The sequence below is a fragment of the Haloechinothrix sp. LS1_15 genome, assembly GCF_033042135.1.
In the GTDB taxonomy this organism is placed as follows: domain Bacteria; phylum Actinomycetota; class Actinomycetes; order Mycobacteriales; family Pseudonocardiaceae; genus Haloechinothrix.
In genome coordinates this window covers 171587-286929 of record NZ_WBXM01000003.1, presented here as the reverse complement: position 1 = coordinate 286929, position 115343 = coordinate 171587, and the positions used below count along the sequence as shown (strand labels likewise).

The window sequence follows — 115343 nt, the reverse complement described above, 5'->3', positions numbered from 1 at the left end:
CCGTCCGGCGAGGGCGTGGCCGAGATTGCGGTAGGCGTCCCATGCGAGAAGCGCCGCCAGCGGCGCTACCACCAGCAGCACCACCCAGATTCCCCCGCTCGCCAGCTCGCCCGGCCACCCGTCGAGGAGCAGGCTCGCCGCCAGCAGCACACCTGCCAGGCCGATCACCGGCAGCAGTGCCCAACGCAACCGCCGGGTGAACGCTGCCCTGGGATGGCCGGTGAGCGCCCGATCGTAGGGCGAGTCGGGCTCGTCCAGCACCGTCGCAGCGACCGCGCGTGCGACCCGCCGCGGCGCCGCGGGAAGCAACGTCCGGTGATCGGTGCGCTGACCGCCCTGGCTCTGCTGCATCCCGGTGGCGACCGCGTCGACACGTCCCGCGCGGGCGAGCCGTATTCCCAGCGGCTCGACCAGCTCGGTGCCACGCAGCCTGCGTTCCTCGATCGAGATGGACCGGGTGGTCAGCAGCCCCCTACGCACCCGAAGCGTGCCGTCGGACTCGCGCGTCAGGCGGTAGCCCCACCACATCTCGACGAACAGCAACGTCGCGCCGACCGCGCCGATCAGCGCCGCCACCACCACGACCAGTCCCACCAGCAGCACCGCCATCAGGGCCGCGCCGACGGCGAGCGCGGTGAGCCGCTCCTGCAGCTCGCCACCGATGCCGTCGGTGTACCCGGTCACCGACCCGAACCAGTTGACCAGGTTGATCGGAATGCCGAGCGCCGCCACCGCTACCGCGAGCGTCACGAAGGACAGCGGCGCGTAGATCGCCCAGCGCCAGTCCAGGGTGGCGATCGCCGTGCCGCCCGGAGCAGCGCCGGCCACAGCGGTATCGGCCGCGTCCGCGGCGCCCGCACCGGTAGCACCCGACCACTGACCCGCCTCGGTGCCGGACTCGGGGCGCCGCAGCAGCTCCACGCGTAACCGTTCGGCGCGTTCCCGGGACACCGGGTCGAGGCGCAGCCCGCCTTCCGCGGACGCGCTCTGCTCACCGGTGCCGATCACCACGGTTGCCAGGCCGAACAACCGGTGCACCGGACCTGCCGTGATGTCCACCGTGCGGATGCGGTCCCGCGACAGCGAGCGACGCCGGGTGATGATCAGCTGGAACCGCCACTCGAAACGCTCGTCGGTGACGCGGAAACGGGTGGCCCGCCACCGCAGGTACTCCGAGACGGAGGTGATCGCCACGAGCAGCACCGCACCGGCGGCCACCATCCCGGCGGTGACGCTCACCGGCCGCCCCTCGGTGTGGATCCCCAGGCCCGCGGGCACCGCCGCCACGAGCACGATGCCGATCGTGGTCAGCGTCCGCACCAACACCAGCCTGCGGTCGAGCCGTTCGAAGGCGGTCATCCCACCTCCCTCGGCTACCGCCGGATCGGTGTCCTGCTCCGCCGTCACGTGGCATCCCCCGGTGTCGCCTGCGTCGTCTCGGTGAGCTCCTCGACGAGCTCAGCGGCCAGGCGCGCGTCGAGCCCCTTGATCTCCACCGCACCTTTCGCCGACGCCGTGGTCACCATGACGGTGGCCAGGCCGAACAGCTGCTGCAACGGGCCGCGCATGGTGTCGACGGTCTGGATCCGCGACATCGGGGCGACGCGCCACTCCTGCCAGAAGTAGCCGGTCCTGGTGTACACGGCACTGTCGGTGACCTCCCAGCGGTGCACCCGGTACCACCACGCGGGCATGACCACCAGGTACACCAGGCCGATCGCGCCGATGATCCCGGCCAGCACGAGCATCGGGGGCGCGGCGATCGACCCCACCGCCGCCAGCGCCGCCACCACCAGCACCACCCCCAGCGCGAGACGTACCCGCCACCAGGCGCGGCACCGGCGATCCAGCTGGTTTCTCGGCGGCCGTAACCGCACAGGTTGGCTCATGTGGTCAACCCTATCCCCGCGATCCCGGTGGTGTGTCATTCCGTCGCAGGTGGCGAGGTTCCGGCGAGCACCCCGAGCAGGCGCGCCACCTCGGTGGCCAGCGCGTCGCGTCCCGCGCCGATGTAGTGCCGGGGATCGACGGTGTCGTGATCCGCCAGGTGTTGCCGCACCGCGCGGGTGAACACAGCGTTCAACCGGGTCGAGATATTGATCTTGGTCATGCCTCGGGTGACCGCCGCACGCAGCTCCTGCTCGGGCACGCCGGAGGAGCCGTGCAGCACCAGCGGCACCGGTGTCGCCGCGCGGATCGCGGCGATCCGCGCGATGTCCAGCGCCGCTTCCCTTGTGCGCATGGCGTGACTGCTGCCCACCGCGACCGCGAGCGCGTCCACGCCCGTGGCGGCCACGTATGCGGCGGCCTCGGCCGGGTCGGTGCGCGCACCGGGTGCGTGCACGCCGTCCTTGCCGCCCACCTCGCCCAGCTCTGCCTCGGTCCACAACCCCCGCTCGCGGCACCAGGCCACTATCTTGGCGGTGGCTGCGACGTTGGTGTCGTAGTCCTCGGCGGAGGCATCGAACATCACCGAGCAGAAACCGAGCTCCGCCGCCTCATACGCCAGCTCGGGTTCGGTGGCGTGGTCCAGGTGCACCGCGACCGGCACGGTCGCGGCACGCGCCACCGCCAGCGTGGCGGCGCCGATGGGGGCGAGCGCCCCGTGGTAACGCACGCAGTTCTGGCTGATCTGCATAATCACGGGCAGCCCGGCGGACTCGGCCCCACCTGCGATCGCCTCGGCGTGTTCGAGGTGGATGACGTTGAACGAGCCCACACCCCGCTGCTCGGCCTCGGCAGCGGCGACAAGCTCCCCTGTCGGTATCAGTGACATCGCGAACTCCCTGGGTCGTCGGTCCCGCGCGGATGTCCGGGGATGTCCGGCGGGGCCTGCGGCAGCGTGGCGGTCTCGCGCGGGAGGAGTTCCGGGCGCACTCGCGGTTCGAGCCGCACGAGGGTCGCCGTGTCGATCTCGCCCGCCGACGGCGTGCCCACCGCGGCCGCCGACAGCGCCACGGCGCGCGCCACCCGCTCGGGCCACGGGCGCCCGGCCACCACTGCCTCGGCGAGCGCCGCGGTGACCGCATCACCCGCGCCCGTCGGGTTGCCGGTGACGCGCTCCGGCGGGCACGCCGACCAGATTCCGTCGCCGGTCACCGCCGCGATTCCGGCCTCTCCCCTGGTGATCACCACAGCCCGGGCGCCGCGACGCAGCAGCACGCGCGCACCCGTCAGCGGGTCGGCGCACCCCGTGGCCTCGGCCAGTTCCGCCGCGTTGGGCGCGACGATCGCAGGCCCGCCCGCGCACCCATGCCACAACGCAGCACCGCCCGCGTCGAGCACGGCGGGCACCTCGGCCGCTGCGGCGCGCGCCGCCAGGTCGGCGTAGCCGTCCCTGGGGGCGCCGGGCGGCAGCGAACCGGACAGCACCACCGCCGAGGCGGCGGCCAGATGGTCCTGGTAGCTGCGGAGGAGAGCCGCCCACTCGGCGCCGGTGACGGTCGGTCCGGGTTCGTTGAACACGGTGGCGTCACGGTCGACCACCGTGACCGTGCGCCGGGTCTCGCCGCCGACCGTGGTCAGCGCCGTGGCGAACCCCGCGGCGCCCAGGTCCCGGCGCACCGCGCCGCCGGTGGCGCCGCCCACCGTCGCCAGCGCCAGCACCCGGTGGTCAAGGGCGTGCAGCACCCTGGCTACGTTGATGCCCTTCCCGCCTGCCCTGGCGTGGACCGACCGTACCCGGTGGCTGGTGTGCAGGGTGAGCTCGGTGACGCGGTAGGTGACATCCAGTGCGGTGTTCGCGGTGACGGTCACGATCACGGTCGCCCACCCGTTGCCCGGTCGCGCGTGGCCGTGTCCGGTCGGCTCGTATGTCCACTGTGCTTCTGCCCCTGCCGGTGTCCCCTGCGCTGCCAGTACTCCCAGGCCAGCAGGGCGGCACCGAGGCACCCCGCCCGCTCACCGAGGGTCGAGGCCGTCAGCCGGGGTTGCCGGTGGAAGGTGAGCTGCTCGGTCAGCCGCGCGCGCAGCGGGACCAGCAGTGCCTCCCCTGCCGACGCCAACCCTCCGCCCAGCACGATGAGCTGGGGCGCCAGTAGCGAGACCGTCGCGGCGAGCACTGTGGCCAGCGCGGCCACGGCCTCGTGCCACACTGCCGAGGCGACCGGCTCGCCTCTGGCCACCCGAGCCGCGATCTCCACAGTGTCCACCGCTTCACCCGAACGCTCGGCGTAGCGCTGCGCCAGCGCGCTCGCCGAGGCGACGGTCTCGAGACAGCCCCGGTTGCCGCAGCCGCACCGGCGCCCGCCCGGCTCGACCACGACGTGTCCGATCTCGCCCGCGTAACCGCCGCCCGCGTAGGGCTGTCCGTCGAGCACCAGCCCCGCCGAGATGCCGGTGCCGATGGCCACGAAAAGCACATCCGAGACGTCACGTCCGGCGCCGAGTCGCGCCTCTGCCAGCGCGGCGGCGCGCACGTCGTGCCCGACCACGAGCGGCAGCGAGACCCGCGCGGCGAGGTGGTCGCGCACGCCGACGTCGCGCCACCCGAGGTTCGACGCGACGACGGCGCGGCCCGCCCGCTCGTCGACGATCCCGATGATGACCACCCCGGCGGCGCGCGGTGTCAGGCCACGTGCCGTCGCGGACGCCGCGAGCTCGTCGACCGTGGTCGCCAGCTGCTCCAACACGGCCTCGGGCCCCTCGCGGCTGGCCGTGGGCACGCGCCGCTCGTGCAACACCTCGCCCTGGGCACCAACCAGCGCTGCTTTGATCGCGGTGCCGCCCTGGTCGAGCGCGACCACGCAGTCCGTGCCTGCCGCACCGGTCGCGTTCACCGCGTCTCACCCGCGCCCGACGCGCCGCCGTCCGCCGGTGGGTTCGCGCTCAGGATCACCGAGCGGCGCAGGTTCCGCGGCCGGTCCGGATCGATTCCCCTGTGGTGCGCCAGCCGCACGGCCAACCGCTGGATCCGGACCAGCTCGGCCAGCGGATCCTCGACCGAGCACACCCAGCTGCCACCCGCCGCCCGCACCTCCCCCGGTAACCCGGCCGGAGACTCGCCGAGCGCCCAGACCAGGCTGCGCTCGTCGGTGACGCTGATCGGCCCGTGCCGGTACTCCATCGCCGGGTACGCCTCGGTCCAGACACGGGCGGCTTCACGAAGCTTCAGCGCGGCCTCATTGGCGATACCGACCGTCCATCCACGACCGAGAAAGGTGAACTGCTCACGCTCGACCGCACCGTCGGGAAGTTCCTCGACCAGCGCCCGCCGCGCCGCGGCCACCAGCGGGCCGACCGGCTCGCCGAGCTGCGCGCGCAGCAACAGCAGCGCGCTCGTGGCGAACCGGGTCTGCACCACGGACCGCTCGTCGGCGAAGTCGAGCAGCACCGTGCGGTCGGCCAGCCGTGATACCGGTGCCTGCCCGGTGGCGGTGATCGCCACGGTGGGCACGGAGCCGCGAACGGCGGCCAGCGCGTCGCACACCTCCGTCGTAGTGCCCGATCGCGTCAGCGCAAGCACGCGGTCGTACCGCCTGTCCGGGTACTCCGACGCGGGGAAGGCATCGGTTTCGCCCTGCCCGGCACGCTCGCGCAACGCCGCGAAGGACTGCGCCATGAACAGCGACGTCCCGCAGCCCACCACGGCGAGGCGCTCACCGGGGGGAAGCAGGCCTTCCCAGCGCGAGCTCTCCGCCGCGGCGCGCTCCCAGCATTCGGGTTGATCGGCGATCTCGCCCGCCGTCACTGATTCGACATGCGTCATCGGCTGTGCTCCCGTCGCTGCCCGTCGGTGCGCACCGGCGCGCGCTCCCGCTCGCCGTCGCTCGCGCTGATGTGAGTGATAGTGCATGATATTTTCAGAAATAAGCAAACTCACGCAACGCGCCGCCGGTAGATGTGCCGGAGCCCATGGCCGGTAGCGCGTGCCGGACGGCGACGGGACGCGGTGGACGATGAGCAAGTACGCACGCCTGAACGCCCTGCTCGAGCTGCTCACCGAGAACGGTCAGCTGCAGGTCGAACAGGCCGCCGACGAGCTGGACGTCTCCCAAGCGACTATCCGACGCGATCTCGACACGCTCGCTGAGCAGCAGCTGCTGCGCCGTACCCACGGCGGTGCGGTTCCCAACAGCACAGCCTACGACCTACCGTTGCGCTACAAAACCGCGAAGCACGCCCCGGAGAAGCGCCGGATCGCCGAAGCGGCCGCCGAGTTCGTCACCGCGGGCGCGATCATCGGCGCGAGCGGCGGCACCACGACCACCGAGGTCGCCCGCGTGCTCGCGACCCGCCACGACCTGCAGGCGGCCAGCGCCCCACCGGTCACGCTGGTGACCAACGCGCTCAACATCGCCCACGAGCTGGCCATCCGGCCACACATCAAGCTGGTGGTCACCGGCGGGGTAGCCCGCCAGCAGTCCTACGAGCTGATCGGACCGCTGGCCAGGGAGATCCCCGAGCAGATCGCGCTGGACGCGATGTTCCTCGGGGTCGATGCCATCGACGTGCACGGGGGAGCGTGCGCGCACCACGAGGGCGAGGCGAGCATCAACCGGCTGATGGCCTCGCGGGCCAGTCAGGTCATCGTCGTCGCCGACAGCTCGAAGCTGGCAGGCCAGGCCTTCGCGCGGATCTGCCCGATCGACGAGGTCGACGTGCTGATCACCGACAGCGGGGCCGCAGCGGGCACCACGGAGCGGTTCACGCAGTCAGGGGTGCGCGTGATCCTGGCGTGACCGCGGGACCTGATCCAGGCTGGTACTCATTGTTGCGCGCTAGCTGTTGATTTGTGATTGAAAATACGTGAGACTGCTCAGAATCAAGCAGCCCTCCGCACGTCGGGGAGAGAGGTGGCGAGCCACATGAAGCAGTCCACGCGCAGCACTCCCGGAACGCGCCGCACACTGGCCGTCGCGCTGGGTACCGCGCTGGCCGTATCCGCCTGCGCGGGCAACGACGGCAACGACGGTGCCATCACGTTCATCGCAGCGGAGTACAGCACCGACACCGAACCTTACTGGCAGGAGCTCATCGCGTCCTTCGAGGACGAGCATCCCGACATGAGCGTGGAGCTCCAGGTCATCAACTGGGACGACATCGACCAGCACGTCACCACGCTGATACAGAACCAGCAGCAGCCGGACGTGCTCAACCTCAACAAGTTCGCCGACTTCGCCGAGGACGAGCTGCTGCACCCGGCGTCCGAGATCGCTTCCGAGGAGGTTCTCGACGATTTCCTTCCCGGGTTCGCGGCCAACAGCGAGTTCGAGGGCACCCAGTACGCGCTGCCGTTCATCGCCAGCTCGCGGCTGTTCTTCTACAACACCGACCTGTTCGACGAGGCCGGGCTGATCGGGCCACCGGAAACCTGGGACGAGATCGCCTCGGCGGCCGAGGCGATCTCCGAAGTCGGTGCCGTCGGCTACGGACTACCACTCGGGGCGGAGGAAGCGCAGGCCGAGTTCCAGATGTGGATCAACGGCAACGGCGGTCACTGGGTCGACGAGGACGGCAACTGGACCATCGACAGCGAGGAGAACGTCGAGACGCTGGAGTTCCTCGCGGGCATGGTCGAGGACGGGCTCACCCAGCCCAATCCCGCCACCACCGACCGGGCGGACATGTTCAACGCGTTCGCGCAAGGTGAGGTCGGCATGCTCAACGGTGCGGTGTTCCTGCCCGGCATCATCGACGAGCAGAACCCCGACCTGAACTACGAGATCGCGCCGATCCCGAGCAACGAGAACCACCCGTCGTCCACGCTCGGCGTGCAGGACTACTTGATGGCCTTCGACAACCCCGGCAACGAGGAGACGGTGCGGGCGTTCATCGACTACGTCTACACCACCGAGCGCTACACCGAGTTCCTCGAGACCGAACGGTTCCTGCCCGCGACTGAATCGGCGAGCGAGGTGATGGCCGCCGACGAGGAGCTCGCCCCGTTCATCGAGGCGTTGCCGGACGCCCGCTTCTACCCCACGACCGACCCGGCGTGGTCCGCGGTGGACGGCATGGTCAAGCAGGAGATCGGCACCGCGGTCCAAGACGAGGATCCGCGGGCCGTCCTCGACCGGATCCAGCAGCGGGCCGCCGGTGAGTAGTACCGGCACTCAGGTACGCACACCTCCCGCGGCGCCCGCCCCCGAGCGGGCCGGGCGTCGCGGGACGCCGCGGTTGGCCCGGCTCGAACCGCTGCTGTGGATCGGACCCGCGCTGGTGCTGATCGGCGGCGTCGTGCTGTGGCCGGTCGTGGAGATGGTGCTGGCTTCCTGGCAGGACATCAGCCGGGCAGGCGTCACCCGAGGCTGGGCGGGATTCGACAACTTCACCGCGCTCGCCGACCATCCAGCGCTGCTGTCCGTGGTGCTGCGCACCGTGCTGTGGGTGGCCGGTGTCGTGAGCATCACCGTGCTGATCTCGCTGGGTCTCGCGCAGCTACTCAACGCGCGGTTCCCCGGAAGGCGACTGGTCCGCTGGGCGCTCATCGTGCCGTGGGCGGCGTCGTTGGTGATGACCGCGATCGTCTGGCGGTGGATGCTCAGCTACTTCCACGGCATCACCAACCGGATACTGACCGACCTCGGCGTGATCGACCAGCCGAGGGACTGGCTCGGGGAGCCGGCCGTCGCGTTCGTGTGGATGATGTGGGTGGCAGTCTTCGTCTCGCTCCCCTTCACCACCTACGTGATCCTCGCCGGACTCCAGACCGTGCCCGGCGAGGTGTACGAGGCGGCGCGGATGGACGGCGCGTCGGCGTGGCGGACCTACCGCTCGGTGATCTTCCCGCTGCTCAAACCGGCGCTGCTGGTCGCGACCGTGATCAATGTGATCAACGTATTCAACTCCTTCCCCATCATCTGGGCGATGACCAGGGGTGGGCCAGGCAACGCCACAGACACGACCACCACGTTCATGTACAAGCTCGCCTTCGTCGACCAGAGCGTCGGCCAGTCGGCCGCGATGGCCGTGATCAACTTCCTGATGGTCATCGTGATGGTGCTGTTCTACCTCCGCGCCGTGCGGTGGAAGGAGGTGAGCTAGTGCTTACCACCCCCGCGCTGCGCAAGACGCTGCTGACCGCGCTGCTGGCCTGCGGTGCCTGGTTGGTGGCGCTACTCGTGCTCGCGCCGTACGTGCAGATGCTGCTGACCGCGCTGAAGCCGCACGACGAGCTGTTCGCCTCCCCGACGACCTACCTGCCCGAGTCCTGGGAGTTCGGCAACTTCATCGAGGTGTGGCGGGTCGCCCCGCTCTGGGAGTACTTGCGCAACACCATCATCATCGCGGGTCTGTCCACAGTGCTCGCGGTCTCGGTGGCACTGCCTGCTGCCTACTACACCGCGCGGCGGCGGTTCTGGGGCAGGCGCGGGTTCCTGCTCCTGGTGCTGGTCACCCAGATGTTCGCGCCGACCGCGCTGGTGATCGGTATTCACCGGGAGATGCTGGCGCTGGGCCTCATCGACACACACGCCTCGCTCATCTTGGTCAACGCCGCGTTCAACCTGGCGTTTTCCACCTGGATCCTGCACGCCTACTTCACGTCCATACCGGTCGAGCTTGAAGAAGCCGCCTGGCTGGACGGCTGCGGCAAGGCCAGGGCGCTGCTGACGGTGACCCTGCCGCTCGCGGTGCCCGGGGTGGTCACCGCGGTGATCTTCACGTTCATCACGGCGTGGAACGAGTTCGTCATCGCGCTCACGCTGACCAGTACCCCGGATACCCAGCCGCTGACGGTGGGAATCACGGCCTTCATCGGCCAGTATGAGGTGCAATGGCAGTTCCTGTTCGCCGCGTCGCTGATCGCCATCGTCCCTGTGGTGATCCTGTTCGCGTTCATCGAGCGCTTCCTGGTCAGCGGGCTCACGGCGGGAAGCGTCAAGTAAGGAGGAATTCATGGCCACGGTGCACTACGACAACGCGACTCGGTGGTACCAGGGGACGCAGCGACCTGCTGTGGACTCCCTCGAACTGGAGATCACTGACGGCGAGTTCCTGGTGCTGATCGGGCCGTCCGGCTGCGGCAAGTCGACCAGCTTGCGCATGCTCGCCGGGTTGGAGGAGATCGACTCCGGCGGGGTTGCCATCGGTGGCAAGGACGTCACCGGCCTGCCGCCCAAGCATCGCGACATCGCGATGGTGTTCCAGAATTACGCGCTGTACCCGCACATGAACGTCGCGGACAACATGGGCTTCGCGCTCAAGATCGCCGGACGCCCGAAGAGCGAGATCGCCGAGCGCGTGCAAGAGGCCGCCAAGCTCCTCGACCTCGAGAACTACCTGGACCGCAAGCCCAAGGCGCTCTCCGGCGGTCAGCGGCAGCGGGTGGCCATGGGTAGGGCCATCGTGCGGCAGCCCCAGGTGTTCTGCATGGACGAGCCGCTGTCCAATCTCGACGCCAAGCTGCGGGTCTCCACGAGGACGCAGATCGCCGCGTTGCAGCGCAGGCTGGGCACCACCACGGTGTACGTCACCCACGACCAGGTGGAGGCCATGACGATGGGGGATCGTGTCGCGTTGCTCGACGAGGGGGTGCTGCAGCAGTGCGGCACCCCGCGCGAGCTCTACGACCGCCCCGCCAACGTGTTCGTCGCGGGCTTCATCGGCTCACCCGCGATGAACCTGCGCACCGGACGGCTCACCGACTCGGGAGCCGACATCGGTGGCATGACCGTCCCGCTAGCCCGCGACGTGCGGCAGGCCGCTGCCGCCGACGGCACGGTGACCGTGGGAATGCGCCCGGAGTCGCTGGAGCTGGTCGGCACGGGCGAAGGGGCCACGGCCACCGTGACGCTCGTCGAGGAACTCGGCTCGGACGCCTACTGTTACACCACCTTCCCCGGGCACGAAGCCGCGCCCGGCGAGGTCGACGTCATCGCCCGCGTGGACCCGCGCACTGCCCCCGCCAAGGGGGACACGGTGCACCTTCGCCCCCGCCCCAGCGAGGTGCACGCCTTCTCGACGAGCACCGGCGAGCGGCTGACCTGAACCGGCCACGACGGCGGATGATGCCACACCACCGGGTAATATACCCAGCGTGTGATCACGTGCATACTGAGCGTCATCACACTCCGGGAGGCATCATGACGTGGCATACAACGATGACAGGATGGTTCACCTCCAGTTACACCCACCACGAGGAGAACGCGTGCGTGGAGGTCGGCCGTGCCGCGGACCTGATCGGTATCCGCGACACCAAGCAGGCCGCCGTCGCCGACGAGGCACGGCCGGTCCTGGTGTTGCCGGGCAAGGCCTTCCGTGCCTTCGTCGACGCGGTGAAGTAGGCAAGTAGGCGCTACCGGGGACGGACTACGGGGCCGGTACTCAGTGCCCGTGGTCCTCGCCGTCGGCCCCGTCCACACCGTCGCCGAGACCGCCGTGGTCGTGGTCGCCGCCACCGCGCTTCTTCTGGTCCAGGGCCGGGGAGACGAGCAGCGGCGAGAGCAGCGCCTCGGGCTCGGGAAGCGCCTCGGTGTCGGCCGGTGGCGTGTCGGGTAGCTCCACGCGGAGCACGTCGAGACCTCGGGTGGCGTCCTTGACGTAGACCAGCTCGGACATCTCACCCGTGACGTGCCCGTCGGCGTCGCGTTCCGGCACCCACTGGGCACCCCACACCTCCTGCTCACCGGTCACATAGAAGCCGACCTGCGTGATGTCGGCGGGATCGCGCACGTCCAGCAGCCGGAACCCCTGCTGGTAGAAGCCTTGTGCGACGAAGCCGTCCTGGTGGTAGGTGAAGTAGTGCGCCGAGCAGAACACCCCTGCCGGTGCCTGCTCCCCGGTGCCCTGGAACTCCGGCTCGTACCGGTCGAGCGGGCGGATCGTGCCGGTGCCCGGTTCGATCGCTCCCTCACCGGTGCCCGCGAGCTCGTCGATCTGCCAGGTCTGGAAATCGCCCTGCTCGTCACAGCTGATCGGGTCGTCCCAGAGCACCTCTTCGGTCACCAGCAGCACGTTGCCGTCACGCAGGTTCGGCTCCTCCGGCCCGATCGGGTGAGTCGGTCCGCCCTGGCCCGGCGCGTCGCCCGAGCGGCCTGGTTGTGTGCCGAAATCCTCCGCGTGCGGGCGCACCACGTTGTGGTGGATGAACCTGTTGAACTCGCCGCCCTCCAGGCCGGCCTCGTCGGTGGAGTTGAGCACCTGCGGGTCGAGCGGGTCGGAGATGTCGTAGGCGACCGTGCCTTCGAGCCCGCTGTGCCAGGCGATGCCCGCGTCGTCGATGTGCCAGTCGTGCCCCAACGGCCCCACCGAGCTGGGGTGCACGGCCTCCTCGAACGGCTGTGTGTGGTTGGCCAGGTTGATGATCGAGAAGGCGGGTTCCCCTTCAGGGTCGGTGTCGCCCGAGGTGTAGGCGTAGCTGCACTCCGGGTCGATGCAGCTGACCGTATGGGTGCGGGTACTGGTTTCCACCCGTGCTGTGATGAACGGGTTGGCGGGGTCGCTGACGTCGACGACCGCGATCTCGTCGCGCACGCCCACCTCCCCCGGCGTGAACGTAGGCGTCACACCGAACTGGTCGAAGCCGATGAGGATGAACTTGGTGCCGTCGTCGCGCTCGCCAAGGTTGACGTTCTCGTTCTGGAAGAACGCCATGGGCAGGTGGCCGAGGATGCTCGGCCGCTCCGGTTCGGAAATGTCGTAGGTGGTGATGCCGGTCAGCGTGTTGGCATACAGCACCTCGGAGTCGCGGGAGATGGCGGTGGACACCATCGCCTCGTCCGGCACGGTTCCGACGAGCTCGACGTTGTCCGAGGTGATACCAGGTACCGAGAGGCCGGGGGCGTCGTCGAGCACGGGTTCGCCCGCTGCTGGGGTCGCCAGCAGCGCAATCGGGAGGGCGAGGGCGCCGGTCAGCGCGAGCCCTCGTGAGGCGTTTCGTCGCACGGTGAACCACACTCCGCATGTCGGCGAGTCGTTGCTGTTGGGTGGCCGGTTCCCCACCTGTGATGTATCCAACGACGCGGGTGTGCTGCGGGATGCGCGACTCATGGCTAGGTCGAGAGCCGGGCCGCTCGCCGACGCCGTACCCGCTAGGTGAACTCGGCGCGATGCCGGGCCGCCCACTCCTCGACGCTGGCGGCCGGCCTGCCGACGAGGCGCTCCACGGTCGGAGTGGGCTGCTGCGGCGGCTCCGCCGCGATATCGGCCTGCAGGTCGACGTACCAGGCGGCGTAGTCCCCCATCACCGGCGTGAGCTGCTCGATGGCCTCCTCACGGCTGACCTCGATGTACGGGATTTCCCTGCCGAGCCCGGCGCCTATGGCGCGGACCTTGCCCGCACGGCTGAGTGTCTCCGGACCGGTCAGCTCGTAGGCCTGCCCGGCGTGGCCGTCCTCCAGCAGCACCCTGGCCGCCACGTCCGCGATGTCGTCCATGGCGATCGGCGCGTTCGCCGCGTCCGGGTAAGCATCGCGGACCGTGCCGGTGGTGCGGATCTGCTCGGCCCAAATCAGCACGTTGTCGGTGAACTCCCCCGGCTGCAGGTGGGTCCACGCCAAACCCGAGTCCTCGACGGCGTCCTCGATGGGCTGCCACCAGCCACCACCTGCGAGGTCGACGACATGCTGCACCCCAGCGGTGACCGCCAGCTCCATCACCTCGTGCACGGTTTCCACCACAGGGGCGAGGTACATCCGCTCCACCCCCTCCAACGCGGGCGGCACCGTCTCGGGCTTGCCGACGTACCCGCGCACCACCTCCACCTCGTCCGGCAGCGCCGCCTTCGCCGGATTCGTGGTCAGTGCGCGCACATCCGTGGCCCCGGCGGCCACCAGGCGGTCGACCACACGCCGCCCGATGTTGCCGGTCGCTCCAGTGACCAGGATCGTCATTATCTACCCCTCCCCTTGCCGTACCCGTTGTCGAACGTGTCTCGACCGCCCGCTGACGCGGCGTCATCGTGCCGCTCCCACTCGCGCACGAGCGAGCGCGGGGCGATCGTCCGGTAGCTCTCCTCCACCCACTCGCAGGCCAGGCCAACGGACGTGTGAGTCGCGTCGAAGGGCAGGTACACCCAGCCGTACTGGCCGAGCCCGTATCCCATGCGCTGGGCTCCGGGAAGCGAGAGGGCGTGCGCGTGCACGTCCGGATCGGTGAGCTTGACGTGGCACGCAGGCCGCGCGTCGTCGGCACCGAGGAAGACGAAGGCCTTCTTGTCCACCTTGATCGCCGACTCGCCCCACGGGAACTCCTCGTACGCACCCGGCATGTCGAGCGCGAACGCGCGCACCGACGCACGGATCTCCGAGGGCTGCACGGCTGGAACCTCCCCACGACGTCCCGGGTGTACTGCAGGCGCACTGTAGTGGCGACCACCGACGATTCGGGGAGCCTGCGCGCGGCGATCACACCCGTCCCCTGCTGCGCCGGTATGCCGATCGAAGGCGGGGAGGCCGCGGCTGGTCGGGATCGGCCATCGCCAGCTCGCTTTCGATACGGTCCAACCGATCCCCGGTATGCATCGCGGCGAGGCTAGCGGCAGGCACCGAGGACTACCGGCCGGGGTCGCGCCGACCTCGACGAATCCTGTTACCGGTGGTCACGGACGAAACACTGCCCCAGATGTGCCCCACGTTGCTCATGAACCGGGGCAAGGAAAGATCATCCGTATGGATCGTTTCCACAGCTCATTCTAGATGTTGATCTAGTGGGCCGGGCGGGACTTGAACCCGCGGCCAATGGATTATGAGTCCACTGCTCTAACCGACTGAGCTACCGGCCCGTGCGGTACCCACCCTACGCAAGCACCCCGAGCGGCCGATCAGGCGGCCTGCCCTGGTACGACGGTCTCCCTAGCCGGGCAAATCGACCACACTGCTTTCCGGCGGTGGTTCGATCCGGTCTCGGCCGCATCGTGAGTGTGCCACCCGCCCGTGTCGCCGTTCAGCGAACGAGACGGGTGAAGTACCGTGTCCGCCTGCTTCGTTGTAGCTGGAATCCAGATCGAGGGAAGGTTGGCTTGTTACCCAGAGGACAGACACTCGCATCCGGTGATCCGGTGATGCCGGTGGCGCAGGCGGAGGCCGTATCCGACTGGTTCGCGGCGCAGATCGGTCCGTTCGTCACAGGACTGATCAATGTCGCCATCATCATCGTGCTGGCGGTCGTGCTGCGGTTCGTGGCACATCGCCTGATCACCCGGCTGGTCAACCGCATCATCAGCTCGCACCAGCGGCTCAACCAGACCAAGACACGCGCGAGCCGGGCGGCGCAAGAGACCTCCCAGGACGCTGCCCACCGCGAGGAACGCCGAGCGGCACACGTGCACACCGTCGGCGGGGTGCTGGGCAGCGTCGCCACGGTCGTCATCTTCGGTGTGGCGTTCGTGATGATCCTCGCCGAATTCGGGATCAGCATCGGACCGATCCTGGCCAGCGCTGGTGTGCTGGGCCTTGCCATCGGTTTCGGCGCCCAGAGCCTTGTCCAGGACTTCTTGGCCGGGCTGTTCATGATGCTCGAAGACCAGTTCGGTGTGGGCGACGTCATCGACGCGGGTGACGCCGTGGGAACGGTCGAGGCGATGACCTTGCGTATCACCAAGATCCGCGACCTCGACGGCGGCCTGTGGCATGTGCGCAACGGCGAGATCCTGCGCGTCTGCAACATGAACCAGGACTGGGCCAACGCGGTCGTGGAGCTCCCCCTCGACTACTCGGTGGACATCGCGCACGCCAAACGCGTCATCGAAGACGGCCTGCAGGAGCTCACGACCGACCCCGAGATCCAATCGCAGGTCCTGGACCAGCCCGACGTCAGCGGCGTGGTGGGCATCGGCAACGGCGCCGTGACGATGCGGATCATCATCAAGACCAAGCCAGGCGCGCAGTGGGCACTCGGCCGTGCGGTACGGGCGCACCTCAAGCAGGTCTTCGACCGGGAAGGCATCAAGGTCGCCTACCCGGTGATGTACCAGCAGGGCAGCGGCGCGACCCAGCAAGGCTGACCTGGGTAGCACCCTACGCTCATGGCGGCGATACGGTCGTGATGGCGCTGCCGGTGGCGCGGCGGCACAGCTTGCGCAGTGAGTCCATGCTCGACTGTGACTTCGCTGGCCCGGCGCGGCTAGCTGAATTGCTCGGCACCTGGTAGCGGTGGATTCTCCTCTTCGCATGGTCCGGCCGCGCCCCTCCGGCGAAGGGCTGACGGGTATGGCGCCGTGAAACCTGATCAGCCCTCGCCGGAGTCGGTGTAGGTGTCCAACAGGATGTAAGCCCCTAGCTGGGCGAGCCGGGCGACGAGCGCGGGATCGATACAGATCCCGTCCTGCGGGGCGCGTAGGGCCCAGCCCACGTGCAGGAACACGTCGGCCTCCCCCGGCAGCGCGGCAATGTCCTCGGCATGGTGGGAAAGGAACTCACCGGCGGCGCGGATGTGCTTGTCGAGCCGTACGTCCCAGCCGGGGCCCAGATCGACGGACTAGTAGCGGTGCCGCTTGTGCAACGGGGTTCGGCTGGGCACCCCGAGCCGCTCTTCCACCAGGTCGGGAGTGAAGCCGGCGCTCTTGATGACGAGCGTGACCACAGCCCATGTGTGGTCGGCCATAGCGGGATCGTCCATAGGGGCAGTGTGCCGGAGTGGGCGTGCGCAGGCGCGGATTTTCGCGCCCAGCTCGATGACGGGTACACCCCAACCACCCCGACGGCGACTGTGTGAGCAGCGGTGGAGCACGCTGCGGCCCGACATGGCGCGCATGAGCCCAGCGGGAAGGATCGATCTTGGCCTCGCCCCGGGGCGAGGCCAAGCACAACCCCGGCGGCCGCACAGGCGGCAACACCCGCGCGGTTGCTGCGAAGCACTACCGCACGCACCGGATCGCGAGCGCCGAAGCACTCGAAGGCATGTTCGGTGACGACGGGAACACGGGTAAACGAAAATGGCGGGTTTCTGGAGAGTTGGCCTCATCCGGGTTCGAACAGCAAGTAGTCCCAGGTCTGCCGACCTGGGGCTCGAAGCTCCCCCGGGCTGGACGCGCACCAGCAACCCTTCGGACCTCTAGCAACCGTGCCCGACACCTCGCATACGTTCCAGATAGGGCTGTGACCTGTGATGACGGACCTACCGATGTTCCGGTTGGCAGCAGTCGCGACCGGCTGACCGGCACTAAGTCACGTGACTCCATTTCCGCGCTCCTCGCCGCCTCGCGCCCGCGCCCGGCGCGGTCCACCCTGTAACCGATGCCGCGTGACATACGACATACACACTGTGACCGTATCTCCGTACAGGGCGCAAAGCGCGGTATCGGCGCTAAGCGCGGTTGAGCGTATTCGGCTCGGCTTTGACCATGTGGTGGTCGCGGGGATGGTGTCCCGCAGCGGCGCCGTGTGAGCGGTTCATCGTGTTCGGTTGCCCCCGTGCCTACGCGCGGGTCCGGTGGCGTTTAGCGCGATCGGCGGCGGGAACAGAGCGGGAGGCAGCCAGCCGCACGCCTGGTCTGCCCCGCGCACGCGCCCGGTGGGGCGGCTTGTAGACGTACAGAAAGTCCTATCGGTGTAGTGGCACCTGTGGTAGCTACACCGGAGGCGGCAGTGGACGCACATACGAGACAGAGCCGGTAGCCGATGGAATATACATTCGGATGCATGACAACGAAGGGGTTAAGTAATGCCACTTGAATTGCTCTCGATCGTGCTATCAAGTGTCGTAGCTATAGGTGTGATAATTTGGGAGACGCATAAGTACTTCCTGGAGGGCGCAAGAGTTCGAATCTACCTCAACCCGGGAACCATAACAGTTGACGAGAACGGAAGAAGCCAACTTGTTGTGCATCCTGACAAGTGGAGCAATGCACAGCCAGCAGGACGAACTCCCGAATTGGCTGTTCTCGATATTGTTAATGCTGGCCGTACTGGCGTCACCCTCTCACACCCGGGCCTGCACGCCAGAAATTTCAAAGTGTGGCCATTCGGAAAGATTAAGCAAACTGACAAGTACAGGCCACAACTTTTAGGACTCCCTTCGCCGCTAGACAAGTCGGAAACTAAACCTATCGTTAGAATAGAACCGCTTGGTCGGACGCGATTCATCTTTGATGCGTGGCATGTCCTGCTCCCGCTAATCGAAGATAACGAAAACGCAGCTACTGTTCGAGGTTCCGTCACTGTTGCTGGTCGCCGTAGAAGGAAGTTGTCCAGCTTCCGCAAGCGGTGGAGTATACCGAAGGAATCCATGTCGTTCCTAAGAAACGATATGAATGTTGGTTACTTTATTTATCGGTCGATGTGGTGGCGCTCAATAAATGAAGATTGCGGTTTTAGTCAAGATACATGTATAGATATTGCGGACCAGGTGCTTGATATCAGCATGGAACAGCGGCGCATACTTGAAAATTGCGAACTGGCTGCCATAATTACACAAAAACACCACCGCGAAGTCAGTGACCAGCAAGTAAGTAGGTTAGTGCGCAAGATCACGGAGGACTTACGGAGAATCGACGAAAGGCTCAAGATAGTTGAAAAATAGCATCTTATCAAGTTGGGCTACCCTTGCGTCCTGTCGCTTAGAAGTCATGTTGGCTTCGCATGGCTCACACCAAGCCGTACCGTGGTCGGTATGAACAGCCAGGATGAAGATGACGAGCTGACGCGGTGGACGATCCACGGCGAACGGGTGGTGGATGACAGCCGCAAGATGGTGGTGAGCATCGCGTCGGTGGAGCTGCCGGATGGGGTGCAGTTCGAGCAGTACGTGTTCCGGTCTCCTCCTGTGGCGATGGTGGTCGCCATCAATGAGCGAGACGAGGTGCTGATGATCTGGCGGCACCGATTCATCATGGATCGATGGACGTGGGAGCTACCTGGGGGCTACATCGACCCTGCGGAGGATTCTGAGCAGGCCGCTGCCCGTGAGCTGGAGGAGGAAGCGGGTTGGCGTGCTGGCTCGCTGCGCCTGCTGGCGCGCTTTCAACCGCTCGCGGGCAGCATCGACATGGAGAATCACGTCTACCTGGCCGAAGATTTGGAAGCCGCAGGCAACGGCCCTGATATCAACGAGACGGCGAAGGTGGAGTGGGTGCCGCTGTCGTCGGTGCCGGATCGCATCGCCAAGGGGGAGGTCATCGGCGCGGGTGCACAGCTCGGGCTGTTGCACGCGGCGCGGTTGCGCAGCTACTAGACCCGCTGCAACGGGATCTGGTGCGTCGTCATCTGCTTGAAGAGCTGCTGCACGTGAGTCGATGACTTGTAGGGCTGAAGTCGCTGCGCCACGTCGCTGAGATAGCGCTTAGACCGGACCGAACGAACATTCGACGCCAGTTGCAAGGCTTCGGTAGCGGCGGGCACAGCTTCATCAATGTTTCCCTGGTCGGCCAGGACGGATGCCAGCAGCGCCGTGTTGAACATGCGGCCGCGATCATATCCGTCGGACATATGCAGCGACTGGCGCGCGAAGCGCTCGGCCTGGGCTGGTTCACCGAGGTCCTTGAGCGCGTGCCCGAACTTCGCCGAGAGGTACGCGCTGTCGAGGTAGCCCAGCCAATCAGGCGTGTCATCCGGTCGGATCCGCGCGTAAGCGGCCTCGGCTTCCTGCAAGTTGATGATGCAGTTGCGGCGGTCGCCTTCCTGAGCGTAACCGTGCGCGGCCATGACGGCGGCTTCGGCCGTGAGTGCAGGGACATTGTTGATCTTGGCACCGTTCTTCGCAGTCAGGGCTCGATCAATGGCGTTGTCCGGATCGCGGAAATGGCTGAACTGGTGACTCATTCCCGCTAGCAGCTCTGCGGCGTAGACTTGATTGCCGACTTGCTGACTCAGAGCGAGGGCCTGGGTCAGCGCGCGGTGCCCTTGCTGGCTCTCGCCGATATCATACGACATCCAACCAGCCAGGTGGTAAAGCTCGGCTGCGGTGGAGAACAGTTCGTAGCTGACGGTGGAGCTGGCGCGCGTGTCGGTGAGCTTGTCCTGTACTTCGGTGCGGAGGTAGTAGACAAGCTGCTTCAAACTGTGGCCGCCACCGAAGCGGTTATCGAGCCGCCGGAACATGCGGGCGTACTCCCGCATGACTTCGACCGATTCCATCCCGACCTTGTTGTAATTCGATCCAACAGCGGGGATCGATTCCTGTAATGTGTCCGTGCCCAGCAAAGCCGCACCAACACCGATGGTCTTGAACAGTTCGCGCCTTCGTATGTCCTCCTCCGAAGTGTCGTCATCGCCAATTCTATCTGGCGCATTCGTGAAGGCGCATGCCGTAGAGTCCGAGTCATCAAAATTGAACCACAAGATGGATTCAGGGATATCGAGCGTCTTCGCCCACGAAATGAGCTTCGAGAGGTTGTGTGGTGGTTGAGGGTTGCGCTCGATGCGGCTGACCTGGCCTTGGGTCACTCCTAACGTGGTCGCCAACTCAGACTGCTTGACCGGGGGGTCTTGCAGCTCGCGCCACGACTTCAGCAGACGCCCGAAGTGGCGTTCGCGGCAAGCCTGCTGGATCTCCAGCTGCGTCCAGAAGTCGGCTGGTAGCTTGTTCGTATTCGGCTGGCGACGGCCGCTGCTCGCGGTCCTGGCCTGCCGGTCCATTCGCGTTCCCTCCAGTACGTATGCATCAAGCCTAGCTCAGTGCAAGCCAGGTAACGAGGGCGTATGCGTCGCATACATATCAGCCATTCGGGTATGCATTCATGGCGTTCGGCTGCTGGACTCACCTGCGGTTTCGTTGAGTCGTCTCCGGAAGCTCGGAGCACTGGTTAATCCCAGATTGCCTTGGAGGACTGTAGTCATGCGGTTGGTGCTGTGCGCCTCGCTGTGGCAGCGCGTATCGGGACGGCGGGACGGCAGGCTATGACCGACCCGCAACCCCACCAGTGGTACACCGCAGGCCAGCAACGCCACCTACTCGCGCGAGTCGAATACAAGCACGGCCTACCGGTGGTCATCACCGCCTGCGGCTGGCGCATCCGCCCCAGCCCATGCGACGTGCGCCTCGTCGACCCCCCGGTATGCCTGGCCTGCGACGGCATCAGCCACACCCCCGCCACCCGATGACCACGCAGACGCGACCGCTTCAACCCCGCCGTGCACAGCAACACCACACCCACCACCCGAACCCCCACAACCGACCTCGACAAGGAGCCTCGCATGAGCTGGTGGTACCGCGGCGACGGCACCATCGTCATCCACGACGAAGCCTACGGCGACACCCACATCATCACCCCCGACGACCCCGACCACCCCAACAACCACACCCACAACGAAGACTAAACATCCCACCACACACACAAAGCCCCAGGCCAACTGGCCTGGGGCTAACGCTCCCCCGGCTGGACTCGAACCAGCAACCCTTCGGTTAACAGCCGAATGCTCTGCCAATTGAGCTACAGGGGAATGTTCCTGTTCCGACCGATCTCGTCGGCAACGGTTCTCTACTGTAGCGCATCGCTCACACGGCCATGTGGGGACCCTCCGTTACGGGCCGATGGTGAACAATGGTCGACCAGCACGCCAACAACGAGGAGCGATGATGCCATGACGAAGTTCCTGCTGGGAATGGCCGTGGGCTACGTGCTCGGCTCCAGGGCCGGCCGCAGCCGCTACGAGCAGCTCGTGCGCGCGTGCCGCAGGGTGGTCGAACACCCCGCCGTGCAGGGCGCCGCGGGTGTGGCGCGGGCGAAGATCGGCGCCAAGTTGGGCGAGCGGATCCCGGCATCCGGCCACCGCGCACGCGGGTGACCCGCGAGCGCGTCACCCGGTGGTGCGTGCCACCACGAAGACACGCCGGAACGGGAACCAGGTGGTGCCATCCGACCGTTGCGGGTAAGCCTCCCGCAGTCGTGGTGCCAGCTCGTCCCGGAACCGCGTCCACTGCGTGGCATCCAGCGTTGCTTTGATGGGGCGCAGCGCCGTGCCGCTGATCCAGTCCAGTACCGGATCGGGCCCGGTGAGCCGATGCACGTATGTCGTCGACCACGCGTCGACGTCACAGCCGGCGTCGGCGAGCAATGAGGCGTAGCCCTCGGGGCTGTCGACCGCGTCGTCCTCGCGCAGCACGACCCCCTGCAGCTGCTCGGCCCACCGGGGCTCAGCGGCCAGTTCCCGGAGCGCCACGTGGGAGGGTGCGTAGAAGTTGCCAGGCACCTGCACGGCCAGCCACGCGCCTTCCGGCAGATCCGCCACCCAGCGGGTCAGGAGCCGGTCGTGCCCCGGTACCCACTGCAGCACGGCGTTGCAGACCACGACGTCGGCATCGTCGAGCGGCTGCCAGTCGATGACGTCGGCCACGTGCGCGTCGATGCCGCGCTCACGTGCCGCCGCCACCATCTCCGGGGAGGAGTCGATCCCCTCCACCGCAGCCCGTGGCCAGCGTTTCGCCAGCAGCTCGGTCAGGTTCCCCGGGCCGCAACCGAGGTCGATCACGCGGCGCGGTGCCGCCGCAGACACCCGAGCGAGCAAGTCGTGGAACGGGCGGGCGCGCGGTTCAGCGTAATCCAGGTATGCCGAGGGGTCCCACATTCCGCCTCCCAGTACAGGCGCACTGCCATTCACAGTACGAGCGTACTGTTAGCCGAGTTCTCGCGCCAGCCGCTCTGCCGCCTCGCGAGCGATATCGACCACCACGTGGCGGTCCGTCCCCGGATCGGGCCGCGCCTGTAGCAGCACACCATCCTGACCGGGCACCTTGCGCTGCACGAACCACGCCCCTCCGCCGGGCAGCTCCTTGTAATACCGGGACCGGATGGAGCCGTCCACGCGGTCACGCACCACTTTGGGCAACGTGCCGTGTCGCGGCAGCCGGTACCGCACGGGCCGCCGGTCGACGATCACCACCGCGTTCCCCGCCTGCTCGATCTCCTCGCTCTCCACCACGGTGAGCACCGACTCGGACCAGGTCACCTTGCTGATGGCGTGCCAGGCCATGCGCCGGAACCCCGCCTGCTCGGGAACCCACAACCCCAGCGAGGTCGCCACCACCGGACCACCGGTGGCAGGAGCCGAGCTCAACACGTGCTCCTCCCCGGCGAGAGTGCCCGTGAACCCCTCCGGAATCCGGTCTCCCAGCACGCGTTTCAGCCAGCCGATCAATACATACCTCCGACCGCTTGCTCCCGCAGCGCCTTACGGTACTGCTCGAGCGCCACCAGGTCGCCGAACAAGGCGCGGTACTCCTCGGCATTCTCGGTGGGAGATACCCGCTGCAGCTTGGACTTCACGTCCGCGATCTGGCGGCCGACGTGCGCCGCCTGCACGACCGCGATCTCGGTGGCGACGTAGTTCGCGTCGACCTCCTCCTTGGCGTGCAACGGCTCCACCGCCAGTTCCGACAGTACCCGGCGCGCGGTGCCCTGCGGTATCTGCTGCGTCGCGGCATCCAGCAACGCGGGGCCAGTCAACCCGCTGGCCGTTCCGCCCGCCTCGATCACAGCGCGATGCACCGCCACGTAGGCCGGGTGGGTGAAGGCATCCTCGGGCAGCGCATCGTAGGACGGTCCGGCCATCCCCGGCTCCTGCAGCGCAGCCTTGAGCACCTCGCGCTGCGCCCGCAGCCGCGGGTCGCGTGGGTCGGGACGGGGCAGGTCCTCGGCCGCGGCCTCGCCGCCCTGCTGCGCCGCACCGCGTTCCCGTCGCCGCGACGGTGCCGCGCCGTTGACCGCACCTCGCGCGGTCTCCCGCACGCGGCGCACCACCATCGACTCGTCATGCCAGCCGGTCCAGAAGGCGAGCTTGACGGCGTAGCCGTCCCGCTTGGCCTCATCTTTGATCTGCGCGACCATCGGCACGGTGCGCTGCAGCGCCGCCACCTGGCCGTCCACCGAGTCGAGGTCGTAGGAACGCAGCATGCTGCGGATGGCGAACTCGAACAGCGGTACCCTGCGGGCCACCAGGTCACGCACGGCCGCGTCACCCTTGGCCAGTCGCAGGTCACAGGGGTCCATCCCCTCGGGAGCCACAGCGATGTAGGTCTGCGCGGCGAAGGTCTGATCACCCTCGAACGCCTTCAGCGCCGCTTTCTGTCCCGCCTCGTCCGCGTCGAAGGTGAAGATCACCTCGCCGCGGAAGGCGTCGTCGTCCATCATCAGACGCCGCAACACCGCCATGTGGTCGCTGCCGAACGCGGTGCCCGAGGAGGCGATCGCGGTGGGCACCCCAGCGACGTGCATCGCCATCACGTCGGTGTACCCCTCGACGACGACCACCTGATGCCGCTTGGCGATCTCGCGCTTGGCCAGATCGATCCCGAACAACACCTGCGACTTCTTGTAGATCGGGCTTTCGCTGGTGTTGAGGTACTTGGCCTCGATCGGGTCGTCGTCGAAGATGCGCCGCGCACCGAAACCGACCACGTCCCCGCCGAGGTCCTTGATCGGCCACAGCAACCGCCGCCGGAATCGGTCGACCGGCTTGCCGTGCTTGCTCTCCCTGGCCAGCTGCGCCTTGTACAGCTCCTCGACCTGGAACCCCTTGCCGAGCAGGTGCCGGGTGAGCTGATCCCACCCGCCCGGGGCGAACCCGCACCCGAAGGTCCGCGCCTCCTCGGCGCCGAACCCGCGCTCGGTGAGGAACTCGCGGGCGGGTTTGGCCTCGGGGCTGCCCAGCTGCTCTGCGTAGAACTCCTGCGCCGCGCGATGTGCCTCGATCAGCCGGGAACGCGTGCCCCTGTCGCGCTGCACGGTGGTGCCGCCCCCGGTATAGGTGAGCTGGATCCCCACCCGATCGGCGAGCCGTTCCACCGACTCCACGAAACCGAGGTGCTCGGTCTTCATCACGAAGGCGATGACGTCACCGCCCTCACCACATCCGAAGCAGTGGAACGTCCCCAGCGAGGGGCGCACGTTCAGCGACGGGGTCTTCTCGTCGTGAAACGGGCACAGGCCCTTCAGCGATCCCCCACCGGACCGTCGCAACGCGACATACTCCCCGATGACGTCATCGATCCGATTACGCTCACGAACCTCCGCGATGTCACTTTCCCGGATCCGTCCCGCCACACCCCGGGAGTCTAGTGTGCCTGCGCGTCCGGCACCGACGCGGCCGTACCCCGCGCGTCAGCCCCGCCTGTGTCCATGGCACAGGCACCGCGTGTTCGTCGCTCGAGCACCCCGTGTTGGGTGCCCGGCACGCCGCAGCGCCCAACACGGCGTGCCAGAACGACCAACTTGGTGGGTCGCAACGCCCGACATGGTGTGTCAGAACGCCCGACACGGCGTGCTGCGGGGCTCGACACGGTGGGGAATACTGACGTGGTGACCGTACCGCCTGGGGATCTCGACGCGCTGGCTGCTGACTTCACCGCGCGGCGCAGCGATCTGCTCGCGGTGGCGTATCGCATAACCGGGATCCGTTCCGATGCCGAGGATGCCGTGCAGGAGGCCTGGCTGCGGCTGGCGGGCACAGCGCCGGAGGTCCGCGCGGAGATCCGCGATCTCGGTGCCTGGCTGGCTACGGTGGTCGGCCGCATCTGCCTCGACCGGCTACGATCGGCAGCCGCCCGACGGGAGCGGTACGTCGGGCAGTGGCTGCCGGAGCCGGTGGTGACGCCGCTGGAGGGCGGCGATCCCACGCAGCCGCTGACCGAGATCGTGCACCGCGACGAGGTGCGGATGGCCGCGATGGTGGTCCTCGACCGGCTCACCCCCGAGCAGCGGGTGGCGTTCGTGCTGCACGATGCCCTCGCGGTGCCGTTCGCCGAGATCGCCAGCACCCTAGGATGCACCACCGACGCCGCTCGGCAGCACGCCTCCCGCGCGCGGCGGATCGTGGCCGAGGCCGATCCACCGCACCGGGCGTCCCTCGAGCAGCAACGAGACCTCCTCGAACGGTTCATGCACGCGCTCATGAACGGCGATGTCGACACCGTCACCCACCTGCTGCACCCGGACGTAGTGTTGATCGGCGACGCCGACGGCAAGGCGCGCACCGCGCTACAGGTCGTCACCGGCGCCGACAAGATCGCCCGGTTCGCGTTCGGGCTCCGCGCACAATACTCAGCCGAGGCTCTGGCCGGCGGCAGGCTCGTGCTGGTCAACGGCGATCTGGGGATGTACTTCCCACCGCATCCCGGCGACACCGAGCATCGCGCGCTCGATGCCCGCCTGCACACCATCGCTGTCCGGGACGGATCGATCGCCGCCTTCTACGACCAGGCCAACCCGGACAAGCTCGGCACGATCCCCTAATCGCGCGACACACGACAGGCTTCACCCGAGGTGAAACCCTGCTCGGGGATCCCGAGTGCGGCGTTGTTGCGGGCACGCATGTTCTCCAGCGCGATGTGGTACGTCAATTCGAGCACACCGGCGCGCCCGAACTCCGCCTCAAGCTCGCGCACCTGCTCATCGGTCACCGTCACCGGCAGCTCGGTCATCGCGTCGGCATAGCCGATCGCCAGGCGCTCAGCATGGCTGTATCGCGCCGAGTCGGCGAAGTTATCGATCTCGGCCAGCCGCTCGATGTCCAACCCATCCATCCGCTGCAACATCGCGCCGAAGTCGATACACCATGAGCAACCCAGCCGCTGCGCCACGCGGTACACCGCCAGCTGCCGGACGTTGGCAGGTAGTACCCGGCTGACCTTCTCCACCAGCGTCTCGTGCACCGCGCCCGCGGCGAACAGGCCACCGTGGTGAGCCGCGACCGCGAACGGTTCCGGTACCGCCCCGAACCGCTGACGCGCGTACCGGTAGGCGAGCCTGCGAAACAGGCCGACACCTTCACGGGGCATAGCTGGGATACGCGACATCACGCTCTCCTTCCCGCCGCAATCTCCGGGTCCCCCGGATCACTTCACTCCTACCGACGAAACGGACCACGCGAACGTGACAGCGGAACACCGCTCGGTGGCCTCCGTCAGGACGGGTCGGTCACGCGGGCGAAGAAGTACAGCGCGCCGGTGGTGGCGTGCCGGATCAGCAGCAGGAACGGGCGATCCACCCGGAACTCCACGGGCGTGTCGGTGAACGCGGCCACCATCCGCACCATCACCGCCGTGGCCGCCGCACCCTCCAGCCCCTGCTCGTCGAGCTCGAGCACCGATTCGTGCAGCACGTCGGAGACTTCGAGTCGGGGATCGTCGGACAGCCCCGACAGGTCGGCTGCGGGGGTGAACAGGTCGCGCACGCCGAGTGCCCGCAGCACCTCCACCAGCGAGGTCTGCGTCCCGAGGCGGAGCCGGGGCAGCGTCACCGCGACCCGCCGGGACGCCTTGGGCCCCGGCAGCAGCGCGGCGAGCCGTTCGGCATCGAGGGACGGTTCGGCCTCGGCCAGCTCCCCGTCCGGCAGCAGCACCACGGCCTCGACCCCACCAGCCGCGGGCAGCGTGACGCTGCGCCACCCGCCCGCCTCGGCATACGGCAGGGCTTCGACCAGGTGCATCATCGGCACCGTCCGCTTGCCCGGCAGGCCGTGAAAATCCTGCTCCCTGGTGTCCCGCTCGGGGAACCGGTTGCGCCAGGCCGCCTTGACGTACAGGGCATTGACCAGGCTCGCCACGGTCGACGGGTCCACCGCGCCTGCCGGGATCAGCTCCGGGATCAGGTCGCGGGTCGTGCGGGCCACATCGGCGTTGATCGCGCCGCGGGCCGTTTCCGGTTCGGTCACGAACGGCGCCTTCTCCACCTTGGCCCCCGGCCAGGTCGCCAGCTTCTCCCGGAAGCTGTCGTGGACGCTCAGCCCGTCCCAGACCCACAGGGCGTTGCTGACCGCGAACACCGGATCCTCACCGTCGCCTTCAGGCGACAGCCGGGACGCCTCCCGCAGCAACGAGACGTGCCCGGCAATGTCCGGCTCGTCACCGCACAGCAACCCGCGCAGCTGCGCCGCGGTATTCCCACCCGCCGCCTGGCAGGTCATGCCCAACGCGCTGGCCACAGAGTACGGCGAGACGCAAACGTTGCCGCTGCCCCCCAGCTGCCGGTGCAGCGCCAGCGAGAACCTCAGATGCTCACGGAGTCCCGGCGCACGCTCAGCCATGCCGACCAGTGTGCCAGGCGTGCCACGCGGTCGCTTGCGCATCGGTGAGGGAAGCGACCTGATCGATCACCACCCGCAACCGCGCGGTGTCGTCGGCGGCGGCCTCGAAGGCGGGCAGGAAGCTCCGGTCAAGTGCCTCCGGTGAGCGCCGGAGCAGCACCGCGACCAGCTCGGCCAGCAGCTGGCGCTGGCCCTCCTGGATGGCAAGGCGCCGGGCGTCGCTCATCACCGTACGCAGGGCGAGCGCCTTCAGCAGCGCGACCTCAGCTGCCACCTGCTCGGGCACCTCGAGCGAGGCGCCGTAGCGCGCCAGCGGCCCCGATCCGTAGCGTTTCCGTGTCCGCGCCACAGCCGCCGTAGCGAACCGGCCGACCAGCTCGCTGGTCAATCGCTTCAGCGCGACCTGCATCCGTACCGAACCGTCGTAGTCGGTGGACACCACATCGCCGACCACGGGCAGTGCCAGGAGCTCCCCGGCAGCGGCCTCCAGCGCCGCCACAGACTGCTCCGAAAAGTACTTCGCGGCGGTCTCGGCCAGCGCAGCGCGCTCACCGTCGTCGGCGAGCATCCGCAGCGACAGCCTGCCGGACAGCACCCCGTCCTCCACGTCGTGCACGGAGTAGGCCACGTCATCGGCCCAGTCCATGATCTGCGCCTCTAGGCACCGGCTCCGCTGCGGCGCACCTTGCCGCATCCAGTCGAACACCGGGACGTCGTCGGGGTACACGCCGAACTTGCGGGTACCGGGGCCGGCGGGCCACGGGTACTTCGTCGCCGCGTCCAGGCTCGCCCGCGTGAGGTTCAGCCCGTGCGGCTCCTCCCCGTGACCAAGCACCTTCGGTTCGAGGCGCGTCAGGATCCGCAGCGTTTGCGCATTGCCCTCGTAACCACCGCACACCTCGGCGACCTCGTTCAGCGCGCGCTCACCGTTGTGCCCGAACGGCGGATGCCCGATGTCGTGCGCCAGCCCTGCCGTCTCGACCAGGTCCCCGTCGGCGCCGAGATCCTCGGCGATACCGCGACCGATCTGCGCGACCTCGAGCGAGTGGGTCAGCCTGGTGCGCGGCACACCGCTGACCTCCGCGCCCTCCCCCGGGCCGACGACCTGCGTCTTGCCCGCGAGCCTGCGCAGCGCTGCCGAGTGCAGCACCCTGGCTCGGTCCCTGGCGAACGGCGACCTCGCGTCACCGCCCGCCGTGGCGGACGAGCCCTTCTCCGGCTCACCGACCCAGCGCTCGCGCTCGTGTTCACCGTAGAAATCACGCATCGGTGTGTCCCACTCCGTCGGTCGAGCGACCAGCTTAGGACATCATCACGACACTGTCCCCAGCTCGGCTCAACCGAGGCCGCTACCGCCGAGCTCGTCGGCCGGGTCGGCCGAGATGCGGTAGTGCAGCAGCGCACCCGTCTCGCGGATGATGTACCGCAGCTGCGTCTGCCGTGTCTGCACGATCGGCCCGCTGAACGTGGGCGAGGTGTGCGCGTCGAGGCCGAGATCGCGCGCCATGGTCCTGGCGCGCAGCGAATGCCACGGGTCGCTGACGATGACCACCGACTCCACCCCGCGATCGTCGAACACGTTCACGGCGGCCTCCAGGCTGCTGTAGGTGTCGGTGCCCACGCCAACGGCGAGCGTGGCGCTGTCCGGCACCCCTTGCTCGCGCAGCCACCGCGCCCCGGCGTCGGCCTCGGTGTAGGTGTCGCCTGCGCCGCTGCCGCCGGTGGTCACGACCAGCGGGGCGGTTCCAGCGTGGTACAGCTCCCCGGCATGTCCCAGCCGGGACTGGAAGATCGACGACGGGGACCCGTTGTACTGCGCGGCACCGAGCACGACGATGGCATCGGCGGGGCTACGGTCGTCGACCCTGGCCACCTGCCAGACCCGGAACGCCGTTCCGGCGGTGACCATCAGCGCGATCACGAGACAGCCGGTGATCGCGCGTGTCAGCCAGCGACCGAAGCGCGGGTTACCAGTCACGTCACGCGCCGGGTCAGCAGCCAACCAGCCGTGCGGCGAGGTAGGACTCGAGCTGGTCGATGGCCACCCGCTCCTGGGTCATGTCGTCCCGCTCGCGCACGGTCACGGCGTGGTCCTCCAAGGTGTCGAAGTCCACCGTCACGCAGAACGGGGTGCCGATCTCGTCCTGCCTGCGGTACCGCTTGCCGACCGAGGCGGCGTCGTCGAACTCGACGTTCCAGTGCGGCCGCAGCGCCGCGGCGATGTCCTGCGCCTTGGGGGTCAGGTCGGAGTTCCGCGACAGCGGGAGCACCGCGACCTTGATCGGCGCGAGCCTGCGGTCGAGCTTCAGCACGACACGCTTGTCCACCCCGCCCTTGGCGTTGGGCACCTCTTCCTCGGTGTAGGCGTCGATCAAAAAGGCCATCAGCGGCCGGCCCACCCCTGCCGCGGGCTCGATCACGAACGGCCGGTAGCGCTCACCGGTGGCCTGGTCGAAGTACGACAGGTCGACGCCCGAGTGGTTGGAGTGGGTGGTGAGATCGAAGTCGGTCCGGTTGGCGATGCCCTCGAGCTCCCCCCACTCCTGGCCGGAGCTGAAACCGAACCGGTACTCGATGTCCACGGTGCGCTTGGAGTAGTGCGACAGCTTTTCCTTGGGGTGCTCGTAGTGCCGTAGGTTGTCCTTGGCGATCCCCAGATCGGTGTACCAGCGGGTGCGCTCCTCGATCCAGTACTGATGCCAGTTCTCGTCCTCGCCGGGCTCGACGAAGTACTCCATCTCCATCTGCTCGAACTCGCGGGTGCGGAAGATGAAGTTGCCTGGCGTGATCTCATTACGGAACGACTTGCCGATCTGCCCGATGCCGAACGGCGGCTTACGCCGTGCCGTGGTCACCACGTTGGAGAAGTTGACGAAGATCCCCTGCGCGGTCTCCGGGCGCAGGTAATGCAAGCCTTCCTCGGACTCCACCGGGCCGAGATAGGTCTTGAGCAGCCCGTTGAACTCGCGCGGCTCGGTGTACGAACCGCGGACACCGCAGTTGGGGCAGGGCACGTCGGACAGGTCCGGCTCGCCGTCGACGGTGGCGAGCTCCTTGCCGGTGCGCTCGGCGTACTCCTCGGCGATCTGGTCGGCTCGCCAGCGCCGGTGGCACGACAGGCACTCGACCAGCGGATCGACGAACGCCTCGAGGTGCCCGGAGGCGACCCAGACCTGGCGGGGCAGGATCACCGACGAGTCGATGCCGACGACATCCTCGCGACCCTGCACGACCGACTTCCACCACTGGCGCTTGAGGTTGTCCTTCAACTCCACGCCGAGCGGTCCGTAATCCCACGCGGACCGGGTCCCGCCGTAGATCTCCCCGCACGGGAACACGAAACCACGGCGCTTGCACAGGTTGACGACGGTCTCAATGCGATCGGTGGGCACTCGAAGAGTCTCCGAACTTCTGTGTATGTCTCGTTCACGAGCCAGGTTGTTCGACCATAGCCAGGCAGGATCCTGGAATCTCCCAGCTTAGCGCTCCCGGTCACAACTCTAACGGGCGGATCCGGCGTTACCGAGCGTGCATCCTGGCGGAACGGGAACGGCCGGCACTCATCCGGCAAGACCCCGAACTCCTCGCTGGATGAGATCCTGGCCAGCTACGGTGACGTCGAGCTGCGGGTGATCGCCGATTTCCTGCGCCGGACCACCGAGGCGGGGCAGGTGGCCACCGACGAGCTGGCGCAGGAATAACGATGCGGGATACCCCGGTTCCGCCCTGAATACGCAGGTTGCGGACACGCCCGTACTACCATGAATGGATGGCGCATATGGTCGACGACGCACACGGTTCGCACGAACACTCCCACAGCCGGAGCGCGCCGACTCCAGCGCCGGTCCACCCAATGGGTACCCTGACGGAGGCGGGTGAGCTGCTCCGCGCGCTGGCGGCACCGGTACGGATCGCCATCGTGATGCAGTTGCGGTTCGGCGAGCGTTGCGTGCACGAGCTCGTCGAGGCGCTCGGTGTGGCCCAACCGCTGATCAGCCAACACCTTCGCGTGCTCAAGTCGGCGCGGGTGGTGTACGGCGAGCGGCGAGGTCGGGAGGTCGTCTACCGGCTGGCCGACGATCACCTCGCCCACATCGTGGTGGATGCCATCACCCACGTCAGCGAGCACGTCGAGCCACACGTCGACGAGCACGCCGAGACGCACAGCACAGTGCCGGGCAAGGTGCACGGAACTGTGCATGATGACGAGCACGGCACGGACCGCGCCGTAACGTACGGCCGGTCCGTGAACCGAACGTAGGCACAAGGGAGGACCAGCGGCGATGGCACAGTCGGTACAGCAGTCGCCCCCGGTACCCGGTCGTCGGTCGACCAAGCAGCGGGCCGCGGTCGTCGAGCTCCTCAGCGAGATCGACGACTTCCGTTCCGCGCAGGAGCTGTACGACGAGCTCCGCAACCGCGGCGAGGAGATCGGGCTGACCACCGTGTACCGGACACTGCAGTCGTTGTCCGAGACCGGGATCATCGACGTGCTCCGCACGGACTCGGGCGAGGCCATCTACCGTCGCTGCTCGGACCACCACCACCATCACCTGGTCTGCCGCAAGTGCGGGTATACCGTGGAGATCGAGGGCCCCACCGTGGAGCGCTGGGCGAGCTCGGTGGCCTCGCAGAACGGCTTCTCCGATATCAACCACACGATCGAGCTGGTGGGCACCTGTTCCGGGTGCGCAGCCTGACCCGCGACGGGCAGGCAGGGCCGTCACCGCCGTGGCGCGGGCAAGCACCGCCCGGAACGCGCACGTCTGCTCATTCCTGTTCCTGGGTGCCGAGGAACTCGCTGCGTAGCTGCGAGGCCGTCGACACGACCAGCATCAGCAAGGTACCCAGCGGGGACGGATCCATACCCTCGGCAGGGAAGGCGTAACGCAGCGTGAGATCCACGCCGTTGTCGGTGTGCACCACCCCGAGGGTGCCGAACAACCCCTGGCCAGCCCGCTCGGCCGCCGCGGCGGCCAGCGCGGGATCGTCGGCGAGGTCCCATGCGACGACGCAGGTCAGGCTCAGCACCGTCAGCCCGTCGGCGAGCCGGATCGCCTGCACGGCACACGGCACATCGGCGTGCGAGAAGGTGAGCGCTCCGTCGTCGTCGACGTGCACCTCCATGTAGCGCTCCAGCGCCGCGCGCGCGTTCGCCAACAGCGACGCGGTATCCGCTGCCTCGGTACTCATGTGATTCGTCCCGACTCCCTTCTGGGCGGATCCCTACTGACTGCGCTCTACGCCGTCACGTGCGACGCCGTCATGTGCGACGCCGTCACGTGCGGCCCCGAAGCGCCGGTCGCGCTTGGCGTACTCGAGGCAGGCCTGCCAGAGGTGCGTGCGATCGAAATCCGGGAACAGCGTGTCCTGGAACACGAACTCGGCATAGGCCGACTCCCACAGCAGGAAGTTCGACGTACGCCGCTCGCCGGACGGGCGCAGGAACAGGTCGACGTCGGGCATCTCCGGCTGGTACAGGTGTTTGGCGATGGTGCGCTCAGTGATCTTGGCCGGGTCGAGCGTGCCGTCGGCGGCCTGCGCGGCGATGCGCTTGACCGCATCGGTGATCTCCGCCCTACCGCCGTAGTTCACACACATCGTCATGTTGAGCAACTCATTGTCGCGAGTCTTGTCCTCCGCAGCGCGCAGCTCTTTGATCACGCTGCGCCACAGCTTGGGGCTGCGGCCCGCCCAGCGGATCCGCACCCCGATGGAGTTGAGGTAGTCGACCTGGCGCCGGATGGTGTCGCGGTTGAACCCCATCAAAAAGCGCACCTCATCGGGACTGCGTTTCCAGTTCTCGGTGGAGAAGGCGTACACCGACAGCCAGCGCACCCCCAGCTCCACCGCGCCGGAGGCGACATCGATCATCACCGACTCGCCGCGCTTGTGGCCTTCGATACGCGGCAGGCCACGCTGGTTCGCCCAGCGCCCGTTGCCGTCCATGACAAGCGCCACGTGGCGGGGAATCAGCTCACCTGGGATATCCGGGGGACGTTGCCCGGAAGGGTGAGGATCGGGAGCGCGCGGTTCCGACCGCCGGTTCCCCTGCTGACGCCGCACCATCAACCTCCGCTCCGGTGCATCATCCGAGTCGCGCGTACCACGTCCGCGCCCAACCTACTCCGTAGCCGTGACGGCGTCGGAAGGCGTACCGCCATCCGTTCCCGCCTGCCGCTCGACCAGCGGTAGCGAACGCAGTGTCCGTTCCATGTGCCACTGCAGGTGCGCGGCGACGATGCCGTTCGCGTCGCGACGAGCGCCCTGGCTGGACGCCTCCGCGAGATCCCAGTCCCCGTGCAGCAGCGCACCGAGCAGGTCGAGCGTCTCCGCGGGCGGGTGCACCGAACCAGCAGGTCGGCAACGGCCACACACCGTTCCCCCCGCCTGCACGCTGAACGCGCGGTGCGGCCCCGGCTCGCCGCAGCGCGCGCACTCGCCCAGCGCGGGCGCCCAACCCGCGAAGGCCATGGCGCGCAGCAGGAAGGCGTCCAGCACCAGCGAAGCGTCCCGCTCGCCACCCGCGAGCGCTCGCAGCGCGCCGAGCACGAGCAGGTACAGCCGCAGCGCAGGCTCCCCCTCCTCGGCGATCAGGTGATCGACGGTTTCGGCGATCGCGCTCGCCGCGGTATAGCGACGGTAGTCGCCGACCACGCCCGCGGCGAACGCGTCGACGGTCTGCACCTGCGTGATGACATCGAGGGTGCGGCCGGGGTAAAGCTGGACGTCGACGTGCCCGAACGGTTCGAGGCGCGCCCCGAACCGTGACGTGGTCCGGCGCACTCCCTTGGCCACCGCGCGGACCTTGCCGTGCTTGCGTGTCAACAAGGTGATGATGCGATCGGCTTCACCCAGCTTGTGCACGCGCAGCACCACACCGGTGTCGCGATACAGACCAGCCACACTTCGATGATGTCACGGGGTGGTAGCGGGCGGTGGACCGTGTGTCGGCAGCGTGATCGCCGTCAGTACCCGAGCTTGCGCAGCTGCTTGGGGTCGCGCTGCCATTCCTTGGTGACCTTGACGTGCAGGTCGAGATAGATCCTGCTGCCGAGCAGCGCCTCGATGTGCCGCCTGGCCTGCTGGCCGACCTGCTTGAGCCGCTCACCACCCCGGCCAAGGACGATGGCCTTCTGGCTCTGCCGCTCGACGTGCACCACCGCGTACACGTCCAGTAGGTCCTCCCTGCCCTCGTGCGGCAACATCTCGTCGATGGTGACCGCGATCGAGTGCGGCAGCTCGTCACGCACCCCCTCCAGCGCGGCCTCCCGGATCAGCTCCGCGACCAGCGCCTGCTCCGGCTCCTCGGTGAGCTCGCCGTCCGGGTAGAGCTGCGGGCCTTCCGGCAGCCGCTGCACGAGCAGGTCGCTCAACGTGCTCAGCTGGAAACCGTCCTGTGCCGACACCGGTACCAGCTCAGCGAAGTCCATCAGCTGTTCCAGTGCCAGCAGCTGCTTGGCCACCTGCTCGGGCGTGGCGAGATCGGTCTTGGTGACGATGCCGATCACCGGCGTGCGCTCGGCCACGTTCCGCAGCTCGTTCACGATGAACCGGTCGCCCGGCCCGATCGTCTCGTTCACCGGCACGCAGAACCCGATCACGTCGACTTCCGCCCACGTGGTGTGCACCACGTCGTTGAGCCGCTGCCCGAGCAGCGTCCGCGGCCGGTGCAGGCCGGGTGTGTCCACCAGCACGAGCTGTGCGTCGTCCCGATGCACGATGCCACGGATGGCGTGCCTGGTTGTTTGCGGCTTGCTCGACGTGATGGCGATCTTCGTGCCGACCAGCGCGTTGGTCAGCGTGGACTTTCCCGCGTTGGGCCTGCCGACGAAGCAGGCGAATCCCGAACGGTGCTCCGGAGCGTCCTCGCTCACGTCAGGACCTCGCGCACGACCCCTGCCGGGTCGGCGAGCATGATCGGTACTTGCTCACCCAGGTCACGCACCACCTGCACGGAGGCCTCCGCCAGGCCGTCGGCGGCGGTGACCACTGCCGCGGCCTCCAGCGCCTCCGCCCCGCTCGACACCGCCGCGGCGACCGCCGCCTGCGCCGCGGTGGCGGAAAACGACGGCAACATCACCGTCGCGGCGGCATACGTACGTCCATCGGTGTCCCGCACCGCGGCACCCTCGACCGCCTGTACCCGCGCACGTGCCGAACGCGCCAGCGTGATCAACTTCGCGTCTTCCGCGTCGAGATCGTTCCCGGTTCCGTCCGCCATCATTCTCGCTCCCATCGGCAGATCGAGGGTACCGGCCTGCTCATGGCACGGCACGGCAACCCCCGCGCGGTACCCGCGGGTCACGCGTGATCCACGGTGCGGTCCGCACTACCCGCCCGCACCTCGCGGGACTGCTGCCGCGACTCGACAGCCCCTCCGGCATCCGTACCCGACACCGGGCGCACGACGACGGTGTCGATCCGCATCCGCCCCCTACGGTCCTTGCCGCCCTCGGCCCGCATGCGCAATCCAGCCACCTCGCACTCGGCTCCCGGCAACGGGACGCGCCCGAGCTGCTGCGCCAGCAGCCCCACCACGGTGTCCACATCGTGCTCGGTGAGCTCGATGCCGAACAGCTCGCCGAGGGTGTCCACCCCGAGCCTGGCCGACACCCGCACGGCACCGCCCTCGAGGTGTTCCACCGGCGGCCGGTCCTCGGTGTCCGACTCGTCGGTGATCTCCCCCACGATCTCCTCGAGGATGTCCTCGATGGTCACCAACCCTGCCGTCCCGCCGTACTCGTCAACCGCGATCGCCATATGATTGCGGGAGACCTGCATCTGCCGCAGCAGATCGTCGAGACGCTTGGAGTCCGGCACGAACGTGGCGGGAACCATCAGCGAAGCCACCGGTCGCGGCTCCCCCGAACCGTTCATCACCGCCTTGACCAGCTCCTTGATGTTCACCAGACCGATGATGTTGTCGACGCTGCCGTCGATCACGGGAAGCCTGCTGTGCCCGGTGTGCAGCGACAGCTCAAGCGCTTCGGCAGCCGGACGGGTGCGCTCGATCCACACGATCTCGGTACGCGGCACCATCACCTCGCGGGCCACCGTGTCGCCGAGGTCGAACACCGAGTGGATCATCTCGCGCTCACCGGTGCCGACGATGCCGCGTTGCTGGGCGAGGTCGACCAGCTCGCGCACCTCGACCTCGCTGGTGAATGGTCCTTCGCGGAAGCCCTTGCCCGGGGTGATCGCGTTACCCAGCACGATGAGCAGCCTGCTCAGCGGCCCGAGCACCCAGCCGAGCACCCGTACCGGACCGGCCAGCGCGAGGCCGACCGCGTACGGGTGTTGCCTGCCAAGTGTGCGCGGTCCCACCCCCACCAGGACGTAGCTGACCACCAGCATGGTCACCGCCGCCGCGGTCAGTGCCAGCCACTCGGTGTCGATGGCCCGCAGCGCCGCCACCGTGACCAGCACCGTTGCGGTCACCTCACAGCCGAGCCGTAACAGGAGCAGCAGGTTGATATGGCGTCGCCGCTCATCGAGCACCGACCCGAGCTGGCCCGCCCCTGCGCGCCGGACGCGGGCGAGATCCCGCACCCTGGCGTGGGAGACCGTGCTGATCGCGGCATCGGCGGCGGCGAACACCCCGCCGAGGAGCACCAGCACCACCGCCAGCGTCACCAGGACAGCGGAGTTGATCATGGCGGGTCAACGACCTCGCTGCCGCCGCGCGCCGTCACCCGGCGTGGCCGGGCCGTCGAGGCCGACGACGCCAAGCAGCCTGTCATCGGCACTGCGTTGCCTGGTGCGGCGCTGGGCGTCGCGGGCCGCGACCGTGTACTCGTCCAGGATCCGGCGCTGGAGCCCGAACATCTCGCGCTCCTCCTCCGGTTCGGCGTGGTCGTAACCGAGCAGGTGCAGCACCCCGTGCACGGTCAGCAGGCGCAGCTCCTCGTCGAGCGCGTGTCCCGCGGTGCGCGCCTGGTCCCCGGCGAACGCCGGGCACAGCACGATGTCGCCGAGCAGCGCGGGAGACGTGTCCGGCGCGTCGGGCCGCCTGCCGCCCAGCTCGTCCATCGGGAAGGCCATGACGTCGGTGGGGCCGGGCAGCTCCATCCACCGCTCGTGCAGGTCCTCCATCGTCTGCAGCGTGACCAGCGAGATCGCCAGCTCCGCCAGCGGGCTCACCTGCATCTTGTCCAGCGCGAACCGGGCGACGGCGATGAGCGAACCCTCGTCGACGGCGACCCCGGACTCGTTGGCGATCTCGATGCTCATGCGTTCCCTCCCGCGGCGGCACCGGACGCACCGGAGGCACCACCGTCACCGGAGGCCTGCCACTTCTCGTAGGCGTCGACGATATCGCTGACCAGCCGGTGCCGCACCACGTCGTCACTGGTCAGGTAGGAGAAGTGGACGTCATCGATGTCGTGGAGGATCTCCCGGACGACGCGCAGGCCGCTGCGCTGCCCCCCGGGCAGATCCACCTGGGTGATGTCGCCGGTCACCACGATCTTGGAGCTGAATCCCAGCCGGGTGAGGAACATCTTCATTTGCTCCGGGGTGGTGTTCTGCGCCTCGTCGAGGATGATGAACGCGTCGTTCAGTGTCCGCCCCCGCATGTACGCCAGCGGCGCGATCTCGATAGTGCCCGCCTGGATCAACGCCGGGATCGTCTCCGGGTCCACCATGTCGTGCAGCGCATCGTACAGCGGCCGCAGGTACGGATCGATCTTCTCGTAGAGCGTCCCCGGCAGGTAACCCAACCGCTCCCCGGCTTCCACCGCGGGGCGGGTCAGGATGATCCGGTTGATCTCCTTGGCCTGCAACGCCTGTACGGCCTTGGCCATGGCGAGGTAGGTCTTACCTGTTCCGGCAGGCCCGATGCCGAACACCACGGTGTGCGCGGCGATCGCCTCCACGTAGGTCTTCTGGTTGAGGGTTTTCGGGCGGATAGTCCTGCCCCTGCGGGACAGGATGTTCATGCTCAGCACGTCCGCGGGCGATTCGGCCGTGCCCGCGGTGAGCATGCCGACGGTGCGGCGCACCGCGTCCGGCCCGACCTGTTGCCCGCTCGTGGCCAGCGTCACGAGCTCGGAGAACACCTGTTCGGCGAACGCCACCTCGGCCCGTGGGCCGGTCAACGTCACCTCGTTGCCCCGCACGTGCACGTCCGCGGCGAGCAGCTCCTCGAGGACGACCAGGTTCTCGTCGCCCGAACCCAGCAGCGTGAGCGTGGCTGCCGAGGGGATCGGGAACCGGGATTCGGCGGGATCGGTCGTCACCGAGCCCGCCGCAGCGTGCTGTGACTGGTGTTGCGTGTGTTGCTGTGGAATCTCGGAGCCTCCGGCTCCCTCGGGTGCGATACCGGCCACGTGCCTTTCGGTCCTGCTTCCTTCCGATGCTTCCCTGTCGTGTCCACTTTCCTGCCTACGCGCGGTGCACCCCGCGCCACGCCCTGTCCGCGTTCACCGTTCGCACGCCTGCGCGCCGATCGTGTCCGTCACCTCGATGCTAGCCGTTTCTTATTACGCCGCGCAGCCGAGCCGGGCAGGTGAGATCTCACCGGGGCGCGGCCTCTGGCCCCAACGGCGCGCCGCCGAGCACGTGGGCGTGCACGTGGTAAACCGTCTGACCACCGTCGTCCCCGGTATTGAACGTCACCCGGTAGCCGGCCTCGGCGATCCCCTCCTGTTCGGCGACCGTCGCGGCGGTGCTCAGCACGTCGGCGAGCAGCCGAGGGTCCGCCGCTGCCAGCTCGGCCACGTTACGGTAGCGGGTCTTGGGGATCACCAGCACGTGTACCGGGGCCCTCGGGTTGATGTCCCGGAACGCCAACGTGGTCTCGGTCTCGTGCACGATGTCGGCCGGGACCTCGCGATCGATGATCTGCTCGAACAGTGTCTCGCTCATGGGCGCGAGCCTATCCGGCACCGTCCCGGCTCGCGTGCGCACCGTGCCGGTTACGGCTGCGCTGCCGCCGCGGCCGCGAGCACCTGCTCCCAGGTCAGGCTGACGGGATCCTCCCTCGCTCCTGCCATCAGCAGTGCCAGGGCCCGACGCAGGGCATCAGGTGACAGCTCGTCACCGAACCGGTCGATGACGGCCAAGCCACGTGGCCGTGCGAGCCCGCCGAGCAGCTCCCGGACCGTGTCCAGCAGCTCCCTGGCCACTCCGGCAAGGACGGCGTCGGCGGTCACGTCGCCGGTGAGCGCCACCACAGCCGCCAGCGACCGGCCGAGTCGCTGGTCGGCCCGTTCCACCACCTCGGCGGCTGTCACGAACGGGTGCTCCAGCAGCACCTGACGTACCTCGCCGAGCGAGACCAGCTGACCGGAGACGCTGACGACCTCGTCCATGCGGCCGAGGAACTCCAGCGAGCCGTCGGGCGCGCGGCGCGCGAGATCATGGGTGGAGTACACCGGCGGGCGGTGCCAGTGGCGTTGCCGGACGTCCGCGGCGCCGCTGCCCTCCATCGCGCGCAACGTTCCCGCCCACGGGCGGCGCAGCACCAGCTCACCCCGATGACCAGCAGGCACCTCGTTGCCGTCGCCGTCGACGATCGTGAAACCGGGGTCGGGCAGTGACCGGGGAGCCACGGGCGGATCGACCGACGCGATGCCACCGAGCTCGACCTGGCCCCATGCGTCGGCCACAGTGACGCGGTGACGACCGACGTCCGCTGCCAACCACCGGGCCAGCTCCGGTTCCACCGGTTCCGCCATCGTCACGATCCGCCGCAGGTGCTCGACCGCAGTCGCCTCGGGAGGCCTGCGGGACCATCCGCGCAACATCCGCGCGACAGTCGGTGTGGTCAGCAACGTGCCGACCCCGTAACGGCGCACGATGTCCCATGCGCGATGCCGCGTCGGCACATCCAGCGTGCCCTCGAACATCACCGCCGCCGCGCCGGCGAGCAGCGGGCCGTAGACACCGTGTGCCTGCGCGCCCACCCACGAAACGTCGGCGGCGCACCAGAACACCCCCTCGTCGGCGATCCCGTAGCGATGGACCGCCAGCGACGACACCGCCAGCGTGGCGGCTCCGTGCAGCACCGTCACCGGCCGGCCGCGCCGGTTGGCCAGGTGACTGGCCATCACCGGCTGCTCGGGGTCGAACGTGCCCGGCTCGGGTTCGCTCCCGGCCTCGGCGGCGGCCTCGGCCAGCAGCTCGTGCAGCCACCGGTCGCCCGCGTACCAGGAGACATCCACTCCGGTACGGCGCACCACGATGGTGTGCTCGATGCCGCCGAGCGCACCGAGCGCCTCGTCCGCACGCGCCTTGAGAGGCAGGATCGCGCCGTGCCGCCACGCCCCGTCCTGAGTGATCAGCACCCGGGGGCGGAAATCGTCAAGGCGCTCGGCCAGCGCCTCCACCGGTAGCGGCACCGGGAACAGCGCGTGTATCGCGCCGATCCGGGCGCAGGCCAGCATCGCCACGACGGTCTCCGGCAGCCACCCGGTGTGCAACGCGACCCGGTCGCCGCTGCCGACGCCAAGCAGACGCAGCGCGCGTGCCAGCCGGACGACCTCCCCGTGCAGCTGGCGGTAGGTCAGTTCGCGCCGGTCTCCCGGTTCCCCTTCCCAGTACAGCGCGGTCCGCTCCCCCGCTAGTTCGAGGTGCCGGTCGACGCAGTTGACCGCGAGGTTGAACCGCCCTCCCTCGAACCACCTGCCGTACTCGCCGGTCGGCTGGTACAGCCGCTGCCACGGCCGTGCCCAGGCGAGCTCGTCGGCGATGTCGGCCCAGCGGGCCAGCTCGTGCGGCACGTCGCGATCAGCCATGCCCCACCGTCCTTCCCGCAGCGTGTGCCGCGCGCGACAGCTGGGCTGTGATCTTGTTGAGCGCTTCCTCCGAGGTCACCGGCGGGATCGTGGCGGCGAGCGCGGCCACCGTTGTGCCGTGCCCGTCGGTGACCGGCACGGCCACCTCGCTCGGTTCCTGCGCCGAGTGCCCCTCGGTGACCAGGTACGGCGCGGCACGCCATGCCTCCCGCTCGGCTTCGGCCCGGTCGCGATCGGTGACCCGCGCAGCCTCAAGCGCGCGCTGCCAGCCGTGCTCTCCCGCACAGGCCGCGAGCACCCTGCCCGCGGCCGTGTCGAGCGCCGCGTGTACCCGGTGCGTGTCGCGATACGGCCCGCCGTCGGCACCATCGATCCGGTCGACGTAGACGACGCTGCCGCGCACCAGCATCGCCACGTGGACCGTCTGGCCGATCGCGTCCCGCAACGGCACCAGGTAGGGCGCCAGCGCGCCGAGGATCGGCTGGCGCGCGAGGTAGCGCTGCGCCAGCCGCGCGACCTCGGGGCCGAGCCCGTAGCGGGAGGACGACGGATCTTGCTCGACCAGGTCCGCCAGCACCAGGGATCGCAGCAGCCGGTGCACCGTGGGCACCGACAGGCCGGAGCGTTCGGCCAGATCGGTGAGCTGCTGGAGAGCAGGCCCCTCCGACAGCAGCTCCAGCAGCAGCACGGCATTGCGGACCGTGCCGAGTGTCCCCCTCGCGTCTGGCTCGCTCACTCCACTCACCTTCACCTCACCGGCCCCAGCGCCACGGCGTGACACCCGACCACGTTACACGGAGCATGGCTTCACCATCAGATATCTAGTTCCACATACTGTAACGAACTCACCCAGGGAACGCGCATCGGTCCAGGTCAACCACCATCTCCTCGACGTTCGCTCACATTCACCGGAGCAGCGTTCCGTAATTCGCTATTGCCTTTCACATACTGAAAGTCTACAGTCGACCGCACGCGACGCTCGGAGGTGGCCCAAGGTGATCACGCGGTCGTATCGGTACCCGCTCAACAGCAGCCGTCTCGTACCCGGCCGTCCCCTGCTCGAGATCTCCGGGCTCGGACTCCGGTTCGGTGGCGTCACCGCACTCGACGACGTGAGCCTGACGGTCAACCAGGGCCACGTGCACGCCGTGATCGGGCCGAACGGTGCGGGCAAGTCCAGCTTGCTGAACTGCATCAGCGGGTTGTACCGCCCGCGAGAGGGCTCGATCGTGCTCCATACGGCAGGCGGTGGTGCGCACCGACTCACTCGCGGCAAACCGCACCGGATCGCCAGGCTCGGCGTAGCGCGCTCCTTCCAGAACATCGAACTGTTCCGGCACCTGACGGTGCTGGAGAACCTGATGCTCGGCAGGCACATCCACATGCGCCACCGCCTGCTGCCCTCCCTCGCGTGGTTCGGGCCGGCCCGCAGGCAGGAGACCGCACACCGCGAGCTCGTCGAGGAAGTCATCGACCTGCTGCAGATCCAGGCCGTACGGCACAAACCGGTCGGCGCGCTCGCCTACGGCTTCCAGAAGCGCGTCGAGCTCGGCAGGGCGCTGTGCATGCAGCCCGCGCTGCTGCTGCTCGACGAGCCCATGGCGGGCATGAACGCCGAGGAGAAGGAGGACACCGCCCGCTTCGTGCTGGACGCGAACGAGCTCGCCGGGGTGACCGTGGTGCTCATCGAACACGACATGAACGTGGTCATGGACATCTCCGACCGGGTCAGCGTACTGGACTTCGGCAAGCTCATCGCCGACGGCGAACCTGCTGAGGTCAGCCGCGACCCGGACGTGGCGAAGGCCTACCTCGGCGAGGAGGTGGGGCGATGACCGCGCGCACCGACCGGCAACCCGCCCCGGCAGCGGCGAGTGACGGCACCACGGCCGACACCTTCCCGCGGCTGCTGCGCGCGCTGGCTGGCGAGCGGCCGGACAGCGTGGCCATGCAGGAGAAGCTGTACGGGATCTGGCAGCCCATCACCTGGTCCGAGTATGCCGAGCGGGTGGCCGATTTCGCCCACGGACTCGCCGAGCTCGGTGTCGAGCGAGGCGAGGTGGTCGCCGTCATCGGTGACAACCGTCCGGAGTGGCTGATCGCCGAGCTCGCGACCCAGTCGATCGGGGCGGCGGTGGTCGGCATCTACCCGACCAGCATCGGCGAGGAGATCGTGCACATCCTCTCCGACGCGCGGGTGCGCGTCGTCATCGCAGAGGATCAGGAGCAGGTCGACAAAATCATCCGGTTGAAGGATGACGTCAGCAACGTGCACACCGTGGTGTACTACGACCCGCACGGGCTGGAGCAGTACCGGCAGCCGTACTTGCGGGCCTTTACCGAGATCGAGGAGTCCGGGCGGGCATGGGGCGCACGGCACCCTGGATGGCTCGACGAGCGGGTCACCACGGGTTCGGCGGCCGACATCGCCGTCATCTGCACCACATCAGGGACCACCTCCCGGCCGAAACTCGCCGAGTTGTCGCACCGGAATCTGCTGGCGATGTCCGAGCACCTCCAGCAGGTCGACCCGCTGACACCGCGCGACCGTTACGTCAGCTTCCTGCCGTTCGCCTGGATCGGCGAGCAGATGATCGCGGTCGCCTGCGGGCTGTCGGAAGGCTTCACGATCAGCTTTCCCGAAGACTCCAGCACGCAGCGGGCGAACCTGCGGGAGATCGGGCCGGACGTGATGTTCAGCCCCCCGCGGATCTGGGAATCGATGCTGTCCGACGTGCAGGTCCGCATCGGCGAATCCGACCGGCTGAAGCGTTCCGTGTTCGCCTGGGGATACCGCGTCGGTGACCGCTACGCCGAACATCGGGTGCGCGGCGCACGCCCCGGACTGTGGCTACGACTGACCCATCGCCTCGCGGACGCGGTCGCGCTGCGCCCGGTCCGCGACCACCTCGGTCTGACCCGGCTCAAACGCGGCTACACCGGGGGCGCCCCGCTCGGCCCGGACGTGTTCCGCTTCTTCCACGCCATCGGGGTCAACCTCAAGCAGATCTATGGCCAAACCGAGATCTGCGGCATCGCGGTGACCCACACCGACACCGACGTGCGATTCCACACCGTCGGTACCCCGCTGCCCGGCACCGAGCTGCGGATCGCCGAGGACGGCGAAATCCTGCTGCGCTCGGCGTCGGTCTTTCGGGGTTACCACCGCAACCCGGAAGCCACCTCCGAGACCGTCGACGGCCATGGCTGGCTGCACACCGGCGACGCCGGATACCTCGACGACGGTCACCTCGTGGTGATCGACCGCGCCAAGGACGTGCGCCGCACCGCCGATGGCCAGCTGTTCTCCACTGCCTTCGTGGAGAACAAGGTGAAGTTCAGCCAGTTCGTCGAGGAAGCCGTCATGTTCGGCGGCGAGTCAGGGGCAGACGTGACCGCGATGATCACCATCGATCCGGCCACCACCGGAGCCTGGGCAGAACAGCAGCACCTGTCCTACACCACCTACACCGACCTCGCGGGCAAGCCCGCGGTCTACGAGCTGATCGCCTCGGCAGTCGCCCGCGCGAACGAGGACCTCCCGGAGAGCACGCGCATCCGGCGGTTCGTGCTGCTGCACAAGCAGCTCGACCCGGACGACGACGAGATCACCCGCACCCGCAAGGTGCGGCGCGGCGTCATCGGCGAACGCTACGCCGAGATCATCGCCGCGCTGGAGCGCGGCGACACGGAAGTCACCGTGGTCAACACCATCACCTACCAGGACGGCACGGTCGCGGAGCGCGAGACGCCCCTGCGCGTCTACTCGATGTCGGAGTTCACCGGCGAGGATGTCGCGGGCACGACCGCCGCATGGGGTGATCTCCGATGAGCGACTTCCTCCAGATGACCCTGTTCGGGCTGTCCAACGGGGCGATCCTGGCACTGGCCGCGCTGGGATTCGTGCTCATCTACAAGGCCACGCGAGTGATCAACTTCGCGCAGGGACACTTCCTGCTCGTCGGCGCCTACGCCTTCTATGCGGCCATCGTCATCCTCGGGTTGCACTGGACGCTGGCGATCCTGGTCGCCATCGCGTTCGCCGCAGTGATCGGGCTGATCGTGGAACGCTTCGTGCTGCGGCCGATGATCGGCGAGGAAGCCATCTCGGTGATCATGGTGACCATCGGGCTGTCGTCGATCCTCGCGGGCGGCGTGCAGGTGTTCTTCGGAACATCGCCACGCGAGACGCCACAGTTCCTGCCCACCGGGGCGCTGTCGATCGCCGATGCCACCATCCCGTGGAGCCGGGTGACCGCGATCGTCGTGGCTGCGGTCGTGCTCATCGCGTTCTCGATCTTCTTCACCCGCACGCGGCACGGCATCGCGATGCGCGCGGTAGCCGACGACCAGCAGGCCGCGCTGACCATGGGCATCAGCGTGCGCAAGGTGTTCGCCATGGCCTGGGCGCTCGCGGCGGTCACCGCCGTCATCGGCGGCATCCTGCTCGCCGACCTGTCCGGGGTCTCGGCTGGTCTGGCTGGCTTCGGCCTGATCGTGTTCCCCGTGGTCATCCTCGGCGGGCTCGACTCCGTCCCAGGAACGATCGTGGGCGGGGTGATCATCGGCCTGCTCGTGCAATACACCGCGGGCTACATCGGCGGTGGTCTGGAGCAGATCATCCCGTTCATCGTGCTGATTCTCATCCTGATGGTCCGGCCCTACGGGCTGTTCGGCCAGACGCGCATCGAGAGGGTCTGACATGGCAGCGACCTCGACCGGGATCTTCCACCGCAGCTACGCCAGCGAGCTCGCGCTCCGGCACACCACAGCCGAGAAGGTCCGGCTGATCCTCGTGGCGCTGGCCCTGCTGTCGGTACCGTTCGTGGTCAGCCCGTACTGGCTGACCATCGCCAACCAGATCGGCATCGCCGTGATCGGCGCCATCGGGTTGAACATCCTGGTCGGCTTCACCGGCCAGATCAGCCTCGGCCAGGGTGGGTTCCTCGCGGTTGGCGCCTACTCCTCGGCCATCCTGCACATCCGAGGGGACCTGCCGGTCCCCCTCTCGGTGCTGCTCGCCACGCTGACCACCGCGGTCATCGGGGCGTTCTTCGGCATCCCCGCGCTGCGCCTGAAAGGGCTCTACCTCGCGATCGCCACGCTCGCCTCGCAGGAGATCATCCTGTTCGTCGTGCGCAACTGGGAAGCCGTCACCGGCGGACGGGAAGCCATCGTCGTACCGAACATGGAGTACTTCGGCTTCGCGTTCCGGCAGGACTTCCACTGGTACTGGGTGATCCTGCCGCTGGCGGTGCTGGCGGTGCTCGCCGCGCGCAACCTGTTCCGCACCGGCCTCGGCCGATCGTTCATGGCGGTGCGGGACCAGGACATCGCGGCCTCGGCGATGGGCGTCGACGTCACCCGCACTAAGGTGCTCGCGTTCGCGGTCTCCTCCGGGTTCGTGGGACTGGCCGGGGCACTCACCGCGCACTACACGGGCATCGTCGCGTGGGAACGGTTCACGCTAGAGGAATCCATCCTGTACCTCGCGATCATCATCGTCGGTGGTCTCGGTTCGATCTCGGGCACCGTTTACGGCGCCATCTTCATGATCACCCTGCCCGCGCTGATCACCAGGGTCGGTCAGGACCTGCAGGGCACGCTGCCGGGCATCGCCGAGAAGCTGCCCGCCGTGCAGGTCGTGGTGTTCGGCCTGGTGATCGTGCTGTTCCTGATCTTCGAACCCCGGGGGCTGGCCCGCATCTGGCAACGCATCAAGGACTACGTCCGCTTCTGGCCGTTCCGGTACTGACGGGGCGGCCGCCCAACCCATCCGCCGCGCCGAGGAGGACATCATGCACAGACGTACTGCCGCACCACTGACCATCGCCGGTGTTGCCGCGCTGACCCTGGCAGCTTGTGGCGGCCCGGGGGCCGAGGGCGACGACGGGGACGGCCCCATCGGCATCGGGGTCATCTCCGACCTGTCCGGCGCCACAGCCGACGTCGGCACGCCCTACAGCGAAGGCATCCGCGGCTACGCCGACTGGCTCAACGAGCAGGGCGGTATCGAGGGCCGAGAGCTCGACCTCAACCTCAACGACTACGCCTACGACGTCGCCCGCGCCGAGCAGCTGTACTCGCAGTACGTCAACGAGGGCGTCGTGGCCGTGCAGGGATGGGGCACCGGCGACACCGAAGCGTTGCGGCAGCGGATCGCGCAGGACGAGCTGCCGTTCATGTCCGCCTCGTACTCCGAGGAGCTCGTCGACCCGGACGAGGCTCCCTACAACTTCGTGGTCGCTGCGACCTACTCGGATCAGATGCGCGTCGCCCTCGACTGGATCGCCGAGGACGCAGGCGGGGACAGCGCTGTGGCGGTGTTCCATCACGACAGCCCGTTCGGTACCGCCCCAGTGGGCGACGGCGAGGAGCACATCGAAGGCAACGACCTCGACCTGGACTACGCGAGTTACGCCATGCCGGACGGGGCAACCGACTACGTCTCGCAGCTCAACCGCGCGGCATCAGCTGGAGCCGAGTACATCGTGGTGCAGAACGTCTCCAGCCCGGCGGCGATGCTGGCGAACAACATCGCCGAGCAGGGCCTCGATCTCACCGTGGTGTGCCTGAACTGGTGCGCCGACGAGCAGTTCATCGAACTGGCCGGGGACGCGGCCGAGGGACACGTGATGGTGCAGCCCTTCGCCCCGCCGACCGAGCCGCTGCCCGGTCATGAAGCTCCCGCGGAGTTCCTCGAGTCGCGGGGCGACTCCCTGGAGAACAAGGGGCTGCACTACGTGCAGGGCTGGTACACCATGCACGTGATGGCCGAGGGCATCCGGCACACCATCGAGTCGGGTGAGGAACTCACCGGCAGTGCGCTGCGCGATGCGCTGCGGTCCATGGACGCGGTCGACACCGGCGACGTCACCCAGCCGATCTCTTTCGACGACGAGAGCCACCGCGGCATGACCGGTACCGGCATCTACGAGGTCAGTGACGGCGAGATGGTCGAGCTGGCGCGGGGAGTCACGCCATGAACCCCGCACCCGGTTCCGGCACCACCTCCGGCGGGCAGCCGGGCACGCTACCCGGCCGCACCTCCGGCGACCCGGGCGAGGTGTTGCTGGCGATCAATAACCTTGAGGTCATCTACGACGAGGTGATCCTGGTGCTGCGCGGCATGTCCCTCGAGGTTCCCCGAGGGGAGGTGGTGGCCATGCTCGGATCCAACGGGGCGGGCAAGTCCACCACGCTCAAGGCGATCTCGGGCCTGCTGCCCACCGAACACGGCGAGATCACCGACGGGGCGATCACCTTCGCGGGCGAGGACATCACCACGCTGGACGCCGCCGACCGGGTGCGCCGCGGCATGTCGCAATGCATGGAAGGCAGGCGCGTGTTCGAGCACCTCACGGTGCGGGAGAACCTCGTCGCCGGTGCCTACACCCGAGGGCGCGTCTCGGAGTCCGACCTCGACATCGTCTTCACCTACTTCCCCCGGCTGCATGACCTGCGCAGCCGCACCGCTGGGTATCTCTCCGGCGGTGAACAGCAGATGCTCGCCATCGGCCGCGCGATGATGGCCGAACCGACCCTGCTGATGCTGGACGAGCCTTCGCTCGGCCTCGCTCCCCTGCTGGTCCAAGAGATCTTCGGCTACGTCGCCCGGCTCAACGCCGAGCTGGGCACCACCGTGCTGATCGTCGAGCAGAACGCCAACCGCGCACTGGAGATCGCCCACCGCGGCTACGTGATGGAGCAGGGACGCATCGTGCTCGACGGTACGGCGGCCGAACTCCGCGAGAACCCCGACGTCAAGGAATTCTACCTGGGGCTGGCCGATGAAGGAGGTCGCAAGAACTACCGCGAGGTCAAGCACTACAAACGCCGCAAACGCTGGCTCTGAGAGGGGAACCGTGCCTGTATCGGATGAACTCATCAGCACTGCCGTCCGGCAAGCCGCCGAACGCATCCCGGCGTTCGCATCCCGGCTACGTGCCGCGGACGTGCGCGCCGACGCGATCACCGGGGTGGACGACCTGGCACGGATCCCCGTGCTGACCAAGGACGAGCTCCTCGAGCAGCAACACACCGACCCCCCGTTCGGCGGGCTCGTCGCGCCGGACGCGCCGGTGGTGCGGCTGTTCTCCTCTCCCGGTCCGCTATACGAACCCCAATTGGCCGGTGCCGATCCGTGGCGCTGGCAGGAAGCGCTGCGCGCCGCAGGCTTCGGCAGCGACGACATCGTGCTCAACTGTTTCGGGTATCACCTCTCCCCCGCGGGCGCGATGTTCGACGAAGCCGCGCGGGCCCTCGGGTGCACGGTCGTGCCCGCGGGCACCGGCAACCTCGACCTCCAGGTCCAGGCAATCCACGACCTGGGGGTGACCGCCTACACCGGCCTGCCCAGCTACCTCGCCTCGCTCCTCGATCGGTACGCAGCCGCGGGGTACCACACCGACCGGTGGCGGCTGTCGAAAGCGCTGGTGACCGCCGAACCTCTGCCCGATGCGTTACGCGAGCAGCTCACCACCCATATCCCTGTCGTACGGGCCGCGTACGGCACCGCCGAGACGGGGCTGCTCGGCTACGAGACCGAGCCGGGGCAGGGTCTGGAGGTCCCGGACGGTGTCGTCGTGCAGGTCTGTGACCTGGACACCGGACAGCCGATCGCCAGCGGCGAGGGCCAGGTGGTGATCAGCCTGCCTCGCCCGGAGTACCCGCTCGTCCGGTTCGGTACCGGCGACCTGTCCGCCTGGCTGTACGGCGCGGACCGCCCGCGACTGGCGGGGGTCCTCGGCCGGGTCGGCGCCGCGGTCAAGGTCAGGGGGATGTTCCTACACCCGAGGCAGGTCGAGTCGGTGATGGGCGGGGTGGCCGGGGTGGCCGCCTACCGCTTCGTCGTGGACCGCGTCGCGCACCGCGACGAGCTGCGCTGCGAGATCGTCCCCACCGACGACCGCGGCGGCGAGCAGGTCGCCGCCACCGCCCGCGAGCGGATCAGGTCCGCGCTGCGCTTCACGGCGGACGTGGCGGTGGTCGAGGCCATCGACGGCGACGACACCGTCGTCGACCGGCGCAAGCCGCAACGGCCGTAACGCTACGGCCACCGGTCCGTGAGCGCGCCGAGCGCACCGAGTGCCACCGCGGCGGCACTGGAAGCGCGCAACACCGAGGGCCCCAACCGGACCGGCCGAGCGCCAGCACCGGTGAGGGTGTCCAGCTCCGGTTCGGTGATGCCGCCTTCCGGCCCCACGATCAGCAGCAGCTCGCCTCGGGACGGCAGCGTCGCCTCCTGCAGGGCGGTGGCGCCACGCGCGTCGAGGACCAGGGCCGCATCGGCCTGCCGAGCCAGCTCGGCGACCTCCGGCGTGGTGCGAGGCTCGCCGATGTCCGGCAGGCGGAGACGCCGCGCCTGCTTTCCCGCGGCGCGTGCCGCGGCGCGCCAGCGGGCCACACCCTTGGCAGCGCGACCGGAGCCCTGCCAGCGAGCCACGCAGCGCTCCGCCTGCCACGGCACCAGCGCGTCGGCACCCGCCTCGGTGGCCAGCTCGACCGCGAGCTCCGCCCGGTCGCCCTTCACAAGGGCCTGAGCCACCGTCACCCGCAGCGCGGGAGGCGGTTCCTCCCATCGATCGTCGACGTCCACCACGAGTTCCGGTGCGCGTCCCGGAACCACCCGGCGAACCTCGCCCCGCGCGGCTCGGCCGTGCCCGTCGGTGAGAACCAGCCGCTCGCCATGACGCATCCGCAGCACCGTCGCCGCGTGCCGGGCCTCTTCCCCGGTGAGATGCAGCTCCTCTGGCGTGCCCTGCTCGGCCGCGCCCTCGAGCTCCTCGACGAGGAACACCGGCAGCGCACGCCCGCCCTCGTCCCCGGTCATCGCGTCCTCAACTCGCCGAGCGGTGCCGTGGCGTCGACCGCAGGATCACCGGTGGCTCTTCGCTCGGAGCTTGGAGAACAACCCGCCCACACCGGACTGCTTGCTGCCGTTGGTCGTCACCGAACTCGCGTCCTCGCCGCGCAGCTCTGCGAGCTCGCGCAGCAGTCTGCGCTGCTCGTCGTCCATCTTGTCCGGGACCACCACATCCACGTGTACGTGCAGGTCGCCCCTGCCTTCGACCCGGCCGGAGGAACGGAGCTTCGGCATGCCCATCCCACTGAGCACGATCTCGGTGTCCGGCTGCGTTCCCGGCTCGATCTCCAGCTCCGTCTCACCGTCGATGAGCGTCTCCAGCGGGATGGTCGCGCCGAGCGCTGCCGTGGTCATCGGGATCCGCACATGGCAGTGCAGCTCGTGACCCTGGCGCAGGAACACGTCGTGCGGCTGCTCGTCCACTTCGACGTACAGGTCACCCGCAGGCCCGCCGCCGGGACCGACCTCGCCCTGCCCGGAGAGCCTGATCCGCATGCCGTCGCCGACACCGGCCGGGATCTTGGCCGTGATGGTCCGGCGCGAGCGCACCCTGCCGTCACCCTGGCACTGGCGGCAGGGGTCCTTGATGACCTCGCCGAGGCCGTGGCACGCCGGGCACGGCCGCGCGGTGACCACCTGGCCGAGGAACGAGCGCTGCACCGACTGGATCTCCCCGCGCCCGGCACAGGTGTCACAGGTCGTCGTGGCGGTCTCCGACTGAGAGCCCGCACCGCGACACTGGTCGCACAGCACGGCGGTGTCCACGGTGATGTCCCGGGACACGCCGGTGGCGCACTCCTCGAGGCTCAGCTGCACCCTGATGAGCGCGTCGGAGCCGGGCTGCACCCTGCTCCTCGGCCCCCTTCCGGGGCCCGCCGCCCCGGTGCCGCCGAAGAAAGCATCCATGATGTCGCCGAGGCCGCCGAAACCGGCGAACGGGTCGCGCATCCCGCCGCCCGCCGCGGCACCGTTGTCCATCGGGTCGCCGCCGAGATCGACGATCTTGCGCTTCTGCGGGTCGGACAGCACCTCGTAGGCCGTGGTGACCTCGCTGAAGCGCTGCTGCGCGTCCTCGGACTTGTTCACGTCCGGGTGCAGCTCGCGGGCGAGCTTACGGTAGGCCCGCTTGATCTCCTGATCGCTGGCGTTCTTCGAGACACCGAGCGTCGCGTAGTAGTCCTTGGCCACCGTCTTGCTGTCCTCCTCGACGACGTCTGCATGGCTGCCGCGGCGCCACCGGGCACTGTGTCACAACCGGCCTCCTGGCTTATCGCCCGGCCAGGATCTGCCCGACGTAGTTGGCGACAGCACGAACCGCGGCGATGGTGTTCGGGTAGTCCATCCGCGTCGGCCCGACCACCCCCATCCCGCCGAAGAGGGTGTCCTCCGTGCCGTACCCGATCGACACCACCGACGTGCTGCGCATCTGCTCGTCCTCATTCTCCTCCCCGATCCGCACGGTCACGGCACCGGGTCCGCGGGCCGCGGCGAGCAGCTTCAGCACCACGACCTGCTCTTCTAGCGCCTCCAGCACCTGCCGCAGCGAGTCGGGGAAGTCCGCGGCGTTGCGTGTGAGATTGGCCGTTCCGCCGAGCACCAGCCTGTCCTCGGGGTGCTCGACCAGCGATTCCACCAGGGCGGTGCTGATACGGGTCAGCGGGTCACGTAGCTCGCCAGGGGCCTGTTCGGGCAGGTCGGCGGCCGCGCTCGCGGCCTCGGTCATCCGCGCCCCAGCGATCGCCGAGTTCACCATCTCGCGCATCCGCACCACGTCGTTCTCAGCGACCACGTCGCCAAGCTCGACGGTGTGCTGATCCACCTGGCCTGCCCCGGTGATCAACACCAGCATGATCCGAGCAGGGGTGAGCGGGACCATCTCGACGTGCCGCACCGTCGAGTTGGTGATCATCGGGTACTGCACGATCGCGACCTGGCGCGTCAGCTGCGCGAGCAGGCGTACCGAGCGCCGCAGCACGTCCTCGTGATCCACCGCGCCTTCCAGCACGGTCTCGATGGCGCGGCGCTCCGCCGCACTGAGCGGCTTGATCTCGGCGAGGCGATCGACGAAGGCGCGGTACCCCTTGTCAGTGGGGATCCGGCCCGCACTGGTGTGCGGCTGTGTGATGTATCCCTCGTCCTCCAGTGCGGCCATGTCGTTGCGCACTGTGGCGCTGGAGACCTCCAGGTTGTGCCGCTCGACGATCGCCTTCGACCCGACAGGCTCGTGGTTGGATACGTAGTCGGCGACGATGGCGCGCAGTACCTCGAACCGTCGGTCATCCGAGCCCGCCACGGCCTCACCTCCACCGATCTCCGGACACACCTGGTATTCGCCCTGGTCGTGCACCGACCCGCCGTCGCCGCGGTGCTCGCGCCCGCCCCGTGCGGGCAGGCACCCGTCGCGGGCCGCCGACACCCAGTTTACGGGTTCACCCACCACCGCTGGAGATGTTCCCGCGTGCACAGGATGATCACCGGGCCCCCGATCGCCGCGGCGGCCGTCAACCCAGCAGACGACGGACCACGCCGTCGGCCAGCAACCTGCCGCGACGGGTGAGCACCGCGGCGCCCCCGCGCAACGCCTCCTCGTCGAGCAGCCCATCACCGGCGGCCTGGTGCGCGGCGCCGAGGCCGTCGCCGTCGAGCAGCTCCAGCGGCAGCCCCGCTGCGGTACGCAACCGGAGCATCACCCGCTCCGTCCGCCGATCCTCGTCGGTGAGCAGCTCGCCGTCGTCGGCGGGCAACGCGCCCGCGGCGAGCATCTCGACGTACCGGGCGGGATGCTTGACGTTCCACCACCGCACCCCGTCGACGTGACCGTGCGCACCCGGGCCGGCTGCCCACCAGTCCCGGTCGTGCCAGTAGCCGAGGTTGTGCGCGCAGCGGGCCTCGGGAGAGGCCGCCCAGTTCGACACCTCGTACCAGGTCAGTCCCGCCGCGCTCAGCGTGTCGTCGATCAGTTCGTAGTCGGCTGCCAGCACGTCGTCGTCGACAGTGGCCAGCTCGCCACGCCGCACCCGCCTGGCCATCGCGGTGCCGTCCTCGACGGTCAGCGCGTAGGCGGAGACGTGATCCACCCCGGCACGCAGCACCACGTCCAGCGAGTCCCGCAGGTCGGCCGGTCGCTCACCGGGAGTGCCGTAGATCAGGTCCAGGTTGACGTGCGCGAAGCCCGCCCGGTGTGCCTCGCGCACCGCCTCGATCGCACGGCCGGGGGTGTGCTCCCGATCCAGCACGCGCAGCACGTGCGGCGCGGCGGACTGCATGCCGAGCGACACTCTGGTGTAACCGGCGTCACGGATACCGGCGAAGAAATCCTCCGAGGTCGACTCCGGGTTCGCCTCGGTGGTGACCTCGGCGCCGACGGCCAGGCCGAAGGATCCCCGTATCGCGTCCAGCACCGCGGCCAGCCCAGAGGCACCGAGCAGTGACGGGGTGCCACCACCGACGAACACCGTCGCCGCGGGCGGCGGGTCGCCGAGCGTGGCCGCCGCGAGGTCGAGCTCGCTACACAGCGCCGCCAACCATTCCCGTGGCCCGGATCGGCCGCCGAGCTCGCCGGGTGTGTAGGTGTTGAAGTCGCAGTACCCGCAGCGGGTGGCGCAGAACGGCACGTGCACGTACACGCCGAAGGGGGCGCGCGCCCGTCCCGCGAGCGAGCCGGCCGACAGGCCCGGCCACGGGGCGACAGTACGTGCTGCGGAAGCAGCTGACGAGGAACCCGACACACCTCCAGTGTCCCCGGCCGCGGCCACCGCCGGGCAGCGGGGACAGCCGGGATGGCGCGGCCGCCGCGACACACCGCCGGGTGCCCGCCGCACCTCGGCGGGTGACACTTCTCCCACCATCTGGGCACAGCTAGACCGCATGCTGGGCCGGTGGCATCCTGACGTACATGACTTCTCCCGGTGTTGTCCTCGTGGTCCGTCGCCACGTCGACTACCGGCGCGTGTCCAGCGCCCTGTGCCAGGCAGCGGCCTGAAGTCTCTCGGGTACTCCACCACCCCGGGCGCGGTTCACGCAGCTCACCGGGCTGAGCCTGCCCCTGGCAGTGCCGGATCCGCCGGCCCTGCCGAACCTGCCGGGCACCGCTCGATCCATCCCCCGGGTGTGGCGGATACCCCCTGTATCGCGTGCACGAGATCGTTGTGAGACCGGAGGACGACGTGACATCTCCATCCGCCCCGAAGCGAGGCAAACAACGCCGGGGTGAGGGCCAGTGGGCGCTCGGGTACCGGGAACCGCTCAACCCGAACGAACGTTCGAAGAAGGACGACCACCCCCTCAATGTGCGCGCCCGCATCGAGAACATCTACGCTCACCGGGGCTTCGATTCGATCGATCCCGGTGACCTGCGCGGACGTTTCCGATGGTACGGGCTGTACACCCAGCGCAAGCCGGGCATCGACGGCGGCCGGACCGCCACGCTGGAGCCGGAAGAGCTCGATGACCGATACTTCATGCTGCGCGTGCGCATCGACGGCGGCGCGCTGAGCACCGAGCAGCTGGCGCTGCTCGGCGAGCTGTCACAGACCTACGCCAGGGACACCGCCGACATCACCGACCGGCAGAACATCCAGTACCACTGGATCCGGATCGAGGACATGCCGACCATCTGGTCGCGGCTCGAGGCTGCCGGGATGACCACGATGACCGCCTGCGGCGACGCCCCGCGGGTGATCCTCAACTCGCCCGTGGCGGGGATCGCCGCGGACGAGGTGCTCGACCCGACTCCCGCTATCGAAGAGATCAAGGAGCGCTACCTCGGCGACCCGTCGCTGGCGAACCTGCCCCGCAAGTACAAGACGGCGATCTCGGGGCTGCCCGACGTGGCTCACGAGGTCCACGACATCGCCTTCGTCGGCGTGAACCATCCCGAGCACGGCCCCGGCATGGACCTGTGGGTCGGTGGTGGGCTGTCCACCAACCCGATGATCGGCCAGCGGCTCGGCGCGTGGGTACCACTCGACGAGGTGCCCGAGGTCTGGGGGGCGGTCACCACGCTGTTCCGTGACTACGGCTACCGGCGGCTGCGCCACCGGGCACGGATCAAGTTCCTCGTCAAGGACTGGGGCGCGGAGAAGTTCCGGGAGGTCCTCGAGACCGAGTACCTGGGACGCAGCCTGATCGACGGCCCCGCTGTCGAGGTTCCCGAGGTGCCGAGGGACCACGTCGGGGTGCACCGGCAGAAGGACGGCAACTACTACGTGGGTGCGGCACCGGTCGCCGGCCGGGTCTCGGGCACCATGCTGTCGGACGTGGCCAAGGCCGCCGAGCGCGCCGGATCCGCACGGGTGCGGCTGACACCGCAGCAGAAGCTCGTGGTGCTCGACGTCGCCGAGTCCGAGGTGCCGGGTCTGCAGGCCGAGCTCGCCGAGCTGGGGCTGGAAACCACTCCGAGCCCTTGGCGTCGCGGCGTGATGGCCTGTACCGGGCTCGAGTACTGCAAGCTCGCCATCGTCGAGACCAAGGAGCGCGCCAAGCAGCTGGTTGACGACCTCGAGAAGCGGCTGGCCGACATCACCGACGGGATCACCACGCCGATCGCCGTCCACCTGAACGGCTGCCCGAACTCGTGCGCCCGGATCCAGACCGCCGACATCGGCCTGAAGGGGCAGATCGTCACCGACGACAACGGCGACCAGGTGGAGGGTTTCCAGGTCCACCTCGGGGGCGGCCTTGGCCTCGACGCCGGGTTCGGCCGCAAGATCCGTGGCCACAAGGTCACCAGCGCGGAGCTGGGCGACTACGTGGAGCGGGTGGTGCGCCGCTTCGTGGAGCAACGCGAGGACGGCGAGCGGTTCCCGCAGTGGGTGCAACGCGCGAACGACGACGATCTGTCATGACCGGACGAGCGACACCGTTCCACTGCCCGTACTGCGGCGAGGAGGACCTGCGTCCCGCCGAGGACGACGGGAGCGGCGCCGAGGTGGCAGGGGCGTGGCTGTGCGCCGACTGCCGCCGGGTGTTCACGGTGTCGTTCGTCGGGCTGTCCTTACCACCGGGTCCCCCTGGCTCCCCAGGAGCCCGGTCCGAGCAGAGCCAGGCAGAGAGGTAAGCATCATGACATCGGCATACCCCCCGGCAGGCACGGCGGCAGGCAGCCCGCACGGCGCACGGGTCGACGAACTGAAGACACTGGCCGAGCACGCCTCGGTCGAGCTCGCCGAGGCCACCGCCGAGCAAGCGCTGCGCTGGGCCGTCGACCGGTTCGGTGACCGGTTGATCGTGGCTTCCAACATGCAGGACGCCGTGCTCATAGACCTCGCGGCCAAAATCAAGCCCGATGTGGATGTGCTGTTCCTGGAAACGGGCTACCACTTCGCCGAGACCATCGGCACCCGTGACGCTGTCGCGACCATCTACCCCGAGATCCGCGTCGTCAATGCCACCGCCGAACAGTCGGTAGCTGAGCAGGAGGCCGAGCACGGCCTGTTGTACCAGACCCAGCCGGACAAGTGCTGCCACCTCCGCAAGGTCGTGCCGCTGCAGCGCACCCTTGCGCGCTACGACGCCTGGGTGACCGGGGTACGGCGGGTCGAAGCGCCGACCCGTGCCCACACCCCGATCGTGCAGTGGGACGACCGCAACGGGCTCGTGAAGATCAACCCGATCGCGGCGTGGTCCGACGAGGAGTTCCGCGCCTACATCACCGAGCACGGAATCCTGGAGAACCCGCTGGTCTCGGCGGGCTACCCGTCGATCGGCTGCCAGCCGTGCACCGCGAAGGTCGCTCCAGGCGACGACCCCCGGAGCGGCCGCTGGGCGGGTTCTGCCAAGACCGAATGTGGCCTGCACGCCTGAGGGAAGGAAGCAATGACCGTTGACCACACCGCTGACCCGGTCGTGACCGGCACGGGGCAGGACGCGGCCACCGACAACCTCGCCGCGCTGGAGTCCGAGGCGATCCACATCTTCCGTGAGGTCGCAGGCGAGTTCGACCGCCCGGTGATCCTGTTCTCCGGCGGCAAGGACTCCACCGTGCTGCTGCACCTGGCGATCAAAGCGTTCTGGCCCGCACCGGTGCCGTTCCCGCTGTTGCACGTGGACACCGGGCACAACTTCGAGGAAGTGCTCGAGTTCCGCGACAGCATCGTCGCCAGGTACGGGCTACGGCTCGTCGTCGCGCGCGTGCAGGACTGGATCGACGACGGCCGGGTGGCCGAGCGGCCGGACGGCACCCGCAATCCGCTGCAGACGGTGCCGCTGCTGGACACCATCAACGAGCACGGCTTCGACGCGGTGTTCGGTGGGGGTCGCAGGGACGAGGAACGTTCCCGCGCCAAGGAGCGAATCTTCAGCCTGCGCAACGCCTTTGGCCAGTGGGAGCCACGGCGCCAGCGCCCCGAACTGTGGAACCTGTACAACGGCAGGCACCGTCCCGGCGAGCACATCCGGGTGTTCCCGCTGTCCAACTGGACCGAGTTCGACGTCTGGAACTACATCGCGCGGGAGAAGGTGGAACTGCCGTCCATCTACTTCGCACACCAGCGCGAGGTGTTCCGCAGGGACGGCATGTGGCTCACCGAGGGGCCGTGGGGCGGACCGCGCGACGGTGAGGACGTGGTCACCAAGACGGTGCGCTACCGCACCGTCGGCGACGGGTCCTGCACCGGTGCTGTCGAGTCCACCGCGAGCACGCTCGAGGAAGTGATGGCCGAGGTACAGGCCAGCAGGCTGACCGAGCGGGGTGCGACCAGGGCCGACGACCGGCTGTCCGAGGCAGCCATGGAAGACCGCAAGCGTGAGGGGTACTTCTGACGATGAGTTCACTGTTGAGGCTTGCCACGGCGGGCAGCGTCGACGACGGTAAGTCCACCCTGGTCGGCAGGTTGCTCTACGACACCAAGTCGGTGCTTGCCGACCAGCTCGACGCGGTCACCCGCGCCAGCGTGGATCGCGGGCTGGACACCCCGGATCTGTCGCTGCTGGTGGACGGCCTGCGCTCGGAGCGGGAGCAGGGCATCACCATCGACGTGGCCTACCGTTACTTCGCCACCCCGAAACGGTCCTTCGTGCTGGCCGATACCCCGGGGCACGTGCAGTACACCCGCAACACCGTCACCGGCGCGTCCACCGCGCAGCTGGCGGTACTGCTCGTGGACGCACGCAACGGGGTTCTCGAGCAGACCCGCAGGCACGCGGCGGTACTCGCGCTGCTCGGTGTGCCCAGGCTGGTACTCGCCGTGAACAAGATCGACCTCGTCGACTACGACGAGAGCACTTTCGAGGTCATCGCCAAGGAGTTCACCGACCACGCGACCTCGCTCGGCTACCCGCTCGGCGAGGTGCTCGCGGTGCCGATCTCGGCGCTGCAGGGCGACAACGTGGTCACCCGGTCGGCGAACACCCCGTGGTACACCGGCCCATCGCTGCTGGAGCACCTGGAGACCGTCCCGGTCGCGCCCGACCCGCACGACGCGCCGTTTCGCCTTCCCGTGCAGTACGTGATCCGGCCACGCACCGCCGAGTACCCCGACTACCGCGGCTACGCGGGGCAGATCGCCTCGGGGACGATCCGCCCGGGTGATGAGGTCGTGGTACTGCCCGCGGGTCTGCGCAGCACGGTCAGCCGGATCGACACGCCGGACGGCCCGCTGAGCGAGGCGGGGTCGGGAGCGTCGGTGACGGTGGTACTCGCCGATGACCTCGACATCGCCAGAGGGGATCTGATCGCCGGGGCCGCCGCGCCAGCCGAGGCGACCGACGAGCTCAACGCGACGGTGTGCTGGCTGTCCTCGAACCCGCTGCGCCCGGGGGCACGGCTGCTGGTCAAGCACGGCGCGAAGACCGTCCAGGCCATGGTGGAATCGCTCACCTCGCGGTTGGACGAGCAGCAGTTACGTGCCGTGGCCGAGCCGGATCAACTGGAGCTGAACGACATCGGGCAGATCGCGCTGCGCACCTCCGAGCCGCTCCCGATTGACGACTACACCACCTCGCCACGCACCGGGGCGTTCCTGATCATCGACCCCAAGGACGGCGATACGCTGGCCGCGGGCATGGCCGGTACCGGTCTCGGCGTGCTCGGCGACGGAAACGGCGAGCACCGCGCACCCGGCGGTAGGAAAGCCGGCGAGGGAGCCACACGGTGAGCGTGCCGCCGCTGGTCGCCGTGGCGCACGGCAGCCGGGATCCCCGCTCCGCGGCGACGGTACGCGAGCTGGGGCGGGCGGTGGCCGACCGTCTCCAAGGAACCGAGGTTCGCGTGGCATTCCTCGACCTGTCCGCACCGCCGGTGGACGAGGTACTCGGCGAGCTACACGCGGCAGGCCACCGAGAGGTGGTGGTCGTGCCGCTGCTGCTGGGTAGCGCCTACCACGCCCGGGTGGACCTGCCGCAGCTCGTCGCGGAGGCCACCGCGCGGTTGCCGATGTTGCGGGTATCGGTGGCCGAGGTTCTCGGGCCGGACCCGGCGCTCGAAGACGCCGCCATGGACCGGCTGGCGCAGGCAGGTCTGCCTGCGGGTGAGCGCGATCTCGGTGTCGTGCTGACCGGGGTCGGCTCGGCCCAGCCGGCCGCGAACGACCTGGTCGCGCGCCTGGCGTCCCGTTGGCACCACCGGGGCGACTTCGCGGCGGTGACGCACGCGTTCGCCACCACCCGGCCCGGCGTCGTCGCGGCGCTCGCCCGGCTGGACGCGCTGGGGATCGGCAGGGTCGCTATCGCCCCGTGGTTCCTCGCGCCGGGGTTGCTGCTCGACCGCGTGGCCGAGGCGGCCCCGCACGCCACCACCGCAGCCCCGATCGGCGCCCACCCGCGGGTCGCCGAGCTGGTCGTCGAGCGGTACCGAGAGGCGGCAGGCTCCCCGCTGGGAGACCTGTCGATCTCCGCAGCCAGCAGCGCCGCATAGAGTGGGTGGATGGCTGACGAACTTGTGCACTACGCGCTCGACCGCGGCGTCGCGACGATCATCCTGGACTCGCCCCACAACCGCAACGCGCTTTCCGCCCAGTTGCGTCGCGAGCTCACCGACGGGCTGAACCGGGCACTGGACGACCCCGAGGCGCGGGTCATCCTGCTCGACCACACCGGTCCGGTGTTCTGCGCGGGCATGGACCTCAAGGAAGCGCGCGGCTCCGAAGCCTCCGAGCAGGGCGTCAACGAGTTCCCCCGAATCCTCACCCAGATACTCACCAGCGACAAGCCGGTCGTCGCCAAGCTCGCGGGCCCGGCACGGGCGGGCGGGGTCGGCCTCGTCGCCGCGGCCGACATCACCGTCGCCGCCAGGGAGGCGACGTTCGCCTTCACCGAGGTCCGACTCGGGCTGGTGCCCGCGGTGATCTCGGTTCCGGTACTGCCGAGGCTGCTGCCGAGGCAGGCGCGCGAGCTCTTCCTCACAGGAGAGACGTTCGACGCCGACCGCGCTGCTGAGGTCGGCTTGATCAACTCCGCAGTGGACAGTGCCGACCTGGATGCGGAGGTCGACCGCTACGTCACCGCGCTCAGCAAGGGCGGTCCGGGCGCGCTGGCCGCGACCAAGCGGCTGCTGGACGGCCACCACGGCCTCGAGCAGCGGTTCGACGAAATGCTGGAGCTCTCCGCCCGGTTCTTCGCGGGCGAGGAAGCCCAGGAGGGCATTACCGCGTTCGCCGAGAAGCGGGCACCGCGCTGGGTGCCGGGCTCCGGCGACCCGGCGAGCTCCTGAGTCCGGGCCGGTGTGCCGTGCCCGGTGCCGCCCTACTCCGTGATCTCCACCGAGAAGGTGCGGGCCAGGCGCGGCCTACCCGGCCATCCCGCCGAGCCCAGCGCGCGCTGCGCGTCGGAGAGCACGCTCCTGATGGCAAGGTACGCCTTGGGGTCGGCGGCGGCCAGCTCGCTCGCCGCGCGCCAGATCAACACATGCTCCCCGACCGGCAGCCAGGACAGATCGGTCAAGCTGTCACGTAGCGCGTCCAGGTCGCGCAGCGTTCCCGCAGGCAGCGACAGCGTCGTGGCAATGCCGTCCAGCGCGGCGCCGCTGTTCCGCACACCCACGCCATCGAACACGTGGGCATAGGCGCCTCGCGCCCGTGCCGCGGCGGCGGCCGCCGCACCGTCCGAAGCCAGCGCGTGCTTCACCACAGGATGGTTCACAGGACACCCCTACCGAATCTCGATCACTTCACCGCACATTGCGATCCCGGCAAGCCGGGTCGTTCATCGAGCGGGAGCGCCGGGTACGTAGCACAGCGGAACGCCCCGGCCAACGGGTTCACGAACGTGCTCCCTGGAACTGGGGGACACGCGGCATCCCCACCTCCCCCGACATGTCCCCGCCGCGGGGATCGACCCACGCGGCAGTCGCCGTGGTCGCGGGCATCGAGCTGTCCGGTACGCCATCGTCGCCGAATACCTCCGTCGCGAGCCAACCACCGAGGACGAGGACGATCAACGCGATCAATGCGATCGTGATGCGCCGTCGGGAGAGCACAGGGAAATGGTAGGGATCGGCGGCACGCGGCGCGAGCCGACCCCGCTTGCGATGTGTCATCGGTGACCCGCCCGACGGCCATGGCGCCGGGCGTCCGTGGCAGCGCGCACGGCGCGTCGCCACAGCCGATACCCGCAGCCCGCGGCGCGATCGATCAGCCAAGTCACCGCGATCACCAGCGGTAGCAGCGCTGCGAGCATCAGCCCGAACTGCCACGGGAACCACAGCTGGGCGATCCACACCTCGACGCCGTTCCACCACTCGGCGATCGACTCGGTCACGGGTGTCACTGTAATGGCGAGCCTGCCGGAAGTGCCGTCGTGTCACACGCCACACCGCTACCCCGCCGCGACCGTTACCCCTACCCCCGGCCCCTCCGGGTACGTTGTGGCCATGTTTGCGGTATACGCCTCCGAGCCGAACCCCGAAGACCCACTGGCCTCGCTCACCGTCGGTGAACGCCCCGCCGAGGACCCGCCACCCGGCTGGGTATCGGTCCAGGTGCGGGCGGCGAGTCTGAACATGCACGACATCTGGACGCTGCGCGGCGTCGGGATCAAGTCGGAACAATTCCCGATGATCCTCGGTTGCGACGGCGCGGGCGTGCTCGACGACGGCACCGAGGTGGTGCTGCACTCGGTTATCGGTGATCCGGACTGGCGCGGCGACGAGACCCTCGACCCCAAGCGCACCCTGCTGACGGAGAAGCATCAGGGGACCTTCGCCGACCGGGTCATCGTGCCCGCGCGCAACGCGGTCCCCAAGCCCGCGGAGCTCTCTTTCGTCGAGGGGGCGGCCATGGGTACGGCATGGTTGACCGCCTACCGCATGCTGTTCGTCAAGTCCGGCCTGCGGCCGGGGCAGACGATGCTGGTGCAGGGCGCTTCCGGCGGCGTGGCCACCGCGCTGGTCCAGCTGGGCCGCGCTGCGGGCATGCGAGTGTGGGTCACCGGCCGCACAGAGGCCAAGCGGGAACTCGCTGCGGGACTGGGGGCCCATGCCACGTTCGAGCCAGGGGCACGGCTACCCGAGCGGGTCGACGCGGTTTTCGAGACGGTGGGCAAGGACACCTGGTCGCACTCGCTGAAATCGCTCAAGCCGGGCGGGATCGTGGTGGTCTGCGGTGCCACCAGCGGCCCGGACGCGGTCGCCGAGCTGCAGCGGGTGTTCTTCCTCCAGCTCCGCATCGCCGGATCGACCATGGGGTCCCGCGACGAGCTCGCCGACCTGCTGGAGTTCGTCCGGCTGTCCGGTATCCGGCCGCAGATCGGCACCGAGCTGCCGATGACCGAGGCCGACCGCGGTTTCCGCACCATGCTCGACGGCGAGACCCAGGGCAAGGTCGTGTTCACCCGGTGAACGAGCGCGCCCGGCTGGTCCTGTGACCAGGGGCGTAGCGATGCGGCACGATTCGATACGGCATTGTGATCGATATCTCACAGGGTTACCGGAGCCTGCTGTGCGTAGTCTGTGAGTATGACCACATCGCAGTGGCTGGAGACCGGGCAGCCGGGCGGCAGGATCCGCATCGGCTATCAGCGGTATGCCGGGCTGCGGACGCGGGTGCTCGAGGTGGGCCCCGGCGAGTCCGAGGCGGCGATGCCCCGTGCCGGGTTGCTGCGCCGAGCACGGCCGGGTGCCGCGCAGCAGCGCCACCGGCAGCACCGGCAGCAGCAGCGCAAACGACCGCGCTTCGTGCTGCTGCACGGCTACTGCGACAACGCCGACACGTGGCGGCTGGTGCTCGGCAAGCTCGCCGCAGCGGGCCACTCGGCGATCGCGGTGGACCTGCCCGGGTTCGGCGCCGCCGACGCGCTGCGCCCTGGCCAGATCCTGCCGCAGCATGACGCGTTCCTGGCGGCGGTGATCCGGGAGCAGGCGGTACGCGGCAACGTGGTGCTCGTCGGCAACTCCCTCGGCGGCACCGTGAGCCTGCGCGCCGCGCACCACGACTCGGCGCAGGTGTCCGGGGTGGTCTCAATCGCCAGTCCCGGTTTCGCCGACAGCTGGCTGGTGCGCGGGGTGGCGCGCAACCCGCTGCCGTTGCGGCTGTACGCCTCGCTGCCACTGCCGGTACCGGGGCCGGTGGTGCGGAAGGTAGCCTCCGCCGTCATCCCCCGGCTGATCTACGCTGACGCCAGCGCGGCCGACGGGGCCGACACCGAACGGTTCCTGGCTCAGCTGGCCGATTACCCGGCCACGCGGCAGCGGCTGGAACAGGCGCGGCAGCTCGTCAGCGAGATCGACAACGCCTACCTCCCCGAGCGGATCACGGCACCGCTGCTCGCCGTCGGCTGCGGTAAGGACCGGCTCGTCAGCCCGGCGGGAGCACGCAGGCTGCACACGCTGGTGCCGCACAGCAGGTTGCTGATCAAGCCAGACTGGGGTCACTGCCCCCAACTGGACGCACCAGACGAGGTGAGCCAGCTCGTCAGCTACTTCGCGGCGAGCTGCCGCAACGACGCCGCGCAGGCATCACCGCGAACGTCCCGGCCCACCCCCACCGGCACCGCTCCTCCCGGCACCGCCGCCGGTTGAGTGGCAGCGGGCGGGCGCGAGCGGGCCGCCACGGTCCGGTCGCCGGGCGATCGGATCAGAAGCGGTCGCGCGCGCCGTTGATGGCTTCCCTCGCTTGCTTGACGATGTTCTCGATGATCTCCGCGGCTGGCCGGTCGGCCGCGAGGTGGTAGCAGCGCCCGGCCCACAGCGACATGGCCTCCACATCGCCTGCCGCGGCGGCGGCCGAGCGGATCGGCTTGGTCATGTGGTGCAGCTGCGGGTAAGCAAGCGGCGCGTGCTCGGAGTGTTCCCTGAGGAACCGGTTGACCAGTCCCCTCGCGGGGCGCCCGGTGAACGCCCTGGTGAGCGCGGTGTTCCTGCCACCGTCGGCGAGCGCTTGCCGATACGGTGCCGTGGTGCCTGCCTCCGTCGCGCGCAGGAAAGCGCTCCCCATCTGCGCCGCGACGGCACCCGCGGTGAGCACTGCGGCGACATCGGCACCGTGCGCCAGCCCGCCAGCCGCGATCACCGGCACGTCGACCTCGGCTCGTATCGAGCGCAGCGCGGCGAGCACGCCGTACAGCTCGCCACCCGCGGCGCCATCCCCCGAGTCCGTCAGTGCACCCCGGTGGCCACCGGCATCGCAACCTTGCAGGCACAGCACGTCCGCGCCGAGCTCGGCCGCCTGCCTGGCCTCCTCCGGCGTGGCCACGGTGACCACTACGGTGCTGCCAGCCTTGCGGACCCGGACGACATCGGTCCGCGTGGGGAGTTGGAAGGTGAACGACACCACCGGCACCCGGTTGGCGATCACGGCGTCGAGCTTGGCCGGGTAGTTGTCGTCATCCCATACCGCGGCTCCGGGTGCGGCACCGTAACGCATCCCCTCGACCCGCATCCGTTCCCGGTAGTCGGCCATGTCACCGGCCATCCTGGCCCGCGGCACGAAGAGGTTGACCCCGAAGGGGTGTTCGGTCAGCTGCCGAGTCCGCCCGATCTGGTCAACCAGCTGCTCCGGTCTGAGCAGGCCCCCTGCGAGGAACCCGAACGCGCCCGCGTTCGCGGCGGCGGCGACCAGTTCGGGCGTCGTGGGGCCTCCCGCCATCGGGGCGACGACAACGGGGACCGGTAGCTCGGTGAACATGGCCCGAGCATAGAACCCGTCGACGTCGCCCCCCGGACGGGCGACGGCTGATCATTTCTTGCCTTTGGACTTGTCGCTTCCGCTGTCACCGGAGCTGTCGGCCGACAGCGCGGCTACGAACGCCTCCTGCGGCACTTCCACCCGGCCAACGGTCTTCATGCGCTTCTTGCCTTCCTTCTGCTTCTCCAGCAGCTTGCGCTTGCGCGAAATGTCACCGCCGTAGCACTTGGCCAGCACGTCTTTACGCAGTGCCCGCACCGTCTCGCGCGCGATGATCCGCGAGCCGATGGCCGCCTGGATCGGCACCTCGAACTGCTGCCGGGGGATCAGCTCCCGCAGCCGCCCGGTCATCTTGGCCCCGTAAGAGTACGCCGAGTCCTTGTGCACGATCGCGGAGAAGGCGTCCACAGTCTCCCCCTGCATCAGGATGTCGACCTTGACCAGATCGGATTCCTGCAGGCCTGCGTCCTCGTAGTCGAGCGAGGCGTAGCCTCTGGTGCGAGACTTGAGCGAGTCGAAGAAATCGAAGATGATCTCGGCGAGTGGCAGCTTGTAACGCAGCTCCACCCGATCGGCGGAGAGGTAGTCCATACCGAGCAGCTGGCCCCGCTTGCCCTGGCACAACTCCATGATCGCGCCGATGAACTCGGACGGCGCGATGACGGTGACCTTGCTGACCGGCTCGTGCACCTCGGCGATCTTGCCGGTCGGCCAATCGGCCGGGTTCGTGACCTGGGTCTCGGTGCCGTCGGTCAGGTAGACGTCGTAGACCACGTTCGGTGCGGTGGAGATGAGGTCCAGCCCGTACTCGCGCTCCAGCCTGGCGCGGGTGATCTCCAGGTGCAGCAGCCCGAGGAAGCCGCACCGGAAACCGAAGCCAAGCGCCACCGACGTCTCCGGTTCGAAGGTCAACGAGGCATCGTTGAGCTGCAGCTTCTCCAGGGCCTCGCGCAGCAACGAGTAGTCGGAACCGTCGATGGGGTACAGCCCCGAATACACCATCGGCTGCGGGTCACGGTATCCCGGCAGCGGCTCGGTGGCACCGTGCTTCTCCAGCGTGACGGTGTCTCCGACCTTGGACTGCCGGACATCCTTCACACCGGTGATCAGGTAGCCGACCTCACCGACCCCCAACCCCCGGCAGGAGGTCGGTTCCGGCGAGATGATGCCGACGTCGAGCAGTTCGTGCGTGGCGCCGGTGGACATCATCCTGATCCGCTGCCTCGGCGTGATCGATCCGTCCTTGACCCGGATGTAGGTCACCACGCCCCGGTAGGTGTCGTACACCGAATCGAAGATCATCGCGCGTGGTGGCGAGTCCGGATCGCCCTGCGGGGCGGGTACCTGCCGCACCACCTCGTCGAGCACCGCGGCCACACCTTCGCCGGACTTCGCCGACACCCGCAGTACATCCTCCGGGTCGCAACCGATGATGTGGCCCAGCTCCTCGGCGTACTTGTCCGGTTCCGCGGCGGGTAGGTCGATCTTGTTCAGCACCGGGATCACCGCCAGGTCCTGCTCCAGCGCCAGGTAGAGGTTGGCCAGCGTCTGGGCCTCGATGCCCTGCGCGGCATCCACCAGCAGGATCGCGCCCTCACAGGCGTTGAGCGCGCGCGAGACCTCGTAGGTGAAGTCCACGTGACCCGGCGTGTCGATGAGGTGCAGTACGTGCTCAGTTCCCTCGTGGATCCAGGGAAGGCGCACGTTCTGCGCCTTGATCGTGATCCCGCGCTCCCGTTCGAGGTCCATGCGGTCCAGGTACTGGTCCCGGTAGGAACGGTCGTCGAGCACCCCTGTCAGCTGCATCATGCGGTCGGCCAGTGTCGACTTGCCGTGGTCGATATGGGCGATGATGCTGAAATTCCGGATTCGTTCCGGCGGCGTGAAGGTCGTCGCGGCGAACGTGGTCACTTGGTGTCCTCGTGTGGTCGGGTGTGCGGCTTCCATCGTCCCATGCCCCGTTCCCCTGGCGGCCGGTGTGGCCTCAGGGCATACCACCGGGCCGGGTGGGCCGGGCAATCAGCGGGTGTCCACGCGCAACGGGTGATCCGGCGGGACCTCCACCAGCACGATGCGGGTGCCATCCGGATCGCTGATCCAGGCCTCGATCAACCCCCACGGTTCCTCCCGCGGCTCCCGGTCCGGTCGCAGGCCACGCGCGGCCAGCTCGGTCACCGCGGCGCGCACGTCGCGCACCTGCAGCCACAGCGCCACATCGGGGCCGGGCCCCTCGCTGCCGGTGCCGACCAGCTCGAGGAAGCCCCCTCCGAGGAAGAACACGGTACCGCCGGGGAACTCGCGGTAGACGGCGAGCCCGAGCGTTTCGGCATAGAACGCGCGCGAGCTGTCGAAGTCGCGGGGTTTGAGGAGTATCCGGCTGCTGAGCACGTCCATGCTCCGTGCCTACCTCTTTCACGGCGGGCGCGAAAGCCGGGGGACCCGACCGTTCACCATGACGGCTTCCGGAGGTATTGGTCCGGCGTACCGGTGCGCGGATCAACCGCCATGGAACGGGCAACCACCCGCGAGGCGGCCACCGTGACCGGTGTATGCTGGAGCGTCGTTGCCGTGCGGCATTCCGCAAGGGAGGAAGCCCGCCGGTCCGGAGGAGCCCCAGGGCGAGCCACGGGTCGGCGGGGCCGAACGATCGCGGCACGCATCCCACCGACGACGAGACGATGAAGGAGCGCCAGCGTGGCCAACATCAAGTCACAGATCAAGCGTATTCGCACCAACGAGGAGGCGCGCCAGCGCAACCAGGCCGTCAAGTCCTCGGTGAAGACCGCGATCCGCAAGTTCCGCGAGGCCGCTGCGGCCGGGGACAAGGAGAAGGCCACCGAGCTGCAGCGCGCGGCGGCGAGGAAGCTGGACAAGGCCGCCAGCAAGGGCGTCATCCACAAGAACCAGGCCGCGAACAAGAAGTCGGCGATGGCCAAGCGCCTCCACGCCCTCGACGGCTGATCCCGGTCGCCAGGCCTCGATCACGCATCACACGCGGCCCCCACCCCCGTACCCGCACGATCGGAACGCGAGGGTGGGGGCCGCGTCGTGACGTCGTGCCCCGGGACTCGCGCAGCCGCCCGGCTCAGCCCGCTCGCAGGTCGACGATGGTCAGGACTGCGCGCTCCAGCGCGTAGTTCGGATCCGCTGCCGCGCCTTTGACGTCGGCGTTGAGGTCGGCGACCACCCGCATGGCGGCCGTGAGGCCTTCCCGGTTCCAGCCCGTGGCCTGGCCCTGTGCCTTGCGGATCTTCCATGGCGGCATACCGAGCTGGCTCGCCATGGTGTTCGGGTTCCCCCTGCCTGCCGAGGCCACCCGCGCCACGGTACGAACCGCATCGGCCAGCGCGTCCGCGATCAGCACGTGGGCGACGCCGATGTGCAGCGCCCAGCGCAGCGACGCCAGCGCCGCCGCACGGTCGCCTGCCACGGCCTTTTCCGCAACGGCGAAACCGGTGACGTCGGCCTTGCCGGTGTGGTAGCGACGAACGGCGGCCTCGTCGATGGTGCCGCCGGTGTCCGCGACGAGCTGGCTCGCGGCCGAGGCGAGCTCACGCAGGTCCGAACCGACCGATTCGACCAGCGCACTCGCCGCCGCCGCGTCGATGCGCCCACCCGCGCTGCGTACCTCGGCGCGGACGAACGACTCCCGCTCGGCGGGTTTGGTGACCTTCGGGCACTCCGTGACGGCCGCGCCTGCCTTGCGCAGCGTGGTCGGTAGCGCCTTGGCGGCATTGCTGCGACCGCCGCCGCTGTGCACCACCACCAGCACCACCCCGGCAGCCGGGGCGCGGACATAGCCCTCGAGCGCCGCGGCGGCCTCCTGGGAGATCTCGTGCGCCGCTTCCACCACCACGACCCGGCCGTCGCTGAACAGCGAGGGGCTGACCAGCTCACTCAGCTGCCCGTCGGTCAGCTCGCTCGCGCGCACCCGGGTGAGATCGGTCTCCGGGTCGGAGCGACGCGCCGCGTCGAGGGTGTTCGCCACCGCCCTGTCGATCAGCAGGGGTTCCTCACCGAGTACCAGGTGTAACGGGTTCGGCGCGGCGGGTTGCGCGCTCGCGTGCTGCGTCACGGGCCCTATCCTCGCACGCGGCGCGGCTCCGGCGCGCACTGCTCCGACCGGCGGAACCCCGCCCCGACTGGCGCAGGTTCGTCCCGAAATGTGACCAAGATCTAGTCCCGCGCCGCATTCCGTGGCAGTGCACCACCCCGTGCCGTACGGTGTACAGCGGGTTGGCTGACCAGGGACCACCCCGGGACGGCTGACCGATGACAAGGAACCGAGCTGGGATACGGTAATCGTGGAGCGCAGCGCGGCCATAGATCACTCGACAGCACCGTGCGACAACCGACAACTCGATATCGCTCATCCAGAGGGGCAGAGGGACCGGCCCGATGAAGCCCCGGCAACCAGCGTCAGCCCGTCACCTCGATCGGCGAGGTAGCTGACGCGTTCGGTGCCAATTCCGGCCCATGATTCACCGTGGGACAGATGAGGAAAGGACGCCTCGCCATGACAACTGCATCCGCGCCGTCCGGCGCTACCTCCGCTGCCTCCAATCGCCGATCCGGTGGAATCGACCTCGGCCCCGCCGCGTACCTGAAGTCCAAGGAAGAGGGCCACGAGCAGCCGCTGGCTCCGGAGTTCGTCTCGGCGGAGGACTTCTCGCCACTCGAGGTGGCCTACGACTTCGGCACGGTGCGCCGCTCGGACATCGAATCGGGGCCGCGCAACATCTGGCGCTACAAGAAGCTGCTGCCGGTGCCGTCCGACGTCGATCAGATCCCGAACACCGAGCCCGGCTTCACCAAGCTCATCCGCGCCGATCGGTTGGCGGCCGAGCTCGGGGTGAAGCGCATCTGGGTCAAGGACGACACCGGTAACCCGACACACTCGTTCAAGGACCGCGTAGTCGCCGTCGCGCTCGCCGCCGCCCGCGAGTTCGGGTTCGACGTGCTGGCGTGTCCGTCCACCGGGAACCTCGCCAACGCCGTCGCCGCCGCCGCGGCCCGCGCGGGCTGGGATTCGGTGGTGCTGATCCCCTCCTCGCTGGAACGCGCCAAGGTGCTCACCACCGCCGTCTACGACGGCTCGCTGATCGCGGTGGACGGCAACTACGACGACGTCAACCGGCTGGCCACCGAGCTCGCCGCGGAGAACGAGAACTGGGCGTTCGTCAACGTCAACGTCCGCCCCTACTACTCGGAGGGGTCGAAGACCCTGGCATTCGAGGTCGCCGAGCAGCTCGGCTGGCGCATTCCCGAGCAGATCGTGGTGCCCATCGCCTCCGGGTCGCAGCTGACCAAGGTGGACAAGGGCTTCACCGAGCTGGCTCAGCTCGGCCTCGTGGAGCCGAGCCCGTACCGGGTGTTCGGCGCGCAGGCCACCGGCTGCTCGCCGGTGTCGGCAGCGTTCAAGTCGGGCCTGGACGTGGTCCAGCCGACCAAGCCGGACACGATCGCCCGTTCGCTGGCCATCGGCAACCCGGCCGACGGGCCGTACGTGCTCGACACCGTCAACCGCACCGGCGGGTCGATCGAGGACGTCACCGACCAGGAGATCGTCGACGGGATCCGGCTGCTCGCCAGGACCGAAGGCATCTTCGCCGAGACCGCGGGCGGCGTCACCGTCGCCACCGCCAAGAAGCTCATCGAGGCGGGCACGATCGACCCCGACGCCGAGACCGTGCTGCTGATCACCGGTGACGGCCTCAAAACGCTCGACGCGGTGCAGGACTCCATCGGGCCGAAGGCCACGGTCCCGCCGTCGGCGGAGGCGGTCGCCGAGGCGCTGCGCAGCTAGGTGCTGCCGGGCGCGGTAAGGGCACGGCGGTTCGCGGCACGCCCCCGATCACGCCACACCGTACGTCCGTTTGGCGGATGACATGTCCCTATGTACGATTTGACACGATCGGGGCATGCGAAGACTGTCCCGATCCGCCTGCGCGCTGGCCGCGTGCCTGGTGGTCACCTCGTGCGGCCCGACCGCGTTGGGGGATCCCACCCTGACCCCGGCCGAGCCGCTCCCGCAGGCCCCGCTGTTTCCCGGCCCCCTACAGACGTATTTCGACCAGCTCGACGGCTTCTACGAGCAGGAGCTCTCCTGGGAGGACTGTGAGCCGTACGCGAGCTCCGACTGGGCTCGCGAGTCGCTGGCCGAATCCTCGGCCGAGTGCGCACGGCTGGAAGTACCGCTGGACTACGAGGATCCGGACGGCGAAACGATCACCGTCGGTGTCTCGCGCGTGGCCGCCCAGAGCGACGACATGATCGGGTCACTGGTGACCAATCCGGGCGGACCGGGCATGTCCGGATTGGTCCTCGCCGCGACTGTGGCCGGGGAACTCGCAGACACCGAGGTCGGCGAGCGATTCGACATCGTCGGCTTCGATCCGCGCGGGATCGGTAGCAGCGAACCAACCGTCGAGTGCCTCACTGACGCCGAGCGCGACGACTGGCGGTCCCAACCCGCTCGATTCTCGGACTCCGTGGCGGACGCAGAGGAAATCAATCGCGAGCTCGTGGATAAATGTGTCGAGCGCACCGAGTACGGCGAGGAGATGCTCGCCAACGTGGGTACCCGTGACGTGGTACATGACCTCGACGTGCTACGGGCCGCGCTCGGTGACGAGCAGCTGAACTACCTCGGCTACTCGTACGGCACCCGCATCGGCTACACCTATGCCGAAACTTTCCCCACCCACGTGCGAGCACTGGTACTCGATGGCGCAATGGACCCTGAGCGCAACATAGTGGACACAATGGCGGCCCAGGGCGAAGGCTTCGGCGACGCCTTCGAGGAGTTCGCCGCCTGGTGCACCGAGCGCCACGACTGCCCGCTCGGTCACGACCCCGACGCAGCCGTCGTCGCCTACCAGGATCTGGTGCGACCATTGGTCGACGATCCACTCCCGCTGAACGACGGGAGAGAATTGACCTTCGCGAACGCCACCACCGCAACCATCCAGGCGCTGTACAGCGAGGGCTGGTGGGAGTTCCTGCTGGAGGATCTCCAGCTGCTCCGGCAGGGACACGGCGAGACATTGATGCTCCTGGCCGACGTCTACAACCGACGCAACGAGGACGGATCCTATCCGCCCGGGATGGATGCGGGCCTAGCCATCTCGTGCGTGGATGACGAGCCTGTGACCGACCGCGACACCATCGCCGAGGCGAACGAGGCGTACTTGGATGCGGCACCGTTCCTGGATGGGGGAGAGCCGCTCGTCGCGGCTCGGGGCCCGTGCGCCTCCTGGCCCGTGTCGCACACACTGGAGCACGAGTTCCCCAGCCTGGACGACGTGCCGCCGCCGCTGGTGATCTCCGCCACCAGTGATCCGGCCACACCCCATGAAGGCGCCGAGCAGCTGGCCGACGGCATGGACGGCGCCCTGCTGACCTTCGAGGGAGCCGAGCACGGGCTGTTCGCGCAGGGACACGGAGACTGCATCGACGATGCCGGGGTGGCCTATCTGGTCGACGGCACGTTGCCGGAGGAGGGCACCACCTGCGGTGGTGACTGATCCCGCGTGCCGCCTTGCGGGCCTGCGGGCAGGAGCGCGATGTCGCCGTGCTCGTCGGTCCTGGCGACCCGCGCCCCGGCTTCGGTGAGGTGATCCAGTACCTCACCGTCGGGGTGGCCGTACGGGTTGCCGTGCCCGGAGCTGACCACGGCCACCTCCGGGGCGACGGCGTCGAGGAACTCGGCATGCGTGGCGGCGCTGCCATGGTGCGGCACCTTGAGCACCTCGGCCCGTAGGTCCACCTCCGAGGCGAGCAGGTCGGCCTGGGCCGCCAGCTCCGCATCCCCGGTGAGCAGGATACGGCCGAGCGGGGTGCTCGCCGAGGCCACCAGCGACAGATCGTTGATCTCGGTGCCGCTGGGGTCCTCCGGTTGCTCGGCGGGCACGTGGCGCGGGCCGAGCAACCGGAGGTCCAGCTCCTCCCAGCGCAGGCGGTCCCCCGCCGCCAGCTGGTGTACCGGGACGCCTGCCTGGCCCGCGGCGCCGGTGACCGCTTCCCACGCCCATCCGGGAGTGCGCCCCGGCCCCATCGCGACCGCGTCGACGTCGGTGCCGCGCAGCACGGCGGGCAGGCCCCCGAAGTGGTCCTCATGCAGGTGGGTGATCAGCAGCAGCGGGATCCGCTCCACCCGGAGCCGAGTCAGGCAGTCGGCCATCGCACCGCCGCCGGGTCCGGTGTCGAGAACCACCGCCTCCCCCGGCTGTCCGGTGGCCAGCACCAACCCGTCCCCCTGACCGACGTCGCACGCCACCAGCACCCACCCGTCTGGCGGCCACCCGGGGGTGAGCAGCCGCGCCACCAGCATCGCTACCGTGCCCGCCAGCGCCGCGAACACGAGGATGCGCCGGAGCGACCGGAGGTGGCACGCCGCCCCGAGCAGCCCCATCGCCAGCGCCGCTGACATTCCGCCGGACCAACCGTCCGGCCAGTCGAGGACGCCACCAGGCACCGCCGCCGCGCGATTCGCCACCCACACCAGCCAGCTCGTGCCCGGCCAGGTGAGGCGGGCGGAGAGCTCGGCAGGCCAGGACCCCAGCGGCGACAGCGCGGCGGCCAGCGCCCCGAGCACCGTGGTCACCGCCACCACGGGGGCGGCGACCAGGTTGGCGGCGACGGTCACCAAGCTGATCTCACCTACCATCACCGCGATCAGCGGGGCGGTGGCGAGGAACGCCGCGAACGGCACCACGAGCGCGGCCGCGGGCCCCGCTGGCACGCCCGTGGACCGCAACCGGTCCGTCCAGGCAGGTGCGAGCAGCACCAGCGCAGCGGTGGCCGACACGGACATCGCAAAGCCGAACCGGGTGGCCATAGCGGGATCGACCGTGACAAGCGCACCGGTCGCGAACGCCAGTGCGGGCATGGCCGACCGCTGCCTGCCGAGCAGCAGCGCGAGCAGCCCGACGGCTCCCATCAGCCCCGCCCGCAGCACGCTCGGCGCGTAGCCGACGGTGATCACGTAGCCCGCCAGGGCGGTACCTGCGAGCACAGCGGTCAGCCGCGGGCCGATCCGCAGCAGCCGCAGCACCAGGATCACCGCCCCGCAGACCACACCGACGTGAAGCCCGGAAACGGCCACGAGGTGGGCCATCCCCGCCGAACGGAAGTCGTCGAGCAGTGAGGGTGGCATCCCGGATGTGTCGCCGACGACCAGCCCGGCGAGCAGGCCCGCCTGCTCCTCCGGTAGTACGGTGGCGGCCTGGCGCAGCCCCTGCCGCAGCTGACGCCCCAGCCGCTGCCACCAACGCGGCGCTGTCGTGTGCGCTGGTGCGGTGTCGTGGGCGACCCGGATCGTGGCGACCGTCAGGGCATCGCCGCGGGCCGGGGCGAGGGTACCGGTCACGGTGAGCCGCTGCCCGGGGAGCAGCCACGACCAGTGCCGCTCCGGCGCCACCAGGCGCACGCGCCCCGAGCTGGTGACCCTGCGGCCTCCGGCGACGGCGGCCCGGACCTCGGCGACCGCCACGACGCGGGGCTGCCCGCGCGTCGTGGCACCGGCCGCGCCAGCGCGGACAGGCTCCGGGCGTTCGCGGATGGTGACCTGCGCCTGCACCGGGGCGTGCTGCTGGGCGTGAGCGCGAAGCGGATCGTGCTGCGCCGCGGACAGCTGGACGCCCACCGGCCCCACTGCGAGCCCCGCTGCCAGCAGCAACGCGGCAGCGGCACCGGCGGCCCGCCCGCGCGGACGACGGATCAGCACCAGCACCGCGGCCGCGGCCGCGGTGAACCCGACCACCAAGCTGAGCCACCAGCTCGCCAGCAGCCCGGACCACGCCGCGCACCACAGCGTCGCCGCCGCGGGAACCAGCCGGTAATCCTGCCGGGGTCGTTCGTCGATCGCGGCAGGATCGCCGATCATCCCACGGTGACCCGCTCGCGCAGGCTTTCCAGTGTGCGCTCCCCGATCCCGCTGACCTCGCGGAGCTGCTCGACCGCGGTGAAAGGGCCGTGCCGCTCGCGCCATTCCAGGATGCGCCCGGCCGTGACCTCACCGACCCCGGGCAGGTCCTCCAGCTGGTCCTGGCCCGCGTGATTGAGATCCACCGGCGCGCGGGCTGCATCGTCCGGTCGCGCGCCGGGCGGTCCCTGCTGGTGCCCGTGCGGCGGTGCCGGGACGCCAACATGGATCTGTTCGCCGTCGGACAACCGCCGCGCCAGGTTCACCTCCAGCAGGTCGTCCCCTGACGTGGGCCCGCCAGCCGCTTCGATGGCCTCAGCGACGCGCGCACCGGGCGGCACCGTGACCAGGCCGGGGTTGTCGACCTCACCGACCACGCTGACCACCAGCTCGTCCGTGTCCCTGCCGGGGTCGGCGGATCCTGCCGCACCAGCGGCGACCTCCCCACCGCTGCCTGCCGGGGAGGTTTCCGAACCACGCCCGGTCGTGGCGGGTGGCTCGTCCGCCTGCGTCGCCTCCCACCCCGCATCCGGCCGCTCCGCCACCGGGTCGTGCCCGGCGCGATCGCTCAACACCCACGCCGTGCCACCCAGCACCCCCACCACCGTCACCGCGGTGGCCAGTACCACCAGCAGGCGGGTGCGACCTGCCGGACCGGGCGGATCGAGTGCGCCGGGAACGGCGTCGGTGTCACCGCCGTCACCCCCGTCACGCTCACCGTCCGGGTTCCGGTGGTCCCTACCCGACGTGCCCGCGCGGTGCGCTCCCGGTGCGGCGGCACGCGGCACCCACCGCTCGCGGAGCCGGTCGAGCCTGCGCCGGAACGCGCCCCGCAGTGCCGCCGCGTGGACGCCGTCGGAGCCTGACGATGCGAGGTCGCCGTCACGTGCCCGCGCGACCAGCGCCGCCAGCCGCTCGACAGCCGGGTCCTGTCGTTGTCCGCTGCCGTCACTCGTTCGCTGTGTCACAGCCGCGACGCTAGGCGGCTCCGCGGTGGCACGGTACGGGCTCGCTTGTCGGATGTGGACAGCTCGCGGCGGTGGACAACTCGCGACTCGGGAGGGCAGTGCTCCCGCTCAGCCGCTCCCGCCCGGGTGCTGCACCACCACGCCGAGTACGCCGGGGCCGGTGTGGGCGCCGATCACGGCACCGATCTCGGTGACCACGCAACCCCGCAACAACGGCAGCCGCTTCTCCAGCTCGGCAGCCAATTCCTCGGCGCGCTCCGGCCGTCCCAGATGGTGCACCGCCAGCTCCACCTCGTCCTCACCCGCTTCCCGCACCGCGAGATCGACCAGGCGGGACCGCGCCCGGCCCATGGTGCGCACCTTCTCGAGCGGCAGGATCGCGCCGTCGTCGATGTGCAGTAGCGGCTTCACCGCCAGCGCGGTACCGAAGAACGCCGCCGCCGACCCGATTCGCCCGCCACGCCGCAGGTATTCGAGCGTTTCGACGACGAACATGGTGCGTGACCGGGCCGCCGTCGCCACAGCCACGTCCTCCACCTCGGCTGGGGAGGCGCCGTCACGCGAGGCCTCGGCCGCGGCGATCGCGGCGAAGCCCAGTCCCATGGCGGTGGTTCGCGAGTCGACCACCCGCACCCTGGCCGGATCGACCTGGTCGGCTGCCCGGACTGCGGCACCCCACGTGCCCGACAGCTCGCTGGAGATATGCAACGACACCACCGCGTCGGCACCGCCGTCGAGCGCGGTCCGGTACGCGTGGGCGAGCTCGTCGGGGGTGGGCATGGACGTCGTGACGGTTCGCCGTCTGGTCAGCGCGGCGGTGAGAGCGGCGGCGTCGACGTCCAACCCGTCGAGACCGGCCTCATCGTCGATGAGCACGTACAGCGGCACCACGGCGATACCGTGGTTCGCGGCGGCCCTCTCCGGGAGGTACGCGGTGGAATCGGTGACAACAGCGACCGGCACGTCACGAGCGTAGTAGGGGTGGCACCGGCCCCGACACGGGGCCGCACGCGCGGTGATCGGGCCGTCCCCGCACCGTCACCGCGATCGTGTGCGCGTCATTCGGGCCCGGCGTTGTAGGCGAGCAGCCGCCATCCGCCGGGGTCGGCGGCGAGCTCGACCCAGTGGCAGTTGCCGATCCCGGCGAGCCGGGGCCACAACTCCAGCGGCAACCCCAGCAGGCGTGCGGTGAGCGCCACGATCAGGCCGCCGTGCGCCACCAGCATCACCGTGCCGCTCTCGTAATCCCCGGCTTGCTCCAGCTCGGTGACTACGCCGTGCGCCCGATCGGCGACGTCGACACGGGACTCCCCGCCCGGCGGCGCCCACGACGCGTCGGCTCGCCAGCGCAGCCGCTCCCCCGGCCACCGAGCGTCCACCTCGGCGGCGGTCAGCCCCTGCCACTGCCCCAGGTGGGTCTCCCTGAGCCGCTTGTCCACCCGCAACGGCACACCCATGGCCTCGGTGAACACCGTGGCGGTGTCACCTGCCCTGCGCAGATCGGATGCGACGACCAGGTCGGGGGCGAAGCGCGACAGCCGCGGTACGACGAACCTCGCCTGATCCCACCCGACCGTGGTCAGGGCGGCATCGATGTGCCCCTGCATGCGCCCGACGGCGTTGTACTCGGTCTCGCCGTGCCGCCACAGCACCAGCCGCGCGAGCCCGGGCGGTTCGCCGGGTGTCGCGGTCCCGCGCCCGGGCGGCGCGCTCACGACCCCTCGCCGGCCGCGTCCGCCACCAGACCCTGGATCTCCAGCTGCGGGCAGTCCTTCCACAGCCGCTCCAGCGCGTAGAAGGAGCGCTCCTCGTCGTGCTGGACGTGAATCACCACGTCCACGTAGTCCAGCAGCACCCAACGACCTTCTCGAGCGCCTTCCCGGCGTGCGGGCTTGTGCCCGGTCTCCCGCAGCTTCTCCTCGATGTTGTCCACGATCGCACCGACCTGACGCTCGTTCGGGGCGGAGGCGATCAGGAACACGTCCGTGATCACGAGCTGCTCGGATACGTCGAGTGCCACGATGTCGGAGGCCTTCCTGTCCGCGGCCGCGTGTGCGGCCGTCTCGGCTATCCGCTGCGCTTCCGACGTCGCTGCCACTCTCGCTCCTTTACCTTCCTCGTGTGGTTCCCACGGTCCCGACCGACGCTGCTGGCCAGCATTCGTCCGTGCACCGAGCCTACCGGTAGCGGCACTGTTGCGCGTACCACCTGCGGGACCGCGTGCCGCCGCCGGATCAACCCGCGCGGTAGAGGCCGCGTTTCTGGATGTAGCGCACCACACCGTCCGGTACGAGATACCACACCGGTTCGGCCCGCGACACTCGCTCGCGGCACGACGTCGAGGAGATCGCCATGGCGGTGACCTCGACGAGGCTCACCTTGCCTTCCGGTAGGTGATGGTCGTCGAGGTCGTATCCCGGGCGGGTGACACCGATGAAGTGCGCCAGCTCGAAAAGCTCGTCGGGATCGCGCCAGGTCAGGATCTGCTCAAGGGCGTCGGCCCCGGTGATGAACAGCAATTCGGCATCCGGGTACAGCGTGCGCATGTCGCGCAGCGTGTCAACTGTGTAGGTCTGCCCACCCCGCTCGATGTCCGCCCTGCTCACCGAGAACACCGGGTTCGACGCCGTGGCGATCACCGTCATGAGGTAGCGGTCTTCGGCCTCGCTGACCAAGGTGCCCGTCTTCTGCCATGGCTGTCCGGTGGGCACGAAGACGACTTCGTCCAGCTCGAAACGTGCCTGAACCTCGCTGGCCGCGACGAGATGGCCGTGGTGGATGGGGTCGAACGTGCCACCCATGATTCCGATACGGCGCCGCTGTGGCATAACTCCGGAGCTTACGTGTCGCTGTCCCGACAGTCCGCGGGCGGTGCGGGAGCGAGCTCCGGCGACTCCCCGTTCGGAGCCCGCTCCCGCGTCCTGCCCACGCCGACACCCGCCCACCGACACATGACCGGCGACGGGCACCGGGCGCCGCTCTCGCCCCCGCTCGAGCCGGTGCGACCGGGAGACGCGCCGACCCGATCCCCATGACGGCACTGCCACCAGAGCCATTAAATTTGTGACCTAGATCACAATTATACGGATACGCCTACTCACGCCGACCGACCACGCGCAGCGTGGCCCTCACCGATCGGCACGAGGTCATCGGCATGGACCACCTCGCGGCGCTGGTTGGCCGGGAGCTCGGAGCTGGTCCGGCCAAGCATGGCGGGCAGCTCGCCCGCGTCGAACGCGACGACGCCGCGCGCCACCACCGTCTGTTCCGGATCAACCAGCTCCACCACGTCACCGGCGAGGAAGTCACCGTCGACGCCGGTCAGCCCGGCTGCCAGCAAGGAACGGCGTTGGTGCACCACGGCTGTCACCGCGCCGTCGTCGAGATGCAGCCTGCCTGCGACCCCTGCCGCGTAGCCGAGCCAGAAACGGCGAGCCGACAGGCGGCTCGGTGCCGCGTGGAAGACCGTGCCCACATCGGCCCGGTCCAGCGCACGCCCGGTGTCGTCCGCGCCCGCGAGCAGTACCGGGATTCCCGCCGCGGCCGCGGTACGCGCCGCGGCGAGCTTGGACACCATGCCCCCGGTACCCAACCCCGAGCTGGACCGGCCGATCTGCAACCCGTCCAGGTCGGAAGCGTTTCCGACCTCCCGGATCGCGCGCGTGGCACCGCTGCGCGGATCACCGTCATAGAGGGCGTCGACATCGGACAGCAACACCAGCGCCTCCGCCCCGACGAGGTGAGCCACCAGGGCGGCGAGCCGGTCGTTGTCACCGAATCGGATCTCCTCTGTGGCCACCGTGTCGTTCTCGTTCACCACCGGTACCGCGCCCAGTGACAGCAGCCGGGAGAACGTGCGCTGCGCGTTCCGGTAGTGCGCCCTGCGCGCCACGTCGTCCGAGGTCAGCAGCACCTGCCCCACCGTGAGGTGGTACCGACCGAACGACTCGGCGTAGGCGTGCGCCAGCGCGAGCTGTCCCACGCTGGCAGCAGCCTGTTGCGTGGCGAGATCCTCCGGCCTGCCCGCGAGGGACAGCGGGGCGATGCCTGCTCCGATGGCACCCGAGGAAACCAACACCACCTCACCGCCTGCGACGATCCGCGTCGCGACGGCGTCGACCAGCGCATCCAACCGTGACGTGTCCAGCCCGTTCGCCGCGCTGGTCAGTGCAGAGGAGCCTACTTTGACGACCAGGCGGCGCGCCGCCACGATCGCCTCCCTGACCCTTGTCGCGGTCATCACGCCCCCTCGCCGGCGGTATCCGTGTCGCCGCCGGTCTCACGTCCGTCGCCGCCTACGTCCCCGGCACCCTGCTGGCCGGAGGCCCTGCGCTGGTCACGGGCGTGCTTGCGCTCAGCCGCGCTGGTCCGGCCCGTCGAAGTCAGCCGGGTGTCGCTGCCGCGCCTGCCCATCCGGGCAGCCGTGCTCGCCGGTGTGGAGGGTTCCCAATCGAAGGTCACGTCCCTGATGGTCACCGAGCAGCCGGGTTCGGCACCCTGGCGCGCGAGCTCCTCCTCGACCCCGAGCCGCGCCAGCCGGTCGGCGAGGAACCCGACCGCCTCGTCGTTGCCGAAGTCCGTCTGCGACACCCACCGTTCCGGCTTCGTGCCGCGCACGATGAACCCCTCCGGGTCCTCGGGGTCGGCGACGACGCTGAAACCCGCGTCGTCGACCGCCTTGGGCCGCACCGTGACGCGCTTCGGCTCCGGCGGCGGCTGCTCCGCCCGATGCCGCTCCACCAGCTCGCCAAGCGCGAAGCTCAACTCCCGCAAACCCTGCCTGGTCGCCGTCGAGACCTCGTAGACGGGAAGCCCGCGCTCGGCGAAGTCGGCGCGGACCAGCTCCGCTAGCTCTGCGGCGTCCGGCACGTCCATCTTGTTCAGCACGATCACCCGCGGCCGCCCAGCCAGGTCGCCACCCAGTTGCGGCGTGTACTGCGCCAGCTCGGCCTCCAGCGCATCCACGTCCGACACGGGATCCCGACCCGGCTCGAACGTCGCGCAGTCCACTACATGCACCAGCACGGCGCACCGCTCGACATGCCGCAGGAAATCGAGCCCCAGCCCCTTGCCGGAACTCGCACCGGGGATCAACCCCGGCACATCCGCCACCGTGAACACCGTTGCAGTGCCGCGCGCACCGGTGTCGGCGGTCTCCCCCGCCGTCACCACACCCAGGTTCGGCACGAGGGTGGTGAAAGGGTAGTCGGCGATCTGGGGCCGCGCGGCGGAGAGAACCGAGATCAGCGAGGATTTCCCCGCCGAGGGAAACCCGATCAGCCCGACATCGGCCACCGAGCGCAGCTCGAGCACCAGCCTGCGCTCCTCGCCCTGTTCACCGAGCAGGGCGAAACCGGGGGCCTTACGCGCGCGGGAGGCCAGCGCCGCGTTGCCGAGCCCTCCCCGCCCACCGTGCGCGGCGACGAACCGGGTCCCGGCGCCGGTCAGGTCGGCGAGCACCTCCCCGTCCTCGTCGAGCACCACCGTCCCGTCGGGAACCGGGAGTTCGAGGGTCTCCCCCGCTGCGCCCGCGCGATGGCTGCCTTGCCCCTGCTTGCCGTTGCCCGCCCGGATCATCGAGCGGTAATGGAAGTCGAGCAGCGTGTGCACACCTGGGTCGACGACCAGAACCACATCGCCGCCGTGCCCGCCGTTACCGCCGTTCGGGCCGCCGAGCGGCTTGAATTTCTCTCGATGTATCGAGGCGCACCCGTGGCCCCCGTTGCCCGCGACGACATGGACCACCGCACGGTCGACGAACCGGGCCATGATCTCTCCTTGTCGGGTATTCCGGACACCGCACGGTGACCGCATGACTCAAGGGGCGGGCCGAAGGGTAATCGGTCCCGCCCCTTGAGCGAGGTGTGTCGCGGCCGTGAACCGCCTGCCCGGGGCAGGAGGAGCGCTTCCGCCTCTGTACCGTACCTGCCGTGCGGTACGGGCGGGTGCTCCTACTGCTCGGCCGGGACGATGTTGACTGTCTTCTTGCCGCGCTTGTGGCCGAACTGCACAGCGCCCGCGGAGAGCGCGAACAACGTGTCGTCGCCCCCACGACCGACGTTCAGGCCGGGGTGGAACTTGGTGCCACGCTGACGGATCAGGATCTCGCCCGCGTTCACGACCTGGCCACCGAAGCGCTTGACACCGAGCCGCTTCGCATTGGAGTCGCGGCCGTTCTTGGAGCTTGATGCACCCTTCTTGTGTGCCATGGCTGCTCAGGTTCCTTACCTACGCGTTGATACCGGTGACCTCGACGCGGGTCAGCTGCTGGCGGTGACCCTGGCGCTTGTGGTACCCGGTCTTGTTCTTGAACTTGTGAATGCGGATCTTGGGACCCTTGGTCTGCTCGAGAACCTTCCCGGTAACCGAGACCTTCGCGAGCGCGTCGGCGTCCGTGGTGACGGCGCCGTCGTTTACCACGAGCACCGCTGGGAAGGTGTGCTCGGTACCCGGCTCACCCTCGAGCTTTTCCACCTCGAGGACGTCGCCGACGGACACCTTGTACTGCTTGCCGCCGGTCTTGACGATCGCGTACGCCGACACGGATGCTCCTGCTTACTCGACAGTGGGTGGGAACGTGCGTGCCGGGTCGGCGGTAACGCTGACCGCTGGCGCGCACCACGCCCGCACTGGCCGCGGGCCTTCCTCTAGGTTACGTGCTCGCCGTACGGTGCGTGCACCGGGGTGGCAGGGAGGCCCACCCGATCCCCCGGCGCACGCCGTGTACGTCACGAACTGTCATCGTCACCCGACGAGGTCGCCGACGCGCCTACCGGGGGGCCCGCGGGCCGCGATGCCGTCCGGCGCGCCCTCTTTCGCACAGGGCGGCCGGTCCGAGCGGGCAGCTCGGCGGTGGCCGTCGCAGCGGAATCGCCTGCGGACCCCGAGTCACCGCTCCTGTCGTGCTGGGAGGCGTCCCGCTTCCCCCCGGTCGCCACCGCGCCTGGCACGGTGGCCTGCTCTCCGGCCGGTTCAGCTGACTCAGCAGGGGTGTCCGCCGTCACTGCTGAGGCCGCCGCTGCCGCGTGCTCGGCGGTCCCGACAGCCACTTCGGCGACCTCGGCGACTTCGGAGGTGTCGGAGGTGTCGGGGGTGTCGGGGGTGGCTTCCTGCGCGCCCTCGGTATCGGCGGCGCCCTTGGCCGCTGCGAGCTTCGAAGCGTTGGCCATGGCCTGAACCGCGGACACCGCGGATTCCCGACGCCCGCCAGCCGGGACTTCGGCGCGCGAGGTGTCCTCGTCCTTTGCCTTTCCCTTCCCGCGTTGCTTGCCTTGCTTGCCGCTCTCACTCGGCGGGTGCTCGTGGGCGTGCGGTTCGGTACTGACCACCGCACCGCGCCCTTTGCAGTGTTCACAGGCCCGGGAGAACGCCTCGAGCAGGCCGGTACCGATCCGCTTCCTGGTCATCTGGACGAGTCCCAGCGACGTCACTTCGGCGACCTGGTGACGCGTGCGATCCCTGCCGAGGCACTCAGTGAGCCTACGCAGCACCAGATCCCTGTTGGACTCCAGCACCATATCGATGAAATCGATCACGATGATGCCGCCGATGTCGCGCAACCGCAGCTGCCGCACGATCTCCTCGGCCGCCTCGAGGTTGTTCCTGGTCACCGTCTCTTCGAGATTGCCACCCGATCCGGTGAACTTGCCCGTGTTGACGTCGATCACCGTCATCGCCTCGGTGCGGTCGATGACGAGGTAGCCACCGGACGGCAACCACACCTTGCGATCGAGCGCCTTGGTGACCTGCTCGTGGATACGGTAATCGTCGAAGACGTCGCCCTTACCGACGTAACGTTCGAGACGCGCCGTCAGGTCGGGCGCCACGTGCTGCACGTAGGCGTCGACGGTTTCCCACGCGACCGAGCCCTGCACGACGAGCTTGGCGAAGTCCTCAGTGAACAGGTCTCGAACGACCTTGATGAGCAGGTCGGGCTCTTCGTAGAGCAGTGACGGCGCTCCCTTGGCGTTACCAGAGGCACCGCGAGCGCTGTCGGATTTCTCCTTGATGATCTCCCACTGAGCCTGCAACCGCCGCACGTCGCGTTCGATCTCGGACTCGCTGATTCCCTCCGACGCGGTCCGGATGATCACACCGGCGTCCTCGGGTACCACGCGCTTAAGGATGTCCTTGAGCCTGCGGCGCTCGTTCTCCGGGAGCTTGCGGGAGATCCCGGTCGCACCGCCGCCCGGCACATAGACGAGGAAACGCCCGGGAAGCGAGATCTGGGTGGTCAACCGCGCGCCCTTGTGCCCGGCTGGATCCTTCGTGACCTGGACCAGCACGGTGTCGCCGGTGTTGAGTGCCTGCTCGATCTTGCGTGACTTGCCCTCGAGGCCCGCGGCGTCCCAGTCGACCTCGCCCGCGTACAGCACGGCGTTGCGGCCACGGCCGATGTCGACGAAGGCGGCCTCCATGCTGGGCAGCACGTTCTGTACCCGACCGAGGTAAACGTTGCCGACGATCGACCCGGAGCCAGCCGAGGTCACGAAGTGCTCGACGAGCATGCCGTCTTCCAGCACGGCGATCTGGGTGGTGCGGTCCTTCCCGGAGTTCTTGCCGTGACCGGAGGCACCGTTGGCGGCGCTCTCCTTGATGACCATGGTCCGCTCGACGGACTCCCGCCGGGCGAGGAACTCCGACTCGGACAGCACGGGGGCACGTTTGCGGCCAGCTTCGCGACCGTCCCTCCGGCGCTGCCGCTTCGCCTCCAGCCGCGTGGAGCCGCGCACACTGCGCACCTGGTCGTCTGAGCTGTCCTGCTCACCGTTGCTGGCAGCACCTGAGGAGTCGTCACCGGAGCCGGAGTCATCGCCGGAGCCCTTCCGCCTCCTGCGCCTGCGCCGCCGCCGGGTGGAGGCATCGGACTGGTCCCCGCCGCCGGACTCCGCAGGGGTCTCGCCGTCATCGCCCGAGCCGGCCTGTTCGCTGCCGCGGCCGGTCGTCTCGTCCTGCGCCTGCTCAGCTTGCTCTGCTTGAGCTGCCTGCTTGGCTCGGGCAGGCTCACCCTGTTTGGCCTGCTTGGTGGCAACGCCTGCGTCGTCGTCCTGCGTCGTGCCCTGGCTCTCGTCGCCGCCCTTGCCCCTGCCGCGACCGCGGCGGCCACGCCTGCGTCGCCGCCGCGAGCCACCGTCATCACCGTCATCACCGCCGTCACCGACGTCACCGGCGGCATCGTCGCCGGTCTCGCGGTTCGCCCTACCGGCGCCAGCCGCGCTCGCACCGCCTCCGGCGCTGGTTCCTGGCTGCTCCGATACCTGGTCGGACCCGCTCGCCTGCGCTGCCGCCGAGCTGGGCTCCGGCGGCAGGAAAACCGGCGACGGGGGCGTGAATTGGGGCACGTGTGGGGCGGCCGCCGCGGGCTGCCGCGAGGACTCGGACCGCTGCTGGCCGGCAGTGGTTCCGGCATCGCTACCGGCGTCCGGGGCCTCGGCCCCGCCCGGCTGGTCGACTTCGGTGTCCACCTGCGGAGCGGTCTGCGTACCACCTCCCTGGGTACCGAGGGCTTCGGCGACCCGGAGGGCGACATCGCGGGACACGCTCGACTGGGGGCTGCGTGCGCTCTCCCCGAGATCACTCAGCGTGCCGAGAACGTGCTTGCTCGTGGATCCGAGCAGCTTCGCCAGAGCGTGCACCCTGATCCGTGCGGGCAGCTCGGATGCCCAATCGGACGCAGGTGTGCTGGTATCCCCGCCTGCATTACCGGCGGGCTCTCCTGTGTTCGTCATATAACTCCTCCGCCCCCGGGCGCATCCGGACCTCGCCAGCACCGCCGGGCGGGCGGGCGGCTGGTTGCGGATGCGGCCGCGCAGGGACCCCTTTCTGCCTCTTGTCCGAAGTGCGCCGACCACCTGCCGGAGCGGGTAGCGGCGGCGCGCTTATCGCCTTCACTTGTCGGTAGGTCCACACCTTCACCGGGTCGGCGTCGACGTTCGATCTCCGCACCCGCTCGCCACCGGCTGCCACGAGCCCCGTCACGGAAACCGAACGGGCCGATGGTGAGCAGCCCTACCGGCATGCTTGGTTCTGTTGTATGCCGCTGTGGGGTACCCCACAACGGGAATCCTTGTCTCCCACCGCCCGCCAGGCGGGACACCGAGCGAGCGGTTACCTCCGCAGCGACCCCTCCGTGGCCCACTGACCTCGGCCTCGCTCCCCATCGTCGAGCCACGCGGGGTGGCGACGACGCGGTGTCACGCGCGAGAAGCCGCTGGATCCCCGCACCGCGCCCTCCCACTGCGTGGTACACCCGGAGACGCCCGGTCCGGCGATCAGGTTCAGTATCCCATACCGTCGCGCCGTCGCGTGTCACTCGGTGGCTCGCGCGCCGCCTCCCTGCAAGGGTCAGCAGACCGTGCCTACTTCCAAGTCGGGTTATTCATCTCACGAGCCGACAGACCGCGCGCCGGTCACCCGCACCCTGCCGGGGTAACGACAAGAACAGCGGCCGCCCCACTTGTCGCAGGGAACCGAAGTGGCTACCGTGCGCAGCTATGGCTTCGTTGAGGTTGCCTGTTCGCGCCGTGGCAGGCACCGGTGTGGTGCTGGTGTGCACTACCCTCCCGCTGGCGCACGCACAGGTGACCACGAGCGCGCACGAGCTCGACCCCGCGGTGGCGACAGATACCACGGTGACCGGTGAGGGCCCCTGCCGCGAGTCCGGGACGCCACTGCGGCACATCGTGGTGTTCCCGGAAGGTACACAGCAGCGTCGCGCGGACGATGCCGTCACCGACGCGTGCGGCCGGAGCACCGCTTACTACCCGGAGATCGCCGTCGCCGTGGCCACGTCCGCCGACCCCGGGTTCGCGGCCCGGCTGCCCGATGGTGCCCGTTCGTTCAGCGCGCAGCACGAGCGCACGCTCGCGGCAGCGGACTCACCGTCGCGACACACCACGACGGGCGAACGGCCGGAACTACGACCGACCGATCCGGCCACGGTTCCTGCGGACGATCGCACGAGCGAGCAGTGGAACATGGAGATGATCAACGCGCCGCAGGCGCACACGATCAGCCGGGGCGACCCGGACGTGATCGTGGGTGTGCTCGACTCCGGCATCGACCCGCGGCACCCGGACCTGGCGGGATCGGTCGACGAGGATCTCTCGGTCGACTGCCTGTCGGGGGCGCCGCGAACCGGCAGCGACGTCGCGGCGCCCGACACCTCACCGCACGGCACTCATGTCGCGGGGACCATCGCTGCCGCCGACGACGGCGAGGGCATCACCGGTGTCGCCCCGGGAGTCACCCTGGCCTCGATCAAGGTGATCGGTGGCCGGGGCTTCGCCGACCCCGAGGCCGTAGTGTGTGGCCTGATGTGGGCTGCGGACAACGGGATGGCGGTGACCAACTCCAGCTACGTGGTCGATCCGTGGTCGCTGTCCTGCGCTACCGGCGAGGACGTCGATACGGTCCGGGAAGCCGTCGCGCGCGCCGCCGACCACGCCAACTCGGGCGGGACCCTCAACATCGCCGCGGCCACCAACGATGGCGTCGACCTCTCCCCCGCCACCTCCGGCGGGGATGGCTGCCAGGCGCTGCCCGCGAGCCTGCGCTCGATGGTCACCATCTCCGCGGTGGATGCCGCAGAGCGCAAGGCAGGCTACAGCTCGTACGGCCTCGGGGTGATCGCGACGGCAGCGCCGGGGGGTGACGAACGTACCTGCGTCCTGTCGACCGTGCCGGGCGGGTATACCCGGATCTGTGGCTCGTCGATGGCCGCACCGCACGCCACGGGGGTCGCGGCGCTGATCGCCTCGGCGAACCCCGACTACGACCCAGAGCGCATCGCCTCGGCGCTGACCGCGAGCGCGGCCGATCTCGCCTGTCCCGCCGACTACGACGTCAGCGGCAACGGCAGGCAGGACGCCTACTGCAGCGGTTACTCCGGCTACAACGGTTTCTACGGGCACGGGCTCGTCGACGCCTACACCGCACTGTCCACGGCGGACTCGGCAGGAGCCGGCGTCGGACCGTCATGACGATATGACGGCGGCGGGAGCGGATCCGGGGACCTGGCCGGGTTCCCCGGTCGAGCTGTACGCGCGGCAGGACGCGCTCGCCCGTGCCCGGCCACCAGCCTGGCGGGCGCAGCCCCGGCCGCTGGTGGCAGGCTGCTTCGCGGCGTTCCCGCACGGGCTCACCGGCCCAGGCGCGGCAGGCGATCCGGTGTGGGCAGGGGCGGCGCTCTACCGAGGCAAGCGATGCCACGGCAGGGCCACCGTCACCGGGACGGCAGGCTGGCGATACGAACCGGGGCATCTGGCGTTGCGGGTGGGGCCGATCCTGGAATCGGTGGTCCTCGCCCTGCCGAACAGCCCGGATGTGCTGCTGGTCGATGCCACCGGGCGCGACCACCCGCGCCGCTGCGGATTGGCGCTGCACCTCGGGGCCGTCCTCGGGCTTCCCACCATCGGCGTCACCCACCGTCCGCTGCTGGCGAGCGGACCTTGTCCCTCGGACGAGCGGGGCGCCACCAGCCCCCTGCTGCATGACGGCGAGCTCGTGGGGCACTGGCTGCGCATGCGAGCGGGCCGCAGACCGGTGGCGGTGCACGCGGCCTGGCGCACCGATGCCGATACCGCGGCCCGAGTCGTGCTCGGCACCGGGCACCATCGCACGCCAGGGCCGGTGCGGGAGGCCAGGCGACTGGCACGGCAGGCACGGCAGGCGCGGGCTACCAACGCGAGCCCGTAGCGAGCTCTCCGGCGTCGAGTCGCGTCACTGGAAAGTACCGAAACACGACACCACCACCAACCCACCACCCTGCTGGCCCCGTGGCGGGCGCCTGCGCCGCGTGCTACGGCGTCAGCGGTGGCTGGTCGGCGTCGTAAACCAACACTCGTTCCTCCGGCACCAATCGCGCTTCCTCACTCGGCCGGTGCTCCTGGAACGTGCCGTCGTGCATCAGGTGCCACACGTCCACCCCGCGCGCCAACACCAGGAAGTCGGCGATCAGCTTGCGGTGGCACCGCCACCACACCGATTCAGCGCACATGATCGCGGTTCGCTGCCGCCGCGCTCCCGACAGCAGCGCCTCGATGGCGTCCAGAAACTCCACCGAACGCATGTGCCCGGCGTAGCCGCAGAACGCACGGTTGGCTAAGGCCGTGTCCAGCGTGTCCGGCACCACCTTGCGCCAGCCGCCAAGGCGCTCGTCCCATCGGTACTCGATACCACCCGTCGACAGCCATCGCGACATCGCATCGTGGGCGACATCCGGATTGCGCTTGCTGGCAGGAACCCTGCGCACGTCGACTACCTGTGCCACACCGGCATCGCGGAGCAGCCTCAACAGCTCGGTGGATTCCGCGGTACCGTGGCCGAAGGTCAGCAGCATCATGACGATTCACTCTCACACGCGTCGCCGGTGCCGTGAACCGAGACGATACTGGAGCCATGGACATACGGCAGCCGCGAGTGGAGATCGAGTACTGCACTCAGTGCCGCTGGCTCCTCAGAGCAGGGTGGCTCGCCCAGGAGCTACTCACCACGTTCAGCGAGGAGCTCGGCGAAGTCGCCCTCGTCCCAGGCACCGGCGGCGTGTTCGAGGTCCGCGTCGACGGCCACGGCGTCTGGTCCCGCGCCGAACAACGCGCGTTCCCGGAACTCACCGAACTCAAGCGGCTGGTGCGCGACCTGGTCGCGCCGGACCGGGATCTGGGACACGCGGACCGTCGCTGAGGCTCTACCGCAACAGCAGGCCGGCCAGCCTACGCGAGGTCACCCACAGGCCCAGCGCCGACAGCGCCACCAGGTAGGCCACGTGGCCCGCCATCATCGGGTCCAGCACCCCCACCGACAACCCCCTGGCCAATTCCACCCCGTGGTACAGCGGAGAGAGCTGCACCAGCAGCTGCAGCGGTTCCGGGTACACCGACAGCGGGAAGAACGTGGCGGAGAATAGGAACAGCGGCATCACCGCGAGCTGGATGTAGTCGAACTGCGAGACCGTACGAATGTAGGTCACGCACGCCATCCCCAGCGCGGCGAACGTGAACGCCACAAGCAACGCCACCGGAACCAGCAGCAGCACCCACGGCGAGCCCGCCAGCCCGAGCGCGCTGATCGCGGCGAGGAACGCCGCCGCGTACAACCCGCCCCGCAGCATCGACCAGCTCATCTCACCCATGGCGATGTCCATCGGGCCGATCGGGGTGGCCAGCATGCCGTCGTAGACCTTGGCGTGGCGGATCTTGAAGAACACGTTGAAGGTGGCGTCGTAGACCGCCCCGTTCATCGCCGAGGCCATCATCAGCGCGGGCGCGACGAAAGCGGCGTAGTCCATCGTTACCCCGCCGGGGCCGACCACCTCGGTCACCAAGGCCCCGAAACCGACCTGGAAGGCCAGCAGGTAGAAGACCGGCTCGACGATGCCGGAGACGAAGACCGGCCACATCCTCCTGCCCACCAGCAGCGAGCGTTCCAGTACCTTGGTTGCCCGCCCGGCGTACATACCCGGCGGCAGCACCCGCAGGGTGAGCCCGCGCCGCGCGCCGGTGGTGGCTACCCGGCCGATCCGGTCGGCGTCCGTCGCCATTCAGACCACCAGCCTGCGGTAGAACCGGTGGCGCGCGAGCAAGCCACCGCCGACCAGCACAGCGGCCAGGAACGTGAGGTGACCGAGCGCCGGGAGCCACTCCGCCCCACCGAGCGCGGCCGCCCTGGCCAGCTCGTTGCCGTGCCACAGCGGCGACAACCACACCAGCGCCTGCACCGGCGTGGGCAGCACGCTGATCGGGAAGAACGTCCCGGAGAACAGCATCACCGGGATAACCCCGAACCGTAACAGCGTGCTGAAGGCGTTGCTCGGGTTACGCACCGTCGCCGACAGCGCCATCACCGGCGCGGCGAACGCCAGTCCGGTGAGCACGCCGATCGGCACCGCCAATGCCGCACCGAACCCCAACCACGCACCCAGCGGTAGCGCGATCACGGCGTACACGCCGGCCGACACCAGCAGCCGCACCGCCACCCACATCAGCTCGCCACCGAACACCTGCCCCGGGGTGATCGGGGTGGCCACGGCGGCGACGTACTGCCGCTGCCACTGGAACCCGGAAGCGACCTTCCAGGTGGACTCCAACACGGCGTTCATCATCGCGCCTGCCACCAGCATGCTCGGCGCGACGAACTGCAGGTAACCGACACCTTCGGTGTCCGGGCCCGGCTCCACCTGGGACCCGAAGCCCAGGCCCATCGCGGCCAGGAACAACAACGGCTGCAATCCCGAGGAGTACAGATTGGACCGCCAGTAGCGGCGGTACCACATCCACTGGCCTTCCACCCGCAACCAGGCAGCCCGGAACGAGTTCACCACCCGTACGGGCACACCCTGCCTCTGTCGAGTCGACATGCCCATCAGTCGACCAAGCTCCGCCCGGTGAGCGTGAGGAACACATCCTCGAGGGTGCTGCGTCGCACCAGCGAGGAGACCGGGCGCATCCCGCCCGCGTGGGCAGCGTTCAGCGCCGCGTCCCCGTGGTCGGTGTAGACCAGCACCCGATCGGGCAACCGCTCGACACGCTCGGCCACGCCGTCCATCTCGGGCAGCGCCTGCCCGTTCTCGCCCACGGGGAACCGCAGCTCCAGCACCTCACGAGTGCAGTGGCGCGCGATGAGCTCGGCGGGTGACCCCTCGGCCACGATCCGGCCGCCGTCCATCACCACCAGCCGGTCGCACAGCTGCTCGGCCTCGTCCATGTAATGCGTCGTGATCAGCAGGGTGACGCCGAGTTGCTTGAGCCGGAACAACCGGTCCCACAGCAGGTGCCGGGCCTGCGGATCAAGGCCGGTGGTCGGTTCGTCCAGCAACAGCAGGTCAGGGTCGTTGACCAGCGATCGGGCGATGGTCAGGCGCCGCTTCATGCCACCGGACAGCGGCTCCACCTCGTCATCGGCGCGATCGGACAGCTGCGCGAACTCCATCAACTCCATGGCCTTGGCCCGCACCTGGGCCCGCGACATCCCGAAGTAGCGACCGTAGACCTGGAGATTCTGCCTGACCGTCAACTCGGCGTCCAGGTTGTCCTCCTGCGGCACCACCCCAAGCCGCGCCCGGATCCGCGGGCCGTCGGTCCGCGGATCCATACCGAGCACGCGCAGCTCACCCTCGGTGCGCGGCGAGACGCAGGCGATCATCCGCATCGCCGAGGACTTGCCTGCGCCATTCGGGCCGAGAAACCCGAACGCCTCTCCTCTACCGACGTCGAGATCGATGCCCCGCACGGCTTCGAGGGTCCCGAACCGCTTCACCAAAGCCTTGGCCATGACCAGCGGTTGGCCCGCTCGCGCCGCGCTGTCCTCGGCTGTTGCCATGCCACCACCTTGCCCCTTCGCGCGCGGTGGAGGTCAATACGCCCGACCCCCAGCCGCGGCGAGCCTAACGCCCCGTCCCGACAGCGTCCCGACAGCACGGAGCGGCCCGAGCGGGCGGTGGTCACAGGTCAGGGAACCACAGCTTCAGCTCGCGCTCGGCCGACTCCGGCGAGTCGGAACCGTGCACCAGGTTGTACTGCACCTCGAGGCCGTAGTCGCCGCGCAGCGTCCCCGGCGCGGCCTTGTCCACCGGATCGGTTCCGCCTGCGAGCTGCCGGAACGCGGCCACCGCACGCGGCCCCTCGACCACGGCACAGACCACGGGACCCGAGGTGATGAACTCCAGGAGGTCCTCGTAGAACGGCTTGTCCCGGTGCTCGACATAGTGCTCCTCGGCGAGCGAGCGCGGCACGTGACGCAGCTCCAGCGCGACGATGGTGAGCCCCTTGCGCTCGATACGGGAAAGCACCTCACCGACGAGTCCCTTGCTGACAGCGTCGGGCTTGACCAGGACAAACGTACGCTCGGTCACGATCGATCCGTTCCCTTCCGTTCACGTCGGATGTTCTCCAGCAGCCTACGATGCCGCGGGTACCCGCCGTGCCGGCAGGTGCACCGGATGAGTGGGCGGCGCGGCGCCCGGCTCACACCCCGGCATCCCGCGCCGGACCGCCGTCACTGTTGTCTGCGCATCCGCGTGGTCACCACCGAGCGGGTGTCGAGCGTCATGTGGTCCAGGGTGTCCACCGACGGTTTGATCCGCACCCGCCCCCGCTCGGCATCCTCGATGTCCACCACCTTGGACAGCAGCTTCATCGTCTCCGCGTGCTCGGACAGGGAGGCCAACGCGACCGCGCGTCCCAGCTTGTGGGTAGCGGTGTCCAGATCCCCCGCCCGGTGGGCGTCCAGCCCGTGCTGGATGGCCGTCGCCAGCTCGACCTGGCCGGTGTAGTGGGCGACCTGCGGGTCGAGCACCCCGTAGTAAGCGGGGTCGTCGGTCCACGTGGCGAGCACCTTGCCGTTGCCGAGCACATCACCGTCAGGGCCGACGACGCTGACCCGGCAGGCCAGCATGGTGTCGCCGACCCCGGCTGCGGGCACCGCGATGCGTACCTGGAACGCACGGGTCTCAGCCTCCCACGCCCCGGTTGGGTAGTCGGTCGCCTGTGCCTTGGCCGGCTCGCCGTGAGTGGTGAGATCCAGCACCGAAGGGTCGACCTGGCGCACGAGCGTGACCTCGGCATCTTTCGGCGTCCACAGCCGCAGCGCCACATCCGGCACGGATAGCCGCATCGCCCGTTCGATCATGGCGGTGAAATCCGCCACCAGGTCCTCGGGTTCGGCGACGATATCCACGGTACCGAGCATGGCTTCCGCGATCTGACGTAGCTCGCTGACCAGCCAATCGGTACCCACACCGCGGCAGTCGCAGCGGAAGCGGTCCCGCAGATCCGCCAGCGTCGTGGTGAGGGCTTCCGGGGATTCGGAGGTGTTCCGCCCGTCGGTGAGCAGTATGGCGTGCCGCAGCTCGTACTCGCTGCCGTCGAACAGCTCGGCCGCGGCACGCAGCCACCGGCTCATCGCCGTCCCGCCCCCCGCGCCGAGGTCGTCGACCGCGCGCTTGGCTGCCCGCCGTGTCTCCTCGCCTGCCACGGCCAACGCCTGCTCGCTCGGGTAGATCATGGTGGCCTCGTGCGTGCCTGCCACGATGGCGAACCCGGCCCCGTCGCGCAGGCTGTCGATCGCGGCGTGCGCGGCGCGCTTGGCGGCCGCGAGCTTGCTCGGCCGGTACATCGAGGCCGAGCAGTCGAGCATGATCACCGCGGCGGTGGAGGGTGAGACCTGGTGGTCAGCGGAAGGGTGCGCGGTGACCGACACGATCGCGTCGACCGTGTCGGCCCCGCGAGGCAGGTATCGGTTCTGCGCGATCTCGACATCAAAATGTGACTGGCGCATCACGGCCACCCTCCCGCAGCCGGAAAGGGCAAGGCAATCACCGCCACGTTGTCGCGGCCTCCACTGGCCAGCGCGTACTCCACCAGGCCCAGCGTAGCTTCGGCGGCGTCACGGTGGCCGAGGATCTCGGCGGCCAGCTCGGCCGGGTCACCCAAGTACCCCCACAGCCCGTCGGTGCACAGCACGACCACCCCCGGCCGGGCAGGGTGGACCGTGACGATCTGCGGGTCCATGCCATCGGAGTCGGCACCGAGCCAACGGGTGAGCGTATGCGCCGCCCTCGTCCCGTCGGCGAGGTAGGAGTTGCGCACCGTGTGGTCGATGGTCAGGCACGCGGCGCCGTCGACCACGCTGCCGTCGGTGGCCGCCGTGGTGTCCCGCGTCCCTGCCGCCACCCAGTACGCGCGGCTGTCCCCCAGCCACGCCACCGTCACTTCAGTGGAGGTGGCCACCACCGAGACATAGGTGGTCGCCGGTGCGTCCACCTCGTCGAGGCCCCCACCAGCGAGGCTGGTGACCGCGTCCGCAGCGGCAGCCATCGCCATGGTGCTCGCCTTCCTCGGGTCCAGCCCGTCGGCCAGACACCCGAGCAGTTCGGCCGCGCCCGCGTCGGCGGCGTCCTGCGCCGCTTGCCCGGAGTGCGCGCCGGAACCGACACCGTCGCAGACGATGGCCACGACGTGATCGGGACGCGCGGATTCGCCGGTGAACCCGAACGCCATGGCGTCGGCGTTCGAGTCACGCACCCTTCCCCGGTCGCTGACTCCAGCGACCACCCCAAGATCGGCCGACATCCGCTCCCTGCCGACCGGCTGGCGAAGCCCGCACTGCTCGCAGTAGCCGTCCTCGTCGACGGTGGGATGCGCGCAATGGACGCACTGCTCCCGGTCGTCGATGGCGCCGCCCACCGGGGTCACCGTGAACCGCGGGCCTGCTCCCCGCGCCGGTGGCGATGCCTCACCCGGAGGTTCCGTCGCGGGCCACACGATCTCGGTCCGCGCGGGCGCGTCGGCACCGCTCGGCAGCTCGGTCGCGACACCGGCGGGTTCGGCAGGCGGATCGGGAGGCGGATCGGCGCCACGCTCGGCCTGGAGAGCCGCAGCGGGCTCGCCGTCGGGCGCGGGATCGATTGCCGATGTGGGCGGCGCTGCCGGTACGGGCGGTGGTGGGGGTGCGGGCGGTGGCATCGGATGGGCGGCGGGCGCCGCGTACGGTGTCGCCGCGGGACCCGTAGCGAGCCGCTCGCCGCAAGCCTCGCAGAACACGTCCTCGCGCCAGACCGGCTCATGGCAAGCAGGGCATTGCGTCGTGGTCACGTTCGAGTCCAAGGACGTACGTGATTGGCCCGGTCGACCAGCGCGTACCGCTCCCGTAGGCTGCCCGCGTAGCGGGCACGGACCCGATAGCGGTGTTCGAGGGCGCGCCGTAGCGGATGCTCGGTCAGCGAACACCCGAGGACCTCGACGTGGTCGCCGTGCCCGTCCCCTCGCTCGAGCGTCCACCGCAGCGCCGACTCCAACAGCTCGGTCTCCACCTGGGCCTGGCTGGCCTCGTCGAGATCGAGATCGGCGAGCCGTTTGCCCGCCGCGGCGAGGTCTTCGGCGGTCAACACGTCGGTATCGGCGGTCACCGTGCCCACCCGCACGGCCGCTACGGCCGCCGCGAGATGGTGCGCCGACGAAGGCGGAACCGAGCCCAGCACGGCCGCGGCTTCGGCGCGCTCGCCGTCGCGCAGCAGGACACGGGCGAGCCCGAACGCCGCGCTGACGAACGAGCGGTCGGTGCGCCACACGAGGCGGTAGTAATGCTCGGCATCGGTCCGATCGTCGAGCAGCTCAGCGCACACCGCCAGTGCCAGCTTGGGAGCGAGCTCGCCGGGCAACTCTCCCAGCACAGCGTCGAATTCGCCGCGCGCCCGTTCGGGGAGATCGACCGCCAGCGCGGCCAACCCCACTGCCCAGCGCGCCCGCCACGAGTTCGCATCCGCCAGCAGCTCGGCCTGCCGCCAGGCCTGGTCATGATCGTCCAGTTCGATCAGCGCGCGCACCCTGCGAAGCTGCACCTCGCTCGTGGGGTGGACATCGTGCAGCGACTCAAGCAGCTCCGCGGGTGAGGCAGCGGCCAGGGTGGTCAGCAACTCGGCGGCGGGATCGGTGATATCGACCCTCGGCACCGGAAGCTCCCGCGCCACCTCGGTACGATCCACCGGCCGCAGCGGCCGCAGCTGGCGCTGTTCGGTGGGCACGTCGCCGTCCGCTGCCGCGCTCGCCTGCGCACTCCGGTCGTCGTCCCGGTACTTCCGAGGTTCACTCTCACCGCCGGTGGCGAACCCACGCAGCTCCGGCCCGAAGTAGGCCGAAGCCGCTTGCCTGGGCTGCCCGTCGGATGCGGCCATGACCTCCCGCAACACGCCCGTCAGCTGCTCGGCCATTTCGGCGGCCGAGGCGAACCGGCGCGCGGGGTCGGGATGGCAAGCGCGCAGCAACGCCCGGCGGAACGACTCGTGCTCAGCCATCGGCGGCGCTTCGGACGGCGGGGGTAACCGCGTGGCATAGCGGCCGGTGAAGTCGAACGGGAACGACAACACCGCCAGCGTCCGTCCCATGGCGTAGAGGTCGGAGGCCACCGACGGGCCCTGCTCGGCCACCTCGGGCGCCTGGTAGCCGACGGTGCCGTACACCGCGGCCGAGATGTCGTCGACGTGCCGCACCGCCCCGAGATCGATGATCTTGAGCAGCTCCTGGGTCTGCACCATGTTGTCCGGCTTGACGTCGCAGTACAGCAGGCCCTCGTCGTGCAGGTATCCGATAGGGCGCAGCGCCTCGATGGTGTAGGCCAGCGCCTGCTCGATCGGCAGGCTCGCCCTCGGCCCTTCCTCCCGGCGCCGCTGCTTGACGAGATCCTTCAGCGACTGCCCGCCGACGTACTCCATCACGATGTAGCCGGTGCTGCCACCGTCGGACTCGCTCTGCTGCACGAAGTTGTGAATCTTGACGATGTTCGGGTGCTCCACCTTGGCCAGGAAGTGGCGTTCCGCGATCACCGCGGCGGTAGCATCGGCGTCGGCACTGTCGATCAGGCCTTTGAGCACCACCCAACGTCCCGACACCGCCCGGTCGCGCGCCAGGTACACCCAGCCGAGCCCGCCGTGCGCCAGGCAGCCCAGCACCTCGTACTGGTCGTGTACCACGTCACCCGGCTGCATAGCCGGGGTGAAGCGGTAGCGCTGACCGCACTGCGGACAGAACCCGTCCGCGCGGGCGGGCCGTCCCGGCCGGGAACGCCCCACCGGACTCTGGCAGCGGGCGCAGAACCGCTGGTTCTCCGGCACCTCCGGGTCGGTGATGACCACCTCGGCGGGATCCCGGTACGGCACCGGTGGCACCTCCACCAACCCGGCGCCCAGCATTCCCCGCCCGGACGATCCCGGTTGTGAGGGTGCCGAGCTGGTGGTCACCGACGGGCTGGACCACGTCGCCACGCTGTCGGTGCGGGTCGACGCGCGGCCCGCATCGTCCGCCTGCAGCCCGCACGAGCCGCAGAATCCGTCCTCGTCGATCTCACCCGCACAACCGACGCGAGGACACCTAGCCATGCCGCCCTCCTCCGTCATATCGATCCGCATCCAAAGCCCACATCACCGGGATCACCGGCGCGCCCTTGGCGTGCCGAGCAGTGTCACCGGTACGTGGGCTCCGGCGGATCCGCGGGTCCCAACGCGGGCTCCAACCACTCCGCGTAGAGCTCCTGCCAACGGTTCTCACGAAGCTCCTCCAGGAAGGCGTTGACGTAACGCACCATGTCCTCGTTGCCTTGCGGGATCCCGATCCCGTACGGCTCGTCGCTGAGCGGGTCGCCGACCACCTCGAGCGTCGGGTCCTGCTCGGCCATGCCGGCGAGGATGGTGTCGTCGGTGGAGATCGCTTCCACCTGACCCTGCTGCAGCAGCACGAGGCAGTCGGAGATGCTGTCCACCTCAACCAGCACCGGCCGAGGATCGGCCGAGGCGACATTGACCGAGGAGGTCGAGCCACGCGGCGCGCAGACCTCCTCGCCGCCGAGGTCCTCCAACCCGGAGTAACCGGAATCCTGCTGCACCAGCACCCGCTGATGCGCGACGTAATACACGCTCGAGTAGTCGATCTTCTCGGCCCGCTCGCAGTTCATCGTCATCATGAACACGACGACATCCACGGATTCGCTGGTCAACGCCGGTATGCGGTCGGCAACCGAGACTCCCCGGAACTGCACCTTGTCCCGGTCACCGAGCAACGACTCGGCGAGCTCGCGGGCGATGTCGATGTCGAACCCCTCCAACTCGCCCGTGATCGGATCACGGAAACCGAACAGGTAGGTGTTCTGGTCGATCCCGACGGTCAGATGCCCTCGCTCGACGATCTCGGCCATGGTGGATCCGTCCGGCACATCGGTGCCGTCCGGCGGCAGGCTCGCTGTCGGGTCACCGCAGTCGGGCTCGTCCCCGTCGTCGGCGGCGGGAAGCTCCTCGGTGACCCCGGCGTTGGCCGGCATGGGCCGTTCCGCGGGTGGCGCGGACACCACCGTGCGTGGCTCGCCAACCGGACCGCAGCCCGCGGCCACCAATGCGATCGCGGCGATACCGGCGATAGCGATCACGAAACGTCTCATCGGTACTCCCTGAGGCGCTGTCGGATGCCGATGACGACCCCGCAGGCACCGACGGCCGCCAGCGCCAACCACCCTTCCGGCAAGGCGGTCAGCGCGCGTTGCCCGGTCACCGTCGAGGTCACGAACTCTTCCCTGCCCGCCTGGATCGCCTCGGCCAAGCTGCTGTCCAGCCGTTCGAACGCTGCCCCGGCACCGTAGGACGAGCGGGTGTCGACAGCCAGATCGACCGCCCTGGCATACTCTCCGCCGTCGACCAGCTCTGCCAGCCTGTCGTGCGTGTCGAGCCACCGAGCCGCGGCTTCGGTGGCGTCATCGACGGGTCCGGCGAGCTGCTCGGGTGCGTTGTCGCGAAGCTCACCCAGCCTGCCCCCGGTGCCGTCCTGGCCACCGACCTGTTCGGCGAGCTCCGCGAAACTGTCCTCATAGGCCTCGCCGTCACCGCGCGCGATCAGCGCGAGCAGCTCGTCGGCCCTGGCCTGCAGGGCGGTGATCCGGGTCTCCACCAGCACATCCACCTGGTCGGAGCCCGCACGCTGGCCCGAGGCGACATGATTGCCCTGAACCGTCAACGCGACCGCGCTCCACCCCAGGCCGACGAGCAACGCAACCGTGGCCATCACCAGCCCGATGTTGTAGCGCCGTTTCACCAGCCACTTGATGTGCGACTGGGCGCGCAGCAGGCAGGCGAGCGCGACGATCACCAGCCCGGTCGCCACCAGCGGAACCCCAGTGGCCACGGACTGCGCGTCGGACAGCCGCTCCCGTTGGAGCTGGTACAGCTCCTCCACCGCGGGCAGGATCTGTTCCCGCATCAGGTGCGAGGCCTGCCGCAGGTAGGCGGCTCCCACGGGCAGGCCCTGCTGGTTGTTCGCCCTGGCCGTGCCAACCAACTCGGCGTAGACGGGGACGTCCCGGACGACCACCGACACCTCACCGGAGGCTTCGGGATCCGTCGCCGGGTCGAACCCGGCCAGCGCCAGCGAGGGGCCGACGGTCGCGAGGTCGTTCTCGTAACGCGTGCGCAGCTCCTCCGGCTCGTCGGCCGCCGCGAGGAACGACATCGCGGCGGTCGCGTCGGCGTCGGACAGCGCGCGGTACACCTCCTGCACGGTGGCCGCGATCGGCTCGTCCCGCTCGACGAGGTTCGCGGTGTCCTGCGCCTTGGCGCTGGTCGACGTGGCGGCCACGATGCCCGCACCGAGGATCAGGGCCACGAGCACCACCCCGATGATGGTGAGTCTGCCTGGCGTGGTCGACCAGCTACGCCGCGTTTCCGTGCCGACACGGCCGACGGCCGTGCCCGCGCGCCGCAGCAGTGACCGCCGGGGCCTGTCGCTCGGATTACCGGGCTGGCGCGCATCAGGATCGTGCCGCAGCGCTGTACCCACCTGCTTACCGCTCCTCCTGCTTGTGACCGGGCCGAAGCTAACGCGTCACACTAACAGGTGACAGCGGGGCAAAGCAGGCATGATGGCTGAATCCATTCCGGGAACGATTCATCCGGACCGGCCAGCAACGCGTTGAGCGCCCCCTACGCCTGCTGACCGGGCAGCGTGCCCTCGGCCATGCGCCTGGCGACCACGCGGCGTAACCACAGCATGTAGATCCAGGCACCCGCGAACAGCAGCCCGACCACGCCGATGGCGGGTAGCGCTGGCAGGAAAGCGACCAGCACCGCCTGGAGGACGAACACCACGGCGACCACCCAGCGGTATCGCAGCAGCCCGCAGCAGGCGATCAGCCCGGCGAGCACGCCGAACAACGCCCAGCCCTGCCAGCTCGTCACCCCCTCGCCGAGGTCGGCGACCACCAGCAAAGCGAGGCCGACCACGATGACCTGCAGGATCAACGCGCCCGCCATGACACCGCGGAACGAGCGCATCGGATCCTTGATCGGCTGCGCCGTGCTGCCCTCGCCCATCAGGCTGGTTCCTTCCCGAACAGTGCCCGTGCCTCACCAGCCGTGACGACCGAGCCGGTGATCAGCACCCCGCCGCCAGCCAGCGGCTCCTCCGGATCGTCGGTGTGCTCCACCAGGGTCACCGCGGCCTCCACGGCCGAGTCCAGCCGCGGCGAGACGTGCACCCGATCCTCGCCGAAGATGGGGCGCGCGATCTCCGCCAACCTTTCCGGGGGCACCGCCCGGGGCGAGGAGTTGGTGGTGACCACGATGTCGGAGACCACGGGCTCGATCGCTTCCAGGATGCCGGTGACGTCCTTGTCGTCGAGCACCGCCACGACCGCGACCAACCTGCGGAACGCGAACTCGGCGTCGATGGCGGTGGCCAGCGCCCGCGCAGCGTGCGGGTTGTGCGCCGCATCCAGCAGCACCGTGGGAGCACCCCGCACCGGCTCCAGCCTGCCAGGCAGTTCCAGCTCGGCGAAGCCCTCCCGGATCGCCTCGATCACCAGCTGGCGGCCCTTGCCCGCACCGAAGAACGCCTCCACGGCGGCCAGCGCCAGCGCGGCATTGGCCGCCTGGTGCTCGCCGTGGGCCGGGAGGAAGATGTCGTCATATACCCCGCCGAGCCCCTGCAAGCTCAGCTGCTGCCCGCCGACGCCCTTCTCCCGCCGCAGCACGCCGAACTCCTGACCTGCGCGAGCCACCGCGGCGTCCACCTCGACCGCACGCTCCAGCAGCGTGCGCAGCGCATCGGGCTCCTGCTCTGCGAGTACGGCCACCCCCTCCTTGCCGATGACACCCGCCTTCTCCCGCGCGATGGACACGAGATCATCACCCAGGTACTCCCTGTGGTCCAGGCTCACCGGCGTGATCGCCGCGACCTGCGCTTCGGCAACATTGGTGGCGTCCCAGGTTCCCCCCATGCCCGTCTCCAGCACGGCGACGTCCACCGGGGCATCGGCGAACACGGAGAACGCCATCGCGCTCAGCACCTCGAATTTGGTCATCCGTGGCGCATCGGGTGCGCGCGCGTCGTCCACCATGCCGATGAACGGCTCCAGATCCCGGTAGCTGTCCACATAGGTCGACGCGGAGATGGGTACACCGTCGACGCTGATGCGCTCGGTCACCAGCTGCAGGTGCGGGCTCGTGAAACGGCCGACACGCAGCCCCATCCTGGTCAACAGCCCCTCGATCATGCGGACCACCGACCCCTTGCCGTTGGTTCCCGCGACCTGGATCACCGGGTAGTTGTGCTGCGGATCCCCCACCATATTCAGCAACGCGGTGATGCGCTGGATGGTGGGCGCGATCTTGGTCTCGCCCCAGCGTTGATTCAGCTCCGCCTCGACGCTGCGCAGCTCGGCATGCGCACGCTGCTCGACCTCGGGATCCGGCTCGATCGGTTCGTCGGGCGTCTCGGGCGTGTCCGGCATGGGGCCTGCGGCGAGCTGCTCGGCCGACAGCTCGTCCAGCACCGCGTCCTCATCGCGCTCATCCTGCACGGTATGTACTCCCAACCCACGTATCGACTGCCCGAACGATGCCCGGATCTCCCGGCGGGTTCCGGCGGCTCGCGCCTTACGGAAGTGTCGCCAGCCGGGACTCGATGCGCTCGATGTCCGACTCGGCGGCCCGCTTGCGCTCCCGCACCTTCGCGACGACCTCTTCGGGCGCTTTTTCCACAAAGGACTGGTTGGTCAGCTTCTTGTCGTTTTGTTCCAGCTCCTTACGCGCCGTAGCAAGATCCTTCTCGAGGCGCTTGCGCTCGGCGGCGACGTCGATCGTCCCGGAGAGGTCGAGTTCGACGTGCACGCTGCCGCCGCTCAGCCCCACCTCGATGGCGGCGCCTGCCGAAAACCCCTCCCCCTGCTCGGTCAACCGGGTAAGGGTACGCACCGCGGCCTCGTGGCCCGCCACATCGCCAAGGCCCGGGCCGGACATCCGGGCGGAAACCCGCTGCCCCGGTCCGAGCCCCTGGTCGGCGCGGAATCGCCGGATCTCGGTGACCAGTTTCTGCACGTCGCCGATCCGGGTGGTCGTCGCGTCATCGGCGTAGCCAGCGTAGCCCGCGCGATCACCGGGCCAGTCGGCGACGACCAGGGACTCACCACCGGTCAACGCGATCCACAACCGCTCGGTGACGAACGGGACGAAGGGGTGCAGTAGCCGCAGCACGGTGTCGAAGACATGCCCAAGCACGGCGCGGGTCGTGGCCGCCCCGCCTTCGGCGATCTGCACCTTCGCCAGCTCCAGGTACCAGTCGCACAGCTCGTCCCAGGTGAAGTGGTAGAGCTGCGTGATGACCTTGGAGAACTGGAACTGCTCGAACTGCGCATCCACCTCGGCGGTCACCTCACCCAACCTGCCAAGGATCCACCGGTCAGCCTCGGTCATCTCGCCCGCATCGGGCAGCGGTCGGGCGGTGGTGGCGCCGTTCATCAGCGCGAATCTGGTGGCGTTCCACAACTTGGTGCAGAAGTTCCTGGCACCGGCAACCCATTCCTCGGCCAACGCCAGATCACTACCGGGGGTCGCTCCCCTGGCGAGGGTGAACCGGGTCGCGTCGGCACCGTAGTTGTTCATCCACTCCAGCGGGTCGATCACGTTGCCCGCCGACTTGGACATCTTCTTCCCGCCCGCGTCACGGATCAGCCCGTGCAGGTACACGTGGTCGAAGGGCTGCACCCCGTCCATGGCGTACAGCCCGAACATCATCATGCGGGCCACCCAGAAGAACAGGATGTCGTAGCCCGTGGACAGCACGCTGGTCGGGTAGAACCGCGCCAGGTCGGCCGTCTCGTCCGGCCAACCGAGGGTGGAGAACGGCCACAGTCCCGAAGAGAACCACGTGTCGAGCACGTCGGCGTCCTGGTACCAGCCGTCCTCGGACGGCGGTTCCTCGTCCGGACCGACACAGACGGTCTCGCCGTTGGGCCCGTACCAGATCGGGATGCGGTGTCCCCACCACAACTGGCGCGAGATCGTCCAGTCGTGCATGTTGTCGACCCAGTCGAAGTAGCGCTTGGCAAGCTCGGGCGGGTGGATGACGGTACGCCCGTCGCGCACGGCCTCGCTGGCCGCACGGGCGAGCGGCTCCACCTTGACCCACCACTGCAACGACAGCCGGGGCTCGATCGCGGTGTCACACCGCGAGCAGTGCCCCACCGCGTGCACGTACGGGCGCTTCTCGTCGACGATGCGGCCGCGCTCCCGGAGCGCGGCCACCACCGCAGGGCGCGCCTCGAACCGGTCCAGCCCTTCGAACGGGCCGGAGGCGGTGATCACGGCGCGTTCATCCATGATGCTCGGCATGGCCAGCTCGTGCCTGCTGCCGATGGCGAAGTCGTTCGGGTCGTGGGCCGGGGTGACCTTCACCGCTCCGCTGCCGAACTCGGGATCCACCTGTGCATCGGCGATGATAGGGATGCGTCGCCCGGTCAGCGGCAGCTCGACCTCGGTGCCAACGAGGTGGGTGTACCGCTCGTCGTCCGGGTGTACCGCGACCGCGGTGTCACCGAGCATGGTCTCGGCCCGCGTGGTGGCCACCACCACCGACTTCTCCCCCTCGCCGTACCGGATCGAGATCAGCTCCCCATCGACCTCGGCGTGGTCGACCTCGATGTCGGATAGCGCGGTCTGGCAGCGGGGACACCAGTTGATGATCCGCTCCGCCTGGTAGATGAGACCGTCCTCGTAGAGGCGCTTGAACATGGTGTGTACCGCGCGGGACAGCCCGGGATCCATGGTGAATCGCTCGCGCGACCAGTCGATGCCGTCACCGAGGCGGCGCATCTGGTCGAGGATCATGCCCCCGTACGTTTCCTTCCACTCCCACACGCGCTCCACGAACCGCTCACGGCCCAGGTCGTGACGGGAAACTCCCTGCTCAGCCAGCTCGCGCTCGACCACGTTCTGCGTCGCGATACCCGCGTGGTCCATGCCAGGCAGCCACAGCGCCTCGTAGCCCTGCATCCTGCGCCGCCGCACCAGCGCGTCCATCAACGTGTGGTTCAGCGCGTGGCCCATGTGCAGGCTGCCGGTGACGTTCGGCGGCGGCAGCACGATGCAGAACGGGGGCCTGTCGGACGCGGCGTCGGCCGTGAAGTATCCCGCGTCTACCCACCGCTGGTAGATCGCGGCCTCTTCCTCGGCCGGGTTCCAGGCGGACGGGAGCTCGGTCGCTGGCTGCGCTGCATTCTCGGTCACAGCTTGCCAGTCTACGAACCGCACGTCGCAGGGGTTGACACGGGCCACGGGATCGGCTCCGCGCCACCGGCAGGTGCGAGCCGAAGGGGTCCCCGGGTACCGGATGTGTACCAAAGGAGGCCTTCGGCTCGGTCCCGCCCCAGATGCCACGCGCGCTAGGAACGACAGAAGTAACGGATCGAACAAAGCTGTTCTTAGTGAACCGATAAGCATATAAGGTGCAGAACACACAACTGACGCATCTCACTCAGGGGGAGTCGCTCTCGTGAACACCGACGGTATCGACGATCACCCGGACCTGCGCGGGCGAGGGACACCGGGATGGCAGCGTTCCCGAGCGCGCCGGGCGGCTCGGCGTCAGGCTCGGCGAGCGCACAGGCGGCAGCGGGCCGCGAATCGGCCGCGCCGGTACCGCACGGCGGGGCTGGTGGTGGCGATGATTCTCGCCCCGGTGGTAGTGGTCGCGGTGGTCACGCAGTGGGGCACCGTGATGGCCCTCGCCGGGCTCGACGACGCGGAGGAAACCGAGGTACCGCGCGAGCCGCCCGAGGAGACACCGACCCGCCAGATCCCCGACGCCGCTGTGCAGCTGCACCAACCGTTCGTCGGCACTCCCGCCGCGGGATGGGGGGACGGGATCGACGGCATCGAACCGCCCGAGCCGGAACCGGTCGGTTCGTTCACCGCTGACGAGGTGGACGCGGCCACCGAGCAGGTACTGGCGACGCTGGAAGCGGCCTATCTCGATCGCCGCGTCATCGAGGACCACGACATCGAGCGGTACCTGGACACCCTGGCTCCAGATGCGCGGACGGAGATCGCCCCCGAAGCCGAATCCCCCTCCCAGGGGTTCGGATACACGGTGCGTATCGCGGACGATCATGAGCTCCTTCCCGCGTCCCCGAAAACGGCCGGGGAACTGACCGTGAGTCCCGGTGAGGACGGCGTGCTGGAGTTCTCGCTGTCGCTGTCCGTCGCCTACGCCTTCGACACCGACGAACCCGACCGCATCCTCGGGTCGCTGGACATCGTCAGCGTGCTCCGGGCGGAAGAGAACTATGAGGTCGTCGCGGGCGACGCTTTCCGGGGAGGGAGTCACGGGGTGTGGCCGGGCGAAAGCGACTGGCACCTCTACTCCATCGGCTGTAACGACGCCGGAGACGGCTATCTCGCCCCCAGCTACAGCGACCGCGCGTTGGGCGGTGACGAGCTCGAGCACCAGGACGAGTTCTACTTCGACCCGGACAACCCGCTCAGCGACGAGGACACCTGCTGACGGTGTTCCAGTCCGGGGGTGCGAGCCGAAGGGGGCCTCCGGTGCCGAGTATGTACCGAAGGAGACCTTCGGCTCGGTCCCCCACCGCTGTTCACTCGGCGATGATGTCGGGACGCGGGCGCCGGGCGGCCTGCTCGTAGGCGGCACGCAGCTCCGCGATGACTGCCTCGGGCTCGGAGGTCAACCGCGACGGCAGGGTGTGCACGACGATGATGCCGTGCGACGTCATGGCGGCGTGCCTGCGCAAGGTGCGCGCGTAGTCGGAGGGCGCGAGGTGATACTCGAAAGAGTCGATCTCCCAGGCGAGGCACACGTCGTCGATCCAACCGTCCGGGGTGGGCAGCGCCAGGCCGTCGCGAGTGCGCAGCCGCACATTCCAGCGCATGGGCGGCAGCCCCGAGCGTTTGGCCAGCTGGACACCCCGCGCTTCCGCCGTGGACCGGGCGCCCGACTCGATGGCGGACAGCACCGCGCGGGGAAGCGCCGAGCCCCGATCGGACCCGTCCTCGAGCTCCCTGCGGAGGCGGTGGGGCGTGGTCCACCGACGCTGCACCGATTCGGCGAGCAACGCCTCGACGGCGGCGCGATCCCGCATTCGCCTGACCGCGTCCAACACCGCACGGGTGGGCTCGGCCACGGGGAAACCCTGCCGCAGGATCGTCGCCGGGGTTCGAGTGGTGCGCTCGACGAGTGCGTAACCCGCGCTGACGCGTTTCCGGTCCTGCGGGATCAGCAGGTGCACCTGTCCACCTGTCGTGAACTTGGTCAGCCCGTACAGCCCCGCAGCGGCCAACCCGGTGACAACGGCTCCCTCGCCTGCGTAACGAAGGGCGCCGTCGATCGCCTGTGCGCGAGTAGGGGTCCCGTTGCGCAGCAGGATCACCCCGGGCAGCAGGCGCAGCCACGGACCGCCGTGTCGCACCCGCGCCCAGATCATGCGTTGCGTCACGCCGAGCTGGTGCAGCTCGGCCCGAGTCAGCACCAGATTCGGCGCGGCGGCGTCCACGTCGTACCCATCAACTGCTGGTGAAATCACCGCCTCACCGTCACCGACCTCGCGCCCGGAGCACAGCCCCCGACGACGCAGCCTGTGGACCACCGGCCGCCTGGGGAAAGTCCCCACCGAACGCGGCCGGGTGCGAGCCGAAGGGCCCCTCGGGTACACATCCTGTACCGAAGGAGTCCTTCGGCTCGCTAGCCGCCCGCGGACATCACGGCGGGCGCCAGCGCCGCGACCATCACCACGGCGGTGAACTCCTCGATGGCGCGCTTGCTCGCGCCAGGGGCCCACTCGCCCTCGGCGATGGTCTTCGCGCGCTTGCGCAGGGCCGAACGATCAGCGTGTTCGGTCAGCCGCGGCATCGCGTCGATCGCGGCCAGCAGCGAGATCAGCGCAGCGGTGCGCTCGTCCGGTTCCTCGTCCTCGGCCAACGCTCGCCGCAGCCGGGCCCGCACGTCGTACTCGTGACCCGATTCCTCGGTCGGCCAACGGTTCACCGGCAAGATCCGTACCCGACCCTGCTCATCACCATCGGCGATGCCCCGTTCGGTCAGCTCATCGAGCAACCGTGTCGCCAACGATCCACTCACCCCGAGCACAGCGTCCTTGGGTTTGTGCCCGTCGAGGCCCGCCACCGTGGCCAGCGCCTCGTCGAGCACCCGATGCCCCACCGGGGCGTCGTCGGCGACCGAGACCTGCAACGAGGCGTCGTCCTCCCCAGCGACATCGATCCTGCCGTGCTCCACCAGCTCGATGAGCACGGCACCGGCCAGGGCATACTCGAGATTGCTCATCCCGATTCTGCGCCCCGTATCGTCGTCGTAGGAAAGCAGCAACAGGTCCTCAGCGAGCATCATGACCGACAGATTATCTGTGGGCGCACGTGCATGCAGCGAGCCCCGACCGATCCGGAGGGTGCCACGGTGGGCAGGGTCATCGTCCGCAAACCGATCAGCACGATCAGCACGGTCAGCACGATCAGCACGGTCAGCACGACCTCCCGGCGGCAGCGGCAGGATCGACTCGCCGCCGAAGAGCCGCTCGAACTGCGGTTGGCGGGCGTCCGGCTGGCGATGACCATGCGCACCCCCGGTCAAGACGTGGAGCTGGCGCACGGGTACCTGCTCGGCGAAGGGATCATCGCCGACCGCGAGGACGTGCGCACCGCGCGCTACTGCGCGGGAACCGACGAGCAAGGCCGCAACACCTACAACGTGCTCGACATCGCACTCGCGCCGGACATGCCGTCACCGCTCACCGCCGTGGGCGATCCACAGGACGCAGCATCCTGCACGCTCAGCGGCGCTTCCGTAGCGGCCGGGGTCGCACACCGCGCGCGCTTCGCTCCCTCCACTGACCCGTTCACTGTCAATGCCGAGGTGCTGGCCGAGCTGACCACCACATTCGACGAGCACCGGAGGGGGTTCGCCGCTACCGGCGGACTGCACGCCGCCGCGCTGTTCGATGCCACGGGCCGGATCCTGGCCACCCGCGAGGACGTCGGACGGCACAATGCCGCCGACAAGGTGCTGGGGTGGGCGCTCATGCACGACCGCGTTCCGGTGGCCGGAAACGGCATGCTGGTCTCCGGGAGGCTGTCGTTCGACCTGGTCCGCAAGGCCACGATGGCCGGTGTCGCGATGGTTGCCACCGCGTCCGCACCGTCATCGCTGGCCGTCGATCTCGCAGCCGAGCGCGGCATGACGCTAGTGGGATACCTGCGCGAGGGCAGTATGAACGTCTACACCCGCGCCGAGCGGGTCACCGGGTGAACGCGGCGATCACGCCGACTTCTCGCCGCGCTGGCCACCGCTGCGTTGTCTGCGTGCGGCCTGGCGGGACACCACCGTGGGGTTCACGTTCTCCCGCACCGTCTGTTCGGTGATGACGACCTTCGCGACGTCCTCCCGGCTCGGGATGTCGTACATCACCTGTTGCAGCACCTCTTCCATGATCGCGCGCAGGCCGCGCGCTCCGGTGCCACGTAGGAGGGCCTGGTCGGCGATCGCCTCCAGCGCGGTTTGGGTGAACTCGAGCTCGACGTTGTCCAACTCGAACAGCCGCTTGTATTGCTTGACCAGCGCGTTCTTCGGCTCGGTGAGGATGCTGACCAGGGAATCCTTGTCCAGGTTCGTTACACTGGCCACCACCGGGAGCCTGCCGATGAACTCCGGAATCAAGCCGTACTTGATCAGATCCTCCGGCATCGTCTCGGCGAAGATGTCGCCGCCGGTGCTCTCCGACCTGGTGCGGATGTCCGCGCCGAAGCCCAGGCCGCGCCGCCCCACGCGCTCGTTGATCACCTGGTCCAACCCGGCGAAGGCGCCTGCCACGATGAACAGCACGTTGGTGGTGTCGATCTGGATGAACTCCTGGTGGGGGTGCTTCCTGCCACCCTGCGGCGGCACGGAGGCCGTGGTGCCCTCCAGGATCTTCAGCAGCGCCTGCTGCACACCCTCACCCGAGACGTCCCTGGTGATCGACGGGTTCTCCGACTTGCGCGCCACCTTGTCGATCTCGTCGATGTAGATGATGCCGGTCTCGGCGCGCTTGACGTCGTAGTCAGCAGCCTGGATCAGCTTGAGCAGGATGTTCTCCACGTCCTCGCCGACGTAGCCCGCTTCGGTCAGCGCGGTGGCATCGGCGATCGCGAACGGCACGTTCAACATCCTGGCCAGCGTCTGCGCCAGGTAGGTCTTGCCGCACCCGGTGGGGCCGAGCATCAGGATGTTGGACTTGGCCACCTCGACCGATTCGCCGTTGGCGTCCTTCGCGCCCGCCTTGCCCTCCGATTGAATGCGTTTGTAGTGGTTGTAGACGGCGACCGACAGCGACCGTTTGGCCTCGTCCTGGCCGATCACGTACTGCTCGAGGAAATCGTGGATCTCCGCGGGTTTGGGTAATTCGTCAAGCTTGACGTCACCGGCCTCGGCGAGTTCTTCCTCGATGATCTCATTGCACAGGTCGATGCACTCATCGCAGATATAGACGCCCGGACCCGCGATGAGCTTCTTCACCTGTTTCTGGCTCTTCCCGCAGAAAGAACATTTGAGCAGGTCTCCGCCCTCGCCGATCCGTGCCATGACCGCTGACCTCGTCCCCTCCGGTGCCCCGACGCCGGGAACACCTGACGTCTCGTGCTGAGCTTCGCGCTGGACTCGTGGGCTCGATTACATTGCTACACCTACCGACACCGACGGTACCCCTCGCGCGCTCCCGATGGGAGGTGCGCGAGGTGACGGGTCCCGTCCGCCCGGAGGCACGGCATGGTGCTCACCGTCGGAACCAACCGACGGTGACCGACAGTGCGCCGGCGGTGAGCACCATCCGCGAGCTCACCCTAGACGTGAGACCCCCGCTGTGTCTCAGACGACACGCGTCTCGGAATCGAACCGTTAGTCGGTCAACGACCCCTTGCGGTAGGGCAGCACCTCGTCGATGATGCCGTAGTCCCGCGCTTCCTCGGCGGTCAGGATCTTGTCCCGCTCGATGTCCTTGCGGACCTCATCGGCCGTCTTGTTGGTGTGCTTGGCCAGGGTGGTCTCCATGAGCCTGCGGACCCGCTGGATCTCGTTGGACTGGATCTCCAGGTCCGAGACCTGACCCCAGGTACCCTCCGTCGCGGGCTGGTGGATCAGCATCCGCGCGTTCGGCAACGCCATGCGCTTGCCCTTGGTTCCGGCGGCCAGCAGCACCGCGGCAGCGGAGGCGGCTTGCCCGAGGCACGTCGTCTGGATCTCGGGCTTGATGTACTGCATCGTGTCGTAGATCGCCATCAACGAGGTGAACGAGCCACCAGGGGAGTTGATGTACATGGCGATGTCACGGTCCGGGTCCTCGTGCTCGAGGTGCAGCATCTGAGCCATGACGTCGTTGGCCGAGGCGTCGTCCACCTGCACGCCGAGGAAGATGATGCGTTCCTCGTAGAGCTTGTTGTACGGGTTGGACTCCTTGACGCCGTAGCTGGTCCGCTCGATGTAGCTCGGCAGGATGTACCTGGACTGGGGGAGCCGCAGCCCGGGGGACTGCGGAAGGTTCAGTTCGCTCACGGTTCTCTCCTCATGCCCGCTCGATGGTCAGCTGCTGGACGTACCGTTGCCGAGCTGGTTCTGGCGGCTCAGCACGTGGTCGACGAACCCGTACTCCTTGGCCTCCTCGGCGGTGAACCAGCGGTCGCGGTCACCATCGGCGATGATCTGCTCCACGGTCTGCCCGGTCTGCTCGGCAGTGATCTTGGCGAGCTCGTACTTCCACTTGCCGTACACCTCGGCCTGGATCGCGATATCGGATGCGGTACCGGTCACCCCTGCCGAGGGTTGGTGCATGAGGATCCTCGCGTGCGGCAGCGAGTAGCGCTTCCCCGGCGCCCCTGAGGACAACAGGAACTGCCCCATCGAAGCGGCCAGCCCCATCGCGTAGGTCGCGACATCCGGCTCGATGAGCTGCATCGTGTCGTAGATGGCGAACCCCGCGGTCACCGAGCCACCCGGGGAGTTGATGTAGAAGCGGATATCGGATTCGGCGTCCTCGGCGGCCAGCAGCAGCAACTGGGCCGTAATCCGGTTGGCCACGTCGTCGTTGACCTCGGAGCCGAGCACCACGATGCGTTCCTGCAGCAACCGCTCGTACACCGAGTCTGTCAGATTCATTCCAGCCGTTGTCGTGCGCATGCTGGAAGTCGGGTCCTGCGTCACGTCTGCCTGCCTTCTTGCCGTGATCCCCCTGGCACTGCCAGGGCTGTCAGCCGTCTTGCGTCCTGCGCCTTGATGGATTCAACCGATGGATTCATCTCGCGAGATCGTGCCACCGACCCTAACGAACGTGGGCGGTGCAGAATGCCTGGCACCGCCCACGTTCGCTGAGAGCTTCAACGCGCGTTCGCGGCACCTTCCGAACCCTCGGCATCCTCGGAGTCCTCGTCCCCGGCGGAACCGCCCTCGTCGGCGGTCTCCACCGAGTCCTCGGCGAGCTCACCGGCGTCCCCGGAATCGCCGGAGCTCTCGGAGTCGTCGGCATCTTCGCTGCCGAACAGCTCGTCGAGGTCAACGGCGTTGCCGGACTCGTCGGTGACGGTGGTGCGGCGCACGATCGAAGCCAGCGCTTTGCCCCGGCGGACATCGGAATAGATCGCGCCGAGCTGGCCCGACTGCTGGGCACGTTGCACGTACTCGTCGGGGCTGATGCCGAAGCGCTGCGCCTGGTACATGATGCGCTCCATCAACTCCTGCTCGCCGACCTCGACAGCCTCCTGCTCGGCGACGGCGTCCAGCAGCAGCTGGGTTCGCACGGACTTCTCAGCCTCGGCACGCACCTCGGCTTCATAGTCCTCGCGGGTCTTGCCCTCGGCCTCCAACGACCTGGCCAGGGCGTTCTCGTCGCCGCCGACCTCGCGCAACGCGTCCTGCAACCTGCCGTCGACCTCCGATTGCACCACGGACTCCGGCAGCGGCACCTCGACGCGCTCCAGCAGCTCCTCGAGGACCTTGTCGCGTGCCTGCACGCCCTGTTCCATGCGCTTGTAGTAGCTCATCCGCTCGCGCAGGTTGTCACGCAGCTCACCGATGGTGTCGAACTCGCTGGCCATTTGCGCGAACTCGTCGTCGGCCTCGGGAAGCTCGCGTTCCTTGACGCTCTGCACCGTCACGGTCACCTCGGCCTCCCTGCCGACGTGCTCGCCTGCCAGCAGCTTGGTGGTGAACGTGGTGCTGCCTCCCGCTTCCATCCCGGTCAACGCCTCGTCGATGCCCTCGACCAGGTCACCCGAGCCGACCTGGTAGGACAGGCCGCTCGTGCTGGCGTCTTCGAGTTCCTCGCCGTCGACCGTGGCGGACAGGTCGATCGAGACGAAGTCGCCGTCGGCCACCGGGCGGTCGACACCGGCCAGGGTGCCGAACCGGGCGCGCAGCTCGTCGAGCTGCTCGTCGACATCGCTGTCGCCGACCTCGACATCGTCCACCGTGACCGCGATGTCGGAAACATCCGGAAGGGTGATATCCGGGCGCACGTCCACCTCAGCGGTGAACTCGAGCACCTCACGATCCTCCAACCGGGTGACCTCGAACTCCGGCCTACCCAGCGTCTGGACCTCGCTGGACTGCATGGCCTCCATGTACTTCGCCGGAATGGCCTCGTTGACCACCTCGTCGAGCACGGGTGCCCGACCGATCCTGCTCTCCAGCACCGGCGCCGGGGCCTTGCCCGGCCGGAAACCCGGGATGCGCACCTGCTGGGCGATCTTCTTGTAGGCGCGGTCGAAATTCGGCTTCAGCTCGTCGAACGGCACCTCGACATTGACCTTGACGCGCGTCGGGCTGAGCTGCTCGACGGTGCTCTTCAACGTATGCTCCTCAGCGTATTCAGTGACTTTGACTTGATTGTGACTCTAGTGGTCGTGTTTCCCGGTGGACGGGATCGCGGTCGTGGCGCCACGACGCCAAGGCGGCGACCGCGCCGGGTGCCTAAGGCAGTCGGGGTGACAGGATTTGAACCTGCGACCCTCCGCTCCCAAAGCGGATGCGCTACCAAGCTGCGCTACACCCCGGTTGTACACCATGTACACCGTGCCCGACCGCGAGTACCCGGGCCGTGCACAAGAAGCCTAACCCCACGCGCTAAGCTGGGTGCGCGCCGGTTGCGGTTCCGGCAG

At 69.0% G+C, this 115343-nt stretch carries 110 protein-coding genes, 3 tRNA genes, 1 pseudogene and 1 riboswitch (1 of these 115 cut by a window edge); of the genes and pseudogenes, 39 read left to right on the top strand and 75 right to left on the bottom strand.

What is annotated here, in order from left to right:
• The 6 genes in view from F8178_RS06560 to F8178_RS06535 are tightly spaced (at most 35 nt apart) and all read right to left on the bottom strand, a layout consistent with a single transcriptional unit that may run on beyond the window.
• Positions 1-1407, bottom strand: partial view of a PH domain-containing protein gene (locus F8178_RS06560; RefSeq protein WP_317493758.1) — the 5' portion only. 249 nt of this gene lie to the left of the window's left edge; only the first 1407 of its 1656 coding nucleotides appear in the window; the start codon lies at positions 1405-1407; its stop codon lies beyond the left edge, outside the window.
• On the bottom strand, positions 1404-1889 hold the full coding sequence (locus F8178_RS06555) for a PH domain-containing protein (protein ID WP_317493757.1): 486 nt from the start codon (positions 1887-1889) through the stop codon (positions 1404-1406). The genes F8178_RS06560 and F8178_RS06555 overlap by 4 nt, the downstream gene beginning before the upstream one ends.
• Before the next feature lie 35 nt (positions 1890-1924).
• Positions 1925-2776: a class II fructose-bisphosphate aldolase gene (locus F8178_RS06550; protein ID WP_317493756.1), complete on the bottom strand. Its 852-nt coding sequence runs from the start codon at positions 2774-2776 to the stop codon at positions 1925-1927.
• A complete protein-coding gene (locus F8178_RS06545) occupies positions 2767-3762 on the bottom strand; it encodes a hexose kinase (RefSeq protein WP_317493755.1) in 996 nt (331 codons plus the stop codon). Before F8178_RS06545 ends, F8178_RS06550 begins: the two co-directional genes overlap by 10 nt.
• Complete coding sequence (locus tag F8178_RS06540) at positions 3759-4778, bottom strand: ROK family protein (RefSeq protein ID WP_317493754.1); 1020 nt, start codon at positions 4776-4778, stop codon at positions 3759-3761. Before F8178_RS06540 ends, F8178_RS06545 begins: the two co-directional genes overlap by 4 nt.
• A complete protein-coding gene (locus F8178_RS06535; RefSeq protein ID WP_317493753.1) occupies positions 4775-5707 on the bottom strand; it encodes an SIS domain-containing protein in 933 nt (310 codons plus the stop codon). Before F8178_RS06535 ends, F8178_RS06540 begins: the two co-directional genes overlap by 4 nt.
• Before the next feature lie 190 nt (positions 5708-5897).
• Between F8178_RS06535 and F8178_RS06530 the strand changes: the two genes are divergently transcribed.
• The 6 genes from F8178_RS06530 to F8178_RS06505 all read left to right on the top strand — a co-directional run bounded on the left by F8178_RS06530 (position 5898) and on the right by F8178_RS06505 (position 11225).
• Positions 5898-6680 carry a DeoR/GlpR family DNA-binding transcription regulator gene (locus F8178_RS06530; RefSeq protein WP_317493752.1) on the top strand — a complete coding sequence of 261 codons (783 nt, stop codon included), beginning with the start codon at positions 5898-5900 and terminating at the stop codon, positions 6678-6680.
• Between the two features lie 126 nt (positions 6681-6806).
• Entirely contained in the window at positions 6807-8045 is a 1239-nt protein-coding gene (locus F8178_RS06525; protein WP_317493751.1) for an extracellular solute-binding protein, read from the top strand.
• Complete coding sequence (locus F8178_RS06520) at positions 8038-8985, top strand: sugar ABC transporter permease (protein WP_317493750.1); 948 nt, start codon at positions 8038-8040, stop codon at positions 8983-8985. Before F8178_RS06525 ends, F8178_RS06520 begins: the two co-directional genes overlap by 8 nt.
• Complete coding sequence (locus F8178_RS06515) at positions 8985-9827, top strand: carbohydrate ABC transporter permease (protein WP_317493749.1); 843 nt, start codon at positions 8985-8987, stop codon at positions 9825-9827. The genes F8178_RS06520 and F8178_RS06515 overlap by 1 nt, the downstream gene beginning before the upstream one ends.
• Before the next feature lie 10 nt (positions 9828-9837).
• Positions 9838-10929, top strand: a complete 1092-nt coding sequence (locus F8178_RS06510; RefSeq protein WP_317493748.1) for a sn-glycerol-3-phosphate ABC transporter ATP-binding protein UgpC — start codon at positions 9838-9840, stop codon at positions 10927-10929.
• Between the two features lie 95 nt (positions 10930-11024).
• Positions 11025-11225, top strand: a complete 201-nt coding sequence (locus F8178_RS06505) for a DUF397 domain-containing protein (protein ID WP_317493747.1) — start codon at positions 11025-11027, stop codon at positions 11223-11225.
• 40 nt (positions 11226-11265) lie between these two features.
• On the opposite strand, the gene F8178_RS06500 is transcribed toward F8178_RS06505, so the two are convergent.
• The 4 genes from F8178_RS06500 to F8178_RS06485 form a co-directional block, all read right to left on the bottom strand.
• A complete protein-coding gene (locus F8178_RS06500) occupies positions 11266-12825 on the bottom strand; it encodes a hypothetical protein (protein WP_317493746.1) in 1560 nt (519 codons plus the stop codon).
• Between the two features lie 146 nt (positions 12826-12971).
• Positions 12972-13772 (bottom strand): NAD(P)H-binding protein, encoded by an 801-nt coding sequence (locus F8178_RS06495; RefSeq protein WP_317493745.1) that lies wholly within the window; start codon positions 13770-13772, stop codon positions 12972-12974.
• Positions 13772-14197, bottom strand: coding sequence for an MmcQ/YjbR family DNA-binding protein (locus F8178_RS06490; RefSeq protein ID WP_317493744.1), 426 nt, complete (start codon positions 14195-14197; stop codon positions 13772-13774). The genes F8178_RS06495 and F8178_RS06490 overlap by 1 nt, the downstream gene beginning before the upstream one ends.
• Positions 14198-14588: 391 nt before the next feature.
• Positions 14589-14662, bottom strand: a tRNA-Ile gene (locus F8178_RS06485).
• Positions 14663-14941: 279 nt separating this feature from the next.
• Between F8178_RS06485 and F8178_RS06480 the strand changes: the two genes are divergently transcribed.
• Positions 14942-15883: a mechanosensitive ion channel domain-containing protein gene (locus tag F8178_RS06480; RefSeq protein ID WP_317493743.1), complete on the top strand. Its 942-nt coding sequence runs from the start codon at positions 14942-14944 to the stop codon at positions 15881-15883.
• Between the two features lie 224 nt (positions 15884-16107).
• Here F8178_RS06480 and F8178_RS06475 read toward each other — a convergent pair whose 3' ends face one another.
• Both F8178_RS06475 and F8178_RS06470 read right to left on the bottom strand, forming a co-directional pair.
• Entirely contained in the window at positions 16108-16242 is a 135-nt protein-coding gene (locus tag F8178_RS06475) for a hypothetical protein (protein ID WP_317493742.1), read from the bottom strand.
• A 114-nt stretch (positions 16243-16356) separates the two neighbouring features.
• Positions 16357-16497: a hypothetical protein gene (locus F8178_RS06470; RefSeq protein WP_317493741.1), complete on the bottom strand. Its 141-nt coding sequence runs from the start codon at positions 16495-16497 to the stop codon at positions 16357-16359.
• A gap of 1044 nt (positions 16498-17541) precedes the next feature.
• Between F8178_RS06470 and F8178_RS06465 the strand changes: the two genes are divergently transcribed.
• Both F8178_RS06465 and F8178_RS06460 read left to right on the top strand, forming a co-directional pair.
• Positions 17542-18399, top strand: a complete 858-nt coding sequence (locus tag F8178_RS06465) for a hypothetical protein (protein WP_317493740.1) — start codon at positions 17542-17544, stop codon at positions 18397-18399.
• Between the two features lie 90 nt (positions 18400-18489).
• The gene (locus F8178_RS06460; protein WP_317493739.1) at positions 18490-19050 is read left to right on the top strand and encodes an NUDIX hydrolase; all 561 of its coding nucleotides are present in this window, start codon (positions 18490-18492) and stop codon (positions 19048-19050) included.
• Here F8178_RS06460 and F8178_RS06455 read toward each other — a convergent pair.
• Entirely contained in the window at positions 19047-20453 is a 1407-nt protein-coding gene (locus tag F8178_RS06455) for a helix-turn-helix transcriptional regulator (RefSeq protein WP_317493738.1), read from the bottom strand. The two genes, F8178_RS06460 and F8178_RS06455, sit on opposite strands and share 4 nt — an antisense overlap.
• Before the next feature lie 261 nt (positions 20454-20714).
• Here F8178_RS06455 and F8178_RS06450 point away from each other — a divergent pair, with 261 nt between their 5' ends.
• Together F8178_RS06450 and F8178_RS06445 are read left to right on the top strand one after the other, a co-directional pair.
• Positions 20715-20918: a hypothetical protein gene (locus tag F8178_RS06450; protein ID WP_317493737.1), complete on the top strand. Its 204-nt coding sequence runs from the start codon at positions 20715-20717 to the stop codon at positions 20916-20918.
• A 93-nt stretch (positions 20919-21011) separates the two neighbouring features.
• Positions 21012-21134 (top strand): hypothetical protein, encoded by a 123-nt coding sequence (locus tag F8178_RS06445; protein ID WP_317493736.1) that lies wholly within the window; start codon positions 21012-21014, stop codon positions 21132-21134.
• A gap of 50 nt (positions 21135-21184) precedes the next feature.
• Here F8178_RS06445 and F8178_RS06440 read toward each other — a convergent pair.
• A tRNA-Asn gene (locus F8178_RS06440) sits at positions 21185-21257 on the bottom strand.
• Positions 21258-21398: 141 nt separating this feature from the next.
• Between F8178_RS06440 and F8178_RS06435 the strand changes: the two genes are divergently transcribed.
• Positions 21399-21602: a hypothetical protein gene (locus tag F8178_RS06435; protein ID WP_317493735.1), complete on the top strand. Its 204-nt coding sequence runs from the start codon at positions 21399-21401 to the stop codon at positions 21600-21602.
• A gap of 12 nt (positions 21603-21614) precedes the next feature.
• On the opposite strand, the gene F8178_RS06430 is transcribed toward F8178_RS06435, so the two are convergent.
• The 3 genes from F8178_RS06430 to dnaG are packed head-to-tail and all read right to left on the bottom strand — an operon-like array spanning position 21615 to position 24856.
• Positions 21615-22382 carry a trans-aconitate 2-methyltransferase gene (locus F8178_RS06430; RefSeq protein WP_317493906.1) on the bottom strand — a complete coding sequence of 256 codons (768 nt, stop codon included), beginning with the start codon at positions 22380-22382 and terminating at the stop codon, positions 21615-21617.
• A 48-nt stretch (positions 22383-22430) separates the two neighbouring features.
• Complete coding sequence (locus F8178_RS06425) at positions 22431-22949, bottom strand: hypothetical protein (RefSeq protein WP_317493905.1); 519 nt, start codon at positions 22947-22949, stop codon at positions 22431-22433.
• Positions 22949-24856 carry a DNA primase gene (dnaG, locus tag F8178_RS06420; protein WP_317493734.1) on the bottom strand — a complete coding sequence of 636 codons (1908 nt, stop codon included), beginning with the start codon at positions 24854-24856 and terminating at the stop codon, positions 22949-22951. Before dnaG ends, F8178_RS06425 begins: the two co-directional genes overlap by 1 nt.
• Before the next feature lie 255 nt (positions 24857-25111).
• Here dnaG and sigJ point away from each other — a divergent pair, with 255 nt between their 5' ends.
• Complete coding sequence (gene sigJ, locus F8178_RS06415) at positions 25112-26044, top strand: RNA polymerase sigma factor SigJ (RefSeq protein ID WP_317493733.1); 933 nt, start codon at positions 25112-25114, stop codon at positions 26042-26044.
• On the opposite strand, the gene F8178_RS06410 is transcribed toward sigJ, so the two are convergent.
• The 5 genes from F8178_RS06410 to F8178_RS06390 all read right to left on the bottom strand — a co-directional run bounded on the left by F8178_RS06410 (position 26041) and on the right by F8178_RS06390 (position 31228).
• The gene (locus F8178_RS06410; RefSeq protein WP_317493732.1) at positions 26041-26607 is read right to left on the bottom strand and encodes a carboxymuconolactone decarboxylase family protein; all 567 of its coding nucleotides are present in this window, start codon (positions 26605-26607) and stop codon (positions 26041-26043) included. The two genes, sigJ and F8178_RS06410, sit on opposite strands and share 4 nt — an antisense overlap.
• 107 nt (positions 26608-26714) lie before the next feature.
• Positions 26715-27836: a serpin family protein gene (locus F8178_RS06405; RefSeq protein WP_317493731.1), complete on the bottom strand. Its 1122-nt coding sequence runs from the start codon at positions 27834-27836 to the stop codon at positions 26715-26717.
• Entirely contained in the window at positions 27829-29103 is a 1275-nt protein-coding gene (locus F8178_RS06400) for a deoxyguanosinetriphosphate triphosphohydrolase (protein ID WP_317493730.1), read from the bottom strand. Before F8178_RS06400 ends, F8178_RS06405 begins: the two co-directional genes overlap by 8 nt.
• Positions 29104-29172: 69 nt before the next feature.
• Entirely contained in the window at positions 29173-29745 is a 573-nt protein-coding gene (locus F8178_RS06395) for a YdcF family protein (RefSeq protein ID WP_317493904.1), read from the bottom strand.
• 82 nt (positions 29746-29827) lie between these two features.
• The gene (locus tag F8178_RS06390; protein WP_317493729.1) at positions 29828-31228 is read right to left on the bottom strand and encodes a glycine--tRNA ligase; all 1401 of its coding nucleotides are present in this window, start codon (positions 31226-31228) and stop codon (positions 29828-29830) included.
• A 386-nt stretch (positions 31229-31614) separates the two neighbouring features.
• On the opposite strand from F8178_RS06390, the pseudogene F8178_RS06385 reads away from it, so the two are divergent.
• Positions 31615-31962 (top strand): annotated as a pseudogene (locus tag F8178_RS06385) (ArsR/SmtB family transcription factor); the annotation flags it as partial.
• A 157-nt stretch (positions 31963-32119) separates the two neighbouring features.
• Positions 32120-32536 carry a Fur family transcriptional regulator gene (locus F8178_RS06380; RefSeq protein ID WP_317493728.1) on the top strand — a complete coding sequence of 139 codons (417 nt, stop codon included), beginning with the start codon at positions 32120-32122 and terminating at the stop codon, positions 32534-32536.
• Positions 32537-32606: 70 nt separating this feature from the next.
• Here the strand turns inward: F8178_RS06380 and F8178_RS06375 are convergent, their stop codons facing one another.
• The 11 genes from F8178_RS06375 to F8178_RS06325 form a co-directional block, all read right to left on the bottom strand.
• On the bottom strand, positions 32607-33029 hold the full coding sequence (locus F8178_RS06375; protein WP_317493727.1) for a YbjN domain-containing protein: 423 nt from the start codon (positions 33027-33029) through the stop codon (positions 32607-32609).
• Between the two features lie 33 nt (positions 33030-33062).
• Positions 33063-33905 carry an isoprenyl transferase gene (locus tag F8178_RS06370; RefSeq protein ID WP_317493726.1) on the bottom strand — a complete coding sequence of 281 codons (843 nt, stop codon included), beginning with the start codon at positions 33903-33905 and terminating at the stop codon, positions 33063-33065.
• Between the two features lie 54 nt (positions 33906-33959).
• Positions 33960-34742: a DNA repair protein RecO gene (gene recO, locus F8178_RS06365; RefSeq protein WP_317493725.1), complete on the bottom strand. Its 783-nt coding sequence runs from the start codon at positions 34740-34742 to the stop codon at positions 33960-33962.
• Between the two features lie 62 nt (positions 34743-34804).
• Complete coding sequence (gene era / locus F8178_RS06360) at positions 34805-35713, bottom strand: GTPase Era (protein WP_317493724.1); 909 nt, start codon at positions 35711-35713, stop codon at positions 34805-34807.
• Positions 35710-36063, bottom strand: a complete 354-nt coding sequence (locus F8178_RS06355; RefSeq protein WP_317493723.1) for a cytidine deaminase — start codon at positions 36061-36063, stop codon at positions 35710-35712. The genes era and F8178_RS06355 overlap by 4 nt, the downstream gene beginning before the upstream one ends.
• A gap of 77 nt (positions 36064-36140) precedes the next feature.
• Complete coding sequence (locus tag F8178_RS06350) at positions 36141-37493, bottom strand: hemolysin family protein (RefSeq protein ID WP_317493722.1); 1353 nt, start codon at positions 37491-37493, stop codon at positions 36141-36143.
• 6 nt (positions 37494-37499) lie between these two features.
• Positions 37500-38069 (bottom strand): rRNA maturation RNase YbeY, encoded by a 570-nt coding sequence (gene ybeY, locus F8178_RS06345; protein ID WP_317493721.1) that lies wholly within the window; start codon positions 38067-38069, stop codon positions 37500-37502.
• Complete coding sequence (locus F8178_RS06340; protein ID WP_317493720.1) at positions 38066-39076, bottom strand: PhoH family protein; 1011 nt, start codon at positions 39074-39076, stop codon at positions 38066-38068. Before F8178_RS06340 ends, ybeY begins: the two co-directional genes overlap by 4 nt.
• A gap of 277 nt (positions 39077-39353) precedes the next feature.
• A complete protein-coding gene (locus F8178_RS06335; RefSeq protein ID WP_317493719.1) occupies positions 39354-39704 on the bottom strand; it encodes a histidine triad nucleotide-binding protein in 351 nt (116 codons plus the stop codon).
• A gap of 50 nt (positions 39705-39754) precedes the next feature.
• On the bottom strand, positions 39755-41575 hold the full coding sequence (locus F8178_RS06330; RefSeq protein ID WP_317493718.1) for an AMP-binding protein: 1821 nt from the start codon (positions 41573-41575) through the stop codon (positions 39755-39757).
• Complete coding sequence (locus tag F8178_RS06325; RefSeq protein WP_317493717.1) at positions 41568-42311, bottom strand: helix-turn-helix domain-containing protein; 744 nt, start codon at positions 42309-42311, stop codon at positions 41568-41570. Before F8178_RS06325 ends, F8178_RS06330 begins: the two co-directional genes overlap by 8 nt.
• A gap of 259 nt (positions 42312-42570) precedes the next feature.
• Here F8178_RS06325 and F8178_RS06320 point away from each other — a divergent pair, with 259 nt between their 5' ends.
• The 7 genes from F8178_RS06320 (at position 42571) to F8178_RS06290 (ending at position 50622) form a co-directional block, all read left to right on the top strand.
• The gene (locus tag F8178_RS06320) at positions 42571-43410 is read left to right on the top strand and encodes an ABC transporter ATP-binding protein (RefSeq protein WP_317493716.1); all 840 of its coding nucleotides are present in this window, start codon (positions 42571-42573) and stop codon (positions 43408-43410) included.
• Positions 43407-45407, top strand: coding sequence for an AMP-binding protein (locus tag F8178_RS06315; protein ID WP_317493715.1), 2001 nt, complete (start codon positions 43407-43409; stop codon positions 45405-45407). The genes F8178_RS06320 and F8178_RS06315 overlap by 4 nt, the downstream gene beginning before the upstream one ends.
• The gene (locus tag F8178_RS06310; RefSeq protein WP_317493714.1) at positions 45404-46276 is read left to right on the top strand and encodes a branched-chain amino acid ABC transporter permease; all 873 of its coding nucleotides are present in this window, start codon (positions 45404-45406) and stop codon (positions 46274-46276) included. Before F8178_RS06315 ends, F8178_RS06310 begins: the two co-directional genes overlap by 4 nt.
• A 1-nt stretch (position 46277) precedes the next feature.
• Positions 46278-47330, top strand: coding sequence for a branched-chain amino acid ABC transporter permease (locus tag F8178_RS06305; RefSeq protein ID WP_317493713.1), 1053 nt, complete (start codon positions 46278-46280; stop codon positions 47328-47330).
• A 43-nt stretch (positions 47331-47373) separates the two neighbouring features.
• The gene (locus F8178_RS06300; protein WP_317493712.1) at positions 47374-48561 is read left to right on the top strand and encodes an ABC transporter substrate-binding protein; all 1188 of its coding nucleotides are present in this window, start codon (positions 47374-47376) and stop codon (positions 48559-48561) included.
• A gap of 80 nt (positions 48562-48641) precedes the next feature.
• Positions 48642-49430: an ABC transporter ATP-binding protein gene (locus F8178_RS06295; RefSeq protein ID WP_317493903.1), complete on the top strand. Its 789-nt coding sequence runs from the start codon at positions 48642-48644 to the stop codon at positions 49428-49430.
• 10 nt (positions 49431-49440) lie between these two features.
• Entirely contained in the window at positions 49441-50622 is a 1182-nt protein-coding gene (locus F8178_RS06290; RefSeq protein WP_317493711.1) for an AMP-binding protein, read from the top strand.
• Between the two features lie 2 nt (positions 50623-50624).
• Here F8178_RS06290 and F8178_RS06285 read toward each other — a convergent pair whose 3' ends face one another.
• The 4 genes from F8178_RS06285 to hemW all read right to left on the bottom strand — a co-directional run bounded on the left by F8178_RS06285 (position 50625) and on the right by hemW (position 55111).
• The gene (locus F8178_RS06285) at positions 50625-51407 is read right to left on the bottom strand and encodes a 16S rRNA (uracil(1498)-N(3))-methyltransferase (protein ID WP_317493710.1); all 783 of its coding nucleotides are present in this window, start codon (positions 51405-51407) and stop codon (positions 50625-50627) included.
• Positions 51408-51452: 45 nt separating this feature from the next.
• A complete protein-coding gene (gene dnaJ, locus F8178_RS06280; RefSeq protein WP_317493709.1) occupies positions 51453-52628 on the bottom strand; it encodes a molecular chaperone DnaJ in 1176 nt (391 codons plus the stop codon).
• 79 nt (positions 52629-52707) lie between these two features.
• The gene (hrcA, locus tag F8178_RS06275) at positions 52708-53733 is read right to left on the bottom strand and encodes a heat-inducible transcriptional repressor HrcA (RefSeq protein ID WP_317493902.1); all 1026 of its coding nucleotides are present in this window, start codon (positions 53731-53733) and stop codon (positions 52708-52710) included.
• A 208-nt stretch (positions 53734-53941) separates the two neighbouring features.
• Positions 53942-55111 carry a radical SAM family heme chaperone HemW gene (gene hemW, locus F8178_RS06270; RefSeq protein WP_317493901.1) on the bottom strand — a complete coding sequence of 390 codons (1170 nt, stop codon included), beginning with the start codon at positions 55109-55111 and terminating at the stop codon, positions 53942-53944.
• Positions 55112-55606: 495 nt separating this feature from the next.
• Here hemW and F8178_RS06265 point away from each other — a divergent pair, with 495 nt between their 5' ends.
• Genes F8178_RS06265 through F8178_RS06235 form a run of 7 tightly spaced genes read left to right on the top strand, consistent with a single transcriptional unit; the run spans position 55607 to position 62088 of the window.
• Positions 55607-57286 (top strand): nitrite/sulfite reductase, encoded by a 1680-nt coding sequence (locus tag F8178_RS06265; RefSeq protein ID WP_317493708.1) that lies wholly within the window; start codon positions 55607-55609, stop codon positions 57284-57286.
• Positions 57283-57498: an Insertion element protein gene (locus F8178_RS06260; RefSeq protein WP_317493707.1), complete on the top strand. Its 216-nt coding sequence runs from the start codon at positions 57283-57285 to the stop codon at positions 57496-57498. The genes F8178_RS06265 and F8178_RS06260 overlap by 4 nt, the downstream gene beginning before the upstream one ends.
• A gap of 5 nt (positions 57499-57503) precedes the next feature.
• Entirely contained in the window at positions 57504-58244 is a 741-nt protein-coding gene (locus F8178_RS06255; RefSeq protein WP_317493706.1) for a phosphoadenylyl-sulfate reductase, read from the top strand.
• Positions 58245-58256: 12 nt separating this feature from the next.
• Complete coding sequence (gene cysD / locus F8178_RS06250) at positions 58257-59201, top strand: sulfate adenylyltransferase subunit CysD (protein WP_317493705.1); 945 nt, start codon at positions 58257-58259, stop codon at positions 59199-59201.
• A 2-nt stretch (positions 59202-59203) separates the two neighbouring features.
• Complete coding sequence (locus F8178_RS06245; protein ID WP_317493704.1) at positions 59204-60535, top strand: GTP-binding protein; 1332 nt, start codon at positions 59204-59206, stop codon at positions 60533-60535.
• Positions 60532-61293, top strand: a complete 762-nt coding sequence (locus F8178_RS06240; protein WP_317493703.1) for a sirohydrochlorin chelatase — start codon at positions 60532-60534, stop codon at positions 61291-61293. Before F8178_RS06245 ends, F8178_RS06240 begins: the two co-directional genes overlap by 4 nt.
• Before the next feature lie 9 nt (positions 61294-61302).
• Entirely contained in the window at positions 61303-62088 is a 786-nt protein-coding gene (locus F8178_RS06235; RefSeq protein WP_317493702.1) for an enoyl-CoA hydratase-related protein, read from the top strand.
• 32 nt (positions 62089-62120) lie between these two features.
• Here F8178_RS06235 and F8178_RS06230 read toward each other — a convergent pair whose 3' ends face one another.
• The 3 genes from F8178_RS06230 to F8178_RS06220 form a co-directional block, all read right to left on the bottom strand.
• A complete protein-coding gene (locus F8178_RS06230; protein ID WP_317493701.1) occupies positions 62121-62516 on the bottom strand; it encodes a barstar family protein in 396 nt (131 codons plus the stop codon).
• Positions 62517-62634: 118 nt separating this feature from the next.
• Positions 62635-62853 carry a hypothetical protein gene (locus F8178_RS06225; protein WP_317493700.1) on the bottom strand — a complete coding sequence of 73 codons (219 nt, stop codon included), beginning with the start codon at positions 62851-62853 and terminating at the stop codon, positions 62635-62637.
• A 56-nt stretch (positions 62854-62909) separates the two neighbouring features.
• Positions 62910-63134 carry a hypothetical protein gene (locus F8178_RS06220; RefSeq protein WP_317493699.1) on the bottom strand — a complete coding sequence of 75 codons (225 nt, stop codon included), beginning with the start codon at positions 63132-63134 and terminating at the stop codon, positions 62910-62912.
• A 112-nt stretch (positions 63135-63246) separates the two neighbouring features.
• On the opposite strand from F8178_RS06220, the gene F8178_RS06215 reads away from it, so the two are divergent.
• A complete protein-coding gene (locus tag F8178_RS06215) occupies positions 63247-64212 on the top strand; it encodes a zinc-binding dehydrogenase (protein ID WP_317493698.1) in 966 nt (321 codons plus the stop codon).
• A gap of 117 nt (positions 64213-64329) precedes the next feature.
• Positions 64330-65391, top strand: a complete 1062-nt coding sequence (locus tag F8178_RS06210; protein ID WP_317493697.1) for an alpha/beta hydrolase — start codon at positions 64330-64332, stop codon at positions 65389-65391.
• A gap of 55 nt (positions 65392-65446) precedes the next feature.
• Here F8178_RS06210 and F8178_RS06205 read toward each other — a convergent pair whose 3' ends face one another.
• The 3 genes from F8178_RS06205 to F8178_RS06195 form a co-directional block, all read right to left on the bottom strand.
• Complete coding sequence (locus tag F8178_RS06205; RefSeq protein ID WP_317493696.1) at positions 65447-66496, bottom strand: nitronate monooxygenase; 1050 nt, start codon at positions 66494-66496, stop codon at positions 65447-65449.
• A 51-nt stretch (positions 66497-66547) separates the two neighbouring features.
• Positions 66548-68443: a translation elongation factor 4 gene (gene lepA, locus F8178_RS06200; RefSeq protein WP_317493695.1), complete on the bottom strand. Its 1896-nt coding sequence runs from the start codon at positions 68441-68443 to the stop codon at positions 66548-66550.
• A 72-nt stretch (positions 68444-68515) separates the two neighbouring features.
• Positions 68516-68890, bottom strand: coding sequence for a VOC family protein (locus F8178_RS06195; RefSeq protein ID WP_317493694.1), 375 nt, complete (start codon positions 68888-68890; stop codon positions 68516-68518).
• 300 nt (positions 68891-69190) lie between these two features.
• Here F8178_RS06195 and rpsT point away from each other — a divergent pair, with 300 nt between their 5' ends.
• Positions 69191-69457, top strand: a complete 267-nt coding sequence (gene rpsT, locus F8178_RS06190; RefSeq protein WP_317493693.1) for a 30S ribosomal protein S20 — start codon at positions 69191-69193, stop codon at positions 69455-69457.
• A 124-nt stretch (positions 69458-69581) separates the two neighbouring features.
• On the opposite strand, the gene holA is transcribed toward rpsT, so the two are convergent.
• Positions 69582-70571 (bottom strand): DNA polymerase III subunit delta, encoded by a 990-nt coding sequence (holA, locus tag F8178_RS06185; RefSeq protein ID WP_317493692.1) that lies wholly within the window; start codon positions 70569-70571, stop codon positions 69582-69584.
• Between the two features lie 291 nt (positions 70572-70862).
• Positions 70863-70998: riboswitch (SAM riboswitch) on the top strand.
• A gap of 14 nt (positions 70999-71012) precedes the next feature.
• Between holA and thrC the strand changes: the two genes are divergently transcribed.
• Positions 71013-72302: a threonine synthase gene (thrC, locus tag F8178_RS06180; protein ID WP_317493691.1), complete on the top strand. Its 1290-nt coding sequence runs from the start codon at positions 71013-71015 to the stop codon at positions 72300-72302.
• Between the two features lie 115 nt (positions 72303-72417).
• Positions 72418-74022: an alpha/beta hydrolase gene (locus tag F8178_RS06175; RefSeq protein ID WP_317493690.1), complete on the top strand. Its 1605-nt coding sequence runs from the start codon at positions 72418-72420 to the stop codon at positions 74020-74022.
• On the opposite strand, the gene F8178_RS06170 is transcribed toward F8178_RS06175, so the two are convergent.
• The 11 genes from F8178_RS06170 to F8178_RS06120 all read right to left on the bottom strand — a co-directional run bounded on the left by F8178_RS06170 (position 73968) and on the right by F8178_RS06120 (position 87117).
• Positions 73968-76382, bottom strand: coding sequence for a DNA internalization-related competence protein ComEC/Rec2 (locus F8178_RS06170; RefSeq protein ID WP_317493689.1), 2415 nt, complete (start codon positions 76380-76382; stop codon positions 73968-73970). The genes F8178_RS06175 and F8178_RS06170 overlap by 55 nt on opposite strands.
• A complete protein-coding gene (locus F8178_RS06165; RefSeq protein WP_317493688.1) occupies positions 76379-77389 on the bottom strand; it encodes a ComEA family DNA-binding protein in 1011 nt (336 codons plus the stop codon). The genes F8178_RS06170 and F8178_RS06165 overlap by 4 nt, the downstream gene beginning before the upstream one ends.
• Positions 77390-77497: 108 nt before the next feature.
• Positions 77498-78352, bottom strand: coding sequence for a DegV family protein (locus F8178_RS06160; protein ID WP_317493687.1), 855 nt, complete (start codon positions 78350-78352; stop codon positions 77498-77500).
• A 95-nt stretch (positions 78353-78447) separates the two neighbouring features.
• Positions 78448-79104, bottom strand: a complete 657-nt coding sequence (locus F8178_RS06155; RefSeq protein ID WP_317493686.1) for a histidine phosphatase family protein — start codon at positions 79102-79104, stop codon at positions 78448-78450.
• A complete protein-coding gene (rsfS, locus tag F8178_RS06150; RefSeq protein WP_317493685.1) occupies positions 79101-79487 on the bottom strand; it encodes a ribosome silencing factor in 387 nt (128 codons plus the stop codon). Before rsfS ends, F8178_RS06155 begins: the two co-directional genes overlap by 4 nt.
• Positions 79488-79623: 136 nt before the next feature.
• Entirely contained in the window at positions 79624-80217 is a 594-nt protein-coding gene (nadD, locus tag F8178_RS06145; RefSeq protein ID WP_317493684.1) for a nicotinate-nucleotide adenylyltransferase, read from the bottom strand.
• Positions 80218-80486: 269 nt separating this feature from the next.
• Complete coding sequence (proB, locus tag F8178_RS06140) at positions 80487-81629, bottom strand: glutamate 5-kinase (protein WP_317493683.1); 1143 nt, start codon at positions 81627-81629, stop codon at positions 80487-80489.
• Complete coding sequence (obgE, locus tag F8178_RS06135) at positions 81629-83161, bottom strand: GTPase ObgE (RefSeq protein WP_317493900.1); 1533 nt, start codon at positions 83159-83161, stop codon at positions 81629-81631. Before obgE ends, proB begins: the two co-directional genes overlap by 1 nt.
• Before the next feature lie 179 nt (positions 83162-83340).
• On the bottom strand, positions 83341-83598 hold the full coding sequence (gene rpmA, locus F8178_RS06130) for a 50S ribosomal protein L27 (RefSeq protein WP_317493682.1): 258 nt from the start codon (positions 83596-83598) through the stop codon (positions 83341-83343).
• Between the two features lie 19 nt (positions 83599-83617).
• Positions 83618-83932 carry a 50S ribosomal protein L21 gene (gene rplU / locus F8178_RS06125; protein WP_317493681.1) on the bottom strand — a complete coding sequence of 105 codons (315 nt, stop codon included), beginning with the start codon at positions 83930-83932 and terminating at the stop codon, positions 83618-83620.
• Between the two features lie 185 nt (positions 83933-84117).
• Positions 84118-87117, bottom strand: coding sequence for a translation initiation factor IF-2 N-terminal domain-containing protein (locus F8178_RS06120; RefSeq protein WP_317493680.1), 3000 nt, complete (start codon positions 87115-87117; stop codon positions 84118-84120).
• Positions 87118-87882: 765 nt separating this feature from the next.
• On the opposite strand from F8178_RS06120, the gene F8178_RS06115 reads away from it, so the two are divergent.
• Together F8178_RS06115 and F8178_RS06110 are read left to right on the top strand one after the other, a co-directional pair.
• Entirely contained in the window at positions 87883-89370 is a 1488-nt protein-coding gene (locus F8178_RS06115) for a S8 family serine peptidase (RefSeq protein WP_317493679.1), read from the top strand.
• A gap of 4 nt (positions 89371-89374) precedes the next feature.
• Positions 89375-90085 (top strand): endonuclease V, encoded by a 711-nt coding sequence (locus F8178_RS06110; RefSeq protein WP_317493678.1) that lies wholly within the window; start codon positions 89375-89377, stop codon positions 90083-90085.
• Between the two features lie 103 nt (positions 90086-90188).
• Here the strand turns inward: F8178_RS06110 and F8178_RS06105 are convergent, their stop codons facing one another.
• Positions 90189-90731: a DUF488 domain-containing protein gene (locus tag F8178_RS06105; RefSeq protein ID WP_317493677.1), complete on the bottom strand. Its 543-nt coding sequence runs from the start codon at positions 90729-90731 to the stop codon at positions 90189-90191.
• 56 nt (positions 90732-90787) lie between these two features.
• Here F8178_RS06105 and F8178_RS06100 point away from each other — a divergent pair, with 56 nt between their 5' ends.
• The gene (locus F8178_RS06100) at positions 90788-91072 is read left to right on the top strand and encodes a SelT/SelW/SelH family protein (RefSeq protein WP_317493676.1); all 285 of its coding nucleotides are present in this window, start codon (positions 90788-90790) and stop codon (positions 91070-91072) included.
• 4 nt (positions 91073-91076) lie between these two features.
• Here the strand turns inward: F8178_RS06100 and F8178_RS06095 are convergent, their stop codons facing one another.
• The 12 genes from F8178_RS06095 to F8178_RS06040 all read right to left on the bottom strand — a co-directional run bounded on the left by F8178_RS06095 (position 91077) and on the right by F8178_RS06040 (position 106421).
• Positions 91077-91928, bottom strand: a complete 852-nt coding sequence (locus tag F8178_RS06095; protein WP_317493675.1) for an ABC transporter permease — start codon at positions 91926-91928, stop codon at positions 91077-91079.
• The gene (locus F8178_RS06090) at positions 91929-92744 is read right to left on the bottom strand and encodes an ABC transporter permease (RefSeq protein WP_317493674.1); all 816 of its coding nucleotides are present in this window, start codon (positions 92742-92744) and stop codon (positions 91929-91931) included. It lies immediately after the preceding gene.
• Between the two features lie 5 nt (positions 92745-92749).
• The gene (locus tag F8178_RS06085; protein WP_317493673.1) at positions 92750-93706 is read right to left on the bottom strand and encodes an ABC transporter ATP-binding protein; all 957 of its coding nucleotides are present in this window, start codon (positions 93704-93706) and stop codon (positions 92750-92752) included.
• Positions 93707-93827: 121 nt separating this feature from the next.
• Positions 93828-94238, bottom strand: coding sequence for a nucleoside-diphosphate kinase (gene ndk / locus F8178_RS06080; RefSeq protein ID WP_317493672.1), 411 nt, complete (start codon positions 94236-94238; stop codon positions 93828-93830).
• 143 nt (positions 94239-94381) lie between these two features.
• Positions 94382-95662 (bottom strand): VWA domain-containing protein, encoded by a 1281-nt coding sequence (locus F8178_RS06075; protein WP_317493671.1) that lies wholly within the window; start codon positions 95660-95662, stop codon positions 94382-94384.
• Positions 95662-96978, bottom strand: coding sequence for a protein phosphatase 2C domain-containing protein (locus tag F8178_RS06070; protein WP_317493670.1), 1317 nt, complete (start codon positions 96976-96978; stop codon positions 95662-95664). Before F8178_RS06070 ends, F8178_RS06075 begins: the two co-directional genes overlap by 1 nt.
• On the bottom strand, positions 96975-99257 hold the full coding sequence (locus tag F8178_RS06065; RefSeq protein ID WP_317493669.1) for a tetratricopeptide repeat protein: 2283 nt from the start codon (positions 99255-99257) through the stop codon (positions 96975-96977). Before F8178_RS06065 ends, F8178_RS06070 begins: the two co-directional genes overlap by 4 nt.
• Before the next feature lie 83 nt (positions 99258-99340).
• A complete protein-coding gene (locus tag F8178_RS06060) occupies positions 99341-100309 on the bottom strand; it encodes a glutamate ABC transporter substrate-binding protein (RefSeq protein ID WP_317493668.1) in 969 nt (322 codons plus the stop codon).
• Positions 100306-101697, bottom strand: a complete 1392-nt coding sequence (locus F8178_RS06055) for a hypothetical protein (RefSeq protein ID WP_317493667.1) — start codon at positions 101695-101697, stop codon at positions 100306-100308. The genes F8178_RS06060 and F8178_RS06055 overlap by 4 nt, the downstream gene beginning before the upstream one ends.
• 143 nt (positions 101698-101840) lie before the next feature.
• Positions 101841-102230, bottom strand: a complete 390-nt coding sequence (locus F8178_RS06050) for a DUF4233 domain-containing protein (RefSeq protein WP_317493666.1) — start codon at positions 102228-102230, stop codon at positions 101841-101843.
• Entirely contained in the window at positions 102230-103648 is a 1419-nt protein-coding gene (locus F8178_RS06045; protein WP_317493899.1) for a folylpolyglutamate synthase/dihydrofolate synthase family protein, read from the bottom strand. The genes F8178_RS06050 and F8178_RS06045 overlap by 1 nt, the downstream gene beginning before the upstream one ends.
• 145 nt (positions 103649-103793) lie before the next feature.
• Positions 103794-106421, bottom strand: a complete 2628-nt coding sequence (locus F8178_RS06040) for a valine--tRNA ligase (protein ID WP_317493665.1) — start codon at positions 106419-106421, stop codon at positions 103794-103796.
• 265 nt (positions 106422-106686) lie between these two features.
• Between F8178_RS06040 and F8178_RS06035 the strand changes: the two genes are divergently transcribed.
• Complete coding sequence (locus tag F8178_RS06035; protein WP_317493664.1) at positions 106687-107697, top strand: hypothetical protein; 1011 nt, start codon at positions 106687-106689, stop codon at positions 107695-107697.
• A 91-nt stretch (positions 107698-107788) separates the two neighbouring features.
• Here F8178_RS06035 and F8178_RS06030 read toward each other — a convergent pair whose 3' ends face one another.
• Together F8178_RS06030 and F8178_RS06025 are read right to left on the bottom strand one after the other, a co-directional pair.
• On the bottom strand, positions 107789-108733 hold the full coding sequence (locus tag F8178_RS06030; protein ID WP_317493663.1) for a type IV toxin-antitoxin system AbiEi family antitoxin: 945 nt from the start codon (positions 108731-108733) through the stop codon (positions 107789-107791).
• 158 nt (positions 108734-108891) lie between these two features.
• Positions 108892-109554: a GPP34 family phosphoprotein gene (locus F8178_RS06025; RefSeq protein ID WP_317493662.1), complete on the bottom strand. Its 663-nt coding sequence runs from the start codon at positions 109552-109554 to the stop codon at positions 108892-108894.
• A 66-nt stretch (positions 109555-109620) separates the two neighbouring features.
• Here F8178_RS06025 and fdhD point away from each other — a divergent pair, with 66 nt between their 5' ends.
• Positions 109621-110469 carry a formate dehydrogenase accessory sulfurtransferase FdhD gene (gene fdhD, locus F8178_RS06020; RefSeq protein ID WP_396345079.1) on the top strand — a complete coding sequence of 283 codons (849 nt, stop codon included), beginning with the start codon at positions 109621-109623 and terminating at the stop codon, positions 110467-110469.
• 9 nt (positions 110470-110478) lie between these two features.
• On the opposite strand, the gene clpX is transcribed toward fdhD, so the two are convergent.
• From clpX to F8178_RS05995, 5 genes are all read right to left on the bottom strand, one after another.
• The gene (clpX, locus tag F8178_RS06015) at positions 110479-111780 is read right to left on the bottom strand and encodes an ATP-dependent Clp protease ATP-binding subunit ClpX (RefSeq protein ID WP_317493660.1); all 1302 of its coding nucleotides are present in this window, start codon (positions 111778-111780) and stop codon (positions 110479-110481) included.
• A 312-nt stretch (positions 111781-112092) separates the two neighbouring features.
• On the bottom strand, positions 112093-112746 hold the full coding sequence (locus tag F8178_RS06010; RefSeq protein ID WP_317493659.1) for an ATP-dependent Clp protease proteolytic subunit: 654 nt from the start codon (positions 112744-112746) through the stop codon (positions 112093-112095).
• A gap of 27 nt (positions 112747-112773) precedes the next feature.
• Positions 112774-113367, bottom strand: a complete 594-nt coding sequence (locus F8178_RS06005; RefSeq protein ID WP_317493658.1) for an ATP-dependent Clp protease proteolytic subunit — start codon at positions 113365-113367, stop codon at positions 112774-112776.
• Positions 113368-113564: 197 nt separating this feature from the next.
• Complete coding sequence (gene tig, locus F8178_RS06000) at positions 113565-115034, bottom strand: trigger factor (RefSeq protein WP_317493657.1); 1470 nt, start codon at positions 115032-115034, stop codon at positions 113565-113567.
• 130 nt (positions 115035-115164) lie between these two features.
• A tRNA-Pro gene (locus F8178_RS05995) sits at positions 115165-115238 on the bottom strand.
• Between the last annotated feature and the right edge of the window lie 105 nt (positions 115239-115343).

Excerpts from the sequence above, each read along its gene's own strand:
- F8178_RS06555 (WP_317493757.1), bottom strand. The coding sequence starts at position 1,889 with ATGAGCCAACCTGTGCGGTTACGGCCGCCGAGAAACCAGCTGGATCGC.
- F8178_RS06550 (WP_317493756.1), bottom strand. The coding sequence starts at position 2,776 with ATGTCACTGATACCGACAGGGGAGCTTGTCGCCGCTGCCGAGGCCGAG.
- F8178_RS06535 (WP_317493753.1), bottom strand. The coding sequence starts at position 5,707 with ATGACGCATGTCGAATCAGTGACGGCGGGCGAGATCGCCGATCAACCC.
- F8178_RS06530 (WP_317493752.1), top strand. The coding sequence starts at position 5,898 with ATGAGCAAGTACGCACGCCTGAACGCCCTGCTCGAGCTGCTCACCGAG.
- F8178_RS06525 (WP_317493751.1), top strand. The coding sequence starts at position 6,807 with ATGAAGCAGTCCACGCGCAGCACTCCCGGAACGCGCCGCACACTGGCC.
- F8178_RS06510 (WP_317493748.1), top strand. The coding sequence starts at position 9,838 with ATGGCCACGGTGCACTACGACAACGCGACTCGGTGGTACCAGGGGACG.
- F8178_RS06505 (WP_317493747.1), top strand. The coding sequence starts at position 11,025 with ATGACGTGGCATACAACGATGACAGGATGGTTCACCTCCAGTTACACC.
- F8178_RS06495 (WP_317493745.1), bottom strand. The coding sequence starts at position 13,772 with ATGACGATCCTGGTCACTGGAGCGACCGGCAACATCGGGCGGCGTGTG.
- F8178_RS06480 (WP_317493743.1), top strand. The coding sequence starts at position 14,942 with ATGCCGGTGGCGCAGGCGGAGGCCGTATCCGACTGGTTCGCGGCGCAG.
- F8178_RS06470 (WP_317493741.1), bottom strand. The coding sequence starts at position 16,497 with ATGGACGATCCCGCTATGGCCGACCACACATGGGCTGTGGTCACGCTC.
- F8178_RS06465 (WP_317493740.1), top strand. The coding sequence starts at position 17,542 with ATGCCACTTGAATTGCTCTCGATCGTGCTATCAAGTGTCGTAGCTATA.
- F8178_RS06460 (WP_317493739.1), top strand. The coding sequence starts at position 18,490 with ATGAACAGCCAGGATGAAGATGACGAGCTGACGCGGTGGACGATCCAC.
- F8178_RS06455 (WP_317493738.1), bottom strand. The coding sequence starts at position 20,453 with ATGGACCGGCAGGCCAGGACCGCGAGCAGCGGCCGTCGCCAGCCGAAT.
- F8178_RS06450 (WP_317493737.1), top strand. The coding sequence starts at position 20,715 with ATGACCGACCCGCAACCCCACCAGTGGTACACCGCAGGCCAGCAACGC.
- F8178_RS06445 (WP_317493736.1), top strand. The coding sequence starts at position 21,012 with ATGAGCTGGTGGTACCGCGGCGACGGCACCATCGTCATCCACGACGAA.
- F8178_RS06435 (WP_317493735.1), top strand. The coding sequence starts at position 21,399 with ATGACGAAGTTCCTGCTGGGAATGGCCGTGGGCTACGTGCTCGGCTCC.
- F8178_RS06430 (WP_317493906.1), bottom strand. The coding sequence starts at position 22,382 with ATGTGGGACCCCTCGGCATACCTGGATTACGCTGAACCGCGCGCCCGC.
- F8178_RS06410 (WP_317493732.1), bottom strand. The coding sequence starts at position 26,607 with ATGTCGCGTATCCCAGCTATGCCCCGTGAAGGTGTCGGCCTGTTTCGC.
- F8178_RS06405 (WP_317493731.1), bottom strand. The coding sequence starts at position 27,836 with ATGGCTGAGCGTGCGCCGGGACTCCGTGAGCATCTGAGGTTCTCGCTG.
- F8178_RS06400 (WP_317493730.1), bottom strand. The coding sequence starts at position 29,103 with ATGCGTGATTTCTACGGTGAACACGAGCGCGAGCGCTGGGTCGGTGAG.
- F8178_RS06395 (WP_317493904.1), bottom strand. The coding sequence starts at position 29,745 with ATGGTCACCGCCGGAACGGCGTTCCGGGTCTGGCAGGTGGCCAGGGTC.
- F8178_RS06380 (WP_317493728.1), top strand. The coding sequence starts at position 32,120 with ATGGCACAGTCGGTACAGCAGTCGCCCCCGGTACCCGGTCGTCGGTCG.
- F8178_RS06375 (WP_317493727.1), bottom strand. The coding sequence starts at position 33,029 with ATGAGTACCGAGGCAGCGGATACCGCGTCGCTGTTGGCGAACGCGCGC.
- F8178_RS06370 (WP_317493726.1), bottom strand. The coding sequence starts at position 33,905 with ATGGTGCGGCGTCAGCAGGGGAACCGGCGGTCGGAACCGCGCGCTCCC.
- F8178_RS06355 (WP_317493723.1), bottom strand. The coding sequence starts at position 36,063 with ATGATGGCGGACGGAACCGGGAACGATCTCGACGCGGAAGACGCGAAG.
- F8178_RS06350 (WP_317493722.1), bottom strand. The coding sequence starts at position 37,493 with ATGATCAACTCCGCTGTCCTGGTGACGCTGGCGGTGGTGCTGGTGCTC.
- ybeY (WP_317493721.1), bottom strand. The coding sequence starts at position 38,069 with ATGAGCATCGAGATCGCCAACGAGTCCGGGGTCGCCGTCGACGAGGGT.
- F8178_RS06335 (WP_317493719.1), bottom strand. The coding sequence starts at position 39,704 with ATGAGCGAGACACTGTTCGAGCAGATCATCGATCGCGAGGTCCCGGCC.
- F8178_RS06330 (WP_317493718.1), bottom strand. The coding sequence starts at position 41,575 with ATGGCTGATCGCGACGTGCCGCACGAGCTGGCCCGCTGGGCCGACATC.
- F8178_RS06315 (WP_317493715.1), top strand. The coding sequence starts at position 43,407 with ATGACCGCGCGCACCGACCGGCAACCCGCCCCGGCAGCGGCGAGTGAC.
- F8178_RS06310 (WP_317493714.1), top strand. The coding sequence starts at position 45,404 with ATGAGCGACTTCCTCCAGATGACCCTGTTCGGGCTGTCCAACGGGGCG.
- F8178_RS06305 (WP_317493713.1), top strand. The coding sequence starts at position 46,278 with ATGGCAGCGACCTCGACCGGGATCTTCCACCGCAGCTACGCCAGCGAG.
- F8178_RS06300 (WP_317493712.1), top strand. The coding sequence starts at position 47,374 with ATGCACAGACGTACTGCCGCACCACTGACCATCGCCGGTGTTGCCGCG.
- F8178_RS06285 (WP_317493710.1), bottom strand. The coding sequence starts at position 51,407 with ATGACCGGGGACGAGGGCGGGCGTGCGCTGCCGGTGTTCCTCGTCGAG.
- F8178_RS06260 (WP_317493707.1), top strand. The coding sequence starts at position 57,283 with ATGACCGGACGAGCGACACCGTTCCACTGCCCGTACTGCGGCGAGGAG.
- F8178_RS06255 (WP_317493706.1), top strand. The coding sequence starts at position 57,504 with ATGACATCGGCATACCCCCCGGCAGGCACGGCGGCAGGCAGCCCGCAC.
- cysD (WP_317493705.1), top strand. The coding sequence starts at position 58,257 with ATGACCGTTGACCACACCGCTGACCCGGTCGTGACCGGCACGGGGCAG.
- F8178_RS06245 (WP_317493704.1), top strand. The coding sequence starts at position 59,204 with ATGAGTTCACTGTTGAGGCTTGCCACGGCGGGCAGCGTCGACGACGGT.
- F8178_RS06235 (WP_317493702.1), top strand. The coding sequence starts at position 61,303 with ATGGCTGACGAACTTGTGCACTACGCGCTCGACCGCGGCGTCGCGACG.
- F8178_RS06215 (WP_317493698.1), top strand. The coding sequence starts at position 63,247 with ATGTTTGCGGTATACGCCTCCGAGCCGAACCCCGAAGACCCACTGGCC.
- F8178_RS06210 (WP_317493697.1), top strand. The coding sequence starts at position 64,330 with ATGACCACATCGCAGTGGCTGGAGACCGGGCAGCCGGGCGGCAGGATC.
- F8178_RS06205 (WP_317493696.1), bottom strand. The coding sequence starts at position 66,496 with ATGTTCACCGAGCTACCGGTCCCCGTTGTCGTCGCCCCGATGGCGGGA.
- lepA (WP_317493695.1), bottom strand. The coding sequence starts at position 68,443 with ATGGAAGCCGCACACCCGACCACACGAGGACACCAAGTGACCACGTTC.
- F8178_RS06195 (WP_317493694.1), bottom strand. The coding sequence starts at position 68,890 with ATGGACGTGCTCAGCAGCCGGATACTCCTCAAACCCCGCGACTTCGAC.
- thrC (WP_317493691.1), top strand. The coding sequence starts at position 71,013 with ATGACAACTGCATCCGCGCCGTCCGGCGCTACCTCCGCTGCCTCCAAT.
- F8178_RS06175 (WP_317493690.1), top strand. The coding sequence starts at position 72,418 with ATGCGAAGACTGTCCCGATCCGCCTGCGCGCTGGCCGCGTGCCTGGTG.
- F8178_RS06170 (WP_317493689.1), bottom strand. The coding sequence starts at position 76,382 with ATGATCGGCGATCCTGCCGCGATCGACGAACGACCCCGGCAGGATTAC.
- nadD (WP_317493684.1), bottom strand. The coding sequence starts at position 80,217 with ATGCCACAGCGGCGCCGTATCGGAATCATGGGTGGCACGTTCGACCCC.
- proB (WP_317493683.1), bottom strand. The coding sequence starts at position 81,629 with ATGACCGCGACAAGGGTCAGGGAGGCGATCGTGGCGGCGCGCCGCCTG.
- rpmA (WP_317493682.1), bottom strand. The coding sequence starts at position 83,598 with ATGGCACACAAGAAGGGTGCATCAAGCTCCAAGAACGGCCGCGACTCC.
- F8178_RS06120 (WP_317493680.1), bottom strand. The coding sequence starts at position 87,117 with ATGACGAACACAGGAGAGCCCGCCGGTAATGCAGGCGGGGATACCAGC.
- F8178_RS06115 (WP_317493679.1), top strand. The coding sequence starts at position 87,883 with ATGGCTTCGTTGAGGTTGCCTGTTCGCGCCGTGGCAGGCACCGGTGTG.
- F8178_RS06110 (WP_317493678.1), top strand. The coding sequence starts at position 89,375 with ATGACGGCGGCGGGAGCGGATCCGGGGACCTGGCCGGGTTCCCCGGTC.
- F8178_RS06105 (WP_317493677.1), bottom strand. The coding sequence starts at position 90,731 with ATGATGCTGCTGACCTTCGGCCACGGTACCGCGGAATCCACCGAGCTG.
- F8178_RS06100 (WP_317493676.1), top strand. The coding sequence starts at position 90,788 with ATGGACATACGGCAGCCGCGAGTGGAGATCGAGTACTGCACTCAGTGC.
- F8178_RS06095 (WP_317493675.1), bottom strand. The coding sequence starts at position 91,928 with ATGGCGACGGACGCCGACCGGATCGGCCGGGTAGCCACCACCGGCGCG.
- F8178_RS06090 (WP_317493674.1), bottom strand. The coding sequence starts at position 92,744 with ATGTCGACTCGACAGAGGCAGGGTGTGCCCGTACGGGTGGTGAACTCG.
- F8178_RS06085 (WP_317493673.1), bottom strand. The coding sequence starts at position 93,706 with ATGGCAACAGCCGAGGACAGCGCGGCGCGAGCGGGCCAACCGCTGGTC.
- F8178_RS06075 (WP_317493671.1), bottom strand. The coding sequence starts at position 95,662 with ATGCGCCAGTCACATTTTGATGTCGAGATCGCGCAGAACCGATACCTG.
- F8178_RS06065 (WP_317493669.1), bottom strand. The coding sequence starts at position 99,257 with ATGGCTAGGTGTCCTCGCGTCGGTTGTGCGGGTGAGATCGACGAGGAC.
- F8178_RS06060 (WP_317493668.1), bottom strand. The coding sequence starts at position 100,309 with ATGAGACGTTTCGTGATCGCTATCGCCGGTATCGCCGCGATCGCATTG.
- F8178_RS06050 (WP_317493666.1), bottom strand. The coding sequence starts at position 102,230 with ATGGGCGAGGGCAGCACGGCGCAGCCGATCAAGGATCCGATGCGCTCG.
- F8178_RS06045 (WP_317493899.1), bottom strand. The coding sequence starts at position 103,648 with ATGCCGGACACGCCCGAGACGCCCGACGAACCGATCGAGCCGGATCCC.
- F8178_RS06025 (WP_317493662.1), bottom strand. The coding sequence starts at position 109,554 with ATGATGCTCGCTGAGGACCTGTTGCTGCTTTCCTACGACGACGATACG.
- clpX (WP_317493660.1), bottom strand. The coding sequence starts at position 111,780 with ATGGCACGGATCGGCGAGGGCGGAGACCTGCTCAAATGTTCTTTCTGC.
- F8178_RS06005 (WP_317493658.1), bottom strand. The coding sequence starts at position 113,367 with ATGCGCACGACAACGGCTGGAATGAATCTGACAGACTCGGTGTACGAG.